Annotated in this window: 113 protein-coding genes and 3 pseudogenes (1 of these 116 running past the window's edge); 65 read left to right on the top strand and 51 right to left on the bottom strand. The window is 74.7% G+C overall.

The window, feature by feature from the left end; translation table 11 throughout:
• The 4 genes in view from IEY96_RS20100 to IEY96_RS20085 are tightly spaced (at most 26 nt apart) and all read left to right on the top strand, a layout consistent with a single transcriptional unit that may run on beyond the window.
• A protein-coding gene (locus IEY96_RS20100; protein ID WP_189196350.1) for a pyridoxal phosphate-dependent decarboxylase family protein crosses the window boundary here: on the top strand, positions 1–1,186 show its 3' portion. The gene continues 350 nt to the left of window position 1, outside the view; 1,186 of the gene's 1,536 nt are visible here — the last part of the coding sequence; the start codon falls outside the window, past its left edge; the stop codon is at positions 1,184–1,186.
• Positions 1,187–1,212: 26 nt separating this feature from the next.
• Positions 1,213–2,505 carry a lysine N(6)-hydroxylase/L-ornithine N(5)-oxygenase family protein gene (locus IEY96_RS20095; protein WP_189196349.1) on the top strand — a complete coding sequence of 431 codons (1,293 nt, stop codon included), beginning with the start codon at positions 1,213–1,215 and terminating at the stop codon, positions 2,503–2,505.
• Positions 2,502–3,077 carry a GNAT family N-acetyltransferase gene (locus IEY96_RS20090; protein ID WP_189196348.1) on the top strand — a complete coding sequence of 192 codons (576 nt, stop codon included), beginning with the start codon at positions 2,502–2,504 and terminating at the stop codon, positions 3,075–3,077. The genes IEY96_RS20095 and IEY96_RS20090 overlap by 4 nt, the downstream gene beginning before the upstream one ends.
• Complete coding sequence (locus IEY96_RS20085) at positions 3,074–4,852, top strand: IucA/IucC family protein (protein ID WP_189196347.1); 1,779 nt, start codon at positions 3,074–3,076, stop codon at positions 4,850–4,852. Before IEY96_RS20090 ends, IEY96_RS20085 begins: the two co-directional genes overlap by 4 nt.
• Before the next feature lie 81 nt (positions 4,853–4,933).
• Here the strand turns inward: IEY96_RS20085 and IEY96_RS20080 are convergent, their stop codons facing one another.
• The gene (locus IEY96_RS20080) at positions 4,934–5,581 is read right to left on the bottom strand and encodes a hypothetical protein (RefSeq protein WP_189196346.1); all 648 of its coding nucleotides are present in this window, start codon (positions 5,579–5,581) and stop codon (positions 4,934–4,936) included.
• Between the two features lie 158 nt (positions 5,582–5,739).
• On the opposite strand from IEY96_RS20080, the gene IEY96_RS20075 reads away from it, so the two are divergent.
• Positions 5,740–7,380, top strand: a complete 1,641-nt coding sequence (locus IEY96_RS20075; RefSeq protein ID WP_189196345.1) for a COG1361 family protein — start codon at positions 5,740–5,742, stop codon at positions 7,378–7,380.
• Between the two features lie 58 nt (positions 7,381–7,438).
• Here IEY96_RS20075 and IEY96_RS20070 read toward each other — a convergent pair whose 3' ends face one another.
• Together IEY96_RS20070 and trmB are read right to left on the bottom strand one after the other, a co-directional pair.
• The gene (locus tag IEY96_RS20070) at positions 7,439–9,943 is read right to left on the bottom strand and encodes a DEAD/DEAH box helicase (protein ID WP_189196344.1); all 2,505 of its coding nucleotides are present in this window, start codon (positions 9,941–9,943) and stop codon (positions 7,439–7,441) included.
• A 47-nt stretch (positions 9,944–9,990) separates the two neighbouring features.
• A complete protein-coding gene (trmB, locus tag IEY96_RS20065) occupies positions 9,991–10,695 on the bottom strand; it encodes a tRNA (guanosine(46)-N7)-methyltransferase TrmB (protein ID WP_189196343.1) in 705 nt (234 codons plus the stop codon).
• A 133-nt stretch (positions 10,696–10,828) separates the two neighbouring features.
• Here trmB and IEY96_RS20060 point away from each other — a divergent pair, with 133 nt between their 5' ends.
• Together IEY96_RS20060 and IEY96_RS20055 are read left to right on the top strand one after the other, a co-directional pair.
• The gene (locus tag IEY96_RS20060) at positions 10,829–11,434 is read left to right on the top strand and encodes a hypothetical protein (protein WP_189196342.1); all 606 of its coding nucleotides are present in this window, start codon (positions 10,829–10,831) and stop codon (positions 11,432–11,434) included.
• An 8-nt stretch (positions 11,435–11,442) separates the two neighbouring features.
• The gene (locus IEY96_RS20055) at positions 11,443–12,117 is read left to right on the top strand and encodes a class F sortase (protein ID WP_189196341.1); all 675 of its coding nucleotides are present in this window, start codon (positions 11,443–11,445) and stop codon (positions 12,115–12,117) included.
• Positions 12,118–12,311: 194 nt separating this feature from the next.
• Here the strand turns inward: IEY96_RS20055 and IEY96_RS20050 are convergent, their stop codons facing one another.
• Positions 12,312–12,536 (bottom strand): GntR family transcriptional regulator, encoded by a 225-nt coding sequence (locus tag IEY96_RS20050; protein WP_091310330.1) that lies wholly within the window; start codon positions 12,534–12,536, stop codon positions 12,312–12,314.
• A gap of 249 nt (positions 12,537–12,785) precedes the next feature.
• Here IEY96_RS20050 and IEY96_RS20045 point away from each other — a divergent pair, with 249 nt between their 5' ends.
• Entirely contained in the window at positions 12,786–12,989 is a 204-nt protein-coding gene (locus IEY96_RS20045; RefSeq protein ID WP_189196340.1) for a hypothetical protein, read from the top strand.
• Between the two features lie 7 nt (positions 12,990–12,996).
• On the opposite strand, the gene IEY96_RS20040 is transcribed toward IEY96_RS20045, so the two are convergent.
• The 3 genes from IEY96_RS20040 to IEY96_RS20030 are packed head-to-tail and all read right to left on the bottom strand — an operon-like array spanning position 12,997 to position 15,101.
• Positions 12,997–13,317, bottom strand: a complete 321-nt coding sequence (locus IEY96_RS20040) for an antibiotic biosynthesis monooxygenase family protein (protein ID WP_107076513.1) — start codon at positions 13,315–13,317, stop codon at positions 12,997–12,999.
• Between the two features lie 22 nt (positions 13,318–13,339).
• A complete protein-coding gene (locus IEY96_RS20035; protein WP_189196339.1) occupies positions 13,340–14,137 on the bottom strand; it encodes an exodeoxyribonuclease III in 798 nt (265 codons plus the stop codon).
• A 37-nt stretch (positions 14,138–14,174) separates the two neighbouring features.
• A complete protein-coding gene (locus IEY96_RS20030; protein WP_189196338.1) occupies positions 14,175–15,101 on the bottom strand; it encodes a proteasome assembly chaperone family protein in 927 nt (308 codons plus the stop codon).
• 391 nt (positions 15,102–15,492) lie between these two features.
• Here IEY96_RS20030 and IEY96_RS20025 point away from each other — a divergent pair, with 391 nt between their 5' ends.
• The 3 genes from IEY96_RS20025 to IEY96_RS20015 all read left to right on the top strand — a co-directional run bounded on the left by IEY96_RS20025 (position 15,493) and on the right by IEY96_RS20015 (position 17,386).
• Entirely contained in the window at positions 15,493–16,368 is an 876-nt protein-coding gene (locus tag IEY96_RS20025; protein ID WP_189196337.1) for a peptidase M23, read from the top strand.
• 93 nt (positions 16,369–16,461) lie between these two features.
• Positions 16,462–16,608 carry a hypothetical protein gene (locus IEY96_RS20020; protein WP_189196336.1) on the top strand — a complete coding sequence of 49 codons (147 nt, stop codon included), beginning with the start codon at positions 16,462–16,464 and terminating at the stop codon, positions 16,606–16,608.
• Between the two features lie 40 nt (positions 16,609–16,648).
• Entirely contained in the window at positions 16,649–17,386 is a 738-nt protein-coding gene (locus IEY96_RS20015) for an EcsC family protein (protein ID WP_189196335.1), read from the top strand.
• A 33-nt stretch (positions 17,387–17,419) separates the two neighbouring features.
• Here IEY96_RS20015 and IEY96_RS20010 read toward each other — a convergent pair whose 3' ends face one another.
• Both IEY96_RS20010 and IEY96_RS20005 read right to left on the bottom strand, forming a co-directional pair.
• A complete protein-coding gene (locus IEY96_RS20010) occupies positions 17,420–18,262 on the bottom strand; it encodes a GDSL-type esterase/lipase family protein (RefSeq protein ID WP_189196334.1) in 843 nt (280 codons plus the stop codon).
• A 137-nt stretch (positions 18,263–18,399) separates the two neighbouring features.
• The gene (locus IEY96_RS20005) at positions 18,400–19,005 is read right to left on the bottom strand and encodes an antibiotic biosynthesis monooxygenase (RefSeq protein ID WP_189196333.1); all 606 of its coding nucleotides are present in this window, start codon (positions 19,003–19,005) and stop codon (positions 18,400–18,402) included.
• Between the two features lie 175 nt (positions 19,006–19,180).
• Between IEY96_RS20005 and IEY96_RS20000 the strand changes: the two genes are divergently transcribed.
• The 3 genes from IEY96_RS20000 to IEY96_RS19990 are packed head-to-tail and all read left to right on the top strand — an operon-like array spanning position 19,181 to position 21,879.
• Positions 19,181–19,444, top strand: a complete 264-nt coding sequence (locus IEY96_RS20000) for a DUF6343 family protein (protein ID WP_189196332.1) — start codon at positions 19,181–19,183, stop codon at positions 19,442–19,444.
• 12 nt (positions 19,445–19,456) lie between these two features.
• Entirely contained in the window at positions 19,457–20,869 is a 1,413-nt protein-coding gene (locus IEY96_RS19995; protein WP_189196331.1) for an NADP-dependent succinic semialdehyde dehydrogenase, read from the top strand.
• Between the two features lie 41 nt (positions 20,870–20,910).
• Positions 20,911–21,879, top strand: a complete 969-nt coding sequence (locus IEY96_RS19990; protein ID WP_189196330.1) for a TIGR03885 family FMN-dependent LLM class oxidoreductase — start codon at positions 20,911–20,913, stop codon at positions 21,877–21,879.
• Here the strand turns inward: IEY96_RS19990 and IEY96_RS19985 are convergent, their stop codons facing one another.
• Positions 21,880–22,326, bottom strand: a complete 447-nt coding sequence (locus IEY96_RS19985; RefSeq protein WP_189196329.1) for a VOC family protein — start codon at positions 22,324–22,326, stop codon at positions 21,880–21,882. It lies immediately after the preceding gene.
• Between the two features lie 61 nt (positions 22,327–22,387).
• Here IEY96_RS19985 and IEY96_RS19980 point away from each other — a divergent pair, with 61 nt between their 5' ends.
• Genes IEY96_RS19980 through IEY96_RS19970 form a run of 3 tightly spaced genes read left to right on the top strand, consistent with a single transcriptional unit; the run spans position 22,388 to position 25,211 of the window.
• A complete protein-coding gene (locus IEY96_RS19980; RefSeq protein WP_189196328.1) occupies positions 22,388–23,365 on the top strand; it encodes a helix-turn-helix transcriptional regulator in 978 nt (325 codons plus the stop codon).
• Between the two features lie 11 nt (positions 23,366–23,376).
• Entirely contained in the window at positions 23,377–24,957 is a 1,581-nt protein-coding gene (locus IEY96_RS19975; RefSeq protein WP_189196327.1) for a Na+/H+ antiporter, read from the top strand.
• Positions 24,954–25,211, top strand: a complete 258-nt coding sequence (locus IEY96_RS19970; RefSeq protein WP_091310274.1) for a UBP-type zinc finger domain-containing protein — start codon at positions 24,954–24,956, stop codon at positions 25,209–25,211. Before IEY96_RS19975 ends, IEY96_RS19970 begins: the two co-directional genes overlap by 4 nt.
• Positions 25,212–25,215: 4 nt before the next feature.
• On the opposite strand, the gene IEY96_RS19965 is transcribed toward IEY96_RS19970, so the two are convergent.
• Both IEY96_RS19965 and IEY96_RS19960 read right to left on the bottom strand, forming a co-directional pair.
• On the bottom strand, positions 25,216–25,749 hold the full coding sequence (locus IEY96_RS19965; RefSeq protein WP_189196326.1) for a GNAT family N-acetyltransferase: 534 nt from the start codon (positions 25,747–25,749) through the stop codon (positions 25,216–25,218).
• Positions 25,750–25,761: 12 nt separating this feature from the next.
• Entirely contained in the window at positions 25,762–27,015 is a 1,254-nt protein-coding gene (locus IEY96_RS19960) for an MFS transporter (protein WP_189196325.1), read from the bottom strand.
• Between the two features lie 190 nt (positions 27,016–27,205).
• On the opposite strand from IEY96_RS19960, the gene IEY96_RS19955 reads away from it, so the two are divergent.
• Positions 27,206–27,718, top strand: coding sequence for a GNAT family N-acetyltransferase (locus IEY96_RS19955; protein WP_229791727.1), 513 nt, complete (start codon positions 27,206–27,208; stop codon positions 27,716–27,718).
• Between the two features lie 37 nt (positions 27,719–27,755).
• Here IEY96_RS19955 and IEY96_RS19950 read toward each other — a convergent pair whose 3' ends face one another.
• Together IEY96_RS19950 and IEY96_RS19945 are read right to left on the bottom strand one after the other, a co-directional pair.
• Complete coding sequence (locus IEY96_RS19950; protein ID WP_148426857.1) at positions 27,756–28,076, bottom strand: DMT family transporter; 321 nt, start codon at positions 28,074–28,076, stop codon at positions 27,756–27,758.
• 64 nt (positions 28,077–28,140) lie between these two features.
• Entirely contained in the window at positions 28,141–30,750 is a 2,610-nt protein-coding gene (locus tag IEY96_RS19945) for a glycoside hydrolase family 9 protein (protein WP_189196324.1), read from the bottom strand.
• Between the two features lie 206 nt (positions 30,751–30,956).
• On the opposite strand from IEY96_RS19945, the gene IEY96_RS19940 reads away from it, so the two are divergent.
• Positions 30,957–31,682 carry a PP2C family protein-serine/threonine phosphatase gene (locus IEY96_RS19940; RefSeq protein ID WP_189196323.1) on the top strand — a complete coding sequence of 242 codons (726 nt, stop codon included), beginning with the start codon at positions 30,957–30,959 and terminating at the stop codon, positions 31,680–31,682.
• A gap of 5 nt (positions 31,683–31,687) precedes the next feature.
• On the opposite strand, the gene hrpB is transcribed toward IEY96_RS19940, so the two are convergent.
• Positions 31,688–34,273, bottom strand: a complete 2,586-nt coding sequence (hrpB, locus tag IEY96_RS19935; protein ID WP_189196322.1) for an ATP-dependent helicase HrpB — start codon at positions 34,271–34,273, stop codon at positions 31,688–31,690.
• A gap of 96 nt (positions 34,274–34,369) precedes the next feature.
• Between hrpB and IEY96_RS19930 the strand changes: the two genes are divergently transcribed.
• Positions 34,370–35,101 carry a class I SAM-dependent methyltransferase gene (locus tag IEY96_RS19930; protein WP_189196321.1) on the top strand — a complete coding sequence of 244 codons (732 nt, stop codon included), beginning with the start codon at positions 34,370–34,372 and terminating at the stop codon, positions 35,099–35,101.
• A gap of 93 nt (positions 35,102–35,194) precedes the next feature.
• Here the strand turns inward: IEY96_RS19930 and IEY96_RS19925 are convergent, their stop codons facing one another.
• Positions 35,195–36,019: a SigB/SigF/SigG family RNA polymerase sigma factor gene (locus IEY96_RS19925; protein ID WP_189196320.1), complete on the bottom strand. Its 825-nt coding sequence runs from the start codon at positions 36,017–36,019 to the stop codon at positions 35,195–35,197.
• Positions 36,020–36,375: 356 nt separating this feature from the next.
• Between IEY96_RS19925 and IEY96_RS19920 the strand changes: the two genes are divergently transcribed.
• Positions 36,376–37,131 carry an acetoacetate decarboxylase family protein gene (locus IEY96_RS19920; protein WP_189196319.1) on the top strand — a complete coding sequence of 252 codons (756 nt, stop codon included), beginning with the start codon at positions 36,376–36,378 and terminating at the stop codon, positions 37,129–37,131.
• Here IEY96_RS19920 and IEY96_RS19915 read toward each other — a convergent pair.
• Complete coding sequence (locus tag IEY96_RS19915; RefSeq protein ID WP_189196539.1) at positions 37,080–38,669, bottom strand: phospholipase D family protein; 1,590 nt, start codon at positions 38,667–38,669, stop codon at positions 37,080–37,082. The genes IEY96_RS19920 and IEY96_RS19915 overlap by 52 nt on opposite strands.
• 138 nt (positions 38,670–38,807) lie before the next feature.
• On the opposite strand from IEY96_RS19915, the gene IEY96_RS33180 reads away from it, so the two are divergent.
• The gene (locus tag IEY96_RS33180; RefSeq protein WP_255509960.1) at positions 38,808–38,936 is read left to right on the top strand and encodes a hypothetical protein; all 129 of its coding nucleotides are present in this window, start codon (positions 38,808–38,810) and stop codon (positions 38,934–38,936) included.
• Between the two features lie 50 nt (positions 38,937–38,986).
• Here the strand turns inward: IEY96_RS33180 and IEY96_RS19910 are convergent.
• Together IEY96_RS19910 and IEY96_RS19905 are read right to left on the bottom strand one after the other, a co-directional pair.
• Positions 38,987–39,821, bottom strand: a pseudogene (locus tag IEY96_RS19910) (pirin family protein).
• Between the two features lie 11 nt (positions 39,822–39,832).
• On the bottom strand, positions 39,833–40,315 hold the full coding sequence (locus IEY96_RS19905; protein ID WP_189196318.1) for a MarR family winged helix-turn-helix transcriptional regulator: 483 nt from the start codon (positions 40,313–40,315) through the stop codon (positions 39,833–39,835).
• Positions 40,316–40,441: 126 nt separating this feature from the next.
• Between IEY96_RS19905 and IEY96_RS19900 the strand changes: the two genes are divergently transcribed.
• Positions 40,442–41,026: a DUF1684 domain-containing protein gene (locus IEY96_RS19900; protein WP_189196317.1), complete on the top strand. Its 585-nt coding sequence runs from the start codon at positions 40,442–40,444 to the stop codon at positions 41,024–41,026.
• Positions 41,027–41,078: 52 nt separating this feature from the next.
• Here IEY96_RS19900 and IEY96_RS19895 read toward each other — a convergent pair whose 3' ends face one another.
• Positions 41,079–41,666: a general stress protein gene (locus IEY96_RS19895; RefSeq protein WP_189196316.1), complete on the bottom strand. Its 588-nt coding sequence runs from the start codon at positions 41,664–41,666 to the stop codon at positions 41,079–41,081.
• A gap of 111 nt (positions 41,667–41,777) precedes the next feature.
• Here IEY96_RS19895 and IEY96_RS19890 point away from each other — a divergent pair, with 111 nt between their 5' ends.
• Both IEY96_RS19890 and IEY96_RS19885 read left to right on the top strand, forming a co-directional pair.
• A complete protein-coding gene (locus IEY96_RS19890; protein ID WP_189196315.1) occupies positions 41,778–43,616 on the top strand; it encodes a glycoside hydrolase family 15 protein in 1,839 nt (612 codons plus the stop codon).
• A 78-nt stretch (positions 43,617–43,694) separates the two neighbouring features.
• Entirely contained in the window at positions 43,695–44,195 is a 501-nt protein-coding gene (locus tag IEY96_RS19885) for a metallophosphoesterase family protein (protein WP_189196314.1), read from the top strand.
• Between the two features lies 1 nt (position 44,196).
• On the opposite strand, the gene IEY96_RS19880 is transcribed toward IEY96_RS19885, so the two are convergent.
• On the bottom strand, positions 44,197–44,421 hold the full coding sequence (locus IEY96_RS19880; RefSeq protein WP_189196313.1) for a DUF3072 domain-containing protein: 225 nt from the start codon (positions 44,419–44,421) through the stop codon (positions 44,197–44,199).
• A 102-nt stretch (positions 44,422–44,523) separates the two neighbouring features.
• Here IEY96_RS19880 and IEY96_RS19875 point away from each other — a divergent pair, with 102 nt between their 5' ends.
• Both IEY96_RS19875 and IEY96_RS19870 read left to right on the top strand, forming a co-directional pair.
• The gene (locus IEY96_RS19875; RefSeq protein WP_189196538.1) at positions 44,524–45,471 is read left to right on the top strand and encodes an NAD(P)/FAD-dependent oxidoreductase; all 948 of its coding nucleotides are present in this window, start codon (positions 44,524–44,526) and stop codon (positions 45,469–45,471) included.
• Between the two features lie 66 nt (positions 45,472–45,537).
• Positions 45,538–46,590 carry an anti-sigma factor RsbA family regulatory protein gene (locus tag IEY96_RS19870; RefSeq protein ID WP_189196312.1) on the top strand — a complete coding sequence of 351 codons (1,053 nt, stop codon included), beginning with the start codon at positions 45,538–45,540 and terminating at the stop codon, positions 46,588–46,590.
• On the opposite strand, the gene IEY96_RS19865 is transcribed toward IEY96_RS19870, so the two are convergent.
• From IEY96_RS19865 to IEY96_RS19855, 3 genes are all read right to left on the bottom strand, one after another.
• Complete coding sequence (locus tag IEY96_RS19865) at positions 46,540–47,835, bottom strand: cation:proton antiporter (RefSeq protein ID WP_189196311.1); 1,296 nt, start codon at positions 47,833–47,835, stop codon at positions 46,540–46,542. The two genes, IEY96_RS19870 and IEY96_RS19865, sit on opposite strands and share 51 nt — an antisense overlap.
• A 64-nt stretch (positions 47,836–47,899) precedes the next feature.
• Entirely contained in the window at positions 47,900–48,661 is a 762-nt protein-coding gene (locus tag IEY96_RS19860; RefSeq protein ID WP_189196310.1) for an HAD family hydrolase, read from the bottom strand.
• A gap of 41 nt (positions 48,662–48,702) precedes the next feature.
• Positions 48,703–50,841 (bottom strand): ATP-binding SpoIIE family protein phosphatase, encoded by a 2,139-nt coding sequence (locus tag IEY96_RS19855; RefSeq protein WP_189196309.1) that lies wholly within the window; start codon positions 50,839–50,841, stop codon positions 48,703–48,705.
• Positions 50,842–51,041: 200 nt separating this feature from the next.
• On the opposite strand from IEY96_RS19855, the gene IEY96_RS19850 reads away from it, so the two are divergent.
• Entirely contained in the window at positions 51,042–51,875 is an 834-nt protein-coding gene (locus tag IEY96_RS19850) for a mechanosensitive ion channel family protein (protein ID WP_189196308.1), read from the top strand.
• A 58-nt stretch (positions 51,876–51,933) separates the two neighbouring features.
• On the opposite strand, the gene IEY96_RS19845 is transcribed toward IEY96_RS19850, so the two are convergent.
• On the bottom strand, positions 51,934–52,296 hold the full coding sequence (locus IEY96_RS19845; protein ID WP_189196307.1) for a DUF6401 family natural product biosynthesis protein: 363 nt from the start codon (positions 52,294–52,296) through the stop codon (positions 51,934–51,936).
• A gap of 165 nt (positions 52,297–52,461) precedes the next feature.
• Between IEY96_RS19845 and IEY96_RS19840 the strand changes: the two genes are divergently transcribed.
• Positions 52,462–52,908 carry a hypothetical protein gene (locus IEY96_RS19840; RefSeq protein WP_189196306.1) on the top strand — a complete coding sequence of 149 codons (447 nt, stop codon included), beginning with the start codon at positions 52,462–52,464 and terminating at the stop codon, positions 52,906–52,908.
• Here the strand turns inward: IEY96_RS19840 and IEY96_RS19835 are convergent, their stop codons facing one another.
• Positions 52,909–53,121 (bottom strand): hypothetical protein, encoded by a 213-nt coding sequence (locus tag IEY96_RS19835; RefSeq protein ID WP_107077446.1) that lies wholly within the window; start codon positions 53,119–53,121, stop codon positions 52,909–52,911.
• Positions 53,122–53,299: 178 nt separating this feature from the next.
• On the opposite strand from IEY96_RS19835, the gene IEY96_RS19830 reads away from it, so the two are divergent.
• The gene (locus IEY96_RS19830) at positions 53,300–54,535 is read left to right on the top strand and encodes an MFS transporter (RefSeq protein ID WP_229791726.1); all 1,236 of its coding nucleotides are present in this window, start codon (positions 53,300–53,302) and stop codon (positions 54,533–54,535) included.
• A 50-nt stretch (positions 54,536–54,585) separates the two neighbouring features.
• Here the strand turns inward: IEY96_RS19830 and IEY96_RS19825 are convergent, their stop codons facing one another.
• From IEY96_RS19825 to IEY96_RS19810, 4 genes are all read right to left on the bottom strand, one after another.
• Positions 54,586–54,846 carry a hypothetical protein gene (locus tag IEY96_RS19825; RefSeq protein ID WP_189196305.1) on the bottom strand — a complete coding sequence of 87 codons (261 nt, stop codon included), beginning with the start codon at positions 54,844–54,846 and terminating at the stop codon, positions 54,586–54,588.
• A 99-nt stretch (positions 54,847–54,945) separates the two neighbouring features.
• On the bottom strand, positions 54,946–55,407 hold the full coding sequence (locus tag IEY96_RS19820; protein WP_189196304.1) for an SRPBCC family protein: 462 nt from the start codon (positions 55,405–55,407) through the stop codon (positions 54,946–54,948).
• A 54-nt stretch (positions 55,408–55,461) separates the two neighbouring features.
• Positions 55,462–55,878, bottom strand: a complete 417-nt coding sequence (locus IEY96_RS19815; RefSeq protein WP_189196536.1) for a DUF2795 domain-containing protein — start codon at positions 55,876–55,878, stop codon at positions 55,462–55,464.
• Between the two features lie 86 nt (positions 55,879–55,964).
• Complete coding sequence (locus IEY96_RS19810; protein ID WP_189196303.1) at positions 55,965–56,942, bottom strand: YihY/virulence factor BrkB family protein; 978 nt, start codon at positions 56,940–56,942, stop codon at positions 55,965–55,967.
• 143 nt (positions 56,943–57,085) lie between these two features.
• Here IEY96_RS19810 and IEY96_RS19805 point away from each other — a divergent pair, with 143 nt between their 5' ends.
• Positions 57,086–57,490: a ChaB family protein gene (locus IEY96_RS19805; RefSeq protein WP_189196302.1), complete on the top strand. Its 405-nt coding sequence runs from the start codon at positions 57,086–57,088 to the stop codon at positions 57,488–57,490.
• Between the two features lie 60 nt (positions 57,491–57,550).
• Here IEY96_RS19805 and IEY96_RS19800 read toward each other — a convergent pair whose 3' ends face one another.
• The gene (locus tag IEY96_RS19800; RefSeq protein WP_189196301.1) at positions 57,551–58,984 is read right to left on the bottom strand and encodes an aldehyde dehydrogenase family protein; all 1,434 of its coding nucleotides are present in this window, start codon (positions 58,982–58,984) and stop codon (positions 57,551–57,553) included.
• A gap of 72 nt (positions 58,985–59,056) precedes the next feature.
• On the opposite strand from IEY96_RS19800, the gene IEY96_RS19795 reads away from it, so the two are divergent.
• A complete protein-coding gene (locus IEY96_RS19795; protein WP_189196300.1) occupies positions 59,057–60,649 on the top strand; it encodes a phytoene desaturase family protein in 1,593 nt (530 codons plus the stop codon).
• Positions 60,650–61,033: 384 nt separating this feature from the next.
• Here IEY96_RS19795 and IEY96_RS19790 read toward each other — a convergent pair whose 3' ends face one another.
• The 3 genes and pseudogenes from IEY96_RS19790 to IEY96_RS19780 all read right to left on the bottom strand — a co-directional run bounded on the left by IEY96_RS19790 (position 61,034) and on the right by IEY96_RS19780 (position 63,153).
• Complete coding sequence (locus tag IEY96_RS19790; protein ID WP_189196299.1) at positions 61,034–61,801, bottom strand: polyprenol monophosphomannose synthase; 768 nt, start codon at positions 61,799–61,801, stop codon at positions 61,034–61,036.
• Between the two features lie 113 nt (positions 61,802–61,914).
• Positions 61,915–62,719 (bottom strand): annotated as a pseudogene (locus tag IEY96_RS19785) (SDR family oxidoreductase).
• Complete coding sequence (locus tag IEY96_RS19780) at positions 62,716–63,153, bottom strand: SRPBCC family protein (RefSeq protein WP_308429936.1); 438 nt, start codon at positions 63,151–63,153, stop codon at positions 62,716–62,718. The pseudogene IEY96_RS19785 and the gene IEY96_RS19780 overlap by 4 nt, the downstream one beginning before the upstream one ends.
• A 154-nt stretch (positions 63,154–63,307) precedes the next feature.
• Here IEY96_RS19780 and IEY96_RS19775 point away from each other — a divergent pair, with 154 nt between their 5' ends.
• Genes IEY96_RS19775 through IEY96_RS19740 form a run of 8 tightly spaced genes read left to right on the top strand, consistent with a single transcriptional unit; the run spans position 63,308 to position 72,044 of the window.
• Positions 63,308–65,023 (top strand): HAD-IIIA family hydrolase, encoded by a 1,716-nt coding sequence (locus IEY96_RS19775; RefSeq protein ID WP_189196297.1) that lies wholly within the window; start codon positions 63,308–63,310, stop codon positions 65,021–65,023.
• The gene (locus IEY96_RS19770) at positions 65,020–65,994 is read left to right on the top strand and encodes a glycosyltransferase (protein WP_189196296.1); all 975 of its coding nucleotides are present in this window, start codon (positions 65,020–65,022) and stop codon (positions 65,992–65,994) included. Before IEY96_RS19775 ends, IEY96_RS19770 begins: the two co-directional genes overlap by 4 nt.
• Entirely contained in the window at positions 65,979–67,196 is a 1,218-nt protein-coding gene (locus IEY96_RS19765) for a glycosyltransferase (RefSeq protein ID WP_189196295.1), read from the top strand. The genes IEY96_RS19770 and IEY96_RS19765 overlap by 16 nt, the downstream gene beginning before the upstream one ends.
• Complete coding sequence (locus tag IEY96_RS19760) at positions 67,196–67,888, top strand: D-sedoheptulose-7-phosphate isomerase (RefSeq protein WP_189196294.1); 693 nt, start codon at positions 67,196–67,198, stop codon at positions 67,886–67,888. The genes IEY96_RS19765 and IEY96_RS19760 overlap by 1 nt, the downstream gene beginning before the upstream one ends.
• 11 nt (positions 67,889–67,899) lie before the next feature.
• The gene (locus IEY96_RS19755) at positions 67,900–69,396 is read left to right on the top strand and encodes a PfkB family carbohydrate kinase (RefSeq protein ID WP_189196293.1); all 1,497 of its coding nucleotides are present in this window, start codon (positions 67,900–67,902) and stop codon (positions 69,394–69,396) included.
• Entirely contained in the window at positions 69,393–70,100 is a 708-nt protein-coding gene (locus tag IEY96_RS19750; RefSeq protein WP_189196292.1) for an SDR family oxidoreductase, read from the top strand. Before IEY96_RS19755 ends, IEY96_RS19750 begins: the two co-directional genes overlap by 4 nt.
• Positions 70,097–71,068, top strand: a complete 972-nt coding sequence (locus tag IEY96_RS19745) for a glycosyltransferase family 9 protein (protein WP_189196291.1) — start codon at positions 70,097–70,099, stop codon at positions 71,066–71,068. The genes IEY96_RS19750 and IEY96_RS19745 overlap by 4 nt, the downstream gene beginning before the upstream one ends.
• A complete protein-coding gene (locus IEY96_RS19740) occupies positions 71,052–72,044 on the top strand; it encodes a DNA topoisomerase IB (RefSeq protein WP_189196290.1) in 993 nt (330 codons plus the stop codon). The genes IEY96_RS19745 and IEY96_RS19740 overlap by 17 nt, the downstream gene beginning before the upstream one ends.
• A gap of 177 nt (positions 72,045–72,221) precedes the next feature.
• On the opposite strand, the gene IEY96_RS19735 is transcribed toward IEY96_RS19740, so the two are convergent.
• From IEY96_RS19735 to IEY96_RS19725, 3 genes are all read right to left on the bottom strand, one after another.
• Entirely contained in the window at positions 72,222–73,262 is a 1,041-nt protein-coding gene (locus tag IEY96_RS19735) for a helix-turn-helix domain-containing protein (RefSeq protein ID WP_189196289.1), read from the bottom strand.
• Positions 73,263–73,383: 121 nt separating this feature from the next.
• Positions 73,384–73,887: a hypothetical protein gene (locus IEY96_RS19730; RefSeq protein ID WP_189196288.1), complete on the bottom strand. Its 504-nt coding sequence runs from the start codon at positions 73,885–73,887 to the stop codon at positions 73,384–73,386.
• 66 nt (positions 73,888–73,953) lie between these two features.
• On the bottom strand, positions 73,954–75,585 hold the full coding sequence (locus IEY96_RS19725; RefSeq protein ID WP_189196287.1) for a RecQ family ATP-dependent DNA helicase: 1,632 nt from the start codon (positions 75,583–75,585) through the stop codon (positions 73,954–73,956).
• A 116-nt stretch (positions 75,586–75,701) separates the two neighbouring features.
• On the opposite strand from IEY96_RS19725, the gene IEY96_RS19720 reads away from it, so the two are divergent.
• Positions 75,702–76,541 (top strand): class I SAM-dependent methyltransferase, encoded by an 840-nt coding sequence (locus IEY96_RS19720; protein ID WP_229791724.1) that lies wholly within the window; start codon positions 75,702–75,704, stop codon positions 76,539–76,541.
• A gap of 79 nt (positions 76,542–76,620) precedes the next feature.
• Positions 76,621–77,292 (top strand): TetR/AcrR family transcriptional regulator, encoded by a 672-nt coding sequence (locus IEY96_RS19715; RefSeq protein ID WP_189196285.1) that lies wholly within the window; start codon positions 76,621–76,623, stop codon positions 77,290–77,292.
• On the opposite strand, the gene IEY96_RS19710 is transcribed toward IEY96_RS19715, so the two are convergent.
• Both IEY96_RS19710 and IEY96_RS33175 read right to left on the bottom strand, forming a co-directional pair.
• A complete protein-coding gene (locus IEY96_RS19710; RefSeq protein WP_189196284.1) occupies positions 77,259–78,209 on the bottom strand; it encodes a TIGR03557 family F420-dependent LLM class oxidoreductase in 951 nt (316 codons plus the stop codon). The two genes, IEY96_RS19715 and IEY96_RS19710, sit on opposite strands and share 34 nt — an antisense overlap.
• A gap of 88 nt (positions 78,210–78,297) precedes the next feature.
• Positions 78,298–78,420 (bottom strand): hypothetical protein, encoded by a 123-nt coding sequence (locus IEY96_RS33175; protein WP_256566104.1) that lies wholly within the window; start codon positions 78,418–78,420, stop codon positions 78,298–78,300.
• A gap of 136 nt (positions 78,421–78,556) precedes the next feature.
• On the opposite strand from IEY96_RS33175, the gene IEY96_RS19705 reads away from it, so the two are divergent.
• A complete protein-coding gene (locus IEY96_RS19705; RefSeq protein WP_189196283.1) occupies positions 78,557–80,059 on the top strand; it encodes a glycoside hydrolase family 3 protein in 1,503 nt (500 codons plus the stop codon).
• A gap of 35 nt (positions 80,060–80,094) precedes the next feature.
• Here the strand turns inward: IEY96_RS19705 and IEY96_RS19700 are convergent, their stop codons facing one another.
• The gene (locus IEY96_RS19700; RefSeq protein ID WP_189196282.1) at positions 80,095–80,382 is read right to left on the bottom strand and encodes a GNAT family N-acetyltransferase; all 288 of its coding nucleotides are present in this window, start codon (positions 80,380–80,382) and stop codon (positions 80,095–80,097) included.
• The gene (locus tag IEY96_RS19695) at positions 80,379–81,605 is read right to left on the bottom strand and encodes a cysteine desulfurase-like protein (RefSeq protein WP_189196281.1); all 1,227 of its coding nucleotides are present in this window, start codon (positions 81,603–81,605) and stop codon (positions 80,379–80,381) included. Before IEY96_RS19695 ends, IEY96_RS19700 begins: the two co-directional genes overlap by 4 nt.
• 74 nt (positions 81,606–81,679) lie before the next feature.
• Between IEY96_RS19695 and IEY96_RS19690 the strand changes: the two genes are divergently transcribed.
• The 7 genes from IEY96_RS19690 (at position 81,680) to IEY96_RS19660 (ending at position 86,035) form a co-directional block, all read left to right on the top strand.
• Positions 81,680–82,045, top strand: coding sequence for a hypothetical protein (locus tag IEY96_RS19690; RefSeq protein WP_189196280.1), 366 nt, complete (start codon positions 81,680–81,682; stop codon positions 82,043–82,045).
• Positions 82,046–82,108: 63 nt separating this feature from the next.
• On the top strand, positions 82,109–82,930 hold the full coding sequence (locus IEY96_RS19685) for a DUF1206 domain-containing protein (RefSeq protein ID WP_189196279.1): 822 nt from the start codon (positions 82,109–82,111) through the stop codon (positions 82,928–82,930).
• Positions 82,931–83,007: 77 nt separating this feature from the next.
• Positions 83,008–84,204 carry a mechanosensitive ion channel family protein gene (locus IEY96_RS19680; protein WP_189196278.1) on the top strand — a complete coding sequence of 399 codons (1,197 nt, stop codon included), beginning with the start codon at positions 83,008–83,010 and terminating at the stop codon, positions 84,202–84,204.
• Between the two features lie 297 nt (positions 84,205–84,501).
• The gene (locus IEY96_RS19675) at positions 84,502–84,936 is read left to right on the top strand and encodes a phage holin family protein (protein ID WP_189196277.1); all 435 of its coding nucleotides are present in this window, start codon (positions 84,502–84,504) and stop codon (positions 84,934–84,936) included.
• Positions 84,933–85,274, top strand: coding sequence for a DUF3618 domain-containing protein (locus tag IEY96_RS19670; RefSeq protein WP_189196276.1), 342 nt, complete (start codon positions 84,933–84,935; stop codon positions 85,272–85,274). The genes IEY96_RS19675 and IEY96_RS19670 overlap by 4 nt, the downstream gene beginning before the upstream one ends.
• Positions 85,271–85,543, top strand: a complete 273-nt coding sequence (locus IEY96_RS19665; protein ID WP_189196275.1) for a DUF4235 domain-containing protein — start codon at positions 85,271–85,273, stop codon at positions 85,541–85,543. Before IEY96_RS19670 ends, IEY96_RS19665 begins: the two co-directional genes overlap by 4 nt.
• 288 nt (positions 85,544–85,831) lie before the next feature.
• Positions 85,832–86,035: a cold-shock protein gene (locus IEY96_RS19660; protein WP_091424054.1), complete on the top strand. Its 204-nt coding sequence runs from the start codon at positions 85,832–85,834 to the stop codon at positions 86,033–86,035.
• 93 nt (positions 86,036–86,128) lie between these two features.
• On the opposite strand, the gene IEY96_RS19655 is transcribed toward IEY96_RS19660, so the two are convergent.
• Together IEY96_RS19655 and IEY96_RS19650 are read right to left on the bottom strand one after the other, a co-directional pair.
• Entirely contained in the window at positions 86,129–86,326 is a 198-nt protein-coding gene (locus IEY96_RS19655; protein WP_189196274.1) for a hypothetical protein, read from the bottom strand.
• A 91-nt stretch (positions 86,327–86,417) separates the two neighbouring features.
• Entirely contained in the window at positions 86,418–87,401 is a 984-nt protein-coding gene (locus IEY96_RS19650) for an aldo/keto reductase (protein ID WP_189196273.1), read from the bottom strand.
• Positions 87,402–87,485: 84 nt separating this feature from the next.
• Between IEY96_RS19650 and IEY96_RS19645 the strand changes: the two genes are divergently transcribed.
• A complete protein-coding gene (locus IEY96_RS19645) occupies positions 87,486–88,277 on the top strand; it encodes a trans-aconitate 2-methyltransferase (protein WP_189196272.1) in 792 nt (263 codons plus the stop codon).
• Positions 88,274–89,299 carry an adenosine deaminase gene (locus tag IEY96_RS19640; protein WP_189196271.1) on the top strand — a complete coding sequence of 342 codons (1,026 nt, stop codon included), beginning with the start codon at positions 88,274–88,276 and terminating at the stop codon, positions 89,297–89,299. The genes IEY96_RS19645 and IEY96_RS19640 overlap by 4 nt, the downstream gene beginning before the upstream one ends.
• Here IEY96_RS19640 and IEY96_RS19635 read toward each other — a convergent pair.
• The 3 genes from IEY96_RS19635 to IEY96_RS19625 form a co-directional block, all read right to left on the bottom strand.
• Complete coding sequence (locus IEY96_RS19635; protein WP_189196270.1) at positions 89,256–89,531, bottom strand: hypothetical protein; 276 nt, start codon at positions 89,529–89,531, stop codon at positions 89,256–89,258. The genes IEY96_RS19640 and IEY96_RS19635 overlap by 44 nt on opposite strands.
• Before the next feature lie 235 nt (positions 89,532–89,766).
• Entirely contained in the window at positions 89,767–91,155 is a 1,389-nt protein-coding gene (locus tag IEY96_RS19630) for a HAMP domain-containing sensor histidine kinase (protein ID WP_189196269.1), read from the bottom strand.
• Positions 91,156–91,184: 29 nt separating this feature from the next.
• Entirely contained in the window at positions 91,185–91,874 is a 690-nt protein-coding gene (locus tag IEY96_RS19625; protein ID WP_089155714.1) for a response regulator transcription factor, read from the bottom strand.
• A 73-nt stretch (positions 91,875–91,947) separates the two neighbouring features.
• On the opposite strand from IEY96_RS19625, the gene IEY96_RS19620 reads away from it, so the two are divergent.
• Positions 91,948–92,874, top strand: coding sequence for an ADP-ribosylglycohydrolase family protein (locus tag IEY96_RS19620; RefSeq protein ID WP_189196268.1), 927 nt, complete (start codon positions 91,948–91,950; stop codon positions 92,872–92,874).
• A 125-nt stretch (positions 92,875–92,999) separates the two neighbouring features.
• Here the strand turns inward: IEY96_RS19620 and IEY96_RS19615 are convergent, their stop codons facing one another.
• Positions 93,000–93,788, bottom strand: a complete 789-nt coding sequence (locus tag IEY96_RS19615; RefSeq protein ID WP_189196267.1) for a DUF1775 domain-containing protein — start codon at positions 93,786–93,788, stop codon at positions 93,000–93,002.
• Between the two features lie 202 nt (positions 93,789–93,990).
• Between IEY96_RS19615 and thrS the strand changes: the two genes are divergently transcribed.
• The 4 genes from thrS (at position 93,991) to IEY96_RS19595 (ending at position 98,397) form a co-directional block, all read left to right on the top strand.
• Positions 93,991–96,015: a threonine--tRNA ligase gene (thrS, locus tag IEY96_RS19610; RefSeq protein WP_189196266.1), complete on the top strand. Its 2,025-nt coding sequence runs from the start codon at positions 93,991–93,993 to the stop codon at positions 96,013–96,015.
• A 9-nt stretch (positions 96,016–96,024) separates the two neighbouring features.
• A complete protein-coding gene (locus IEY96_RS19605; RefSeq protein WP_373293609.1) occupies positions 96,025–96,582 on the top strand; it encodes an HIT family protein in 558 nt (185 codons plus the stop codon).
• A 72-nt stretch (positions 96,583–96,654) separates the two neighbouring features.
• On the top strand, positions 96,655–97,275 hold the full coding sequence (locus IEY96_RS19600) for a CG0192-related protein (RefSeq protein WP_189196265.1): 621 nt from the start codon (positions 96,655–96,657) through the stop codon (positions 97,273–97,275).
• A gap of 63 nt (positions 97,276–97,338) precedes the next feature.
• Positions 97,339–98,397 carry an aldo/keto reductase gene (locus IEY96_RS19595; protein ID WP_189196264.1) on the top strand — a complete coding sequence of 353 codons (1,059 nt, stop codon included), beginning with the start codon at positions 97,339–97,341 and terminating at the stop codon, positions 98,395–98,397.
• Between the two features lie 121 nt (positions 98,398–98,518).
• On the opposite strand, the gene IEY96_RS19590 is transcribed toward IEY96_RS19595, so the two are convergent.
• Positions 98,519–100,681, bottom strand: a complete 2,163-nt coding sequence (locus IEY96_RS19590; RefSeq protein ID WP_189196263.1) for an elongation factor G-like protein EF-G2 — start codon at positions 100,679–100,681, stop codon at positions 98,519–98,521.
• Positions 100,682–100,932: 251 nt separating this feature from the next.
• Between IEY96_RS19590 and pgsA the strand changes: the two genes are divergently transcribed.
• The 7 genes from pgsA to IEY96_RS19555 all read left to right on the top strand — a co-directional run bounded on the left by pgsA (position 100,933) and on the right by IEY96_RS19555 (position 106,972).
• Entirely contained in the window at positions 100,933–101,553 is a 621-nt protein-coding gene (gene pgsA, locus IEY96_RS19585) for a phosphatidylinositol phosphate synthase (protein ID WP_189196262.1), read from the top strand.
• Positions 101,550–102,488, top strand: coding sequence for a phosphatidylinositol mannoside acyltransferase (locus IEY96_RS19580; protein ID WP_189196261.1), 939 nt, complete (start codon positions 101,550–101,552; stop codon positions 102,486–102,488). The genes pgsA and IEY96_RS19580 overlap by 4 nt, the downstream gene beginning before the upstream one ends.
• A gap of 13 nt (positions 102,489–102,501) precedes the next feature.
• On the top strand, positions 102,502–103,662 hold the full coding sequence (locus tag IEY96_RS19575; RefSeq protein ID WP_189196260.1) for a glycosyltransferase family 4 protein: 1,161 nt from the start codon (positions 102,502–102,504) through the stop codon (positions 103,660–103,662).
• An 82-nt stretch (positions 103,663–103,744) separates the two neighbouring features.
• On the top strand, positions 103,745–104,248 hold the full coding sequence (locus IEY96_RS19570) for a hypothetical protein (protein ID WP_189196259.1): 504 nt from the start codon (positions 103,745–103,747) through the stop codon (positions 104,246–104,248).
• Positions 104,249–104,384: 136 nt separating this feature from the next.
• Complete coding sequence (pdxS, locus tag IEY96_RS19565) at positions 104,385–105,302, top strand: pyridoxal 5'-phosphate synthase lyase subunit PdxS (protein WP_189196258.1); 918 nt, start codon at positions 104,385–104,387, stop codon at positions 105,300–105,302.
• A gap of 56 nt (positions 105,303–105,358) precedes the next feature.
• Positions 105,359–105,964, top strand: coding sequence for a pyridoxal 5'-phosphate synthase glutaminase subunit PdxT (pdxT, locus tag IEY96_RS19560; RefSeq protein ID WP_189196257.1), 606 nt, complete (start codon positions 105,359–105,361; stop codon positions 105,962–105,964).
• Between the two features lie 258 nt (positions 105,965–106,222).
• A complete protein-coding gene (locus IEY96_RS19555) occupies positions 106,223–106,972 on the top strand; it encodes a YebC/PmpR family DNA-binding transcriptional regulator (protein WP_189196256.1) in 750 nt (249 codons plus the stop codon).
• An 88-nt stretch (positions 106,973–107,060) separates the two neighbouring features.
• Here the strand turns inward: IEY96_RS19555 and IEY96_RS19550 are convergent, their stop codons facing one another.
• Both IEY96_RS19550 and IEY96_RS19545 read right to left on the bottom strand, forming a co-directional pair.
• A complete protein-coding gene (locus IEY96_RS19550) occupies positions 107,061–107,459 on the bottom strand; it encodes a hypothetical protein (RefSeq protein ID WP_189196255.1) in 399 nt (132 codons plus the stop codon).
• An 88-nt stretch (positions 107,460–107,547) separates the two neighbouring features.
• Positions 107,548–108,168, bottom strand: coding sequence for a hypothetical protein (locus tag IEY96_RS19545; RefSeq protein WP_189196254.1), 621 nt, complete (start codon positions 108,166–108,168; stop codon positions 107,548–107,550).
• A gap of 181 nt (positions 108,169–108,349) precedes the next feature.
• On the opposite strand from IEY96_RS19545, the gene IEY96_RS19540 reads away from it, so the two are divergent.
• Entirely contained in the window at positions 108,350–109,771 is a 1,422-nt protein-coding gene (locus IEY96_RS19540) for a serine/threonine-protein kinase (protein WP_189196253.1), read from the top strand.
• A gap of 9 nt (positions 109,772–109,780) precedes the next feature.
• Here the strand turns inward: IEY96_RS19540 and IEY96_RS19535 are convergent.
• A pseudogene (locus IEY96_RS19535) lies at positions 109,781–110,166 on the bottom strand (hypothetical protein); the annotation flags it as partial.

The raw sequence follows: 110,166 nt of genomic DNA, 5'->3' as shown, positions 1-110,166 counted from the left end.
CGAGGCGGTGCTCAGCGCGGTCAACTCCTCGCTGGACACGTGGGACCAGAGCGCCGGCGGCACGCTCATCGAGCGCCGGCTCATCGACTGGACGGTCGCGCGGATCGGGCTCGGGCCCGCCGCCGACGGGGTGTTCACCAGCGGCGGGACCCACTCCAACCTCCAGGCGCTGCTGCTGGCCCGCGAGGAGACCCGGGCGCGGGCCGGACTGCGGCCCGGACCCGAGGCGCTGTCCCGGCTGCGGGTGCTCACCTCCGCCGCCGGCCACTTCAGCGTGCAGAAGGCGGCCCGGCTGCTCGGCCTCGGCCCGGACGCGGTGCGCACCGTCGACACCGACGCGCGGCGGCGGATGCGCCCCGACGCGCTGGCCCGGGAGATCGCCCGCTGCCGGGCCGACGGCCTGCTGGTGGCGGCCGTGGTCGCCACCGCGGGCACCACCGACTTCGGCAGCATCGACCCGCTGCCGCAGATCGCCGACATCTGCGCGGCGGCCGGCGTGTGGCTGCACGTCGACGCCGCGTACGGCTGCGGCCTGCTGGTCTCCCCGACCCGCCGGCACCTCCTCGACGGCATCGAGCGGGCCGACTCGGTCACCGTCGACTACCACAAGTCCTTCTTCCAGCCGGTCAGCTCCAGTGCGGTGCTGGTCCGCGACGGCCGGACGCTGCGCCACGCCACCTGGCACGCCGACTACCTCAACCCGGCGCACGCCGTCGAGCAACGCATCCCCAACCAGGTCGACAAGAGCCTCCAGACCACCCGCCGCTTCGACGCGCTCAAGCTCTGGCTCACCCTGCGGATCATGGGAGCGGACGCGGTCGGCGCGCTCTTCGACGAGGTGGTCGACCGGGCCGACGAGGCCTGGCACCTGCTCGCCGCCGACCCCCGCTTCGAAGTGGTGACCCGGCCGGCGCTGAGCACCCTGGTGTTCCGCTGGCGCCCCGCCGGCCTGGCCGCCGACCTCGTGGACGACGCCAACCTGTACGCCCGCGAGGCGCTCGCCGCCTCCGGCGCCGCGCTCGTCGCGGGCACCCGGGTCGACGGCGCCCACCACCTGAAGTTCACCCTGCTCAACCCGGAGACCACCGGGGACGACGTCGCCGCGGTCCTCGACCTGATCGCCGAACACGCCGGCCGGTACGCCCGCACCCGCGCCGCCGACGAGCTGTCCTGCCCGGTCGGCTGACCGGCCGCCCGCCCAGGAGAACACCCATGTCGACCCATGACTTCATCGCCGTCGGGCTGGGCCCGTACAACCTCGGCCTGGCCTGCCTGACCGCCCCGATCGACGACCTCGACGGCCTCTTCCTGGAGGCCCGCGGGGACGTCGACTGGCATCCCGGCATGCTGCTGGAGAGCGCGCACCTCCAGACCCCGTTCCTCGCCGACCTGGTCACGCTCGCCGACCCGACCTCGCCGTACTCCTTCCTCAGCTACCTCAAGGAGACCGGTCGGCTCTACCCGTTCTACATCCGCGAGAACTTCTTCCCGCTGCGCGGCGAGTTCGACGCGTACTGCCGGTGGGCGGCCGCCAAGCTGCCCGACGTCCGGTTCGGACACGAGGTCACCGCGATCGAGTACGACCCGACCGACGACCGGTACGTGGTGCATGCCCGGGTGGGCGGCCGGCAGGTCACCCACCGGGCGCGCCGGCTGGTGCTCGGCACCGGCACCCCGCCGCACGTGCCACCGGCCTGCGAAGGGCTGGCCGGCGACGTGATCCACAACTCGCGGTACCGGGAGCACCGGGCGGCGCTGCGGGGCAAGCGGAGCATCACCGTGATCGGCAGCGGCCAGAGCGCCGCCGAGATCTACCACGACCTGCTGGCCGACATCGACACCCACGGCTACCAACTGAACTGGGTCACCCGCTCGCCGCGCTTCTTCCCGCTCGAATACACGAAGCTCACCCTGGAGATGACCTCCCCGGACTACGTGGACTACTTCCACGCCCTGCCCGAGCCGACCCGCTACCGCCTGGAGGCGGAACAGAAGGGGCTGTTCAAGGGGATCGACGCCGAACTGATCAACGCGATCTACGACCTGCTCTACGTGAAGAGCGTCGGCGGCCCGCTGCCCACCCGGCTGCTCACCAACACCGAGCTGACCGACGCCGCGTACGACCCGGCGCGCGGGACGTACACGCTGGGGCTGCACCACGTCGAGCAGGGCCGCGACCTCACCCTGGAGACCGAGGGGCTGGTGCTGGCCACCGGCTACCGCTACCGGGTCCCCGCCTTCCTCGACCCGATCCGGGACCGGCTCCGCTTCGACGGGCACGGCCGCTTCGACGTGGCCCGCAACTACAGCATCGACCACACGGGACGGGGTGTCTTCCTCCAGAACGCCGGCACCCACACGCACAGCGTCACCTCGCCCGACCTGGGCATGGGCCCCTACCGCAACTCCTGGATCATCCGCGAGCTGACCGGCCGCGAGCACTACCCGATGGAGAAGAGCATCGCGTTCCAGGAGTTCGGCGCGCCCGCCGGGGTGGCCTCGTGACCACGGCCACCTACCACCGGCACGACCCGCGGCTCGGCGAGTTCGGCCTCCGCCCGCTCGACCCGGAGGCCGACGCCGCGCTGCTGCACGGCTGGGTCACCCACCCCAAGGCCGTGTTCTGGATGATGCAGGACGCCGACGTCGACCGGGTGGCCGAGGAGTACCGGCGGATCGCCGCTCACCCGCACCACGACGCCTACCTCGGGTGCTGGCGGGGCCGGCCGGCGTTCCTCGCCGAGCGCTACGACCCGGCCGAGGTCGAGCTGGTCGGGCTCTACGACCGGGCCGAGGGCGACGTCGGGATGCACTTCCTCTGCGCGCCCACCGACACCCCCGTGCGCGGCTTCACCCTCGCCGTCATCACCACGGTGCTGGACTGGCTCTTCGCCGACCCGGCCACCCGCCGCGTGGTGGTCGAGCCCGACGTGCGCAACACCGCCGTGCACGCGCTGAACGCGGCCGTCGGCTTCACCGTCGTCGGCCCGGTCGCCAAGCCCGAGAAGACCGCCCTGCTCAGCGTCTGCACCCGCGAGCGGTTCCTGGCCGCCACCCGCAGAGAGGTACCCGCGTGACCACCCCCGCCGCCGCCGTCGACCACCTCACCCCGGAACTCTGGGCCGCCGCCAACCGCCGGCTGGTCCGCAAGGCCCTGGCCGAGTTCGCCCACGAACGGCTCATCACCCCCGAACCGCAGGGCCCCGGCCACTACCGGGTACGCGGCGACGACGGCGCCGTCGAATACCGCTTCGCGGCCCGGCGGCTGAGCCTCGACCACTGGTGGATCGACCCCGCCGGACTGACCCGGCACGTCGACGGGCGGGAGGCCCCGCTGGACGCCGTCGACCTCTGCCTGGACCTGCGCGGCGCGCTCGGCCTCACCGACGCCGTCCTGCCGGTCTACCTGGAGGAGATCACCTCCACCCTGGCCGGGCTCGCGTACAAGCTGGCCCGACCCGAGCTGTCGGCGGCCGAGCTGGTCGAGGCGGACTTCCAGCGGATCGAGACGGCGATGACCGAGGGCCACCCCTGCTTCGTGGCCAACAGCGGCCGGATCGGCTTCGGCGTGCACGACCACCACCGGTACGCCCCGGAGGCCGGCCAGCCGGTCCGGCTGCTCTGGCTCGCCGCCCACCGCGACCACACCACCTTCACCTGCGCCGCCGACCTGGACTACGACACCCACGTCCGGGCCGAACTGGGCGAGGAGACCCTGGCCGGCTTCGCGCGTACCCTCACGGGGCTCGGCCTCGACCCGGCCGACTACCTGCTGCTGCCCGTGCACCCCTGGCAGTGGTGGAACAAGCTGGCCGTCACCTTCGCCGGCGAGGTGGCCCGGCGGCGCCTGGTGCCGCTCGGCGAGGGGCCCGACGAGCACCTCGCCCAGCAGTCGCTGCGCACCTTCTTCAACGTCACCGACCCGCACCGGCACTACGTGAAGACCGCGCTCTCGGTGCTCAACATGGGCTTCATGCGGGGGCTGTCCGCCGCGTACATGGAGCACACCCCGGCCATCAACGACTGGCTGGCCGGCCTGATCGCCGCCGACCCGGTGTTCCGGCGGACCGGGCTGACGATCATCCGGGAGCGGGCCGCGATCGGCTACCGGCACCGGCAGTTCGAGGCGGCGACCGACCGGTACTCGCCGTACCGGAAGATGCTCGCCGCGCTGTGGCGGGAGAGCCCGGTGCCGGGGCTGGAGCCCGGCCGGCGGCTGGCCACCATGGCGTCGCTGCTGCACGTCGACCGGGCCGGGCGCTCCTTCGCCGGGGCGCTGGTCGCCGCGTCCGGGCTGGCCCCGGCGGACTGGCTGCGCCGCTACCTGGACGCCTACCTCGTGCCGCTCCTGCACGCGCTGCACGCCTACGACCTCGCGTTCATGCCGCACGGCGAGAACGTCATCCTGGTGCTCCGCGACGGCGTGGTGGAGCGGGTCGTCTTCAAGGACATCGCCGAGGAGATCGTGGTGATGGACCCCGAGGCCGACCTGCCCGAGGCGGTGCGCCGGATCCGCGCCGCCGTCCCCGAGGACGAGAAGGTGCTCTGCGTCTTCACCGACGTCTTCGACTCGTTCCTGCGCCACCTCAACGCCATCCTGGCCACCGAGGGAGTCCTCGACGAGGAGACCTTCTGGCGGACCGTGGCCGAGTGCGTCCGGGCCTACACGGACTCGGTGCCGCACCTGGCCGACCGGCACGACCTGTTCGCCCCGGAGTTCGCGCTGTCCTGCCTGAACCGGCTGCAACTGCGCAACAACCAGCAGATGGTCGACCTCGCGGACCCGTCGGCGGCGCTCCAGTTCGTCGGGACGCTGGCCAATCCGCTCGCCCCGTACGCCCCGCGGCCCTGAGCGACCTGGCGGCGGCGGGACGGCGGGTGAGGAACGAGCGGCCGCCCGGGTAGGGGCGGCCGCTCGTCGGCGCGGATCGGGTCAGGCGGCGGTGGACCAGATGGCGCGGAACGCGGCGGCCTCGCCGGCCAGCCACTGCTCGACCTGTTCCGGCTTGACGTCGGCCGGCATCCGGTAGGACTCGCCGCGCCGGACGTCGACCAGCACCGGCTCGGCGTGCGGCAGGACCGCGTCCATGTGCCGGGCCATGAGGTGCAGCGTGGCCAGGGTGGTCTCCTCGCTCGGCGGTGCCTCGTCGAAGTGCAGCCGGATCGCCTCGGCGCGACCGTCGGCGTAGCGCACGCCGAACTGCGGGTTGATCTTCACGGGCAGGTCGCCCAGCATGGCGAGCGCGTCGCGGGTCTGGGCCAGGTCGACGCCGGCCGGCTCGCCGAGCGAGTGCAGCCAGGTGGTCGCGCCGGGCACCAGCGCCTCGTAGAGCGGGCGCCAGCGCGGCTTGACCAGGTCGGCGACCTGGGCCAGGTGCGTCCCGCCGGTGTGGAAGGCGACGTCGGCCTTGAGCGCCTTGACGAACTGGCCGTGCGGGTTGAAGCCGTGCCGGCTCGCCCGCTGCTTGCGCAGGCCGCCCACGAAGGTGGCCTTGGTGGGCCCGGTGCGGTCCACGTAGCGGGTGAACCCGAGGAGGGTGGCGTAGGGGGTGACAGGGGCGGCGGAGGTGGGCGCGGTCACGAGCATCCTCCCAGGTCAAAAGCTCGATTAGTACATACATTCTAATCGACGGGTCTGACATCGCCCAGGGTCTGGAGCGGCCTCTTCAGACGGGGCATCGCGGTTGCTGATCATCAATTAGAGTGCGGGCTTCCTTCGTTCTCTCCCGGAGCACACACATGACATCCCTCACGGCCCGTTGGCCCCGCCTCGCCGTCGGCGCGGCGGTGCTGGCGACGACCGCGCTGTTCGGTTTCTCCGCCCCGGCCCACGCGGCCGACCCGCTGCCCGATCTCTCCGTCTCGTTCGACCGCGACCCCGTCGCGGAGATCGACAACAGCGGCACCACCATCGGCATGTACGTCTACAACTACGGCGAGGCCGACGCGACCGCGGTGACCGTCACCCTCGACCTGAGCAAGCTCTCCGACGCGGTCACCGCCTCCGTGTCGGACTGGGACGACACCTGCAAGCTGGCCGACGCCAAGGTCACCTGCACGGTCGGCAGTCTCGCGGCCGGGCAGGTCACCAACGTCTACCCGGTGTCGCTGGCCAGCCGCACGGGCGCCACGCCCGGCGACGCGGGCTCGGTGACCGTGACCATCGCCGGCGCGGAGGACGACGCCAACCCCGGCGACAACACCACCTCGTTCCCGGTCACCGTGGTCGCGTCGGGCCCCGACCTGGTCGCCGCCGCCGACAACCTGAACGACAAGGCGCACCCGGTCGGCGCGGGCGACCGCGTCCCGCTCTACAGCGGTGTGCTCAACGAGGGCGACAGCCCGGCGACGGACTTCACGGTCCGGGTCGACCTGCCCACCGGCGCCACCTTCGTCGAGCGGTACAGCGACTGCACCTACGTCGACTACTACCCGAAGGACACCGGCGCGCCCTACGTGTACGGGCCGAGCCAGGTCACCTGCACGGTGCCGCTGACCCTCAAGCCCGGCGAGGGGCTGCTGCTGTTCGACGACGAGACCGGCGCGTCGCTGTTCAACATCACGTTCGGCCGCAACCTGCCCGGTCCGGACGAGAACTACGCCGCCTTCAGCACGGCCCTGGCGGGCGAGGCGGAGGCGGCGAAGAAGGTCGCGGCCACCAAGGGCAACGGCCCGTCGTTCGCCTCCGCCGCCGAGAAGCTGCACGCCAAGGCCGTGGAGGCGGGCCTCGCCAAGCGGTCCGTCGTGGAGCGTGAGCTCGACGAGTCGGACAACTACGCCGACATCCAGTTCTGGACCAAGAAGAACACGCTCGACGTCGCCGTCACCGTCCCGCCGGTGAAGGGCACGGTCGGCCAGACGGTCGACCTCGCGTACGAGGTCGTGAACAACGGCCCGTCCGACGGCGGCGGCCCCGGCGTCGTCATCACCGCGCCGAGCGGCACCGTGCTGCTGCCCGCCGAGTGGTGCTACACCGACGGCACGCCGGGCAAGCAGCTGCCGGAGTCGGCGAAGCTGCGCTGCAACTTCGAGAGCGAGTTCCCCAGCGTCGCCTCCGGCTACGGCCGGATCAAGGCCACCGTCAAGCTGAAGATCAAATCAGCTCCGGGCACCGACGGCACGATCGTGGTCGACGGTGCGACCTCCTCCACCGAGTCGAACCCGGCGAACAACACCGCCCGCATCGTCATCACCGGCGGCTCCGGTGGCGGCAACGGTGGTTCCGGTGACGGCAACGGCGGCTCCGGCGGCGGCCTGCCGGTCACCGGTGCCCCGGCCGTCGCGCTCGCCGGCGTCGGCGCCGCCGTGCTCGCGCTCGGCGCCGTGCTGTTCGTGATGTTCCGTCGTCGCCGCGTGGCCTTCCAGACCCCGCGCGACTGATCCGCCGACGCCGCGGGGGTGGGCCGGTCTCCGGTCCACCCCCGCGGCGTGAGCGAGGTCAGAGCTGTCCGACGTCGGTGATCCGGACCACCGCGGCGCCCGCCTCGTCGGAGGCGGCGAGGTCGATCTCGGCGCTGATTCCCCAGTCGTGGTCGCCCTCCGGGTCGTCCAGGATCTGGCGTACGGTCCACTTCTCCCGGCCCTGCTCGATCATCAGCAGCGCCGGGCCGCGCGCGTCCGGCCCCACCCCGATCGAGTCGTACGCCTCGAAGTACGGCTCCAGCGCGTCCGCCCACGCGTCCGCGTGCCAGCCCTGCTCGGCGTCCAGCTCCCCGAGCAGGTCCCAGCGGCGCAGGGCGGCCAGCTCGACCCGGCGGAACAGCGCGTTGCGCACCAGCACCCGGAACGCCCGGGCGTTGCGGGTGACCGCCGGCGGCCGGTCGTCCAGCGAGGCGGCCACCTCCGCGACGTCGGACGGGTTGCGCAGCCGCTCCCACTCGTCGATCAGGCTGGAGTCGACCTGGCGGACCAGCTCGCCCAGCCACTCGATGAGGTCGACCAGCTCCTCGGTCTTCGCGTCCTCGGGGACGGTCTGCCGCAGCGTCTTGTACGCGTCCGCGAGGTAGCGCAGCACCAGGCCCTCGGAGCGGGACAGCCCGTAGAACTGGACGTACTCGGGGAACGTCATGGCCCGCTCGTACATGTCCCGGACCACCGACTTGGGGGAGAGCTGGTGGTCGGCGACCCAGGGGTGGCCCTGCCGGTACATCTCGTACGCCGAGTCCAGCAGTTCGGCGAGGGGCTTCGGCCAGGTCACCTCGTCGAGGAGCTCCAGGCGGGCCTCGTACTCGATGCCCTCGGCCTTCATGGCGGCGACCGCCTCGCCGCGGGCCTTGAACTGCTGCGCGGAGAGCACCTGGCGCGGGTCGTCCAGGATCGACTCGATGACGCTGAGCACGTCCAGCGCGTACGACGGGGACTCCCGGTCGAGCAGCTCGATGGTGGCCAGGGCGAGCGGGGAGAGCGGCTGGTTGAGCGCGAAGTCGAGCTGGAGGTCCACGGTGAGCCGCACCCGGCGGCCCTGCTCGTCCGGCTCGGGCAGCTCCTCGACCACGCCGCCGGCGCGCAGCGCCCGGTAGATGGCGATGGCCCGGCGGATGTGCCGGCGCTGGGCGGCCCGGTCCTCGTGGTTGTCGGTGAGCAGGTGCCGCATCGAGGCGAACGCGTCGCCGGGGCGGCCGATGACGTTGAGCAGCATCGAGTGGCTGACCTGGAAGCTGGAGGTCAGCGGCTCCGGCTCGGCCTCGACGAGGCGCTGGAAGGTCGGCTCGCCCCAGCCGATCGCACCCTCCGGCGGCTTCTTCTTCACCACCTTGCGGCGCTTCTTCGGGTCGTCGCCCGCCTTGGCCAGGGCCTTCTCGTTCTCGATGACGTGCTCGGGGGCCTGCACCACGACCCGGCCGAGGGTGTCGAAGCCGGCCCGCCCGGCCCGGCCGGCGATCTGGTGGAACTCGCGGGCCTTGAGCAGCCGGGTGCGGGTGCCGTCGTACTTCGACAGGCCGGTGAAGAGCACGGTGCGGATCGGCACGTTGATGCCGACGCCGAGGGTGTCGGTGCCGCAGATGACCTTGAGCAGCCCGGCCTGGGCCAGGGTCTCCACGAGGCGGCGGTACTTGGGCAGCATGCCGGCGTGGTGCACGCCGATGCCGTGCCGGACCAGCCGGGACAGCGTCTTGCCGAAGCCCGAGGTGAACCGGAAGTTCCCGATCGCCTGGGCGATCATGTCCTTCTCGGCGCGGGTGCAGACGTTCACGCTCATGAGCGCCTGGGCGCGCTCCAGCGCGGCGGCCTGGGTGAAGTGCACGACGTAGACCGGGGCCTGCTTGGTCGCCAGCAGCTCCTCCAGGGTCTCGTGCAGCGGCGTCATCGCGTACGAGAAGAGGAGCGGGACCGGCCGCTCGGCCGAGCGGACGACGGCGGTCGGCCGCCCGGTGCGCCGGGTCAGGTCGTCGACGAAGCGGGTGGTGTCACCGAGCGTGGCGGACATCAGGACGAACTGCGCCTGCGGCAGCTCGATGATCGGCACCTGCCAGGCCCAGCCCCGGTCCGGCTCGGCGTAGAAGTGGAACTCATCCATGATCACCTGGCCGACGTCGGCCCGGGCGCCCTCACGCAGCGCCAGGTTGGCCAGGATCTCCGCCGTGCAGCAGATGATCGGGGCGTCGGCGTTGACGCTGGCGTCGCCGGTGAGCATGCCGACGTTCTCCGCGCCGAAGACCTCGCAGAGGGCGAAGAACTTCTCCGAGACCAGCGCCTTGATCGGCGCGGTGTAGAAGGTGGTCCGGTCGTCGGCCAGCGCCGCGAAGTGCGCGGCGATCGCCACCAGGCTCTTGCCCGAGCCGGTCGGCGTATTCATGATCACGTTCGCGCCGGAGACGATCTCGATGACCGCCTCCTCCTGGTGGGGGTAGAGGTCGAGGCCGCGCTCGGACGCCCAGCCGGCGAACGCGTCGTAGAGGGTGTCGGGGTCGGCGCTCTTCGGCAGCGCGGCGGTGAGAGTCATGGCGGCTCCCATCGTGCCTGGATCATGGGTCGCCGCGCCAACCGGGTTCAGGCCCGCCGGTGGATCAGGTCGAAGATCTCCCGCCCGGCGGTCAGCGCCCGGCGCTCGAACTTGGTCACCGGCCGGTGCGCCGGGCGGGGTGCGTAACCGCCGTGCACGTCGACCAGCCCCGGGTCGGCGGCCAGCGTCTCCCGCATGGCCTCGGCGTACTCGGCCCAGTCGGTGGCGCAGTGCAGCGTCCCGCCGGGGGCCAGCCGGGAACGCAGCAGCGCCACGTGCGCCGGCTGGATGATCCGCCGCTTGTGGTGGCGGGCCTTCGGCCACGGGTCCGGGAAGAAGACGTGCACCGCGTCCAGGCACCCCTCGGGCATGGCCCGGACCAGGTCCAGCGCGTCGCCCTTGGCCACCCGTACGTTGCCCAGACCGTGCCGTTCGACCAGTTCGAGCAGGTTGGCAATTCCGGGCGTGTGCACCTCAACCGCCAGATAGTGTCGGTCCGGGTCGGCGGCCGCCATCGCCGCGGTGGCGTCGCCCATGCCGGAGCCGATCTCCAGCACCAGCGGCGCCCGCCGTCCGAACAGCGCCGCCGGATCGCACGGCCCGTCCAGGTCGTCGATCTCCAGGCCGTACGCGGGCCAGAGCCGGACCAGCGCGTCGCGCTGCCGGTCGCTCATCCGCCCGCGACGCGGGTGGAAGGTGCGGATACGGGCGGCGTGGGCCGGCGGCGCGGCGCTGAAGTCGGTGGAGGTCACAGCGACCCGAGCGTACGCGACCGCTGGAGCGGATCGGATGTGATGTGCGGCCCGGGGTGAGAGGATTCATCCCAGTACGGCAGGACGGGTGGCCCCGCCGCCCGTCACCGCCGACGCGGGGCCGGGAGGGGGCATGGTGTCAGTCACGGGACGTGCGGCGCTGCTGGTCGCGGCCGCCGCGTGCACCGCCCCGCTGGTCGGCGCGGTGCCCGCCCAGGCCGGCCCGCGTGCGGCGCTGGCACCCGGTGCCGCCTCGATGGTCGCCGCCGAGCCGGCGCCCGGGCAGCCCGGGACGCAGCCGTCGCCCGCCGACGTGATCTTCGTGGAGGTCACCCCGAGCACCGTCGAGCCCGGCTTCCTGGTCGGCATCCGGGCGAGCTGCCGGGACAACTCCGTGCCGGCGACCGTGGTCTCCGACGCGTTCGGCCGGATCCAGGTGCAGCCGCAGCGCGGTCTGCTCACCGCCTCACCGATGGTCCGCGAACGCACCCGCCCCGGCAACTACCGGGTCAAGCTGGAGTGCCCCGGCGGGCAGACCGCGTCCACCATGCTCCAGGTGGTCAAGCGGGTGCAGCCCAGTCGCGGGCCGGCGACCGGCTTCGGCGGCACCGCCGGCGGCAGTGGGCTCGGCGGCCTGCTGGTGCCGGTCGGGCTCGGCCTGACCGTGGTCGGCGCGGTGGTCGGCGTGGCCGCGTCGCGCCGGCAGCCCCGTACCCTCCGTGGCGCCGCCCGGCGCTGAGCCCCGCCATGGCCGCGAACCCCACCCCCCAGCCCACCGCCCGTGCGCCCCGGGCCCGCGCCCGCAGCCCGTGGTCGACCCCGCTCGCCGTGCTGCTGGTGCTGGTCGGGGTCTTCGCCACCGGTGCCGGCCTGGGCCGGACCGCCGGGCCCTTCGACTGGGCCGACGCGGCGACCGGGTCGAACCGGCACAGCGCCGAGCCGACCCGGGCGCGGGACCCGGCCAGCCTCCCGGTCCGCCTCGCCGTGCCGGCCATCAAGGTCACCGCCCCGGTCACCCCGGTCGGCCAGGCGCGGGACGGCTCGATCGACGTCCCGCCGCTGACCCAGCACCACCAGACCGGCTGGTACAACCGCGGGTCGGTGCCCGGCGAGCCGGGCCGGGCGGTCATCGTCGGGCACGTGGACACCAAGAGCGGGCCGGCGGTCTTCTACCGGCTGCACGACCTGAAGCCCGGGGACCGGATCGAGGTGACCCGGGAGGACCGCAGCGTGGTCACCTTCAAGGTCGACACCGTCGAGTACTTCGACAAGGCCAACCTCCCCGCCGACCGGGTCTACGGCGACTCCGGCCCGGCGGAGCTGCGGCTCATCACCTGCGGCGGTGAGTGGGTCGGCGGCCACACCGGCTACCAGGACAACGTGATCGCCTTCGCCTCACTCCTCGACACCCGCAACCCCTGACGCTGCGGTCCGCTCGGCGCTCGGTTCTCGGCGGGCCTGCGCCGCATCCTCGTGCTGCTCCGGATCTTGGACAGTTACCGTTCAGAGCTAACGGCAACTGTCCAAGATCCGGAGGGCGGTGCAGCCAGGGCGGTCCCTGCGACGACGGGATCAGTCCGCCGGCCCGGTCGCGGCGCGACTCTCGCGCCGGCGGGCTACTCCGATTCCGTGACGAAGACGCCCTGGCCCTGCTGTCCGTAGATGAGATTGCGCGCGTGCAGTTCCTTCACGGCGCGGTAGGCCGTCGACCTGGCGACGTTGTAGATCTCGCCGATCTCCGACACGGACGGCAGTTGTTGCCCGGGCGCGTATTCGCCAGCACGGATCTTGGCCTCGATGTCGTCGGCGACGCGTCGGTAGTGCGGTGGTCTGGTCGGCATGATCGGCTCTCCTGGACTTCAGCGGAGATCATGTTTCCAGCCCGCACCTGACCGGGACAAGGCGACAGCGCGGCGAAGTCGAGACAGTGAGAACTTGACTACAGTGAGACAGTAAATACAGTGAGACAGTGGGTCGGATGCTCCTGGACTTCAGCAATCCGGGGTTTCCGGTCCCCTCGCCCCGGGCGCACGGCCCAACGGACTCCGCCCGGGGCGGGGACCCTCGCTCACTCGCGGAAGGCGTCGACCATGCCGATGGATGACGGCGACATCACGCCCGCCGACGAGCTGTTCGCGATGATGCGGATCATCGACACGCACTGGACCCGGGCGCTCGACCAGCCCTGGCGGGCCGGCGGCTGCCTGGAGCGCCGCGACCGGGACACCTGCCCGCAGCTCGACTGGGCGCTCAAGCTCATGGCCGAGGTCGCCTCGACCATGTTCCAGAAGTAGGAGGCGGTCAGCCCTTGCCGGGGACGTGCTGGACGACCTCGAACTCCAGCAGCGTGGCGCCCGTGGCGACCGGCTTGCGCGGCTCGCCGCCCTCGCCGCCGGCGTGCGCGGCCCGGGACGGCCCCTGCGCCCATGCCTGGTACGCCTCTTCGGTCTCCCAGCGGGTGTAGACGAAGTAGCGGCTCTCCCCGGCGACCGGGCGGAGCAGCTCGAAGCCGAGGAAGCCGGGGGAGTTCTCCACCGCGCCGGCCCGAGCCGCGAACCGCTTCTCCAGCTCCTCGCCGGCGCCGGGCGGGACGTCGATCGCGTTGATCTTCACGACTGCCATGGCTCCACCCTAGCGAGCCGGGTCAGAACGTCTCGACGGTCGGCACCAGGTCGGCGTCGACCACGATCGGGGCGTGGTCGGAGGGGCCCTTGCCCTTGCGCGCCTCCCGGTCCACGTACGCCGAGGTGACCGCGCGGGCGAACGGCGCGGAGGCGTAGACCAGGTCGATCCGCATGCCCTTGTTCTGGTGGAACATGCCGGCCCGGTAGTCCCAGTAGGTGTAGGGGTGCGGGCCCTTCATGGGGGTGGGCACCACGTCGTCGAGCCCGAGGTCCCGCAGCGCGGCCAGGGCGGCGCGCTCGGCGGGGGTGACGTGGGTGGAGGTGACGAAGAGCGCCGGGTCCCAGACGTCGGCGTCGGTCGGGGCGACGTTGAAGTCCCCGCAGACCGCGAGCGGCAGCCCGCCCGCCAGCTCCGGCTCCAGGGCGTCGCGCAGCGCCGCGAACCAGGCCAGCTTGTACGCGTAGTGGGGGTCGTCGGGGGAGCGGCCGTTCGGCACGTACACCGACCAGACCCGCAGGCCGGCACAGGTGGCCGAGATGGCCCGCGCCTCCGGCTCGGGGAAGCCCGGTTCGCCGGGGAAGCCGACCGCCACGTCGGCCAGCCCCACCCGGGACAGGATGGCGACCCCGTTCCACCGGCCGTCGCTGTGGCTGGCCGCCTCGTAGCCCAGCTCGCCCACCTCGGCGACCGGGAACGCCCCGTCGGGGCACTTGGTCTCCTGCAGGCAGACGACGTCGGGCTTCGTGGTGGCCAGCCAGTCGAGCAGCCGGGGGAGGCGGGCCTTCACCGAGTTGACGTTCCAGGTCGCCAGGCGCATGTCTCCAGCCTGCCGCATCGGCGGCCAGCCCGCCGGGTCACCCCCGCGGGGTGTCGGTGTCTCCGGGTCGGGTCTGCTCGGCGAGGAACCGTTCCAGCTCGGCGCCGAGTTCGTCGGCGGTGGGCAGTGGACCGGTCTCCTGGGCGAGCAGGTTCTTCTCCCCGCGGCCCCGGGCGAACGCGTCGTACTGCTCCTCCAGGGCCTGGACCAGGGTGGCCGCCTCCTCGGTCTGCGCGACCTGGCGGTCGATCTCCACCCGCACCACCTCGGCGGCGGCGCCCAGGCCGTCGCGCGGCAGCAGCAGCCCGGTGCTGCGGGACACGGCGGAGAGCAGCGCGTCGGCGGCGGCCGGGTACTCGGTCTGGGCGACGTAGTGCGGCACGTGCGCGGCGAAGCCGAGGGCGTCGCGGCCCTGCTCGCCAAGGCGGTACTCCAGCAGGTGGCCGACGCTGGCCGGCACCTGGACCTTCTGGAGCCAGGGCTCGTATCCGGAGATCAGCTCGTGCCGGGTGGCGTGTGCGGTGACGCCGCTGGGCCGAGTGTGCGGGACGGCCATCGGGATCGAGTTGAGCCCGACGGTGAGCCGCACGTCGAGGCGCTCGGAGAGCGCGGCCACCGCGGCCACGAAGCGTTCCCACTGAAGGTCCGGCTCGGGGCCGGTGAGCAGCAGGAACGGGGTCTCGTCGTCGTCGTGGAGCAGGTGCAGTTCCAGCGCCGGGGCGTCGTAGTCGGCCCAGTGGTCCTCGACGAAGGTCATCACCGGCCGGCGGGAGCGGTAGTCGAAGAGCTGGTCGACGTCGAAGCGGGCGATCGGCCGCGCCTCCAGGGAGGTGAGCAGCTGCTCCCGGGCCAGCCGGGTGGCGTTGCCGGCGTCGACGAAGCCGGTGAGCGCCTGGATCAGCACCGGTTGGCCGAGGTCGGGCAGATCGTCGCTGAGTTCGTAGAGCTCGTGTGGGTCGAGCACCGGTTCGGACCTTCCTGTCGACGCGTACGGGCGGACCGTGCGCGCACGGCCTCCCGGTTCGGCCAACGTACCGGCCACCGTGGTCCATTCCGTTACGGGCCGAACGATGATCACAGTTCGGTGTCGGTGACGGGATCGTTCCCCCTGACGGGCCAGGTCCGGTTCGGCCGAAAGGACGAGTTAGCCGATCACTGGGTGCGGCCGGGAGGGCTGCGAGGTTCCTGCCCGGGGCGGCGCGACCCGGGGTGGACCGGAGGTTTTCCCGGGTCGCGAGGTCCGTCGCCCGCCGCCCCGGGGCGCCAGTGAATGTCCGGTTCGGGGAGCACGAAGTGTGGCGAGGGTCACCCTTTGGGCCTGGGTGATCCCGGTTTGCCCTGCCTAGCCTCGTCGAATGCGTGACGACGGCACCCTCGACGACCAGTACGGCCCCGGCGGTTCGGCTGACCGTTCGGACGATACCCCCTCGACCGTTCAGTCGACCGCTTCTCCCGAGGCTTCCACTCCCCGTGGTTCCCTGCGTACCCGCTTCAACGCCTTCCTGAACCCCCTGGCCGCCCGGCCCGGCCGCACGAAGATGGCCGTGGCCACCGGCGCGGTCTGCTGCCTCGGCCTGGTGGGTGGCTTCAGCCAGATCGGCGCCCGCGCGGCCGACGACACCCCGAGCCCCGCCGCGTCGGCCGAGGTCGCCCAGCGGGCCGAAGTCGACGCCGCCTCCCGCGGCCTGACCCGCGAGAGCACCGCCCCGGCGGCCACCCCGAGCGCCAGCCCGTCGGCCACCCCCTCGGCGACCGCGAAGCCCAAGCCGAAGGCGAAGCCGAAGCCGCGCCGGATCGTCCCGGTCGCCGGCCTGGACCAGACCCAGATGAACAACGCCAAGAAGATCGTGCAGGCCGGCCGGGAGATGGGCGTGCCCCGTCGCGGCCTGGTCATCGCGGTGGCCACCGCCATGCAGGAGAGCACCCTGCTGAACTACGCCAGCGGCGTGCTGCCCGAGTCGCAGAGCTACCCGCACCAGGCCATCGGCTGGGACCACGACTCGGTCGGCCTGTTCCAGCAGCGGCCGAGCAGCGGCTGGGGCACCGTCGAGGAGCTGATGGACCCGGAGTACGCCACCAAGGCGTTCCTCACCGCCCTTGAGGAGATCCCCGGCTGGCAGGACCTGCCCCTCACCGTCGCCGCCCAGGCCGTCCAGGTCTCCGCGTTCCCCGACGCGTACGCCCAGCACGAGTGGCGCGCCAACGCGGTGGTCAAGGAGATCCTGGGCTGATCCGGGCCGGGGGTTGCCGGAGGGCCGGCCCGGGTACCAGGGACTTGCCGGTCCCGGGTACACATGAGGGAGGACCGCGGACAGGAGGACGTCATGTCACTGGTGCAACGGCTCAGCGCCTTCCTGCGGTCGCCCCGCGGTCAGCAGCTGGTCGACCGCGGCCGGCGCGAGCTGGCCAAGCCGGAGAACCAGGCGAAGCTCAAGCAGCTCGCCAGCCGGCTGTCGTCCCGCCGCCGCTGACCGCTCCGCCCCCGCAGTACCGACCCCCGGGAGCCCCCTCGTGACCGACCCCGCCCCCGTCGACGGCGAGTCCACCGTTCCCCCGAAGCCGGCCGCGCCGGTCGATGCGCCCGAGGCGCCACCGGCGAAGCTCTGGGACCGGATGCGGGACGACCCGCAGTACGCCCCGGAGCACCTGGCCCTGGAGGCGGTGCGCCGGCTCGGGCCGGAGGCGGCGCAGTGGGCCGACCGGGAGCGGGCGCAGCGACCCGACGTCCCCGCCGAGGAGCTGGCCGAGCAGGCGGTGCGCAAGTTCGTCAACCACGCCCGGCTCTCCGGCGCGGTCTCCGGGGCGGCCGGGCTGCCCGGCGCGGTCATCGACGTGGGCGTGCTGGCCTGGACCCAGGCCCGGCTGGTGCTGCACGTGGCGGCCGCGTACGGCGTCGACCCGGTCCACCCGGACCGGGCCACCGACCTGCTGGTGCTCCAGCGGGTGCACAAGGTTGCCGAGAGCGCCCGGCTCGCCCTCGGGGTGGCCGCCGGCCGGGAGCGGGCCGGCGCGCTGTTCGGCATGGGCGGCGAGCGCCCGCTGGGCCGGGTGATGCTCCAGCTCGGCGTCCGGCTGGCCCGGATGGCCGGGGTACGCGCGGCCAAGCGGATGTTCGCCAAGGTGATCCCCGGCGCCGCGATCATCCTCGGCACCTGGGCCAACTCGTCGGCCACCAAGGACCTCGCCGACCGGGCCCGCGCCCTCTACCGGGGCGGCCCCCGGCAGTTGCCCGGCCCGCGCCGGCCCTGACGGCCGACCCGGCCCACCCGGGCGGCGTGCGGGTCAGTCGGCCCAGCCGGCCGCGTCCCAGGTGACGTCGGCGAGCCGGTCCTGGCCGGCGGCGTTCGGGTGGAACCAGTCCAGCGCGTTCACCTCGTCCAGGCTGAACCGGGTCCGGTGCACCGCACCGCCGTCCCACCGGCAGCGGGACCCGTACGCCCGGCAGGCGGCCCGCAGTTGCCCGTCGTAGGCGTCGATCCGCTCGCGGAACCGGGCCCGCCGGGCCACCGCGGCCGGCGCGGTCGACGTGGCGTCGGCCAGCAGCGCCGGGCAGATGCCGTGCGACCAGGCCCGCACCGCGCGGGACTCGGTGTGGCCGATCTCCCAGAGCCGGTACAGGTCGGGCAGGCTGACCATCAGCACCCGCGCCTTCGGCCGGCCCTTGCGCAGCACCGCCAGGGCCGCGTCGACCTGCTTGCGGAAGGTGGCCACCGGGGTCATGTCGGCGATGTCGTTCCGGCAGGCGTCGTTCGCCCCGATCAGCATGGTGACCAGGTCGGCCTTGTCGCGTACGGCAGCCCGGGCCTGGTCGGTGAGGCCGGCCGCGCGGGCGCCCGGGGCGGCCCGGTTGTAGGCCCGGAGCGTCGGGTTGTCCTCGCGCAGCCGCCGGTAGAGGCTGTGCACCCGGATGCCGTCGCCGCTGGACCAGGAGTTGCGTTCACAGCTCACCAGCACCAGGCAGGAGCCGAAGCCGGTGGTGACCGAGTCGCCCAGCGCGGTGAGCACCTTCGGCGCGCCGGCCGGCGCGGAGCCCGACGGGCGGGGCGACGCCGAGCCCTCGCCGTCGCAGGCGAGCGCGACCAGCGCCGCGAGGCAGGCCAGCGCGGCGATCCAACGTCGAGGCATACCGTCCCCCGTCCGGCGGCATGAAGCGGCGCGTCGACCCTATGCGCCTCGGCCGTCCGGACGGGGACTCTGTCGCCTTTCCGGCATCGACAACCGTCGTTCACATGAGCGTGTTACGACCGGTTCGTGAACCGGTGTCAGCGCCGCCAGGGCGCGGGCTGGCCGTGCAGCCACCAGTGCAGCGCCCGGGTGATCCGGGGCAGCACCAGATAGGTCATCAGCGGGGTCAGGCAGAGCGTCATGAGCAGCGTCCGCGCCGCCAGCGGCACGTCGGCGATGAACCGGGCGGTGAGCAGGGTGGCGGTGAGGCTGAGCGGGAAGAACGCCAGCCAGATGGTGACCGCCTGCTTCCAGCGCGGCGGGGCGGCCGGCACGGCCGGCTCGGCGTCGCCGCCCGGGAACGTCTCGACCACGTGGTCCACCGGGGCGTCGAACCAGCCCTCGATGCCGGTGCGGCGCTCGGTCCGGGTGTGCTCGACGATGCCCTGCGCCGAGGTCAGCCACCAGTGCCGCTGCGGGGAGTCCTCCCAGTCGCGCAGCGTGTCCTGGTTCGCGAAGCGGTACATCACGTGCCACTCGGGGGAGCCGGGCGCGCTGCGGACGAACCCGGCGCCCAGGAAGCCGGGAAAGCTCTCGGCCAGCGCCGTACCGGCCCGGATCCACGCCACCATCTCGTCGGTGCGCGCCGGGTCGGCGCGCCGCGAGACGGCGACCGTCACCGGCACCGCGTGCGTCGTGGTCATGCCCGTCCTCTCCGCCGCCGCCGGGATCTCCACCGGTCCCGGCAGACCGGTGTAACGCACCCCGCGGTCGGGCGCATCCGGGGAGTACCCGCTTGGTGTCCGGGATCACCGGCCGTGCCGCCGGGCGCCCGGGGGGAACCGGTTAGCCCCGGCCGTGCCGGGGTAGCCCGGAGGAATGACGCGATCACAGCCCCGCCGTGCCCGCGGCACGGTCGGCCACGCGTACAGCGCGCTGAACCTGCGGCTCGCCCTCGCCCTCTTCGGCCTGGTCGTCATGACCGTCCTCGCGGTGTTCGCGTTCGCCGCCGACGTGACCTGGCTGGGTGTCGTCTGTGCGATCCTCGCCGTGGTGGCCGTGGTCGACCTGGTCGTGATCCAGCGCCGCCGCGCCGCGCGCCACCGCGAGGAGCCGGGCGTGCGGCACTCGCTGTTCGAGTGACAGGAGTACGACATGCCCATCGCCACCACCAATCCCGTCACCGGACAGGTGCTCAAGACGTACGACCCGATGTCGGACGAGCAGGTCGACGCGGCCATCGAGCGGGCCGACCTGGCCTTCCGGCAGCTGCACGGGACCACGATCGCCGAGCGGGGCCGGTGGATGATCGCCGCGGCCGACCTGCTGGAGGCCGAGCGGGACGAGACCGCCCGGCTGATGACCACCGAGATGGGCAAGACGTACGCGGCCGCGAAGGCCGAGGTCACCAAGTGCGCCACGGCCTGCCGCTTCTACGCCGCCAACGCCGCGAAGATGCTGGCCGACGAGCCCGCCGACGCCGCCGCGGTCAAGGCGAAGCGGGCGTACGTGCGGCACCAGCCGATCGGCCCGGTGCTCGCCGTGATGCCGTGGAACTTCCCGCTCTGGCAGGTGATGCGGTTCGCCGCGCCGGCCCTGATGGCCGGCAACACCGGGCTGCTCAAGCACGCCTCCAACGTCCCGCAGACCGCCCTCTACATGGAGGAGCTGTTCCGCCGGGCCGGCTTCCCGGAGGGCGCGTTCACCACCCTGCTGGTCGGCTCCGACAAGGTGGACCGGATCCTGAGCGACCCCCGGGTCCGGGCGGCCACGCTGACCGGCAGCGAGGGCGCGGGCCGCTCGATTGCCCAGATCGCAGGCCGGGAACTCAAGAAGACCGTGCTGGAGCTGGGCGGCAGCGACCCGTTCGTGGTGATGCCCTCGGCCGACCTGGACAAGGCGGCCGAGGTGGCCACCACGGCCCGGTGCCAGAACAACGGCCAGTCCTGCATCGCCGCCAAGCGGTTCATCGTGCACACCGACGTCTTCGACGCCTTCGCCGAGAAGTTCGCGGCCCGGATGTCGGCACTGCGGGTCGGCGACCCGATGGACGAGAACACCGACGTCGGCCCGCTGGCCAGCGAGGGCGGGCGCGACGAGATCCACGCCCAGGTGCGGGACGCCGTCGACAACGGCGCCACCGTGCTGTGCGGCGGCGAGAAGCCGTCCGGCGACGGCTGGTACTACCCGCCGACCGTGGTCACCGACCTGCGGCCGGGGATGCGGATGTGGTCCGAGGAGGTGTTCGGGCCGGTCGCCGGGCTCTACCGGGTCGGCTCCTACGAGGAGGCGATCGAGGTGGCCAACGGCACCAACTTCGGCCTCGGCTCCAACGCCTGGACCACCGACCCCGCCGAGCAGGAGCGCTTCGCCGTCGACCTGGACGCCGGCAACGTCTTCATCAACGGCATGACCACGTCCTATCCGGAGCTGCCCTTCGGCGGGGTGAAGAACTCCGGGTACGGGCGCGAGCTGTCCGCCGTGGGCATGCGGGAGTTCTGCAACACCAAGACCGTCTGGGTCGGCGAGGGGGAGGCCGGCGCCGGCGCCGGCGCGCACTCGGAGTAGTCGCGATTGGCCGGACGCCGTCATGGGTAGGAGGTGCGCCCATGACGGTGTTCGGCTTCCACGCGTCCCACGAGCAGATCCACCCGGCCCGGCTGCTGGCGGCGGTGACCCACGCCGAACGCGCCGGCTTCGACGCCGCCATGTCGTCGGACCACTTCTCGCCGTGGAGCGCCCGGCAGGGCCACTCCGGCTTCGCCTGGTCCTGGCTCGGCGCCGCGCTCCAGGCCACCAACCTGCCGTTCGGCGTGGTCAACGCGCCCGGCCAGCGCTACCACCCGGCCATCATCGCGCAGGCCATCGGCACCCTGGCCGCCATGTACCCGGGCCGGTTCTGGGCCGCGCTCGGCACCGGCGAGGCGAGCAACGAGCACATCACCGGCACCGGGTGGCCCCGCAAGGACGTCCGCGCCGCCCGCCTGCGCGAGTGCGTCGACGTGATCCGGGCGCTCCTCGCCGGCGAGGAGGTCACCCACGACGGGCTGGTCACCGTGGACCGGGCGAAGCTGTGGACCCGGCCCGAGCAGCCGCCCGCGCTGATCGGCGCGGCGGTCAGCGTGGAGACCGCCCGCTGGTGCGCCGAGTGGGCCGACGGCCTCATCACCGTCAACGCCCCGGTCGAGCACCTGCGGCGGATGATCGACGCCTACCGGGACGCCGGCGGGCGCGGACCGCTGCACCTCCAGGTGCACGTGAGCTGGGCCCCCGAGCAGGCCGAGGCCGAGGCCATCGCGTACGACCAGTGGCGCAGCAACGTCTTCGCCCCGCCGGTCTGCTGGGACCTGGAGCTGACCGACCACTTCGACGTGGTCAGCGAGGACGTGCCCATGGAGCGGGTCACCTCGGTGGTCAACGTCTCCGCCGACCTGGGCCGGCACGTCGGCTGGCTGGAGGAGTACGTCGCGCTGGGCTTCGACCAGATCGCCCTGCACCACGTCGGGCAGGAGCAGCGCGCCTTCATCGACACGTTCGGGGCCGAGGTGCTGCCGAAACTCCGTACCACCCGGGGCTGATCAGTCGAGGCAGAACTCGTTGCCCTCCGGGTCGGCCATGATGAGGTGACCGGCGCCGAGCGGGGGAGTCGGCTCGTGGCGCTGCAGCCGGGTGGCGCCGTGCGAGACGAGCCGCTCGGCCTCCGCCTCCAGGGCCGCCATCCGCGCGTCGCCGGAGAGCCCCGGGGCGGCCCGCACGTCGAGGTGCACGCGGTTCTTGGCCTGCTTGCCCTCCGGTACCCGCTGGAAGAACAGCCGCGGCCCGGTGCCGGCGGGGTCGACCACCGCGGAGGCGTCGTTGCGCCGCTCGGGCGGCACGCCCATCGCGTCCAGGGCCTGCTCCCACGACTCGAAGCCCCCGGGCGGGTCCTGGAGCCGGTAGCCGAGGGTGGTGGCCCAGAAGGCCGCCAGGGCGGCCGGGTCGGCGCAGTCGAAGGTGATCTGTACGGTCCGCGTCTGTTCGGTCATGGCCACAGTCTGCCCGGGATCGCGGACAGGATCGTTCCGCGATCTGTGGAAGCATGTGGGCGTGACCGTCGAGGCGACGACCGAGCGGGTGCTGCGGTTGCTGGCGCTGCTGCAGCGGCGGCCGTCCTGGACCGCCGCCGAACTCGCCGCCGAGCTGGGCGTCACCGACCGTTCGGTGCGCCGCGACGTGGAGCGGTTGCGCGCGGTCGGCTACCCCGTGCACGCGACGTCCGGCGTCGGCGGCGGCTACCAGCTCGGCGCGGGCACCCGGCTGCCGCCGCTGCTCCTCGACGACGAGGAGGCGATCGCCACGGCGGTCTCCCTGCGGCTGGCCTCGGGGGGCACGGTCGCCGGTGCCGGCGAGGCGGCGCTGCGGGCGCTCGCGAAGCTCGACCAGGTGATGCCGGCCCGGCTGCGCGCCGAGGTGCGCGCGGTACACGGCGCCACCGAGACACTCGTCGGCCCCGGGGTCGAAATCGACGCGGAGCTGCTGGTGACGCTCGCCCGGGCCTGTCGCGACCTCGTGCGGGTGCGGTTCCGATACCCCGGCCGCGACGGCGGGGAGCGCGAGCGGACGGTCGAGCCGGTGCGGATGGTCACCACCGGCCGCCGCTGGTACCTGATGGCCCGGGACGTCGACCGCGACGACTGGCGCACCTTCCGGCTGGACCGGATGCGTGAGGTGGTGGCGACGACCTGGCGCTTCCGGGCGCGGGAGCATCCGGACCCGGTCGCCTACGTGCAGCGGTCCGTCACCGGGTCGCCGTACCGGTATCTCGCCCGGGTGCGGGTGCACGCGCCGGCCGAACGGGTCCGGGAGCTGGTGCCGCCCCAGGTGGGGCGCGTCGAGGACGACGGCGACGGGTGGTGCGTGCTCGCCGTCGGCGGGGACGGCCTGGACTGGCTCGCCGTGCAGGTGGCCCGGCTGGGCTTCGAGGCGCAGGTGCTGGAGCCTCCGGAGCTGCGGGAGGCCGTCGCCCTGCTCGCCCGCCGGCTCGCCACGATGGCCGGCACCGGCGCGACGCCCGGCAACACCTAGGCTCGTACCCCATGGAAGCTCTGATCGAGGTCGTGGTCTTTCTCGCGATCGCGACGTTCGGCGCGGCGCTGGCCCGGCGGCTCGGCCTGCTGGCGCCGATCCTGCTCGTCGTGCTCGGCCTCGGCCTGTCCTTCCTGCCCGGTCTCCCGCAGGTGCGCCTCGACCCGGAACTGGTGCTGGTGGGCATCCTGCCGCCGCTGCTCTACGTGGCGGCGCTGAAGACCTCCGTGCCCGCCTTCCGGCTCAACCTCCCGCCCATCCTGCTGCTCGCCGTCGGGCTGGTGATCTTCACCGCGTTCGTGGTGGGCACCGTCGTCCACCTGATCCTGCCCGACGTGCCGTACGCGATCTGCCTGGCCCTCGGCGCGGTGGTGGCGCCGCCGGACGCCGTCGCCGCCACGGCGGTGGCCCGCCGGGTGGGCCTGCCCCGGCGGATCGTGACCATCCTGGAGGGCGAGAGCCTGGTCAACGACGCCACCGCGCTGGTGCTGCTGCGGGTGGCGGTCGCCGCGGCCACCGCGGCCGGTGGGCACGTCGGGGCCGTCGAGGTGGCGCGCGAGGTGCTCGTCTCGGCCGGCGGCGGCGTCCTCGTGGGGCTGCTCGGCGTGGTGGTCTTCGGCCACCTGCACAAGCGCATCACCGACCCGGTGCTGGACAACGCGCTGTCGCTCATCGTGCCGTTCGCGGTGGTCTTCGCCGCCGAGGAGATCCACGCCTCCGGGGTGGTCGCCGTGGTGGTGACCGGGCTGGGCATCGGGCACAAGCAGCCGCTGCTGATGTCGGCCGCCTCCCGGCTCCAGGTGGGCGCGTTCTGGCGGCTCATCCAGTTCCTGCTGGAAGGGCTGGTCTTCCTGCTGGTCGGCCTGCAACTACGCGAGGTGCTGCGCGACCTGGACGAGCCGGCGGGCCGGCTGGTCGGGATCACCGTCGCGGTGCTGGCCGCCGTCGTGCTGACCCGGTTCGTCTGGCTCATCCCGGCCACCTACCTGGCCCGGCTGGTGCCGCGGGTCCGCCGCCGGGACGCGCCGCCCCCGGTGCAGGTCCCCCTCGTCATCGGCTGGGCCGGGATGCGCGGGGTGGTCACCCTCGCCGCCGCGCTCGCGCTGCCGCTCACCCTGGCCGACGGCCGGGAGTACCCGCGGCAGCTGTTCATCTGGCTGGCGTTCGCGGTGATCGTGGTGACGCTCGTGGCGCAGGGCGCCACCCTGCCGGCCGTGGCGCGGGCGGCGAAACTGCCGCCGGACGACCCGGTGCAGGACGCGCTCTCCGCCGCCGCCGTGCAGCAGCAGGCCAGCCGCGCCGCCCGGGACCGGCTGGAGGAACTCGCCGACGGGGCGCCCGAGGCGGTCGTGGAACGGCTGCGCGGGCTGGTGCAGAACCGCACCAACCTGGCCTGGGAACGGCTCGGGGGCACCGCGCGGGAGACCCCCTCGCAGGCGTACGGTCGGCTGCGCAAGGAGATGATCGACGCCGAGCGGGAGGTGTTCCGGGCCGCCCGCGACTCCGGGCGGATCCCGGAAGAGGTCCTGGTCAACGCCTACCGTGACCTGGACCTGGAAGAGTCGTTGCTGCGACAGGAGGCCGACGAGTGAGCTGCGCACACCTGACCGACGCGGGTGACGCCGACCCGAAGACCACGACCGAGTGCCCGGACTGCGTGGCCATCGGCAACGACTACTGGGTGCACCTGCGCGCCTGCCTGACCTGCGGGCACGTGGGCTGCTGCGACTCCTCGCCCTACCAGCACGCCACGAAGCACTTCGAGTCGACCGGGCACCCCGTGATGCGCTCGATCGAGCCCGGCGAGTCGTGGCGCTGGTGCTTCGTCGACGAGGAGATCGGCTGACCGGTCAGCCGAGGCGGCGCTCCAGCACCTGCCCCGGCCACGGCTCCCGGCCCTCCCGTTCCACCGTGAACGGGTCGGTGGCCGTGAAGCCGCAGCCCTCGTAGAACCGGACCAGCGCCCGGTCGTCCCCGCCGTAGCAGTCCACCCGGAGCAGCCCCAGGCCACGGTCGCGGGCCAGTTCCGCCGCGTACGCCAGCAGCCGCGCCCCGATCCCGTGACCCGCCCACGCCCGGTCGGTGACCAGCAGGTTGACGTACAGCTCCGGCTCGGTGGCCGGCGGCACGTACGCGGTGGCCGACCCCACCACGAGTGCGCCCACCGCGTCGTCGCCGGCCATCGCGAGGTACAGCCCGCCGCCGGTGGCCCACGCGTCGGCCTGGGCGATCCGGCGCGGGTCGGTCGACGCCGGCTCGGTTCCCCACTGGCCGGTCCGGCCGCGTGCCACGAGCCAGGCGGTGGCGCTGTCGAGCAGCCGCAGCACGGTGGCGGCGTCCGCCGGGCCGCCGGGGCGGATCGCGATGGTCTGCTGGTCCGTCATGCCGCCATGCTGCTACACCGGCGCGGCCGGACGATCGCCGGCCACCGGCCGGGCCGGCTCCCGGTTCGCGAGCGCCCACCGGGTCAGCGCCGGGGCGGCCAGGCCGACGCCGGCGAAGAGCGCGCCGAGCGCCAGCCAGCCCGGCACCCCGCCGTCGAGCACCAGCAGGGTGAGCAGGGCCGGACCGACCGCCCGGGCCAGTCCGGCGAGCAGGCCGTCGGCGCCCTGGTAGGCGCCGAGGGCGTCCGGCGGGGCCAGGTCGTAGGCGAGCCCCGCCCCGGCGGCGCCGTGCCACAGGTCGCCGAACGTCCAGACCGCCGTGGCGGCCAGCAGCAGCGCGACCGCCGGGACGGTGGGCAGGCCCGCGGTGGCCGCGTAGAGCGGCGTCGCCGCCGCCAGCACCAGGCCGGCCCGGCGCAGCTTCCGGGCGGCGGGAGCGGCGGTGTCCGCGCCCCGGCTCAGCCGGACCGCCAGCAGCACGGTGAGCACCGTGTTGGTCAGCAGCACCGCGGACACCACCGGCGGCGGCGCGCCGGCCCGGGTGACCGTCCACAGCGGCACCACGAGCGTGAGCACCGTCAGGTGCAGGGCCAGCACCGCCGACGCGCCACTCACGGCGAGGAACCGCCCGTCCCGCAGCGCCCGCGCCCGTCGCGGTCGGCCGGACGCGGGAGCGCGCGGCGCCGGCGGGTGGGCCGGCAGCCGCATGAGCAGCACCGCCGACAGCAGGTAGGTGGCCGCGTTCCCGACCACCAGCACCTGGTACGCCCGGTGGGTGTCCACGGCCAGCGCGAACCCGGCCAGCGCCGCGCCGGCCGCGATGCCCAGGTTCGCCACGGCGCGCAGGGTGGCGAAGGCGTGCACCCGGCCCCGGGGGCCGGCGACCGCGGCGACGAGCGCGGCGCGGACCGCCAGGTTGCCGGAGGCCAGCAGCGCTTCGAGGATCGCCACCGCGAGGAACACCGGCATCGAGCCGACCAGCAGGTACGCCGCCGCCGCGACCGCCTGGCCCAGCTGGATGGCGGCCCGGAGGGTACGCGGGTCGCGTCGGTCGGCCAGCGCGCCGAGGGGAACGCTGGCGGTCAGCCCGACCAGCCAGGCGACGGTGAGGCCGGCGCCGACCGCGGCGGGGGAGAGCCCGACGTCCCGGGTCAGGTAGAGGGCGCCGCAGGCGAGCCAGAGCCCGGAGCCCACCGTGTTGGCCAGGGTGGCCAGGGCGAGGGTGCGCAACGCGCCCGGCGGCGGGATCGGCGAGACCCGGCCCATCAGCGCCCGCTCACCCGCTCGACCCGCTGGCGCGTGGCGTCCGGCGGGGACGCCCCGGTGATGGTCATGTCCTCGACCCTAGGCACCGTCCCGCCGGCCGGGTGGGCCCGAACCGGGCGACCCCCGTCACACCGGCGCCTGCCGGGGAAATCCTCTCGCGGGCCCGGCGTCGCTCTGCCAGGGTCGGGCCGTGGAGCGCAGCAGGACCGCCCGGGTGGACGAGTTGACCGAGGTGCAGCGGATCGAGGTGGCCTCCGGCGCGCCGTTCCGGGAGATCGGCATGACCGACGTCGCCGACATGCCGCCACTGCCGCTGGACGCGCTGGCCGGCGCCCAGCGGGACGGCCGGCTCCGGGTCGCGGTCGACGCCGCGGACCGGCCCGTGGCCTTCGCCGTGGTCGACCTGGTCGACGGCTGCGCGCACGTGCAGCAGCTCAGCGTCGATCCCGGGTACGCCCGGCGGGGGATCGGCCGGAGCCTGCTCGACGACGTGGCCGGGTGGGCCGCCGGGGCGGGACTGCCCGCATTGACCCTGACCACGTTCCGCAGCGTGCCGTGGAACGGGCCGTACTACGCGCGTTGCGGGTTCCGGGAGCTGACCGGGGGTGAGGTGACCCCGGGGCTGGCCGGGCTGCTGGCCGCCGAGGCCGCGCTCGGGCTGGACCCGACCGACCGGATCGCCATGCGACGGCCGGTGGCCTGACGCCGGTTCGGCGGCGGGCGTCCACCGGGTTTCGGCGTCAGTGCGCGCCGCCGAGGTTGAGCACCACCACCCCGGCGATCACCAGGCCCGCGCCGGCCACCTTGGCGAGGCTCAGCGGTTCGCCGAGGAAGGCCGCCCCGATGGCCATGATGGCGGCGGTCCCGAGCCCGGACCAGACCGCGTACGCGACGCCGACCGGGATGTCCCTGACCGTCAGGGAGAGCAGCCCGAACGACGACAGGTACGCGACCGCGACGCCGAGCGTGGGCCAGAGCCGGGTGAAGCCGTCGGTCGCCTTGAGCAGGCTGGTGCCGATCACCTCGGCGGTGATCGCGCCGAGCAGGAAGAGGTAGGCCATGCCTCCATGATCGCCTGTCCGGCGGTGGTGGCCTCCCCGTCGAACCGGGAGGCCACCACGCCGGTCAGGAGATGGTGCAGGCGGCGCCGTTCAGGGTGATCAGGTTCGGCTCGGGGTTGGGGCCGCCGGACGTGGAGCCGTTCAGGCCGAACGTGACCGTGCCGCCGGGGGCGATCTTCGCGTTCCACGACTCGTTCCTCGCGGTGACCGTGGCACCCGACTGGGTCACCCGTGCCGACCAGTAGCCGCTCACCTTCTGGTCACCGACGAACGCCCACCGGAGGCTCCACCCGTTCACCGCCGAGCTGCCGGTGTTCTTCACGGTGACCTGGGTGGTGAAGCCGTCCGGCCAGCTGCCGTGGGTGGTGTACGCGACCGCGCAGGTGGGCGCCGGCACGGCGGCCGCGTCGCCCTGGTCGGCGAGGAACGACGCCAGCCAGGCCAGCGCGGAGTTCCAGTTGATCGCCACCTCGTTGGTCGCGTACGAGTTTATGTCGTCCACGTAGCAGAACATCGGCGCGCAGCCGGCGAGCAGGTTGGCCGCGTACGGGTCCTGGAGTGCGGCGTTCGGGCCACCGGCCAGCGAACCGGCCGGCGGGTTCGGCAGGTCCGGGTTCAGCTGGTGGGCGAAGATCCGGCTGTGCTGGTTGCGCGCGTGCTGCTCGCCCCAGCCGGTCACGTACGACATGTTCAGCGCGTTGCGGCCGAGCAGGTAGTCGGTGCCCTGCACGGCCCCGTCCCGGTACTTCGCGTCCCGGCTCAGGTCGAACGCGGTGGCCAGCACGATCGCGTTGTTGACGAGGTTGCTGTTGCTGCCCCAGACGTACGCGTCGGCCGTGCCGGGCAGCGGCAGCCCGTACGCCTGGTCCCGCAGGGTGGCCAGGTAGCGGTCGGCCGCGGCGGTGACCGAGGCGCGGATCCGGGTCCGTTCGGCGGCCGGCAGGTTGTTGGGCACGGTGGCCAGGTCGAGCCGGCCCAGCGCGGCCACGCTCTGCCAGCCGAACGCCCCGCCGGGGGCGAAGACGTCGGCGGTGTGCAGCGGCGAGGCGGTGAGGTCGGCCAGGTACGCCGACCCGCCGGTGGTCAGCCACAGCTCGACGGCCGCCCAGTAGAACTCGTCGCTCACGTTCGTGTCGTCGTACGCGCCGCCACCGGTGCCGTCGGCCGCCGACGCGTACACCGCCGGGTGGGCCTTGGCCGCCGCGTACGCGGTCCTCGCGGCGGCGCCGCAGCGGGCCGCGAACGCGGCGTCGTACGGGGCGAAGAGGCGGGCGCACTGGGCGGCCACGGCGGCCAGGTTGAGCGTGGCGGCGGTGGACGGCGGGTGCAGCTCGCGGGCCTGCGGGTCGTCCTGCGGGGCGAGCGGCAGCCCGGTCCAGTTCCGGTCGTGGATCTTGTGGTGGACCATCCCGGCGAGCGGCTCGCCGGCCGGCACCTGCATGCGCAGCAGGAACTCCAGCTCCCAGCGGGCCTCGTCGAGGATGTCCGGGACGGTGTTGCCGCGCTCCGGCACCCGCAGGGTGGCGTCGCCCAGCGCCGCACCGCCGCCGGCGCTCTCGGCGGTCCTGGTGCGCTCGAAGGCGTTGAGCAGCTGGTAGGTGGCGATGCCGCCGTTCACCACGTACTTGCCGTGGTCGCCGGCGTCGTACCAGCCGCCGCGCACGTCGAGGGAGTAGTCGCAGACGCCAGGCTGGCAGGGCACGTCGGTGTCGCCCTGGTTCGGCGCCACGCCGAGGTGGCCGGCCGGGCGGGCGTAGCCGGCGCCGATCAGGTCGCCGTCGATCGGGGTGCCGCTGCGCTGGGCGTAGAAGAACTGGAGCGAGTCGGCGCGCAGCCGGTCGTAGAGGGTGCCGGAGATGTCGAACGGGTGGCTGGTCTCCCCGTCGACGACCAGGGTGTAGCCGGTGCCCGGGGTGCGGTACGCGGAGAAGTCGACGGTCTGCACCCGCTGCCCCGAGGCGGGGTCGACGCCGCGCGGGGTGGTGGTCCCGCCGGCCACCACGGTCCCGGCGGCGGACCTCAGCTGCCACGGCAGCGCCTCGGCGGCGTCGGTGACCACCGTGGCGTTCTTCGGCCCGCCGGGCAGGTAGCCGACCTGGTTGACCCGCACCCGCGGCCCGGTGTCGGGCTCGTACGGCGGGGCCGCCTCGCCGCCGCGCAGCGAGACGTTGTCCAGGCAGAACGTCTGCGCCTCGGTGCTGCCGCCGACCTGGAAGATCAGCTGGGCGCCGGCGTTGTCGGCCGGGGCGGTGAACGTCCTGGCGACGTGCTGGGCGGTGCCGGTCGCGGTCGCGTCGACGCTGGCGTACGTCGTGTAGGGGGCGCTGCCGAGCTGGAGCACGGCCTTGACGGCCGCCCCGGGGGTGGCGGAGACGTCGAAGGAGAGTTCGTACTCCGCGCCGGCGATCAGCGGGACGGCGTCCTGGCCGATGCCGGCGTCCCAGGGGTTGGCCAGGCCACCGGCGACGGTGGTGCAGAGCCGGCCGTCGGTGACCCCGAGGTCGGCGGTGCCGTAGGAGAACCAGGGGGACGTGCCGGCGCTGAAGTCGCCGTTGCGCAGCTGTTCGGGGGCGTCCGGCGGCACCTCGGCGCGGGCCGGGGCGGCGGTGCCGCCGGCGAGCGCCAGGGTGGCGGCCGCGGCGAGGGCGGTGAGCCGACGTCGGGATGGGGTCACGGAGGTTCCTTCCGTGCTCAGAAGGCGGGCCGGGAGCTGGGAGCGCTCCCAATACCGGACCGATGTTTCCAGCAGGTTCCCGCGCTGTCAATCGATCCGGCCCGATGGCCCGCGCGCCTCCGCCGACAGTGAGATTCGCCGCGCCACGTAGCATGGTCCTGATCTCCTAGAGACAACCGAGCCCTTCAACTGGCAGGCTGCCTCCCATGACCCTGAAGCTTCGTTCCGTCGGGGCGAGCGACCGTGGGCTGATCCGCAGTGGCAACCAGGACGCCCAGCACGCCGGTAACTGGCTGGTCGCCGTCGCCGACGGCATGGGCGGCATGGCCGCCGGTGACCTGGCCAGCCGCATCGCGATGGACGCATTCGCGCCGCTGGACGTGGAGACCCCCGAGGACGCGTTGGTGGCCGCTCTCCAGGGCGGCATCGAGCTGGCCACCGCGGGGATCCGGCGGGCGGTCGAGGAGGACCCGGAACGACAGGGCATGGGCACGACCCTGACCGCGCTGCTCTTCGCCCGCACCGGCAGCTGCCTGGCCCTCGCGCACGTCGGCGACTCCCGGGCCTACCTGTTCCGGGAGGGCGTGCTGAAGCAGGTCACCCGGGACGACACCTTCGTGCAGATGCTGGTCGACCAGGGCGTGATCACCGCCGAGCAGGCGAGCAGCCATCCCCGCCGGGCCGTGGTGACGCAGGCGTTGCAGGGCGACGAGGTCTCCCCGACCTACGCCACGATGGTGCCCTGGGCCGGCGACCGCTGGCTGCTGTGCAGCGACGGCCTCTCCAACGTGGTACGCCCCGACACCCTCGCCGAGGTGCTCGGCGGCTACCCGGACCGGGAGGCGTGCGCGGCCAAGCTCATCGACCTGGCGCTGCGGGCCGGCGGCCCGGACAACGTCACCGTCGTCATCGCCGACGTGATCGAGGAGTAGCCCGGTCAGCGCCGGCGCGGGCTGGCGCGCCGGGTCGGCTCGGCGCTGGTCGGGTCCTCCGGCCACGGGTGGCGGGGGTAGCGGCCGCGCAGCTCCGCCCGTACCTGCGGGTAGCCGGTCCGCCAGAAGGAGGCCAGGTCGGCGGTGACCGCCACCGGCCGGCCGGCGGGGGAGAGCAGGTGCAGCAGCACCGGCACCCGGCCGTCGGCGATCCGCGGCGCGTCCTGCCAGCCGAACGTCTCCTGGAGCTTCACGGCCAGCACCGGGGCGGCCGGGTCGGCGTAGTCCAGCCGGATCCGCGAGCCGCTGGGCACCGGGAGCCGCTCCGGCGCCAGCTCGTCCAGCCGGGCCGCCTGCCGCCAGTCCAGCAGCCGTCGCAGCGCCGCCGCCACCTCGACCCGGGCCAGGTCGGCCCGGCGGCGGGCGCGGGCCAGCTCCGGGCCCAGCCAGGTGGGTGCGGCGGCGACCAGCGCGGCGTCGGAGACGTCCGGCCACCCGTCGCCGAGCGCCTGCCGGCAGCACGCCAGCCGCCGGCGCAGCGCGGTGGCCTCGGGCGTCCAGGTGAGCAGCGCCAGGCCGTCCCGGCGCAACCCGGTGAGCACCGCCTCGGTCAGCTGCGCCGGGTCGGGCGCGGCGAGGGGCCGGTCGACCAGCTCGATCGCGCCGAGCCGTATCACCTCCCGGGCCACGACGTCCCCGCCGGACCAGCCGACCTCCCGCGCGGCGCGCAGCAGCGGCCCGCCGGCCTCCCGGGCGGTCGCCTCGTCCACGGGGGTGGCCAGCCGGACCCGGGCGGTCGGCGCGCCGGGCGCACGGTCGGCCACCGCGATGGCCAGCCATTCGGACCCCACCAGCCCCGACCCGCCCGCCAGCTCCGCCGCGGTCCCGCCGACCATGAGGTACGCCGACCCCCCGGCCCGCCGCGCCCGCGCCAACCGCTCCGGATACGCCAACCCGACGAGAAGTCCGGCGGCGAGGTCGTCGGTCAGCCGCTCCCGCCCGCGATCGTGCACTTCGTGCCCGCGCTCGGAGGCTTTCGTCCCTTCTGCCCGGGCGCCAACCGCACGATCGCGCGGAGGGGGTGGGGTGGGCAGGGTGGCGCGGAGGCGGCGTACCTCGGCGCGCCAGCGGGCGGTGGCCGGTGGGTCGGTGGCGGTGCGTAGGCGGCGCCAGAGCGCGGTCAGGTCGTCGCCGGCGCCGGTGAGGGTCTCCTCGGCGAGCAGCGCCACCACCTCGGCGGCCCGGTCGGCGCCGACCCGTTCCGCGCCGTCGAGCAGTGCCCGGGCCAGCCGGGGGTGCGCCCCGGCGGCCGCGATGGCCCGCCCCCGGGCGGTGATCCGGCCGTCCGCGTCGACCGCGCCGAGCGTCACCAGCGTGTCCCGGGCGACGGTCAGCGCGGCCGGCGGCGGGGGATCGGGCAGCGCCAGCCCGGCGCCGTCCGGGGTGCCCCAGGCGGCCAGCTCCAGGGCGAACCCGGTCAGGTCGGCCGTGGCGATCTCGGGCTCGGGCTGCGGGGCGAGCCGGGCGTGGGTCGCCTCCGACCAGCACCGGTAGACCGCCCCCGGTGCCTCCCGGCCGGCCCGGCCGGCGCGCTGGGTGGCCGCCGCCCGGGACACCGGCACGGTGACCAGCGCGCCCAGCCCGCGGGCCAGGTCGGTGCGGGGCACCCGGCTCAGCCCGGCGTCCACCACGACGCGTACCCCGGGCACGGTGAGGCTGCTCTCCGCCACGGCGGTGGCCAGCACGACGCGGCGCCGTCCCGGCAACGGCGCCAGCGCCGCGTCCTGCGCGGAACCGGGGAGCCGGCCGTGCAGGGGCAGCACGGCGACCGCGTCGCGCAGGTCGGCCAGGCGGCCCGCGACGGCGGCGATCTCGCCGGCGCCGGGCAGGAAGACCAGCACGTCCCCGTCCCGCTCGCGCAGCGCCCGGCGCACCGTGGCCGCCACGTGGTCCAGCAGCGCTCGGTCCACCCGGCCCCCACCCGGCGCGGCGACCGGGCGGGGCGGCGGCGCCCAGATCCGGTCCACCGGGTGCAGGGCGGCCTCGGCGCGGACCACCGGCGCGGGAGACGCTCCGCCGAGCAGCGCGGCGAACCGGTCCGCCCGGGGGGTGGCCGACATGGCCAGCAGCCACAGGTCCGGCCGGAGCGTGCCGCGGGCCTCCACGGTGAACGCGAGCGCCAGGTCGGCGTCGAGCTGCCGCTCGTGGCACTCGTCGAGCAGCACCGCGCCGACGCCGGGCAGTTCCGGGTCGTGGTGCAGCCGGCGTACCAGCAGGCCGGTGGTGACCACCTCGATCCGGGTCCGCGGACCGACCCGGCGCTCGCCGCGTACGGCGTACCCGATCCGTTCGCCGACCCGCTCGCCGAGCAGGGCGGCCATGCGGTGCGCGGCGGCCCGGGCGGCCACCCGGCGGGGCTGGGCGATCACCACCCGGCCGGGGACCTCGGCGGCCACCGCGAGCGGCGCCAGGGTGGTCTTGCCGGTGCCCGGGGGCGCCACCAGGACCGCCGCGCCGGCCGCGCCCAGCGCCTCGACCAGCGCGGGCAGCACGGGCCGGACCGGCAGGTCCAGGGAGACGTCGGAGAGCACGGACCCACTCTCGCACCCCCGGCCGGGCGGGCGGCGCAGGGTCCTGTTCGACTTCTCACATTGACCGTGACCGCTTCATCGCGTGGAGTGACGGTCATGGCGATGATGGCGTACGACGAACCCTCGGCCGCCGCCTTCGCGGCGACGCGGCACCTGCCGGTCGAGGGCCTGGCGAGCTGGCGCGCCGCGGTGTCCCGGCACCTGCCCGTGGGGCCCGGCGACCGGGTGCTCGACCTGGGCGCCGGTACCGGCGTCTGGGCGGCCGCCTTCCGGGACTGGTACGGCGTGGACGTGGTGGCGGTCGAGCCGGCGGCGGCGATGCGGGCCCACTCGGCGTGCCCGGGAATGGTGGCCGGCCGGGCGGAGGCGCTGCCGCTCGCGGCGGCCGGCCTGGACGGCGCGTGGCTCTCCACGGTGGTGCACCACCTGCCCGACCTGCCGGCGGTCGCCGCCGAGCTGCGCCGGGTGCTGCGCCCCGGCGCGCCGGTGCTGATCCGGTCGGTCTTCGCGGGCCGGGGCGACGGGGTCACCCTGTTCCGCTGGTTCCCGGAGGCGCTGCGGGTCCTGGACGGTTATCCCTCGGTCGCCGAGGTCTGCGCGGCGTTCGAGCCGGCCGGGTTTGCCCCGGTGGCGCTGGAGCCGGTACCGCAGGTCAGCGCCCGGTCGCTGCGAGCGGCCGCCGACGGGCTGCGGCGCGCCGCGCACACCCCGCTGGTGCTGCTCGACGACGCCGACTACGACCGGGGGCTGCGGCGGCTGCGCGCGGCGGCGCGGCGGACCCCGGACGCCCCCGTGGTGGACGCGCTGGACCTGCTGGTCCTGGCCTGAGCGCGGAACGGCCCGGCCGGCGCACCGCCGACCGGGCCGGAGTGGACGTCAACGGTGGCCGGGCCCGCCGACCCGGCCACCGCCGCCACCCCCTTAGTACGTTCCGTCGAGCTGCCCGCGCAGCTTCGTCAGTGCCCGGGCCAGCAGCCGGGACACGTGCATCTGCGAGACGCCGATCTGCTCGGCGATCTGCGACTGGGTGAGGTTGCCGTAGAAGCGCAGCGTGAGGATCTTCTGCTCGCGCTCGTCGAGCGTCGCCAGCGCCGGCCCGAGGGCCACCCGCAGCTCGGCCAGCTCGAACTCGCCGTCCTCGCCGCCGAGCATGTCGCCGAGCTCGGTGGCCCGGTCGCCGTCGCCGGTCGGGGTGGACAGCGAGACCGCGTTGTAGGCGCGGGCGCCCTCCAGCCCTTCCAGGACCTCCTCCTCGGTGAGGTTGAGGTGGCCGGCGATGTCGGCGACCGTCGGCGAGCGGCCGAGGGTCTGCAGCAGCGTGCTGTTGGCGTCGGAGATGGCCAGCCGAAGCTCCTGGAGGCGGCGCGGCACCCGGATGTCCCAGGTGCGGTCGCGGAAGTGGCGCTTCAGCTCGCCGATGATGGTCGGGATGGCGTAGCCGGCGAAGTCGACGCCGCGGGACGGGTCGAACTTGTCGATCGCCTTGATGAGGCCGACGGCGGCGGTCTGCGCCAGGTCGTCGGTGGGCTCGCCCCGGCCGCTGTAGCGGTGGGCGAGGTGGTTGGCGAGCGGCAGCCAGGCCTCGATCGCCCGGTCGCGGAGCGCGGCGCGCGACGGGTGGTGGGCGGGCAGCGCGGCCATCGCGTTGAGCAGGTCGGCGGCGCTGTCGGTGAGGGCCCGCGGGTCGAGCTTCTCGGTGGTGGACTGCGGTTTCGTCGCCGGTTCGCTGATCGTGTGCGCGGTCATGGGTGGTCCTCCCTGCACCTCGTCCGCGAAACAAAAAAGACGTGACGCTTCGGTTTAGCTTCAGTTAGGCCGTTCGGAAGCCACCTTAACCTGATCGGGCCGAGGAAATCTAGCCGAAAGTGCGATGTACTTAAGCCGTGTCATGGCATGAAGGGCTTGAATCGGGGCAGAAACCCTCGGATGGCCGACCGGCGCCGTGGGGCGAGGCGGTCCGGCCGGGCTGACCGGACGGACGAACCGCCGGGCCGACCGGTCAACATGAAACCCGACACTCGGCGCACACTGTCGCCTTTCCGTCGTTGTCCCGCCGATGGGACCGCCCGTAGCGTCCAGGTGTACACGTCTACGGAGGCACCGTGCTGGATCCCGCCGCTCCGCAACTCGTCGTCAACGCCCGGACCCTGCTGTTCAGCTGGCTCCCGGCGGACCCCGACGCGGTCGCGGCGCTCGTCCCGGCCGGCCTCCGGCCGCACCCCGACCACCAGGTCTTCCTGTGCCAGTACGTGGTCGACGACGAGACCCAGACCTCCGGGTTCGGCGCGTACTCGCTCACCTTCCTCGGTGTCTCACTCGCGGACATGCAGCCGCCGGACGGGGACACCCCGGGCGGCTGGTGGACCCACTACCTCGCCTCCAGCCCGCGGGTCCGGCAGTACGCCTCCGCCCGCGGCGCCCCCGCCGAGGCGGGGGAGACCCTGGTCGACGTCCGGGGTGGGCGACTCACGGCCGAGACGTGGGCCGACGGGCGACCGCTCATCCAGGTCACCGCCCGGGTCGGGCACACCGGCACCGAGGCGCACAACGGCCACCACCGCTACCTCACCGCCCGCGACGGCGAGCTGATCGTCGCGGACTACCCGTACGTGGCCGAGCCGGTGTCGCCGTTCGAGGTCGAGTCGGTGGAGTTCCTGGCCCCGGAGCACCCGGTGTACGCGCTCCGGCCGGCCAACCCGCTACAGGTCTGCTGGGGCTTCTACTCGCCCCGGGTGTCGTTCGCGTACCCGGCCCGGCCGAACGCCCTGGACGAGCCGCTGCCCACGGGCGACCCGGTCACGGCGGCTCACCAGGTGCCGGCGCGCCGGGCCCGCAGCGGCCTGCCGTCCGGGTCGTAGACCAGCCGGTACGCCGGCAGCGCCCAGAGCCGGGTGCGCCAGGGCAGCCGCTCCGGCCGGTGCGGCCGCAACCGCCCCGGCGGGCGGGGCCCGGTGCGCCCGGACTCGTGCCACCGCTCCAGCTCCGCCGCCGCGGAGGTGATCGCCGCGATCGCGTCGGCCGGCTCGAGCAGGTCGTGGTCGTCCCCGCCGTCCGGGTACCGGTCCAGGTGCTCGCGCCACAGCCGCAGGCGCAGCTCCCGGGCGAACACCCGGGCCCCGTCGCCCAGCCCCGCCGGGTCGGTCGGGGCCCGCTCGTCCCGGGTGTCGTCCAGCACCGCGCAGGACAGCTCGCTGTCGTGGGTCCACGAGCGGCGGTTGAAGTTGTCGCTGCCCACGCTGGCCCAGACGTCGTCCACCACGCAGACCTTCGCGTGCACGTAGACCGGGGTGCCCTCGTGGTTCTCCACGTCGAAGACGTGCACCCGCTCCGGGGCGGCCCGGTGGCACAGTTCGAGGGCCTGCGCGCGGCCGACCATGTTCGGCGGCAGCGCCAACCGGCCGTCCACGTCCGGGTGCCGGGGCACCACGGCCACCAGGTGCAGCTCCGGCTGCTCGCGCAGCGCCCGGGCGAAGAGGTCGGCCACCTCGGTCGACCAGAGGTACTGGTCCTCCAGGTAGATCAGCCGGCGGGCCCGGCGGACCGCCTTGGTGTAACCCCGGGCCACCGTCCGCTCGCCGTCCGGGGCGAACGAGTAGCGCGGGCGCACCGCCGGGTAGGTGCGCAGCACCTGGACGTGGTGCGGCCCGCAGGGCGGCGGGTAGGCGGGCTGGTCCGGCAACGGGTCCGGGCTCAGGTCCGAGCCGCGCAGCCGGTCCCGCAGGTAGGCCATCGGGTTCTCCGAGTCCAGCGGCATCGGGTCGGTCCACCGCTCCCGGAAGGTGGTGTCCAGCGCGCCGACCACCGGGCCACGGAGCGCGAGCTGCACGTCGTGCCAGGGCGGGTTCGGGCCGTACCGCGCGGACATGGCGACCGCCTGCGGGTCGCCGCCGTGCGCCGCGTCGTCCCGCCGGCTGTGGCAGAGGTCGATCCCGCCGGCGAAGGCGATGTCCCGTTCCGGGTCGCCGGGGCGGCGCAGCACCACCAGCTTCTGGTGGTGCGAGCCGCCGCGCCGGACCCGCTGGTCGAGCAGCACCTCTCCACCGGCGGCGCAGATCGCCTCGCTGAGGTCGCGGTTCTCCTCCTCGCTGTAGGAGAGCGCGTCGAGGTGGGAGCGCCAGATCAGGCCCTTGACGACCACGCCGCGCTGGGCGGCCTGGGCGAACAGCTGCACCACGGTCGGCCCGTCCGGGCGCATCCGCTGGTCGGGGTCGCCGCGCCAGTCGGTGAAGAAGAGGTGGTCGCCGGCCCGGAGCTGCTCGACCTCGCTGACCAGCCGGTCGAAGTACGCGCCGCCGTGAATTAACGGCTCGGCGAGGTTACCGCTCGTCCAGATGGGTAACTCAGACACTGGGTTGGCGCGTTCCTGTGCGGAGAGGAACCAGTCCCGCATAGCCACGTTCCAGCCTCCCGAGGTCGACATCGTCCTCACGGTAGGACCCCCGGCACGGCCCCGCACGCCGACCGCCCCAGGTCGGCACGGTGCTCGCGTGGGGGTGCACCGACCCCTGGATCGCGAAACCGAGGAGGCCACAGCATGCCCGCCGAGACGACGAACACCGTGACCGAATACCGCGAGCAGGCGGTGGAGGGGGAACGGGGTGCGCTTGTGGCGGTCCTGTTGATGGTGATCCTCGGGGTGGCCGGCATCTTCGCCGTCTCCTGAGACCGGCGACGGGCGCCCCGGGGAACCGGGACGCCCGTCGGATCGAGCGGTCAGGGGCGGTCGCCCTCGCCGCCGCTGTGCGGCAGCCGCTCGGCCGGGATCACCCCGAGCCGGCCGGCCTGGTAGTCCTCGACCGCCTGGATCAGCTCGGCCCGGGTGTTCATCACGAACGGGCCGTAGTGCGCCACCGGCTCGCGGATCGGCTGGCCGCCCATGATGTAGAGCTCCAGCGCCGGGGTGTTGGCGTCCTGCCGCGCGTCCGCGGTGACCCGCAGCGCGTCGCCCGCGCCGTGCACGGCGAGCTGGCCGAGGTGGATCGGCCGCCGGTCGGTGCCGACGGTGCCCCGGCCGGCCAGCACGTAGACCAGCGCGTTGAAGTCCGGCCGCCAGGGCAGGCTCAGCTCGGCCCCGGGCTGCAGCGTCACGTGCGCGATGGTGATCGGCGTGTGGGTCGAGCCCGGGCCCTGGTGCCCGGCGATCTCGCCGGCGATCACCCGGATCAGCGCGCCGCCGTCGGGCGTGGTCAGCAGCGCCGACTCCCGGCCGCGGATGTCCTGGTAACGCGGCGGGTTCATCTTCGCCACCCGGGGCAGGTTGACCCAGAGCTGGAGGCCGTGGAAGAGGCCGCCGCTCATCACGAGGTGCTCCGGCGGCGCCTCGATGTGCAGCAGGCCGCGGCCTGCGGTCATCCACTGGGTGTCGCCGTCGGTGATGGTGCCGCCGCCGCCCTGCGAGTCCTGGTGGTCCATGATCCCGTCGATCGAGGTGGATGAACGGGTCCAGCTCGGTCATCGGGACCCGGCGGACCGGGCGGTAGGTGGTGGACTCGGCGAGCTCCGGCAGGCGGGGCAGGACGAGGACGTCGTCGACGGTGATCGCGGGCATCTCAGGGCTCCTTACTTGTCGGCCGGGGTGGACGACGCGTCGCGGTCGGAGCCCAGGCGCCGGCCGAGCCGTTCGAAGACCCGGGTGAGGCAGGCGACCTCGGCGTCGTCGAGGTCGTCCATCAGGTGGGTACGCGCGGAGCGCAGGTGGTGCGGCGCCGCCTCGCGCAGCGTCAGCAGGCCGGCGGCGGTGAGCACCGCCTCGCTGCCGCGCCGGTCGTCCGGGCAGGACTCCCGGGCGACCAGGCCGCGCTTCTGCATCGAGGAGATCTGGTACGTCAGCCGGCTCGGCGAGAACACCAGCCGGCCGGCCAGCTCTCCCATCCGCAGCCGCTGCCCCGGCGCCTCGGAGAGCAGCACCAGCACGTGGTAGTCGGCGAAGCTCAGCTCGCTGTCGGCGCGCAGGTCGTCCTCGATCTGGGTGAACAGCCGCTGGCTCGCCTCGATGTACGCCCGCCAGCAGGCCATCCGCTCGGGATCCAGGCTCTCCGTCATGGCCATGACAGTAGCACTATTTAAAATTTAAACAAGCTCTCTGGCGCGGGGGTGAGCCGCGCAACAGCGGTGCTTGACGGCGGTGACATTGAAATCTGAACCGAGCGTCCGGGCTAGGGTCGGGGGGTGGACGATCTCGACGTGCAGGACTGGCGGGAGCGGGTGGCCCGGCTCTACCTCTCCGACCTCGACCTGGCCGGCTTCCGGGCCGCCCGGGACGAGCTGTTCCGCAGCCATCCCAGCAGCCCGCTGCCGGCCGCCGACCGGCCCGGCTTCACCGGGCTGAACTGGTTCCCGCCCGACCCGGCCGCCGTGGTCGAGGCGCCGCTGCGCCCGGCGTCGGGCACCGAGACCATCGACACCGGCGGCCCCGACGGGGTGGTGCGGTACCGGCGGGTCGCGGTCGCCGAGACGCCCTGGGGTCCGCTCACCCTGTGGTGGATCGAGGCGTACGGGGGCGGGCTGTTCCTCCCGCTGCGCGACGCCACCTGCGGCGCCGAGGCGTACGGCGGCGGGCGCTACCTGACCGACACGGTGAAGGGCACCTTCGGGCGCGGCCTGACCGTGCTGCCCGGCAACCGCGTCCGGCTCGACGCCAACTACCTCTACAACCCGAGCTGCGCCTACGACGACCGGTGGGCCTGCCCGCTGGCCCCGCCGGAGAACCGGGTCGACGTCCCGATCCGCGCCGGCGAGCGGTCCTACCACTGACGCGGTGACGCCCCGGCGCGACGGGGCGCGCCGGGGCGTCGGGATCGACCGGTCAGCGGGCGGTGGCGCCGGTCGGCGTCAGGTGCATCCGACCGAGCAGCTGCCGGGCCTGGTCCGCCAGTTCCGCGTCCACGGTGACCGCGTACTGGCTGGCCCGCAGCGAACTGGCCGAGGTGAAGTCCCGTTGGCCCCCGGTCATGGCGTGGGCGACCGCGCCGAACACGGCGCCCCAGATCGCGCCGATCACCAGGCCCACCAGGATCACCGCGAGCCAGTTCCCCGCGGTGAAGATGCCGAAGAGCAACCCGATGAACAGGCCGAACCAGGCGCCGGTGCCCGCGCCCACGAGCGCCGCCCGGCCGGTGGTCAGCCGGCCCATCACGGTCTCGACCAGGGTGAGGTTCGTCCCCACGATCGCGGTCCGTTCCACCGGGAACCGGTTGTCGGCCAGATAGTCCACGACCCGCTGGGCGGACGGATAGTCCGGGTACGACCCGATCGTGACGGTCGGTGGCCCGGCCTGCGGCCCGTGCCCGTCCCCGCTCGGCGGCAACGGACGACCGCTCGGACCGGACGGGAGGTTGTCGCTGCCCGGCATGCCGGGCCGCCAGGCCGCGGTCGGACTCGAGGGTCTGGTCATGAGCATCCTCCTTCGTCAACCCGCCGCGTTCCCGCCGCCGCCGGCCGGTAACGCGCCGGCCCGGACGGATGGCGGCGCGCATGCCGGCCGCCGGGCCGGGTAGCCCTCCCTGTGCGGACCGGACGGATCAGCGAGCACGGCTTCCTCGCCGACGGGCACAGCGCGGCGCTGGTGGACCGGGCCGGCTCGGTCAACTGGTGGTGTCCGCCCCGCTTCGACGCGCCGTCGGTCTTCGGGCGGCTGCTCGACGACGGGGCGGGGCACTGGAGCATCCGGCCCGTGGGCGGTTTCACCAGCACCCGCTCCTACCTGGAGGACGCGCTCGTGCTGCGTACCGTCTTCCGCACCGCGACCGGGACGGCGGCCGTCACCGACGCCCTGGCGCTGGAGCCCGGCGCGCGCGGGCACGACATCGGGCGGCGGTCGCCGCGGGTGCTCGTCCGCGTGGTCGAGGGGCTCGCCGGCGAGGTGCCGATGCGGGTCGACTACGCACCCCGCTTCGAGTACGGCCGGGTCCGCGCCTACCTGAGCGACGCCGACGGGGTGATCGGGGCGACGGCCGGCTCGTGCCGGCTGGAGCTGCGCGCCAACGTGCCGCTGACCTGCGGCGAGGGCGGCGCGTCCGGGCGGTTCACCGCCCGCGCCGGCAGTACCCACCACTTCACCCTCGGGTACGCCCCGGCCTACCGGGGCGGGATGCCGGCGCTGCCCGACGCCGATGAGGTGCTGGCCGACACCGTCGCCGCCTGGCGGTCCTGGGCCGGGCTGCACGAATACGACGGCGAATACCGCGACCTGGTCCGCCGCAGCGCGATGGTGGTGCAGGGCATGACCTACGGGCCCAGCGGGGCGGTGGTCGCGGCGGCCACCACCTCGATACCGGAGAAGCTGGGCGGGGACCGCAACTACGACTACCGCTTCGTCTGGCTGCGCGACTTCAGCCTCACCCTCCAGGCGCTCTGGCTGGCCGCCTGCCCCGACGAGGCGGACCGGCAGTTCACCTGGGTGTCCCGGGCGATGGGCCGGATCGACGACGGGCCGGTGCCGATCATGTACGGCGTCGAGGGCGAGCGGGACCTCACCGAGCACGACCTCGACCACCTCGCCGGGTACGCCGGCAGCCGGCCGGTCTTGATCGGCAACGACGCCTGGCGGCAGCGGCAGACCGACGTGCTGGGCGAGGTCCTCGACGCGGCGTGGCTCATGCGCCACTACCTCGACCCGATGTCGGCCGAGGTGCGGCACCTGCTGCGCGCCCTCGCCGACCAGGCGGCGGGGGAGTGGCGCCGGCCCGACGCCGGGATGTGGGAGGCGCGCGGCCCCGAGCGGCACTACCTCTCGTCCAAGGTGCAGTGCTGGACCGCGCTGGACCGGGCCGTCCGGTTCGGCGACCGGATCGGCGAACCCGCCGACCTGGCGCGCTGGACGGCCGCCCGCGACGAGGTGCGCGCCGTGGTGCTCAGCCGGGGCTGGAACGACCGGGTCGGGGCGTACACCGGGGCCTTCGACTCCGGCGAGCTGGACGCCTCGGTGCTGATCATGCCGCTGGTCGGCTTCCTGCCCGCCACGGACCCGCGGATGCGCGCGACGATCGACGTGGTCGAGCGCCGGCTGTCCCGCAACGGCCTGCTGCGCCGCTGGGACGACGACCCGGCGGGCTTCCTGATCTGCTCCTTCTGGTTGGCCGCCGGCCTGGCCGAGGCCGGCGAGCTGGACCGGGCCCGGCACCTGTTCGCCCAGCTCGCCACGCGGGTCAACGACCTGGGCCTCTATGCCGAGCAGGTCGACGAGACCACCGGTGAGCAGCTGGGCAACTTCCCGCAGGCGTACTCGCACATCGGTCTGATCAACGCCGCGGGCCGGATCACCGCCGCCGCCGAGCGGCTCGGCCGCCGGACCGACCGGCCGGCGGCCGTGCCGATCGGCCTCCTGGAGGGCCGCGGCGACTGAGCCCCCACCCGACCACCGCGTCCGTCCGCCCGTGCCGCGTCGCGCGACAGCGGGCCCGGCGGCGGGCACGATCGGGGGATGGAGCTGGTCATCATGGCCGACACGCACGTGCCCAAGAGGGCGCGGGACCTGCCCGCGCCGCTCTGGGCGGCGGTCGAGGCCGCCGACGTGGTGCTGCACGCCGGCGACTGGGTGGACGTGTCCCTGCTGGACGACCTGACGGCCCGGTCCCGCCGACTGGTCGGGGTGTACGGCAACAACGACGGACCGCCGCTGCGCGCCCGGCTGCCGGAGGTGGCCCGGGTCGAGCTGGCCGGGCTGCGGGTGGCCGTGGTGCACGAGACCGGGCCGAAGACCCGCCGGGAGGAGCGCTGCGCCGCCGCCTTCGGGGACTGCGACGTGCTGGTCTTCGGGCACTCCCACATCCCCTGGGACAGCGTGGCCCCGGGCGGCCTGCGGCTGCTCAACCCCGGCTCACCCACCGACCGGCGGGCCCAGCCGCACGCGACCTACCTGACCGCGCGGGTGGCGGCGGGGCGGCTCGACCGGGTCGAGCTGCACCGCCTGCCCCCGCGCTGACTCACCGGCCGCGACCGGTCTCCGCCTGGAGCTCGTCGATCCGGCGGGACGCCTCGGCCTTGGTCAGCCCCTCCGGCACCTCCTCGCCCGCCTCGCGGGCCAGGGTGTGCAGGTACGACTCCTGCGCGGCGGTCGGCGGCTCGTCGCCGGTGACCCAGTCCTCCGGGTCCTTGACAGCGGCGTCCGGGTTGACGGGGTCCTTGCTGCCGTTGCTGCGGTCGGCCATGGTGATCACCTCTCCTCGAACAGGTGTACCACTACCCCCGTCCCAGGGTCTTCATGCCGGCCGCCGCCTACGATCATCCGCGTGACTGCGGACCGGGCGGGTGTGGTGGTGGTCGGCGCGGGTATCGCCGGAGTGGCATGCGCCGCCGAGCTGGCGCGGGCCGGCATCCCCGTGGAGGTCCGGGAGCGGGCCCGGGTGACCGGCGGGCGGATGGCCAGCAGGCGCTTCGAGGGCCGCCCCGCCGACCTGGGCGCCGCCTACTTCACCGTCGACGACCCCGACTTCGCCGCCGTGGTCGACCGGTGGCGCGCCGCCGGCCTGGCCCGGGAGTGGACCGACACGCTGGTCTCCTACGGGCCGCGGGGGCGCGAGGAGGTGGCCGGGCCGATGCGCTGGGCCGCCCCGCACGGGCTCCGCTCGCTGGTGGAGCACCTGGCCGGGGACCTGCCGGTGGCGCACAACCGGCTGGTCATGATGGTCGAGCCGGGGCCGCGGGTGGACGGGCGGACCGCCGAGGCGGTGGTGCTGGCCATGCCGGGCCCGCAGGCCGCCCTCCTGCTCGACCCCGCGCTGGCGGCGGCCACCCGCGCCGTGGCGGCCCAGCGCTGGTCCTCGGCGCTGGCCGCGGTGCTGCGCTTCCCGGCCCGCCGCTGGCCGGACTTCCGCGGCGCGTTCGTCAACGGGCACCCGGTGCTGAGCCTGGTCTGCGACGACGGCGACCGGCGCGGCGACGGCGCCCCGGTGCTGGTCGCGCACACCACCCCCGAGTTCGCCGCCGGGCACCTGCTCCAGCCCACCGCCGCCGGCCCGGCCATCGAGCAGGCCGTCCGTGACCTGTTCGCCCTGCCCGAGCCCGCGGAGCTGACCCACGTGCACCGCTGGACGTACGCCAAGCCCGCCGCCGGTGGCGAGGGCGCCTACCACCTCGACGACGACGGGATCGGCCTGGCCGGCGACGCGTTCGGGCGGCCCCGGGTGCAGGGCGCCTGGCGCTCCGGGCGGGACCTGGGGCGGGCCCTGGCCGCCCGGCTGCTCGCGCACCGTGGCTGACCGGTGCCACTGCGCGCAGGCGGCTCGTCACCCACGGGTATCCTTCGTCGCGGAGGTGTACGCGCAGTGAACGGCGCCGGCGGTCGGCCGGGAGACGGCGCGACCGGGCTCGACCGGTCACCGTTCCCGGACGATGGGCTGCGCCACGACGCCCTGCTCTACGCCCACGACCGCGACTACCTCGCCGCCGTCGGCGACTTCGTGGAGGCCGGGCGGGCCGCCGGCGAGCCGGTGCTGGTAGCCGTGCCCACCCACCGGCTGCCCCTGGTGCGGCCGCTGCTCGACCCGCTCGACGGGGTCGAGCTGACCGACATGGCGGTGATCGGGCGCAACCCGGCCGCCATCGTCGCCACCACGCTGCGTAGCTTCGTCCACCGGTTCCCCGGCCGCCGCGTCCGCGTCGTCGGGGAGTCGCTCTGGCCCGGGCGGCCGCCGGCCGCGTACCGGCACTGTGTCGAGCACGAAGCGATCATCAACCTCGGCCTCGCCGACCAGCCGCTCACCGCGCGCTGCCTGTTCGACCGGTCCCGGCTGCCGGCCGAGGCGCTGGCCGACGTCGCCCGAACCCACCCCTTCCTGGTCAGCGGGGGAGTGGCCCGGCCCAGCGTCGGCTACCGGCCGCCCCGGACGGTGCTGCGCCGGCTGGCCCGCCCGCTGCCCCCGCCGCCCGGCGGCGCGCTCACCGAGCCGGTGCGGCCGGACGGCCTCGGGGCGCTGCGCGCGGCGGTCGCCGCCGTCGCCGAGGCCGCCGGACTCGCCGCGGAGCGCGTCGACGACCTGCGGATCGCCGTCACGGAGCTGGCCTCCAACGCCCTCAGCCACGGCACCGGACCGGCCGTCGCGCGGTGCTGGGCCGCCGCCGGCGAACTGGTCTGCGAGGTCAGCGGCCCGGGCGAGCTGGCCGACCCGCTGGCCGGCCGGATCCCGCTGCCGGTGGGCAGCGTGCGCGGCCGAGGGCTGCTGCTGGTGCACCGGCTCTGCGACCTGGTGGACGTGCACGTCGCCGCCGGGATGACCACCGTGCGGCTGCGCCTGGAGCTGCCGGCCGCCCGGGTGCCCGCGCCGCGGTCAGCCCCGGACGCCGCCCAGGGCGGGTTCGTCCGCCCGGCCCCGCTCTGAGGCGTCCCGGGTCCGCTCGCCCGCCCGGTCCAGCAACTGCATGACCGGGGTGGCGGCGATCCCGTGCACCACCACCGAGACCATCACCACCAGGCCGACCGTGGCCCAGAGCAGCTCGGCCTGCGGGAAGTCCGTCTTGCTGGTGGCGTACGCCAGGTAGTAGAACGAGCCGACGCCGCGGATGCCGAACAGCGAGATCACCCAGTGCTCGGCCGGGCGGCCCGGCGCGCCGCGCAGCGACAGCCAGCCGGCCAGCGGCCGGACCACGAAGACCAGGGCCAGCCCGACCAGGGCCGCCGGCCAGGTCAGCGGGGCCAGCATGCCGCCGATCACCGCACCGCCGAGGAGCAGCAGCAACAACACGGTGAGCAGCCGCTCGACCTGCTCGGCGAAGTCGTGCAGCACGGAGTGGAACTCGTGGGTGCGCTCCGCGGCCCGGATCGCCCGGGCGGCCACGAACACGGCCAGGAAGCCGTACCCGCCGACCACCTCGACCAGCCCGTACGCCAGGAAGGTCGCGGCGAGGGCCAGGAAGCCCTCGGCGTGCCGGGCCAGCCGCAGCTCGCTCGGCGCCCGGAAGAAGAGCTTGCCGAGCAGCCAGCCGACCAGCAGCCCGCCGCCCACCCCGACGGCCAGCTTGTAGAGCACGTCGACGGCGAGCCAGTGGGCCAGCCAGTCCGCCGGGGCGAGGCTGGTGGTGGCGATCGCGATGGCCGCGTACACGAAGGGGAAGGCCAGGCCGTCGTTCAGCCCGGCCTCCGAGGTGAGCGCGAAGCGCACCTCGTCCTCCGAGTCCTCCACGTCGGTCGGCTCGCCCACCTGCACGTCGGCGGCGAGCACCGGGTCGGTCGGGGCGAGCGCGGCGCCCAGCAGCAGCGCCGCGGCCGGCACCAGGCCGGCCCACCACCAGCCGAGCAGCGCCACCGCGGCGATGCACAGCGGCATGGCGACGGCCAGCAACCGCCAGGTCGACGACCAGCGGGCCCAGCTCAACGGCCGGTCGATCTTGAGGCCGGCGCCCATCAGCGCGACGATCACGCCGACCTCGGTGAGATGGGTGGTCAGCTCCGGCCAGCGCAGCGGGTCCGGGGTCGGCAGCCCGGTGGGCAGCAGAAAGACCAGCATGCCGAGGCCGAGGAACGCGATCGGCATCGACAGCGGCCGGCGTTCCAGCACCCGGGGCAGGATCCCCGCCAGCAGGGCACCGACGCCCAGCAGGGCGAACGCGACATCGACCGGTTCCACGGCACCACCCTTCCGCCGCCCGCGGCGCGGGCAGGTGGTCACCTGTGCCCCGTGGAGGAGCCGGCTATGCCTCGGTGTCCGTCTTCTCCCCCGTGGGACCGGTCACCGTGTCGCCGGCCCGGCGCGGTGCGCGAACCGACCTCGTCGGATCGGTGAGCGCGGCGATCGCGCTGTCGGCGAGGCCGTCCAGCAGCGCGGCCGGGTCGTCGTAGACCGCCACCGCGCCCGAGCCCGCCAGCTCGCCCCGGCTGGTGCCGCCGCAGGTGAGGCCGATGCAGGGAACGTCCAGCTTGCCGGCGGCCGCCACGTCCCAGACCGAGTCGCCGACGAACACCACCCGCTCGGCGGCCAGCCCCGACTGGGCCAGCGCCGCCTCCAGGATGTCCGGCGCCGGCTTGCTCTCCGCCGCGTCCGCCGACGAGGTCACCGTGTCGATCACGTCGTCCGCGTCGAGGGCGGCCCGCAGGGCGGCCACCTCGTGCTCGGCCGCCGAGGTCGCCAGCACCACCCGCAGCCCCCGGGCGGCGCAGGCGCGCAGCAGGTCCACGGCCCGGGGCAGCGGCGCCAGCCGCTCCCAGTACTCGGCGTACAGCGCGTCGTGCGTGTCGCGCAGCTTGCCGTCCGCGTCCCGGTCCCGCTCCGCGCCGAGGAGGTGGTCGAGGAGCTTGTCCGAACCCATCCCGATGGCCCGGTGGATCCGCGCCATGGGCACCCGGTGGTCACCCTGGCGGAGCGCCTCCCACCAGCTCACCGTGTGCAGGTAGGTCGTGTCGACCAGGGTGCCGTCCACGTCGAAGAGGACGCCGCAGCGGTTGTCGTCAGGCATGGCTCCCCTTCTACCCGCCCGGGTCCGCGCCGACGCGCGACTCACCCGGCGGGGATGAGGATTTCGAACCAGACCGTCGAGCCGCGCACCGTGGGGTCGGTGCCCCAGGCGTCGCTCAGCTCCTCGATCAGCCCCAGCCCGCGCCCGCGGCTGCTCAGCGTGTCGGTCTGCGCCCGGGTGACCTGCCCCCGGGTGCCGGAGTCGGCGACCGAGACCAGCAGCCGCTCCGCGCTCAGGTCGATCTCCACCCGGGCGGCGGTGCCGGCGTGCAGCAGGGCGTTGGTGGTCAGCTCGCTGGTGCAGAGCACCGCCGCGCCGACCACCGCCTCGGGCACCTGCCAGTCGGTGAGCTGGGCGGTCAGCCAGTGCCGGACCCGGCTCGGCGCGGTCGGCTCGGCCGGCACCTCCATGCTGGCCGACCGGCTCGGCTTGACCGCGTGCTCGACGGCCAGCACGGCCACGTCGTCCTCGGTGGCGCCCGGCACGGCGGCGCTCGCCACCGCGCAGAGCGCCCGCGGGTCGCCGCTGCTCGCGGCGGTCACCGCCGCGCCCAGGCCCGCCAGCCCGGCGCCCAGGTCCTGCCAGCGCCGCTCCACCACCCCGTCGCTGAACAGCAGCAGGGTGTCGCCGGGGCGGAACGGCACGGTGACCGTCCGCGGGCGGCAGCCCAGGCCCAGCGGCGGCGCGGGCGGCACCTCGACGTACTCGGCGACCGGCTCGCCCTCGGCCGGGCAGCGCCGGATCAGCGGCGCGGGATGGCCGGCGCTGGCCAGGGTGATCCGCTCCCGGTCGGCCTCGATCACCCCGAACACCACGGTCACGAAGAGCTCGTGGGTGCCGCCCTCGGTGCCCAGGCTGCCCACCAGCCGGTCCAGGCCGCCGAGCACCGCGTCCGGCCGGGGGTCGGAGAGGGCCAGCGCGCGCAGCGCGGCGCGTACCTGGCCCATCCGGGCGGCGGCCTGCACGTCGTGCCCGGCCACGTCGCCGAGCACCACGCCGAGCGCGCCGGTGGGCAGCACGAACGCGTCGTAGAAGTCGCCGCCGGCGGCGTTGCCGTCGACGCCGGGGTCGTAGCGGGCGGCGATCCGCAGCCGGGGCAGGTCGGGCAGCCGCTCCGGGAGCATGCTGCGTTGCAGCAGCTGGGCGGTGCCGTGCTGGGTCTCGAAGCGGCGTGCCCGCTCGGCGGCCTGGCCGACCAGCTCCGCCGAGGCGGCGAGCAGCGCGCGTTCCGCGGGCGACCAGGGGTGCGCGGCCTGGTAGCCGACGGTCAGCGCGCCCCGGATCACCGACGAGCGCAGCGGGAGCGAGGCGAGCGCCCGGATCTTCTGGTCGTGCCGGTCCGCCGCGGTGTCCCGCAGCGGCTGGCCGTCGGCGACGAAGGACGGCACGCCGCTGCGCGCGGTCACCACGATCGGGATCGCCGAGTCGGCGGGCATCCGCCGCCACAGCGGGGGCAGTCGCTCGTCGGCCTCGTCCAGCAGTTCGCCCCGGACCCGGCGGACCATCCGCCAGGCGGAGCCCTCGTCGACCACGAACGAGACCCGGTCGGCGTCGAAGGAGTGCAGGCAGTACCGCAGCGTGACCCGGGCGACGTCGTCCAGGGTGAGGGTGCCGGAGAGCGCGGCCGCGAAGTCGCTGAGGCTCTGCAACTGCTGGGTGACCTGGGTGGTCTGGGCGGCCACGGAGAGCACACCGATGATCTCGCCGGTGGAGTCGCGGACGGGGGAGTAGCCGCGGGTGAACACCGCCGGCTCGGTGGGACCGGCCCCGTGCCGGTCGACCGGCAGCACCGCCTCCCGCTCCAGGTAGGGCTCGCCCCGCCGGTAGACCCGGGTGACCACCTCGCCGGCCGTGGGGTCGTGCCAGAGGTCGGCGAACACCTCGGCCGCCGGCCGGCCGAGCGCGGCCGGGTGCCGTTCGCCGATCAGCTCCGCGTACCCGTCGTTGTAGAGCAGGACCAGGTCCTCGCCGTAGAGCAGGGCCATCGGCACCGGCGAGGCCAGCACCAGGTCGACCACGGCGCGGACCGCAGGGTCCCAGTTGTCGGGCGCGCCGAGCGCCGTGTCCGCCCACGGGTGGGCCAGGACGGCGGCGGCCGCGGACCCGGTGGCGTCCGGTCCGGCGGGCGCCCCCGGGGTGGGGGCTGATGGCGAGGGGACCCGCCCGACGGTGCCTGGCATGACCGCAGCCTAACCGGAGCCTGGCGGTCAGGTTTCGATCACGCGCGCGCGTCGGCCGGCGGGCGGGTTGGAAGCGGGTGTTAGGGCAGGTCAGGGTCGGTTCCGCCGGGCATGTCGGGAAATTGCCCCGGGTCGGCTCGGCGTGCTGCCGAAACCACCGGGTATGCGGGCGACGCAGTTCACGCGACAGGAGGGACAACATGCCGAAAACCCTCGCGGTCGGGCAGGCCGACATCGGTGACGCCCTGACCGATTTCTGGAGGTCGGTGCTGCTCTTCATCCCGAGGGCCATCGCGTTCATCGCGATCCTCGTGGTGGGTTGGCTCATCGCCCGAGCCGTCCTCAAAATCGTGGACGCGGCACTGGAACGGGTGGGGTTCGACCGCGCCGTCGAACGTGGCGGCGTCAAACGCGCGCTCGAACGCACGAGGTACGACGCCAGCGACATCCTGGCCAAGTTGGCCTACTACGCGGTCCTGCTGTTCACCCTGCAGTTCGCCTTCGGGGTGTGGGGACCCAACGCGATCAGTGACCTGATCCGGGGGGTCGTCTCCTGGCTGCCGCGGGCCTTCGTGGCGATCGTCATCGTGGTCATCGCCGCGGCCATCGCCAACGCGGTGAAGGACCTGGTCTCGGGCGCGCTCGGCGGGCTCTCGTACGGACGCGTGCTGGCCGACCTGACGGCGGTCTTCATCCTGGCGCTCGGCGTGATCGCCGCGCTGAACCAGGTGGGCATCGCCACCACGGTCACCACGCCGGTGCTCATCGCGTTCCTCGGCACGATCGCCGGCATCCTGGTGGTCGGCGTCGGCGGTGGTCTCATCAAGCCGATGCAGAACCGCTGGGAGGGGTGGCTCAACCGGGCCGCCGAGGAGTCCCGGGCGTTCAAGGAGCAGCGCCAGGCGCAGGGCGCCGGTCGCAGCGACTACGAGCGGCAGATGGCCGACCGGGGCGGCCAGCCCAGCCCAGCCATGCCGCAGTCGTCGATGTCCGGCGCGCAGGAGACCCAGCAGTTCCGCCGGCCGAACGGCTGAGGAGGAACGGGGCGACGAGGGTGTCCGCGGGGCGATCGCGGGCACCCTCCGCCGTGTGTCAGGCCAGGTCGCGCGGGTCCAGCGCGCGGGTCAGCAGGCAGACCGCGAGCAGGCGGGTGAGCAGCCAGTCCGGCTCCGACCAGTCGATCGGCTCGACCGGCGGCTGCCAGCCGTGCTCCCGCGCCGCGTCGCGCACCCCCTCGGCGTACCCGGCGAGCGCCGCCACGGTCAGCGGGCGGCGGTCGCCGTGCAGGCTGTCGCGGATGGCGGCGGCGTGCTGGTCGACCGCGGCGAGCAGGCCGGGGTTGGCGGCGGCCGCGGCGAGACCGGCGGTGCCCACGACGGCGGTGAGCGTGGTGAGGCTGGACCTCGCGGCCACCGCCGCGGAACGGGTCGCCACCCGGTTGTTCGGCACGCGCATGGTGACCGAGGCTAGCCGCGCCGGGACCGGGGCGACCTCGGCCGACCGGCCGATGCCCGGGTCGTCCGGCCGATGCCGGGCCCCCGCCCACGGGGATTGAGCCGCGCGTCCGGGGGCAGAAGGGAAACCGCGCAGACCACGCAGCCGACCCCGCGGAGGAACGGAATGGGACAGCATGCGGACGGACCGGACCGGGCACACCGCCGGCCGGCCGGCGTGAGTGACGCCACGGTCGAGGCCCTGGGCAAGCTCAGCGAGGCGCTGGAGTGCGTCGAGCGGGCACGCGGGCACCTCTACTCGCTGCACCAGCTGATCGGCCACGCCGACCTGATGCTCGACGACGCCGTGGCGCTGTTCCGCTCCGCCGGGCACCCGCAGCTCGCCGACCGGATCGAGGCGGACCTGCTCGGCCGCAACGTCATCGCGGGCCGCTGGACCTTCCAGATCGTCGAGGACTTCGACGACGGCTACTACGCGCTCTTCCGGGAGCTGGACCGGCGGGCCCGCGACGAGCTGGTGGACGGCCGGCGGCACCTCTACGAGGCGGAGATGAAGGAACGCCGCCGCAGCCCGGGTCGGCCGGGGCACGAGGCGCGCCCGGCCGAGGGCTGATCAGTCCGAGGAGCGGGCCTGGGCCGGCTGGCGGCGTACGCCGTCGTCGGCGATGATCACGGTCGCCACCATGAGCGCCACCACGAGGCTGAACAGCCAGGAGCTGTCGTCGACAAGCTTGGCGGCGACGGGCGCCTGGATCGCGGCGAGCAGGAAGCCGAGCCACGCCAGGCGACGCTGACGCTGGGAGAGGAAACCGGAGCCCTGTTGCATCCCGAAAGTCTTGCGCGGGACAGGGGCATCGCCGTCAGCCGTTCGGCCGATTCTGGATGGGCTGTCCGTTTTCCCGGCCGTCCGTATCGCACTTTTTGTCGTTTCGGCTGAGCGCCCCCTCCGCCGGCGGGCCGCCCGCCCGGCCGGCCCCGGCGCGGGCTGGGCAAGATGGGTCCTCGTGTCCCGCGCCCCCGCTCCGCCCCGCCCCGCCCTGCTGCTCCTGGCCTACCTCGCCTTCGTCAGCCTCGGCCTGCCCGACGGCCTCATCGGGGTCGGCTGGCCCTCCATCCGGCGGGACCTGGACGTGCCGACCGAGGCGGTCGGGGTGGTGCTCACCGCGGGCACGGTGGCCTACCTGACCTCCAGCGTGCTCGCCGGGTTCACCCTGGCCCGGCTCGGCGTCGGCTGGCTGCTCGCCGGCAGCACCCTGCTGGCCGGCGTCGCCCTGACCGGCTACGCGTCCACCCCCGCGCTCGCCGTCATGGTGGGCTTCGCGCTGGTGCTCGGTCTCGGCTCCGGGGCGATCGACGCGGGGCTCAACGCGTACGCGGCCGGCGCCTTCGGCCCCCGGCACATGAACTGGATGCACGCGTTCTTCGGGCTCGGCGTGGCGATCGGCCCGCTCATCATGACCGCGGTGCTCGGCGCGGGCCTGAGCTGGCGCTGGGGGTACGCCGTGGTGGCCGCCGCCCAGCTCGCCCTGGCCACCGCGTTCGCGCTCACGGTGCGGCTCTGGCACGGCGGCGCGCCGGCCGCGACCCGGCCGCCGGACCCGATCGCCCCGCAGGTGGTGCCCGGCGAGCCCGCCGAGGCCGCGCCGGCCGCGCGCCGCAGCTCCATCGGCGCGACGCTGCGGCTGCCGGCCGTCTGGCTCGGCGGGGCCGCGTTCGCCGTCTACGTGGCCATCGAGGTGTCCACCGGGCTGTGGGCGTTCCTGCTGCTCACCGAGGGGCGAGGGCTCGCCGCCGCGGTCGCCGGGCTCTGCGTCTCCGGCTACTGGGGCAGCCTGTTCGTGGGGCGGGTGGTGCAGGGGGTCGTGGCGGAGCGGCTGGGCACGGCCCGGGTGCTGCGCGGCAGCCTGCTCGGCATGGCGGGGGGAGCGGTGCTGATCGCGCTGCCCGCGCCGGGCTGGGTGACCGTCGCCGGCCTGCTGGTGGTGGGCTTCGCAGCGGCGCCGGTCTTCCCGCTGCTCACCCTGACCACCGCCGAACGGGTGGGCCGCGACCACGCGGACCGGACCATCGGCCTCCAGATCGGCGCGGCCGGCCTGGGCGCCGCCCTGGTGCCGGCGGCGGTCGGGGTGCTGCTGGCCCGGGTCTCGGTGGCCGCGCTCGGCCCGACGCTGGTCGTGCTCGCCGTCTCGCTCATCGCCCTGCACGCCGTCGGCGCCCGCCGCGCCCGCCCGGCGTCCTGACCGACGTCCGTACCCAGGGCCGCCTCCCCAAGGGCCCGGGGGAGGGCTCACTAGTTGTCCGGGCCGGTCCGGCCGGTGGTCGACGGCCGGTACGCCCGGTCCGCGTCGGTCATCTCCCGCCGCTCGGCCTCCGGGCCGGCGCCCCGGTCCACCGCCTCCGGCCCGTGGCCGAACGCGGCCTCCTCGCCGGCGTCGTTGCCGGTGACGTCGTCGGCCTGCCCGTCGAGGGTCGACCGGGCGATCGCCCGGTCCAGCTCGTGCAGGGGAGTGCGTTCCTCGTCGCGCCACACGTGGCTGTCGTTGTCGGTCATTCCCCTGCGGTACCCGGCCCGCATGATCGCAAACGGCCCCGGACGCGGCGATGGCCGCCGGAGCACCGGCGGCCATCGGGGTTCGCGTACCGGGGGACGTCAGGGGGTCGGCCGGTCGACCTTGCCGCGCCAGGCGCCGGTCTCCTGACCGCGCCGCTCGATGAACTGCTTGAACCGCGCCAGGTCGCCCTTGGCCCGGCGGTCCACCACGCCCAGCTTGTCGCCGGCCTGCTCGACCACGCCGTGCGGCTCGAACTCCATCTGCAGGGTGACCCGGGTGTTCCCCTCGTCCAGGCGGTGGAAGGTCACCACACCGGCCTGCTGGGTGCCCCCGGTGGAGCGCCAGGCAACCCGCTCGTCCGGCAACTGTTCGGTGATCTCGGCGTCGAACTCGCGCTTCACGCCGGCGATCTCCACCGTCCAGTGGGTCATCGTGTCGGAGAGCTGCCGGACCTCCTGGACACCCTCCATGAAGTGCGGAAACTCCTCGAACTGCGTCCACTGGTCGTATGCCGTGCGGATCGGGACGGACACGTCCACGTGTTCCATAACGCCGCTCATGTCAGTCTTCCTCCTGTCCCGCCGGTGCTGTGCACGGACCGTGGGCCGGTCCGCTCACCAGCGCGTCGTCTCGTTCTTGTGCCCGAGCGCGGCCCACACCTCGGAAACCGTCTGGTAGCGAGTGCCCTCAGGCAGTCCTTCCAGGGCGGCGATGATGTCGGCGGGCGCCTGGTTCTCCCGGGCGTTGGCCACCAGCGTGTCGCGGTCGCCGGGCAGGGCGGTCATGGTGATGAACCGGCCGAGCCGACTGCGCGCCTCGACGTCGTCCATGCTCATTCCCTGCGGGTTGCCGCCGCGGCTCGCGCCGGCCGTCATGGTCTTCGGCTCCGGCTGGTCCTCGCCCGCCGGCTCCGGCTGGCGGGACTCGTCGACGCGCGAGCCACCGGCTCCCGGCCCCTGGACCAGGCCGCTGACATCCTGGGCCATGTTGTCGTCAACCCTGGGCGAGTGCTTGCTGCTGACTCGTTCCATGCCGACAGACATGCCCGAGGGGGCCGCCGGTAAACCGACGCCGGCCGGCCGATCCGGTCATCCACCCCCGAACCCGGCGAAGCCGGTCAGGAATCCGGGGTCGCGCGCGGCGCCAGCACCGGCTCGTCCGGGTGCTCGACGCCGGCCTGCATCATCCGGCCCCGCTGAAGTTCCGCGTTGACCTGCACGCCCAGCATGAGGGCGCAGTTCGACAGGTACAGCCACACCAGGAAGGCGATGACCGCACCCAGGCTGCCGTAGGTGACGTCGTACGAGCCGAAGTTGGCCACGTAGAGGCCGAAGCCGAAGGAGGCGACCACCCAGGCCAGCAGGGCCAGCGCCCCGCCCGGCGTCAGCCAGCGGAACCGGGGCTGCCGGACGTTCGGGGCGATCCAGAACAGCAGCGACAGCAGGGTCATGGCCACCAGCGCGAGCAGCGGCCACTTCGCCACCGTCCACACCTGGCGGGTCAGGCCGCCGGCGTGCAGGCGGTCGCCCACGAAGTCGGTGACCGGGCCGCTGACGATCAGCCCCACGGCCACCACGGCGAGCAGCACCAGCGACACCCCGGCGAGCCCGATCTGCACCGGCCGCAGCCGGTAGAACGGCCGTCCCTCCTCGACGCCGTAGATCGCGTTGGAGGCCCGGGTGAACGCGCCGATGAACCCGGACGCCGACCAGAGCGCGCCGAGCAGGCCGAAGCTCAGCAGCACCTTCGCCGGGCCCTGCTGCTCCACCACGTTGCGTACCACGGTGACGAACGCGTCGTTGCCGACCACCGAGCCGGCGCCGATCTCCCGGGCCAGGTCGATCACGGTGTCCACCGTGCGCGGCCCGTCGGAGACCAGCCCGACCAGGGCGACCACCACGATCGTCGAGGGGAAGAGCGCCAGCACCCCGTAGTAGGTGAGCGCGGCGGCCCAGTCGGCGCAGTTGTCCTTGACGAAGTTGCGCCCGCTGCGGACCAGCACCCCGCGCCAGGTGGCCCAGCTCAACTGGCGTACCCGGCGGGGGATCCGGGCCCGCTGCCGGCCGCCGGCCGCCGCATCCGTCGTCGCCGCCATGACCGCCTCCTCCACGCACCGGGCGCACCTCCGGCACGTGGCCCCGCCGGTACCCGGTGGGGGAAATCGACAAACCGGGTGCCGGTTTGCGATCCGGGCCGGCGGGAACGGATACAGGATCCACGCAGACGGAGGAGGACGAGATGCCCGGGCGCGAGGTACTGCCCAGCACGCTGCGGCGCTCCCCGGCGAAGGCGCAGCGGACCTGGGAGAAGACGCACGACTCGGCGGTCGAGACGTACGGCGAGGGGGAGCGGGCACACCGTACCGCCTTCGCCGCGGTGAAGCACGAGTTCGAGAAGGTCGGCGACCACTGGGAGCCGAAGGGACGCAAGGGCCCGAGCGACCGGCAGGCGGCCGGCGGCGGCCCGGCCCGGCGGGCCCCCACGGCGGGCGGGGTGGACGCCAACGCCAAGAAGGAGCACCTCATGGAGGTGGCCAAGAAGCTCGACGTGCCCGGCCGGTCCCGGATGACCAAGCCGGAGCTGGTCAAGGCGATCGAGAAGGCGAACAACAACGCCACCCGCCAGGCACGCGGCGGCCGCTGACCGGCCCGCGACGACACGGGAGCCCGGGACCGCGCAGGTCCCGGGCTCCCGTCGTGCCGCTCACCAGTGGCCGCCGCCCGGGGCCTCGATGTGCACCGCCTTCACCGCGCTGAACTCGTCGAGCAGCTCCGGGCCGTACCCGAAGCCCTGGCCGCTGCCGCGGCGCGGCTGCGCGGCGCCGCCCGGCGCGCCCCCGAACACCGCGTTGACCTTGACGGTGCCCACCGGCAGTTCCCGCCAGGCCCGGTGGGCGTGGCTCATCGAGCCGGTCAGCACCGTGGCGGCCAGCCCGTACGGGGAGTCAGCCGCGCAACGCAGGCCCTCGCTGAACGAGTCGACCACGACCACCGGGGCGACCGGGCCGAAGGTCTCCTCGCGGACCAGCACCATCTCGTGCCGGCAGTCGCTGACCACCGTCGCCGGGTAGAACGCGCCCGGCCCGTCCGGCACGGCGCCGCCGGTGCGCACCCGCGCTCCCTCGGCCACCGCCGCGGTGACCTGCCCGTGCACGTGGTCCCGGTGCCGCCGGTCGACCAGCGGCCCGAGCTGGGTCCCCGGGTTCCGGCCGGGGCCCACGGTGAGCGCCTCGGCCCGCTCCACCAGCGCGTCGACGAAGTCCTCGGCCACGTCCCGGTGCACGTAGATCCGCTCCACCGCGACGCAGATCTGCCCGGCGTTGGCGAAGCAGCCCAGCGCTGCCTGTTCGGCCGCCCAGACCGGATCGACGTCCGCGTCCACCACGAGGGGGTCGCTGCCGCCGTTCTCCAGCAGCACCTTCGCGCCGGTGCGGGCGCCGGCGGCGGCGATGGCCCGGCCCGTGGCGGTGGAGCCGACGTGCGCCACCACGTCCACGTCCTGGCCGGCCAGCGCCGCGCCCACCTCGGCGCCACCGGTGAGCAGCGACAGCACGCCGGCCGGCAGCGCCTGGTCCAGGGCCCGGGCCAGCAGCCAGCCGGTCGCCGGGGTGCGCTCGCTCGGCTTGTACAGCACCACGTTGCCGGTGACCAGGGCCGCGCCGAGCAGGCCGCAGGAGACCGCCACCGGGTCGTTCCAAGGGGTGATCGCGGCGACCACGCCGCGCGGTTCGGGGGCCATGAAGTCCAGGGCGGACGGGGCGCCATGCAGGGTCCGCCCGCCCCGCACCGGGCCGAGTTCGGCGTACTGTCGCAGCGTGCCGATGCCCGCCGCCACGCCACCGCGCGCGTCGTCCAGCGGCTTGCCCATCTCCGCCGTGGTGGTGTGCGCCAACTCGTCGGCGGCGGCCTCGATCGCGTCCGCCGCGCGGTGCAGCGCCGCCGCCCGTTCCGCCGGGGCCGTCGCCGCCCACTCCGCCGCCGCGCCCCGGGCGGCCTCGACCGCCTTGGCCACCTCGTCCGCCGTCGCCACCGGCACGGTGGTCACCGGGGAGCCGTCGGCCGGATCGTGTACGACCAGCTCGCCCCCCGTGCCACCGGCACCCCAGACTCCACCTATGAGCTGCGCAACCGTGTACATGCGGCAGTGGATGCCCCGACCCCGGCGAGGCAAACGCGTTTCGCCCGGTAACCGGCCGGGTAGGCGGATCGGATGATTTCGACCGCGGACGCCGTCGTCATCGGCGCCGGGCACAACGGGCTGGTGGCCGCGAACCTGCTGGCCGACGCGGGCTGGGACGTGCTGGTGCTGGAGGCCACGCAGGTCCCCGGCGGGGCGGTGCGCTCCGCCGAGGTGACCGTCCCCGGCTACCTCAGCGACCTCTACAGCTCCTTCTACCCGCTCGGGTACGCCTCGCCGGTGCTGCGCGGCCTGCGCCTGGAGCGGTACGGGCTGTCCTGGACCAACGCCCCGGACGTGCTGGCCCACCTGCTTCCGGACGGCCGCGCGGCCGTGGTGAACCGGGACCTCGACGTCACCGCGGCCTCGCTGGAGGCGTTCGCCCCCGGCGACGGCGACCGCTGGCGGCACGCGTACGCGGACTGGTGCCAGGTGGCCGAGCCGATGCTCGACGTGATCACCCGCCCGTTCCCGCCGGTGCGCGGCGGGCTGACCCTGCTGCGCCGGCTGAAGGTCTCCGGCGCGCTGCGGCTGGCCCGCCGGCTCGTGGTGCCGGTACGCAAGCTCGGCGACGAACTCTTCGCCGGCGAGGGCGGTCCGGCGCTGCTGGCCGGCTGCGCCCTGCACACCGACCTGTCGCCTGAGGAGGCCGGCTCCGGGGTGTACGGCTGGCTGCTCGCCATGCTCGGCCAGCAGGTCGGCTGGCCGGTGCCGGTCGGCGGCGCACAGCGGATCACCGACGCGCTGGTGGCGCGGCTGGTCGAGCGGGGCGGCCGCATCGAGTACGGCGCCCGGGTCGAGCGGGTGCTCACCGCCCGGGGCCGGGCCATGGGCGTGCGCACCGCCGGCGGCGCCGACTGGCGGGCCCGTCGGGCGGTGCTCGCCGACGTCCCCGCGCCGGCGCTCTACCTGGACCTGGTCGGTGCGGCGGCGCTACCGCCCCGGCTGGTCGAGGACCTCGCGCACTTCAAGTGGGACGGCTCCACGCTCAAGGTGGACTGGGCGCTGTCGGCGCCGGTGCCGTGGAAGAACCGGGCGGTGGCCGGCGCCGGCACCGTGCACCTCGGCGCCGACCTGGACGGGCTCACCGCGTACGCGGGGGCGCTGGCCCGCAACGAACTGCCCCGGGACCCTTTCCTGCTGGTGGGGCAGATGTCGGTGGCCGACCCGAGCCACTCCCCGCCGGGCACCGAGTCGCTCTGGTCGTACACCCACCTGCCGTTCCGCCGGCACTGGCGGGCCGAGGAGGTCGCCGGTCACGTGGAGCGGATGGAGGAGGTGCTGGAGGAGGCCGCACCGGGCTTCCGCTCGCTGATCCTCGGGCGGCACGTGGCCGGCCCGGCCGACCTGGAGGCCGCCGAGCCGAGCCTGGTCGGTGGCGCGCTGGGCGGGGGCACCGCGGCCGCGTACCAGCAGCTCTTCCTGCGGCCGATCCCCGGCCTGGGCCGCGCGGACACCCCGGTGGACCGGCTCTTCCTGGCCAGCGCCTCGGCGCACCCCGGCGGCGGGGTGCACGGCGCGCCCGGCGCGAACGCGGCCCGCGCCGCCCTGGCCCGCGACCGCCTGCTCACCGGCGACCTCTACGCGGGCGTGATCGGCGCCGCGCACCGCACCGTCTACCGCTGACCCGACGGTTCGGGCGGCGCGCGGCGTTCGCGTCCGGCCGCCGGCCGCCGGCCGCCGGCCGCTGGCCCGAGGGTCCGATGGTCCGGTCCGACCCGACGATCCCGCCGCTCCCGGTCACTGCCGGTGACCGACAACGGCCCAGCCGGCACCTCCGCCCACTGCCTTTGCTCTGCAGCCGCATACGCAGCGTTCACGCACGGTGGGCGGCTGACGCCGGCGCGGCGGCCGGGCCGCTTCGTGCCGCGCAGGTGAGGACGGTGCTGCGGTGATGGCTGCAGAGCAAAGCGGGTGCGGGGTGGTGGTGGCCGGACGACAAAGCCTCACGCTGCGTCGTCATGACGCAGCGTGAGGCCAGTGTCGGTGCGGAAGGTGCCCGGTGGCGGGTCAGGTGTCCAGATTGCGGTGCCGGGTGCGCAGCTTGAACGGCATGAGCGCGCTCTCGATCTTGGTGGCGGTGGTCATCTTCGAGGCGCCCTCGCGGCGCTCCTCGAAGCGGATCGGCACCTCGAGGATCGTGTGCCCCAGCTTGGTGGCCAGGTAGTGCATCTCCACCTGGAAGCTGTAGCCGTTGGACTGCACCCGCTGGAGGCCGATGTCACGCAGCGCGTCGGCCCGCCAGATCTTGAACCCGGCGGTCAGGTCGCGGATCCGCACCCGCAGCAGGGTGTGCACGTAGAGGTTGGCCCAGCCGCTGAGCGCGCGACGGTAGAGCGGCCAGTTCTCGTCCAGCTCGCCGCCCGGCACGTAGCGCGAGCCGATGACCACGCCGGCCTGGGTGGAGAGCAGCGCGCCGAGCATGCCGGGCAGCGCCTCCGGCGGGTGCGACAGGTCGGCGTCCATCTGCGCGACGTACTCGGCGCCGTCGTCCAGCGCCCGCCCGATGCCGTCCACGTACGCCCGGCCGAGGCCCTCCTTGCCCGGGCGGTGCACCACCATCACCCGGTCCGGGTGCTCGATGGCCAGCTTGTCGGCGACCTCGCCGGTGCCGTCCGGGGAGTTGTCGTCCGCGACGAGCACCTTCAACCCCGGCAGCGGCAGCGCCAGGAGGCGCTCGACCAGCGTCGGGAGGTTGCCCGCCTCGTTGTAGGTCGGAACGACGACGGTCAGGCGTGCGTCGCGCCACGGGGAGGGCAACTGCACGGGTTCGATCATCACGGACATCCTCGGTCGGCCGACAGGTTCACCTGAGAGGGTAGCCAGTCCTCTCCGCGTGGTCCGCACAGACGCCCGCCCGAAGATTCCGGGCCGTCCGCCGGGGCGGGCGGTCAGCGTAGCCGGCGGGCCAGCCCGCCGGCCGCCAGCAGCAGCCCACCGAGCGTCAGCGCGGACACGGGGGGCTTGTGCGCGCTCACCCAGAGTGCCGCCGAGTGCCGGCGGGCCCGGTCGGTGAACACCCCCTCGGCGCCCCGGTCCTGCTCGTCGTCGCCCGGCCGGTCCAGGTTGTCCCGCCAGGTCGCCGGGTCGATCGGCGCGTCGGTCTGCTGGCTGTCGTAGCCGTCGCGGGCCAGCTTCCGCCGGGAGCTGCACCATCGACAGCCTCACCCCGGGGCAGTCGTGCAGCAGTTCGGCCCGGAGCGAGTCGTTGAAGCCCTGCACCGCGTGCTTGCTCGCGCAGTACGCCGACTGCAACGGGATGCCCTGGTAGGCCAGCGCCGAACCGACCTGCACGATCGCCCCGCGGCTGTGGGCGCGCATGTGGCGCAGCGCGGCCAGTGTGCCGTGCACGGTGCCCAGGTAGTTGACCTCGGTGACCCGGCGGAACTCGGCCGCGGTGATCTCCCAGGCCGGCGCGAAGACCGAGACCATGGCGTCGTTGACCCAGACGTCCAGCCCGCCGTAGTGGTGCGCCACGTCGTCGGCGGCGCGCTGCACCGCGCCGGCGTCGGCCACGTCCACCTGGTAGGTGCGCACCTCGGCGGCGCCGAGCCGGCGGCAGTCCCGCTCGGCGGCGGCCAGCCCGGCCGCGCCCCGGGCCAGCAGGGCCAGCCGTGCGCCGCGCGCCCCGTACGGCTGGGCCACCGCTCGCCCGACGCCCGCGCTCGCCCCGGTGATCACCACCCGCTGCGTCACCGGTCCGCCTTCTGCCGGGTGGCGATGTCCGAGAGCCGGCGCAACGTCTCCTTGTTCCGCTGGTGCAGCACCAGGTCGTTGAGCTTGTTCCGCACCCAGCGCAGCGGGCCGGCGGCGAAGTCCTCGCCGATGGTGACCCGGGTCCGGCCGCCGTCCAGCGGCTCCAGCCGGAACACCACGATCGCCTCGCCGGCCGGCCACAGCCCGGCCCGTACCACGAACTTGTGCGGGGCGTCGCACTCCAGCACCGTCGAGGTGTCCTGGAGCGATAACGGCCACGGGCCGGCCTTGTGGTGCAGCCGGCTGCCCACCCGGGGCCAGGTGTCGTCCACGTCGCGGACGTGCACCGTGCCCACCACCCAGTCGCTGTACGTCCACCCGTCGGCGAGCACGTCGAAGATCTGCTGCGGGGGCGCGTCGATCACTTTCTCCACAATCGCCACCCGAACCTCATACCCCCGCCCCGATCGCCGCTAACGGCGGCCGGGTTAGCTTGTCTCCGGCGGCGGGTAACGCCGGACCGGGTCGGCGGGAGCGGGGTTGCGGACCGGCCGTGCGGCACCGGCGGAGGCGGCTCCGCCGAAGTTGATGTTTACTCCTCGGGGGGTCGGGAACCCGCCGCCCGTGCGACGGGACCACGAGCGGGATCAGTGCAGGTCAGCCCGGGTTGACCCGGGTGCTGGCCGGTTCCCGTCCGGCCTGTACGACGCGGTGCTGCTGGACCGGGACGGCACGCTCGTCGAGGACGTGCCCTACAACGGCGACCCGGAGAAGGTCCGTCCGCTGCCCGGCGCCCGGGAGGCGCTGGACCGGCTGCGCGCGGCCGGGCTGCGCCTGGCCGTCGTGAGCAACCAGTCCGGCCTGGCCCGGGGCTGCTTCACGGCCGACGACCTGCGGCGGGTCAACGCGCGGGTGGAGGAGCTGCTCGGGCCCTTCGACAGCTGGCAGATCTGCCCGCACGGCGAGCCGGACCGCTGCGCCTGCCGCAAGCCGGCCCCCGGGCTGGTGCACGCCGCGGCCCGGGCGCTCGGGACCACGCCGACCCGCTGCGTGCTGGTCGGCGACATCGGCGCCGACATGGCCGCCGCCGCGGCGGCCGGCGCCGCCGGGATCCTGGTGCCCACCCCGGCCACCCGGGCGGCCGAGGTGGCCGCCGCGCCCACCGTCGCCGCCGACCTGCCGGACGCGGTCGGCACCATCCTCGGCCGGATGCGGCTCGTGGCCCCGCCCGGGCCCGCGCCCCGGCGGGGCACGGTGCTGGTGGCGCGCAGCGACGCGGCCGGCGACGTGCTGGTCACCGGCCCCGGCATCCGCGCGGTGGCGGCCGGGGCGGAACGGGTGGTGCTGCTCTGCGGGCCACGCGGCCGGGCGGCCGCGGAGCTGCTGCCCGGCGTCGACGAGATCATCGAGTGGCCGCTGCCCTGGATCGACGCCCCCGCCCCGCCGGTCGACCCGGCCGGGATGCGCACCCTGGTGGACCGGCTCGCCGCCGTCCGCGCGGACGAGGCGGTCCTCTTCACCTCCTTCCACCAGTCGGCGCTGCCGCTCGCCCTGCTGCTCCGGATGGCCGGGGTGCCGCGGATCAGCGCGATCAGCGACGACTACCCCGGCGCCCTGCTCGACGTGCGGCACCGGGTCCCCGTCGGGGTGCCCGAGCCGGAGCGGGCACTGTCGCTGGCCGCGGCAGCCGGCTTCGCCCTGCCCGCCGGGGACGAGCCGGGGCTGCGGTTGCGCGCCGACCGGCTGCCGCCCGCCCCGGCCGCCGCCGGCGAGCCGGGCTACGTGGTGCTGCACCCGGGTTCCTCGGTGGAGACCCGGGCCTGCCCGTTCGAGCTGGCCACCCGGATCGTCCGGGTGCTCAGCGCGGCCGGCTACCGGGTGGTGGTCACCGGCGGGCCTGACGAACGGGAGCTGACCGCGCAGGTGGCCGCCGCGGGCGGCCTCGACCTGGGCGGACGTACCGGCCTCGACGAGCTGGCGGCGGTGGTCGCCCGGGCCGGCGCGCTCGTGGTCGGCAACACCGGGCCGGCGCACCTGGCCGCGGCGCTCGGCGTGCCGGTGGTCAGCCTCTTCGCCCCGACCGTCCCGTTCGGGCAGTGGGGGCCCTACCGGGTGCCCACCGTGCGGCTCGGCGACGCCGGGGCGGCCTGCCGGGACAGCCGGGCCGTGCGCTGCCCGGTCCCCGGCCATCCCTGCCTGTCCGCCGTCGAGCCGGGCCGGGTGCTGGAGGCGCTGCGGCTGCTCGGGGTGCCCGCCGACGCGCCGGAGCCGCTGGTCACCGTCCCCGGCGGGGTGGTCGGATGAACGTCCTGGTGTGGCACGTGCACGGGTCGTGGACCACGTCGTTCGTGCACGGCAAGCACCGCTACCTGGTGCCCGTCACCCCGGACCGGGGCGCGTACGGGCTGGGCCGGGCGCGGACCTACCCGTGGCCGGACGGCGCCGTCGAGGTGACCCCGCCGGAGCTGCGCCGGGCCGACGTGGACGTGGTTCTGCTCCAGCGGCCCGAGGAGTTCGACCTGGCATGCGAGTGGCTCGGCCGGCGGGTCGGCCGGGACGTGCCGGCGATCTACGTCGAGCACAACACCCCGAAGGGCGACGTGCCGAACAACCGGCACCCGATGGCCGACCGGGACGACCTGCTGCTCACCCACGTCACCCACTTCAACGAGCTGTTCTGGGACAACGGCGGCACCCGCACCGCGGTGGTCGAGCACGGGGTGGTCGCTCCGGCCGTCGAGTGGACCGGCGAGCTGGACCGCCTCGCCGTCGTCATCAACGAGCCGGTCCGCCGCTGGCGGGTCACCGGCACCGACCTGCTGGCCCGCTTCGCCGACCTCGTCCCGCTGGACGTCTACGGCATGAAGGTGGCCGGGCTCGCCGAGCACCTGGGCCTGCCCCCGGACCGGCTCACCAGCCACGACGACGTGCCGCAGCACGCCATGCACGCCGAGCTGGCGAAGCGGCGGGCGTACCTGCACCTGTGCCGGTGGACCTCGCTCGGGCTGAGCCTCGTCGAGGCCATGACCATGGGCATGCCGGTGGTGGCGCTGGCCACCACCGAGGCCGTGGAGGCCGTGCCGCCGTCCGCCGGGGCCCTCTCCACCCGGGTCGACGTGCTCGTCGAGGCGGCCCGGGGCCTGCTGGACGACCCGGCGGCGGCCCGCCGGGCGGGCGCCGCGGCCCGGACCGCCGCCCGGAACCGCTACGGCCTGGAGCGTTTCCTCGCCGACTGGGACCGGCTGCTGGAGGAGGAAGTATGCGCATCGCGATGATCTCGGAGCACGCCAGCCCGCTCGCCGTCCTCGGCGGGGAGGACGCCGGCGGCCAGAACACGCATGTCGCGGAGCTCTCCGCCGCGCTCGCCGCCGCCGGTCACGACGTCCGCGTGTACACCCGGCTCGACGCCGTGGACCTGCCCGTGACGGTCCGCGCCCCGGACGGGTACGACGTGGTGCACGTGCCCGCCGGGCCGGCCGAGCCGGTGGCCAAGGACGACCTGCTGCCGTACATGCCGGCGTTCGGGGAGTGGCTGGCCGAGCGGTGGCGCACCGGCGACTGGCAGCCCGAGGTGGTGCACGCGCACTTCTGGATGAGCGGCCTGGCCGGGCTGGCCGCCGCGCGGCGCACCGGGGTGCCGGTGGTGCAGACGTACCACGCGCTCGGCACCGTCAAGCGGCGGCACCAGGGCGCGCAGGACACCAGCCCGCCGGGCCGGGTCGGGCACGAGCGCCGGCTGGGCCGCTCGGTCGACCGGGTGGTCGCCCAGTGCCAGGACGAGGTGGCCGAGCTGGTCCGGATGGGGGTGCCCCGATCCCGGATGACCGTCGTGCCGTCCGGGGTGAACCTGTCCACCTTCGCGCCGCTGGGCCCGGTCGCCGAACGGGACGGCGCCCGGCCCCGGATCCTCACCGTCGGGCGGCTGGTCGAGCGCAAGGGCTTCCAGGACGTCATCCGGGCCACCGCGCTGGTGCCCGACGCCGAGTGCGTGGTGGTCGGCGGCCCGCCCGCCGGGTTGCTGGAGACCGACCCGTACGCGCTGCGGCTGCGGGCGCTCGCCGAGTCCCGCGGGATCGCCGACCGGGTGAAGCTCATCGGGGCGGTCCCCCGGGAGGAGATGGGGCGCTGGTACCGGTCGGCGGACGTGCTGGTCGCCGCCCCCTGGTACGAGCCGTTCGGGCTGACCCCGCTGGAGGCGATGGCGTGCGGCGTACCGGTGATCGGCACCGCCGTGGGCGGGCTCAGGGACACGGTGGTGCCCGGCCGGACCGGCGACCTGGTGCCGGCCCGCGACCCGGCGGCCCTCGGCGCGGCGATCCGCGGGCTGCTCGGCGACCGGATCCGCCGGTTCGCCTACGCCACCGCGGCCCTGGAGCGCGCCCGCACCCGCTACTCCTGGTCCACCACCGCCGACCGGCTCGCGGAGCTGTACGCCGAGGTGGCCACCGTGCGCCGGCCCACCCGGGTGGTCGCCTGATGGCGGCGCCCACGCCGGCCGTCGGAGGCACGGTGCTGGAGGACCACCTGACCCGACTGGCCGCCGCGCTGCTGCCGCTGCGCGACGCGGAGCAGCTGCTGGCCCGCTGGGGCGGGGAGCTGGCGCACCGGCTGGCCACCGGCGGGCGGCTGCTGGTCGCCGGCAACGGCGGCAGCGCCGCCGAGGCCCAGCACCTCACCGCCGAACTCGTCGGCAAGCTCCGCGACGACCGCGAACCACTGTCCGCCATCGCCCTGCACGCCGAGACCTCCGCCCTCACCGCCATCGGCAACGACTACGGCTACGACGAGGTCTTCGCCCGCCAGGTCCGCGCCCACGGCCGACCCGACGACATCCTCCTGCTCATGTCCACCAGCGGCACCAGCACCAACCTCCTCACCGCCGCCCGCGCCGGACACGACACCGGCCTGCGCTGCTGGGCCTTCACCGGCCCCGCCCCCAACCCGCTCGCCGGGTCCTGCCAGGAGACCCTCGCCATCGACTCGCCGGACAGCCAGGTCGTGCAGGAGCTGCACCTGGTCGCCACGCACGTGCTCTGCGAGTACGTCGACCGGGCGCTGCCCGCGGCGCTCGCCGCGCGGGAGGCGGGCCGGACGCCGGCCGACACGGTGCGGACCGGTGTCGAGGTGGTGCTCGGCGACGGCCCGGACGGGAAGGTGCAGGCCCGATGAGGAGGTCGAGCATGACGGGACCCGTGGTGGTGCTCGGTGACACGCTGCTGGACCGGGACGTCGAGGGGGTGGTGAACCGGCTCTGCCCGGACTCCCCGGTGCCGGTGCTCGAGGAGACCACGCACGTCGACCGCCCCGGCGGCGCCGGTCTCGCCGCCGTCTTCGCCGCGGCCGAGGGCGCCGAGGTCGCGTTGGTCACCGCGGTCGCCGACGACGCCGGCGGGGCCCGGCTCGGCACCCTGCTCGCCGCCGCCGGCGTGCAGCTGTACGCGCTGCCGCTGGCCGGGGCCACTCCGGAGAAGATCCGGCTGCGGGCCCGCGGCCGGGTGCTGCTGCGTCACGACCGGGGCGGGCCGGCCGGCGATCCGGGCGAGCCGAGCGAGGCGGTGCTGCGCCTGATCGCCACCGCCTCCGCCGTGCTGGTCAGCGACTACGGCCGGGGCGTCGCTCGGCATCCGGCGCTGCGCGCCGCGCTCGCCGCGACCCGGGCGCCGGTGGTCTGGGACCCGCATCCGCGCGGCCCGGCCGCCGTGCCCGGGGTGAGCCTGGCCACCCCGAACGAGTCCGAGGCGCGCGAGCTGGCCAAGGCGCCGCCGGGCGCGTCCCGGCTGGTCACCGCGTCCCGGGGCGCCCAGGCGCTGCGCCGGCGCTGGCAGGCCGGCGCGGTGGCGGTGACCCTGGGCGGCGACGGCGCACTGCTCTGCCACGCCGGCTCCACCCCGCTGGTGGTGCCCGCCCCGGCCGCCGAGGGGGACACCTGCGGTGCCGGGGACCGGTTCGCCGCAGCGGCCACCCTGGCCCTGGCCCGGGGCGCCCTGGTCTCCGAGGCGGTGCAGGAGGCGGTCGCCGAGGCGTCCGAGTACGTCGCCGTCGGGGGAGTGGCCACGGCGCTGCCCGCCCCGGTGCGGACCGCCGCCCCGGCGGTGGTCGTCGGCGGCGGGGACCGGATCGGCGCCGCCGCTGCCGGCGAGGTGGTTTCCCGGGTACGCGCGGCCGGCGGCACGGTCGTGGCCACCGGCGGCTGTTTCGACCTGCTGCACGCCGGGCACGTGGCGACCCTCCAGGCGGCCCGGCAGCTCGGCGACTGCCTGGTGGTCTGCCTGAACTCCGACGCCAGCGTGGCCGGGCTGAAGGGCCCGGAGCGGCCGGTCGTGCCGCAGGGCGACCGGGGGCGGCTGCTCGCCGCGCTGGGCTGCGTCGACGCGGTGCTGATCTTCGACGAGCCCACCCCGCACGCGGCGTTGTCCTGGCTGCGCCCCGACATCTGGGTGAAGGGCGGCGACTACGCCAGCGGCGGCGGCGCGGAGACCCTGCCCGAGGCGGCGGTCCTGGCCCGCTGGGGCGGGCACACGGTGGTGGTGCCCTACCTGGACGGCCGGTCCACCACCGACATGATCGCGGCGGCCCGGGCCGGGCGGGGCACGGTGGGCTGGCCCGGCACGGCGGTGCCGGCGGCGGAGCCGGCCGGGGAGACGGTCGTCCGGTCGACGGCGAAGGGAGCACGATGAGCGAGCGCAGCGGTCCGCCCGGGACCGGCTCCACCGTCCTGGTCACCGGCGGGTCGAGCGGGCTCGGCGCGGCGGTGGTCGCCGCGGTGGCCCGGGCGGGCGGCCGTCCCCTGGTGTTGGACCGGCAGCGCCCCGCCGACGGGGTGCCCTGGGTGGAGTGCGACCTGGCCGACACCCGGGCCGCCGAGGCGGCCACCCGCGACCTCGCGGAACGCTCCGGCGGCCTCGACGGCGTGGTCACCGCGGCCGGGATGGACGTCCCGGGGAAGCTGATCGACGTGCCGGCGGAGACGTGGGAACGGATCGTCACGGTCGACCTGCTCGCCACCGCCGCGGTGATCCGGGCGGCGCTGCCCTTCCTGGAGGCGTCCCGGGGCAGCATCGTCACCGTCGCCTCCACGCTCGGGGTGAAGGCGGTCAGCGACGCGACGGCGTACTGCGCGGCGAAGTTCGGGGTGGTCGGCTTCACCCGGGCGCTCGCCGCCGAACTGGCCGGCGCGGTCGGGGTCACCCTGCTCATCCCCGGCGGCATGCGCACTGCCTTCTTCGACGAGCGGGACGCCCAGTACCGCCCCGGGCCCGACGCCGTGCTCAACGAGCCCGCGGACACCGCCGCCGCGGTCATGTTCGCCCTCTCCCAGCCGGCCGGCTGCGCCGTACGCGAGATGGTGGTCTGCGCCGAGCAGGAGTCCTCGTACCCGTGATCCTGGTGCTGCGGGCGCTCGGGGTCGGCGACCTGGCCACCGCGGTCCCGGCGCTGCGGGGCCTGCGCGCCGGCCTCCCGGGCCGGGAGCTGGTGCTCGCCGCGCCGGCCTGGCTGTCGCCGCTGGCCGCGCTGACCGGGGTGGTCGACCGGGTGCTGCCCACCCCCGGGCTGGCCGACCGGCCGGCGTGGCCCGGCCCGCCGCCGGAGGTGGCGGTCAACCTGCACGGGCGGGGCCCGCGGTCGCACCGGATGCTCGCGGCCGCCCGGCCCGGCCGGCTGCTCGCCCACTGCAACGCCGAGGCCGGGCACCTCGCCGGCCCGGCCTGGGACGACGACGAGCACGAGGTGCGCCGCTGGTGCCGGCTGCTGCACTGGTACGGCCTCCCGGCCGACCCCGGCGACCTGGCGCTGCGCCGCCCGCCCGTGGCGGCCGTGCCGGCCGGCGTCACGGTGCTGCACCCCGGCAGCAAGATTCCCGCGAAGCGCTGGCCGGCCGACCGCTTCGCCGCGCTGGCCCGGGCCCTCACGGCCCGGGGGCACCGGGTGGTGCTCACCGGCTCGACCGATGAGCGGGACCTGGCCGCCCGGGTGGCCCGGGACGCCGGGCTGCCCCCGGCCGCGGTGCTCGCCGGCCGCACCGGCCTGGCCGAGCTGGCCGCGCTGGTGGCCGACGCCCGGCTGGTGGTCAGCGGGGACACCGGGGTGGCCCACCTGGCCACCGGCTACGGCACCGCCTCGGTGGTGCTCTTCGGGCCGGTGCCGGCGGCGCACTGGGGCCCGCCGACCGACCGCCCCCGGCACCGGGTGCTCGGGGCCACCGATCGTGCCGGGACCGACGCGGATTGGTCCGCTTCCGCCGGGGTAGGAACGCACCCATCGTTGGCGGCCATCGAGGTCGACGAGGTGGTGGCCGCCGTGGACGAGGCGGAACGGGCGGTGCGGGTGTCCGGTGCGATTGCGGCGTAGTGATCCGGGCAGGCCGGGGTACGGACGCCGGCGGCGCGGCAAGGGCTGGCTCTTCGTCGACGCGAAGGGCGATCCGGTGCGCGACCCCGACGAGCTGGCCCGGCTGCGGGAGCTGGTCGTCCCGCCGGCCTGGCGGGACGTGTGGATCTCGCCGTACCCGAACGGGCACATCCAGGCCACCGGGATCGACGCGGCCGGGCGCAAGCAGTACCTCTACCACCCGAAGTGGCGGGAGAAGCGGGACGAGGCCAAGTTCGACCACGTGCTGGAGGTGGCCCACCGGCTGCCCGTGCTGCGCGACCGGGTAGCCCACGACCTGGCGTTGCGCGGCCTGCGGCGGGAGCGGATCCTGGCCACCGTCGCCCGGCTGCTCGACATGGGCACGTTCCGGGTCGGCAGCGACCAGTACGCCACCGGCGAGGACGCCACCTTCGGCGTCTCCACCCTGCGCCCCGAGCACGCCCGCTCGCGGGGCGGCTGCGTGGTCTTCGAGTTCCCGGCCAAGGGCGGCATCGAGCAGGTCCGCCGGATCGAGGACCCGGAGCTGTGCCGGGTGCTGACCAACCTGCGCCGCCGGCGGCGGTCCGAGGAGCGCCTGTTCGGCTACTGGGACGGCCGGTCCTGGCGGGACGTGCGCAGCGACGAGGTCAACGACTACCTGCGCGACGCCAGCGGCGGGGAGATGACCGCCAAGGACTTCCGCACCTGGCACGCCACCGTGCTGGCCGCCACCGAACTGGCCACCCTCGGCGAGCAGCGCTCCACGACGGCCCGGAAGCGGGCGGTGGCGGCGGTGATGCGCTCGGTGGCCGAGCTGCTCGGCAACACCCCCACGGTGGCCCGGACGTCCTACGTGGACCCGCGGGTGGTCGACCTCTATCACGACGGGGTGCTGGTCCCGGTGGAGCCGGACATGCCGCGCGAGGCCGTGGAGAAGGCCGTCCTGGTGCTGCTGGAGGAGGAGGCGGCGGCATGACCGGCCCCGCCGTCAGTCCTGGGGGGAAGCACGACGGGGCCGGAGACCGGTGCGGGCCGTCGAGGGTGGGTGGCTGGCGTTACCGGGCGGTCGCCCGCGGCTGGGTCGCCGCGGGCGCCACGCCACGGCCCCCCGATACCAGTGGGCCGCGCCGGTCACCCGGCCGCCGGCCCGCACTCAGTATGTCCGCTCCGAGTTGATTGCGGATGCCGTGGTGTTGACGATGCGTGCCGGTTGCAGGTGGCGCGCCCGGTACGCCTGGGGGGTCTCCGCGTACGCGGCCCGGAACGCCCGGCTGAAGTGGGCCTTGTCGCGGAAGCCCCACCGGGCGGCGACGAGCTGGATCGGCCGGTCGCCCAGCGCCGGGTCGGCGAGGTCCCGGCGGCACCGCTCCAGCCGCTCGTCCCGGATGTACGCCGCGACCGTGGTCTCTTCGGCCTCGAAGAGCCGGTGCAGCGACCGGACCGAGACGTGGTGCGCGTCGGCGATCGACTGCGGGCTCAGCGCGGCGTCGCCCAGGTGCTGGCGGACGTGCGAGCGCACCTGGGCCAGCAGGGCCTGCCGCCGTACCTCGGTGGGCACCGCGTCCTCGGAGACCAGGTGCCGGCCCAGCATGGTGGAGACCAGGTCGAGCCCGACACCGGCCAGCCGCTCCGCGTCCGCCGCGTGGTACTGCTCGGGATGGCTGGTGAGCTGGATGAGGTAGTTGGACAGCAACGCCCCGATCCCCTCGGTGCCGGACATCCGGCCGGCGAACAGTGGGGTGAGCCGGCGATGGGCCAGGGGCAGCGCCTCGTACGGGATGAAGGCCACGATCGAGCTGACGGACGGGTCCCCGTCGTCGCCGTGGTGGCTGAGCTCCTGGGGGCGGGCGCAGTCGTAGAAGGTGAAGTCGCCGGGGCGGCAGACGCCGCGCTGCCCGTCCTGGTCCGCGATGCCGGTGCCGGCGAGGGTCAGCGCGAGCACGTAGTAGTCGGCGTCGGAGCGCTGGATCAGCTTCCGGCTCCGGACCCCGTCCAGCGAGGGGTACCGGTGGCGGACGAGCTGCATCGGGCCCAGGTCGAGGAACTCCGACCGCGCCACGAAGTTGTCGGCGTGCTCGGTGCGTACCCGCATGAGCCCGGGCGTGTCGGCGAGCATGTCCAGCCACAGCCCGAAGCGGTCGGCGGCGGGCACCTGCTCCGTGTCGAAGACCTGCCGCTGCAATTCCGTGTCCATCCACGACCCCCGTGGTTCGTCACCGTCATGAAGCAGGACGCCCCACGAGGCCGGGAGTTGCACTCGCGGGGCGTGACATTCCTGTCATTGACGGACGTGAGAACTTCTGTTAGGAGTCCGGTCAGTCGTTGAGCACGTGCGAGAGCCGGTCGCGGAAGCGCCGCTCCGAGTCGCTCACCACGTCGCCGCCGAGGCCCAGGATGCCGCCGGTGGCGGCGGCGCCCACCACCTGCTCGGCGATCTCCACCAGCCAGTGCCGGTACGCGCCGGCCTGCCCCTCGTCGACCTTGGCGGACAGCAGCGCCGATGCCTGCCCGGCCCGGCCGAGCACGTCCTCGATCATCGCCTGCGGGTCGTCCGGGTTGATGACCGGCAGTTCGGCGCCGGTCTCGGGGTCGCCCACCCGGGAGACGACCTCGCCGGCGACGGCGGCCACCAGCGGGCTGGCCGACTCGCGGCCCGCGGCGATGGTCTCCAGCCCGGCGGCGTTCTCGGCCATGGTGCGCCTGGTGCCGTCGGACTCGGCCGCGGCCGCCGCGGTGAGGACCGCCTGCGGCAGCCCGACCAGCAGCCCCCACTCGTCGTCGGAGAAACCGAACCCGGTGTACGCCGGCTGCTCGATCACGATCAAGCCCCTTTCGCAGTGGTCGTCGTTGTCGACGGGCGCCGCCCCCGCGGTGCCCGGGTCAGGCTAGTCCAGCTCCAGCAGGCCCTGTTCGGACACCACGCGGACGGACAGCGTCTTGTACCCCACCTCGTCGAAGAGCACCGTCATCCGGTCCTCCTCGTAGCTGAGCACGAGGCCGGCGCCCCACTCCGGGTGCCGTACCTGGCTGTGCACCGGGAACGGGCCGACGGCGCCGTCGTCGGCGACGCTGGTGCCGGCGTGGCAGTTGTCGCAGTGCCCGCAGACCGCGCTCATCTGCTCGCCGAAGTAGGCCAGCAGCGCCTGTCCCCGGCAACCGGTGGTCTCCGCGAAGGCGCGCATCATGTCGGTGCGCGACCGCGTCACGGTCTGCTGCCGCTCCGCCTCGGCGAGCGCGGCCCGGCCGGACTCGGCGGCCGGCGGGGCGTACCGGGGGGCGGCGATCCGCTGCCGGGCGCGGGGCTCCGCGGCGCCCACCTGCTCCAGCAGCGAGACGTACTGGCCGAGCTTGCGCGGCCCGAGCCCGGTCAGCTCGCGCAGCTCCTTCTTGGTCCGGGCCTGCTTGCGCAGCAGCGCGGCGAGTTCGGCCAGTTCCTTCTCGTCGGGCAGGCCGCCGCTGAAGTAGCGCTGGAGGCCGACGTCCTCGGCGCGCCAGAGCAGCAGCACCCGGGCGGGCGCGCCGTCCCGGCCGGCCCGGCCGATCTCCTGGAAGTAGCTGTCCGGCGAGTCGGGCAGCGCCATGTGCACCACCCAGGCGATGTTCGGCTTGTCGATGCCCATGCCGAACGCCGAGGTGGCCACCATGATCGGCACCTGGTCGGCGAGGAACGCCTCGTGCAGGTCGTTGCGGGCGTTGGTCGGCATCCCGCCGTGGTAGTACTGCGCCGGGAAGCCCGCGTCGGTGAGCCGCTGGGCCAGTTCCTCGGCCGCCCGCCGGGTCGGCACGTAGATGATGCCGGGCCGCTCGTCGTCGCGGAGCAGCGCGACCAGCCGCCGCCACCGGTAGTCGTCGGTGGGGCAGTACGCCACCTCGAGGAAGAGGTTGGGGCGGTCCAGCCCGGACACCACCACCTCTGGGTCGCGCAGCCGCAGCCGGGCGACGATGTCGTCGCGGACCGGCGGGGAGGCGGTGGCGGTCAGCGCCACCACGGGCGGCCGGCCGATGCCGTCGATGAGGTGGCCGAGCGCCAGGTAGTCCGGGCGGAAGTCGTGCCCCCAGGCGGAGATGCAGTGCGCCTCGTCGATCGCGACCAGCGCCGGCTTGAGCGCGCGGACCTCGGCGAGCCGGTCCGGGTTGCTCAGCGCCTCCGGGGTGATGAACAGGAACTCGGCCCGCCCCGCCCGGATCTCCTCGATCGCCTCGGCCTGCTGGGCCGCGGTCTCGTCGGAGCTGATCCGGACCGCCCGCAGCTCGGGGCGTTGCCGCTCGTTGAGCGCGGCGATCTGGTCCTGCTGGAGGGCGAGCAGCGGGGAGATGACCACCGTGGGGCCGGGGATCAGGCTGGCCGGGATCTGGTAGATCGCCGACTTGCCGGCGCCGGTGGGCAGCACCACCAGGGCGTCGCGGCGCTTCATGACCGCGCGCATGGCGGCCAGCTGGTTGGGCCGGAGGGCGGTCCAGCCGAAGAGGCTCTTGGCCGCGCGGCGCAGGGTCGTGGAGTGCGTGGTCAGTCTCATCAGTGGCCGCAGGTACCCCTGGCGATCACCCCCGAAACCGGGCGGGGTTGACGGTCACGGGCGCGCCCACCCATTATGAATGAACGTTCATGAACAACCGTTCATCAGGAGGCGACGTGCGGACCATCCCGAACGAGCAGCAGGAGCGGGCCTGGAACGGCTACGAGGGCCGGCACTGGGCCGACCACCAGTCGCGGTACGACGCGATCAACAGCGGCTTCAACGAGGCGCTGCTCGGCGCGGTCCGGCCCGGTGACCGGGTGCTCGACATCGGCTGCGGCAGTGGCCAGCTCACCCGGCTGGCCGCCCGGCGCTGCGGTGCCGGCGCGGCGCTCGGGGTGGACCTCTCCGCGCCGATGCTGGAGCGGGCCCGGGCCTCGGCCGCCGCCGAGGCGGTGGGCAACGTGGACTTCGTCCGGGCCGACGCCCAGGTCCACCCCCTCCCGCCGGCGGCCTTCGACGTCGCGCTGAGCCGGTTCGGGGTGATGTTCTTCGCCGACCCGGTCGCCGCGTTCGCCAACCTCGGCCGGGCGCTGCGCCCCGGCGGGCGGCTCGCGTTCGTCTGCCTCGACGACATCCGCCGGGGAGACCTCGGCGCGGCGCTCGCCCCGCTCGCCGCGCACCTGCCACCCGCCGGCGGCGACGGCACCGCCGTCGGCGAGCCGCTCTCCCTCGCCGACCCCACCGTGGTGCGGGCCGTGCTCACCGACGCCGGTTTCGTCGACGTGGAGTGCGCGCCCCGGCAGGAGCCGGGCACCTGGGGGCGGGACGCCGCCGACGCCGCAGCGTTCCTGGCCGGGTGGGGGCCGGTGCGGCACCGGCTCGCACCGCTCGACCCGGCGGCCGTCGACCGGGTGCGCGCCGCCCTGGCCGAGGCCATGCGGTCGTACGAGGGGCCGGACGGGGTCCGGCTGCGCACCGCGGCCTGGCTGGTCACCGCGCGTCGGCCCGGGTGAGCCCGGAGGTCGCCGCCGGCCTCCGCCGGGCCCGGCTCGCTCGGGGGAGCCGGGCCGGGCGGAGCCTAGGATCCTGGTGATGGCACCCAGAAGAGCGGCCGCGCTGCGGGGCGGCGAGCAGAGCCTGCGGGAGCACCTGATCGCCGCGGCCGGGCGGCTGGTGGCGCGGCGCGGCGTGGCCGGGCTGACCGTCCGCGACATCGCCCGCGAGGCCGGCGTGGCCGACGGGGTGCTCTACAACCACTTCGCCGACAAGGAGGAGCTGCTCGCGGCCGCGTTGCACGCGCACGTGCGGTCGGTCGAGGAGGCGCACGAGGGGGCGGCCCCGCGCCCGGGCGAGGCGACCGTCGAGGCGAACCTGCGGGCGTACCTGGATCGGGCGCTGGCGCTGCACGCCGCGATCCTGCCGGCGTTCGCCGGGCTGACCACCCAGCCGAAACTGCTGGCCCGTCTCGGCGAGCTGCCCGCCCCGCTGGGCGCCGGCCAGGGGCTGCGCGGGGAGCTGGCCGGCTACGTGCGCGCGGAGCAGCGGCTCGGCCGGGTCGCCCCGGCGGTCCGCCCGGAGGCGGTGGCCACGCTGGTCGTCGGGGTCTGCCACGACCTGGTCCTCGGCCGGCTGCTCGACCCGGCCGGCCCGCCACCGGAGCCCGCCCCGGACCTGGTGGACGCCCTGGTCGCCACCCTGCTGCACGGTGTCCTGCCAGGGCGGGGCGCGGGTCAGCGCAGCCGGGGCAGCACCTCGCGCTCGTAGAGGTCGAACAGACCCTGCCAGTGCGGGCCGGTGTTGGCCACGTAGATCTCGTCGAAGCCGGCCTTGGCGTACTTGTCGATCATCTCCAGGTGGGCGTCGGCGTCCCGGCCGCAGACGAACGACTCCTTCATCTTCTCCGGCTCGACCAGCTGCGCGGCCTGCTCGAAGTGGCGCGGCGACGGGAGCACCTGGGACAGCTCGCCCGGCACGCCGGCGTTGGGCCACCGCTCGTACGCGATCCGCACGCCCTCGTCCTCGCTGTCGGCGTACGCGGCCTTGAAACCGGCCTGGCAGGGCTTGTCGCCGCCACCGGAGTCGCGGAACCGGCGGACCATGTCGGCGTCGGGCATGGTGCTGACGTAGCCGTCACTGATCCGGGCGGCCAGCTCGATCGACTTCGGACCGAAACCGGAGACGTAGATCGGCGGGGGAGTGTCGGGGCGGGTGTAGATCCGGGCGTGCTCCACCGTGTAGTGCCTGCCGTGGTGGTTCACGAACTCACCGGTCCACAGCTCGCGGATCACCTCGATGGCTTCCTCCAGCATCTCCAGCCGGACGTCGGCCTGCGGCCACGGGTCGCCGAAGATGTGCTCGTTCAGCGCCTCGCCGCTGCCCACCCCGAGCACGAAGCGCCCCTCGTGGAGCACCGCGCTGGTGGCCGCGGCCTGGGCGATCACCGCGGGGTGGATGCGGACGGTCGGGCAGGTGACGGCCGTGGTCACCGGCAGGCGGCAGACCTGGCTGAGGGCCCCGATGGTCGACCAGACGAAGGGGCTCTGGCCCTGCGCGTCGACCCAGGGGTGGTAGTGGTCGGAGATCCACAGTGCCTCGAAGCCGGCCCGCTCGGCGCCGCGTGCCTGCTCGAGCAGCTCCGCCGGGGTGTACTCCTCGCTGGACAGGAAGTAGCCGATCCTCATCGTTCCCCCTCGCCGCGCCCGGGTGCCGGGCGCACCCGGGGACAACGACAGCCCTACCCCGGGGAGACGGGGTCCGAACGCGGCGGGCCTAGCGGCGGAACATCGCCCGGATGGCGATCAGCAGGAACAGGCCGCCGACCACCAGGCCGAGCAGGCGTACGCCGGGGATGTCCGCGGCGCTGGTGGCGTCGGCGAGCAGCGCGGGATGCATGGTCGCACTCTCCCACGGGCCGGCCGGCGGGGCCAGCGGCTAACAGTAAGGATTGTTGACTATTTCCGGACGCGGTGTGACCATGTCAGCACCGCCGGGGCGGCGGGCCGTGGGGAAGACGGGGGTACGACAGCGCATGAGCGAGCGGATCGTGGGAGCGACCGGAGACCTGGCGGCCCTGGCCGCCGCCGTCCTGCAACCCGGGTTCGTCGGCACCACACCGCCGCCGTGGGTCTGCCGCTGGCTCGGCGAGGGTCTCGGCTCGGTGGTCCTCTTCGCCCGCAACGTCGTCGACCACGAGCAGGTCGCCGAGCTGACCGCCAACCTGCGCGCCGAGCGGCCCGACGTGATCGTGGCCATCGACGAGGAGGCCGGCGACGTCACCCGGATCGAGTCGGCCCGGGGCAGCTCCCGGCCCGGCAACTTCGCCCTGGGCGCGGTCGACGATCCGGCGCTGACCGAGGAGGTGGCCCGGGACCTGGGCGCCGAGCTGGCCGCCGTGGGCGTGACCCTGAACTACGCCCCGGACGCCGACGTCAACTCGAACCCCGCGAACCCGGTGATCGGGGTCCGCTCGTTCGGCGCCGACCCCGCCCTGGTCGCCCGACACACCGCCGCCTGGGTCCGCGGCCTGCAGGCCGGCGGCGTCGCCGCCTGCGCCAAGCACTTCCCCGGGCACGGCGACACCCGGGTCGACTCCCACCACGACCTGCCCCGCATCGGCGGCGACCGGGCCCGGCTGGACACCGTCGAGCTGGCCCCGTTCCGGGCCGCCGTGACGGCCGGGGCGCAGGCGATCATGACCGGGCACCTGCTGGTGCCGGCGCTGGACCCGGAGCTGCCCGCCACGCTCAGCCCGCGCATCCTGGGCCGCCTGCTCCGCGAGGAGCTGGGGTTCGGCGGCGTGGTGGTGACCGACGCGGTGGAGATGGGGGCGGTCGCCGACCGGTACGGCTTCGCCGGCGCGGCGGTCCGCGCGCTCGCCGCCGGGGCGGATGCGATCTGCGTGGGCGGGGAGCGGGCCACCGAGGCCGACGCCCGCGAGCTGCGGGACGCCATCGTGGCCGCGGTGGTCGCCGGGGACCTGCCGGAGGAGCGGCTGGCCGAGGCGGCGAAGCGGGTCGGACAGCTGGCCGCCTGGACGGTCGCCGCCCGGGCCGGCCGGTCGGGCGCCCGGCCCGGCGACGCCGGCTCGGCCATCGGGCTGGCCGCCGCCCGCCGGGCGCTGCGGGTGGTCGCCACCACGGGCGGGCTGCTGCCGCTGGCCGGCCCGGCGCACGTGGTGGAGTTCGCCCCGCCGCACAACATGGCCATCGGCGACGAGACCCCGTGGGGCATCGCCGCGCCGCTGACCGACCTGGCGCCCGGCACCACCACCGCCCGGTACGCCCGGGAGGAGGTCCCCGCCGACCCGTCCGCCGGCACCGCCGGCCGCCCGCTCGTGCTGGTGGTCCGGGACCTGCATCGGCACGACTGGATGCGGGACGCGGTCACCCGCGCCCTGACCTCCCGTCCCGACGCCGTGGTGGTCGAGCTGGGCGTGCCCGAACTGGTCACCGGCGCGGTGCACGTGGCCACCCACGGCGCGACCCGGGCCGCCGCCGTCGCCGCCGCCGAACTCCTCGCCGGCGCCCGCTGACCCGACCCGGACCGGGCCGGCGTCGGCCGGCCCGGTCAGGGTTCGGGGATCACCAGGTCGGCGTAGTCGGGGTGGCGCTGGATGAACGCGCCCATGAACGGGCACTTCACCACGATGCGGTCGCCGCGCTCGCGGATCTGGTCCAGGGTGCCCCGGATCAGCGCCGAGCCCACCCCCATGTTCTGGAAGCGGTCGTCCACCTCGGTGTGCGTGAAGACCAGCACCTCCCCGCGCGGCAGGTACGCGGTGAACCCGGCCAGCGCGTCGTCGACCAGGATCTCGAAGCGGTGCTTCGCGGGGTTCTCCTCGACCAGGAAGCTCACCGGGCCATTCTCTCCCCGGTGGCCGCCAGCCGGTCCAGTTCGGCCAGCAAGCGGTCCACCTCCTCGACGGTGTTGTAGTGGTAGACGCTGGCCCGGACCGCGCCGCCGCTGTCCCGCAGGCCCATCGTGTGGAAGTACTCGTAGGCGTAGTAGTCGCCGGAGGAGAGGCAGACACCGGCCGCGCCCAGCGCCGCGGCGGTCTCCGCCGGGGTCGACCCCGCCACCCGGAACGACACCGTGGGGCAGCGCCGGGCCGGCGAGCCGTACACGGTGACGAAGGGGCGGGCGGTCAGCCCGGCGAGCAGCCGCTCGAAGACGGCCTCCTCGTGCGCCTGGGCGGCGGCCAGTCCGGCCCGGACCCGGTCCCGGCGGCTGCCGGTCGCGGTCGGGTCGAGGGTGGCCAGGTGGTCCACCGCCGCGGCCACCCCGGCCAGCAGCGGGAAGCTCGGGGTGCCGTACTCGAACCGGTCCGGGACCGCGTCGGAGGAGGGGATCAGCTTGGCCGGGCGCAGCGACGCCCACCGGGCCGGGTCGGCGGCCATCGCCGCGAGGTGCGGCCCGGACCACTTGTACGCGCTGGTCACCAGGAAGTCCGCGCCGAGCGAGGCCAGGTCGGTGGGGCCGTGCGGTACCGCGTGGACCCCGTCCACGCAGACCAGCGCCCCGGCCGCGTGCGCGGTCTTGGCGATCGCCGCCACGTCCGGCGCGGTACCGATGGCGTTGCTGCCGGCGGTCACCGCGACCAGCCGCGTGCGCTCGGTGACCAGGTCGGCGTACTGGCCGGCGGGCAGCTCGCCGGTCGCCGGGTCGAACTCGGCCCACCGCACCGTCGCCCCGGCGGCCTCGGCCGCCTGCACCCACGGCCGGACGTTGGCGTCGTGGTCCAGCCGGGAGACCACCACCTCGTCGCCCCGCCCCCAGCCCGCGCCGAGCGTCCGGGCCAGGGTGTACGTCAGCGCCGTGGCGCTCGGCCCGAGCACCACCCCGCCGGGCTCCGCACCGAGCAGGTCGGCCACCGCGGCGCGGGCCGCCGCGACCAGGTCCAGCGACCGCCGCCCCGGCACGAACGCGGTGCTCCGGTTCCCGGTGGCGGCGGTCATCGCGGCGCTGACCGCCTCGATCACCGGCCGTGCGGTCTGGGTGCCGCCGGCGCCGTCGAAGTGGGCGAAGCCCTCGGTCAGGGCGGGGTAGGCGGCCCGGGTGCGGGCGATGTCAAAGGCCATGCCGGGACCCTAACCCGCCCCGGGGCGATCACCGGTGGGTGGCGGTGTGGCCGTCGTCTCGTACCCTTGGCCGGGTGACGAACCGACGCGTTTCCCCCTTGTCGACCCCCATCCGCCGGACCGCCGGCCTGCTCGCCGGCCTCGCCCTCGGCGTCGCGCTGCTGGCCGGGTGCAGCTCGGAGAACGCCTCCACCGACTGCGGCCTGGACGCCTGCACGGTCACCTTCGACCGTGGGGTCGAGGCCAGCGCCACCATCCTCGGCGTCGAGGCGAAACTGGTCGGGGCCGAGGGCGACCAGGTCACCGTGGAGGTGGCCGGTGAGCAGCTCTCGCTCACCGTCGGCCAGCAGGCGGCCCAGGCCGGCGGCTTCTCGGTGACCCTGGACAGCGTCACCGACCAGCAGGTGGTCATCCGGGTGGCACGCGACCCGAACAGCTGATCGGCCGGGCCGGGCGGCGGCGGCCGACGTTTGGAAATCTTCGCACCGGGAGATTGAGGCGCCATGTCTCTCACCCGGAACGCCGGAGCCACCGCCGCCCAGGCCGCGAACAGCAGGTGGCTCGAACTGTTGACCCGGGCCGGTTTCATCGGCTACGGGATCGTCCACCTCCTCTTCGCCTGGCTGGCCCTGCAGATCGCCTTCGGCAAGTCGGGGGAGGAGGGCAACCAGAACGGTGCCCTGCGCACCCTCGGCGCCCAGCCGATGGGCAAGTTCCTGCTGGTCGCCATCGCCGTGGGGCTCTTCGCCATGGCCATCTGGCAGGCGTTCGAGGCGGTCATCGGCCACCGCTTCCTGCGCGGCAAGGAGAAGCTCTTCGAGCGGATCGCCTCCGTCGTCCGCGTGATCGTCTTCGTCTGGCTGGGCTGGACCGCCATCAAGGTCGTCCAGGACGCCAGCGCCAACGCCTCGGACCGGCAGCAGCAGTTCACCGAGAAGCTGATGGCTTCCGACGGCGGCCGGTGGCTGGTCGGGCTGGCCGGACTGGTGCTCGCCGCGGTCGGCATCGGCATGGTGATCTACGGGCTCAAGAAGAAGTTCGAGCGCAATCTCAAGACCGGCGAGATGAGCCCGAAGACGCACACCCTGACCCGCCGCCTCGGCATGGCCGGGTACGCCGCCCGGGGCGCGGTCTTCGCCCTCGCGGGTCTGCTGATCGTGGTGGCCGCCGTGAAGTACGACCCGGAGAAGGCGCGCGGCCTGGACGCCGCGCTGCGCACCCTCCGCGACCAGTCGTACGGGCCGGTGCTGCTGGCGCTGATGGCGCTCGGCATCGCCGCCTTCGGCGTCTACTGCTTCCTCCAGTCGCGCTACCGCCGGGTGTGATCCTGGTCGATACGCGATAGTCCGGGCACCATTGGGCCTTTGCCCGATTCCGCCGGCCCGGAGGGAGAAGGAAAGACGTGCAGACCTACCTCGTGACCGCCGTCGCCGCGCTCGCCGCGGCGGCGGTCGCGCTGTTGCTGGTCGAGGTGGTGCACCGGGCCACCCGCCGGCTCGGCCGGCGCTCGCTGCTGATGACCGAGCTGACCGAGCACTCGCACCGTTCGTTCCAGGTGGCCGCGACCGTGCTCGCCGTGCAGCTCGCGGTCCGGTTCACCACCCTGTACGCGGTGGGCAGGCCCTGGCGGCAGGTGCTCCTGCACGCCCTGGTGCTCGCCCTGATCGCCGCCGCCGCCTGGCTGGTGGCCTCGCTGCTGGTGGTGGCGGAGGACACCGCGCTGGCCCGGTTCCGGGTGGACGTGCCGAACAACCGGCACGCCCGGCGGGTGCGTACCCAGGTGGTGCTGCTGCGCCGGCTGACCATCGCGGTGATCGTGGTGCTCGCCCTGGGCGTGATGCTGATGACCTTCCCCGCCGTCCGCGGCATCGGCGCCGGCGTGCTGACCAGCGCCGGTGTGGTCGGTGTGGTCGCCGCGCTGGCCGCGCAGAGCCTGCTGGGCAACGTCTTCGCCGGGCTCCAGCTCGCCTTCAGCGACGCCGTACGCCTCGACGACGTGGTGGTGGTCGAGGGGGAGTGGGGCCGGATCGAGGAGCTGACCCTCAGCTACGTGGTCGTGCAGATCTGGGACGACCGCCGGTTGATCCTGCCCACCTCCTACTTCACGAGCACCCCGTTCCAGAACTGGACCCGGACCGAGGCGGCCGTGCTCGGCACCGCCGAGTTCGACCTGGACTGGGCCATCCCGGTGCAGGCCATGCGGGAGGAGCTGCGCCGGCTCTGCGAGGGCACCGAGCTCTGGGACGGCCGGGTCTGTGTGCTCCAGGTGACCGACGCCACCGGCGGCCTGGTCAAGGTCCGGGCCCTGGTCAGCGCCGCCGACGCCGGCAGCCTGTGGGACCTGCGCTGCCTGGTCCGCGAGCACCTGGTCGCCTGGGTCCGCGACCAGCGCCCGACCGCCCTGCCCCGGCTGCGCGCCGAGGTGGGCGACACCGCCGGCTCGCCGCCCTGGCAGGCGGTGCAGCCCCGCCGGCCGGTCCGCCGGCTGCCCGACACGGAGGTCCCCGACGACGCGCGGGTCTTCGGCGGCAGCGACGACGGCGAGGCGCGCAGCGAGGCGTTCGTCGGGCGCGAGGAGCACGCCGACACCCGCCGCTGACCCGTACCCCGTTCCGGAGCCCCCGGCAGCCCGCGCGGCGCCGGGGCTCCGCGCGTCGTGACCTCGGCCCCGGCCGGCCCGTTGCACCTGCCGGATGCCGGTTGATTCGCGGCTTGTCGGGCCGGCTGCGTTTGATCGGCCCGTTCCGGGGGACCTGCTGCGCACGCCCCGGTTCCGGCCGCCGTCCGGCGGTCGGGCGAGAAGGTGGTGCGCGGCCGGGTCGACCGGCCGCTCCGCGCAGGATTGACGGGCGGCGACTCCGGGCATACAGCGCGGTGATGATGAAAGGAGGACAGCATGGCTGACGTCGCGAGTCGCAGCACGTCCCGGACCGGGAACGAGCCGTCCACCGCGGAACTGGTGCAGCGGGCCACCGAACAGGTCACCCGCCTGGTGCGGGACGAACTGGCGCTGGCCCGGGCGGAACTGACCCAGAAGGGCAAGCACGCCGGGATCGGGATCGGTCTGTTCGGCGGCGGCGGGGTGATGGCCCTCTACGGCGCCGGTGCGCTGGTCGCCACGGTGATCCTGCTGCTGGACCTGGTCATGCCGGCCTGGCTGGCCGCGCTGATCGTGGCCGTGGGGCTGTTCCTGCTCGCCGGGATCCTGGCGCTCGTCGGCAAGAAGCAGGTCAGCCGTGCCGTCCCGCCGGTGCCGGAGGCGACGGTCCGCAGCGTCCGGGCGGACGTCGACACCGTCACCGCCGCGGTGAAGGACGGGAGGCGGGGATGACCGGCAACGGGACCGGGGACGTGGCGGCGCTCCGGGAGGAGATCCGCCGGACCCGGGTGGAGCTGGGTGAGACGATGGAGCTGCTCGCCGCCCGGGCCGACGTCAAGACCCTGGTCCGGCATTCCGCCGACCAGGCGAAGGCGCGGTTGCGGCAGCAGGCGGCGCTGACCGTGGCCCGGGTGCGCGGGCAGGCGGCGGAGAAGGCCCGGCTGGTCCGGGCGCAGGCGTACGAGAAGGGTGGGGCGGTCGGGCGCAACCCGGTGCCGTGGGCGGCCGTGGCCGCCGGTGCCGTGGCCACCGCGGTGGCGCTGCTGATCGTCCGAGGGAGGCGCAGGTGAGCAAGGGCATCGGCAGGGCGGCCTACAAGCCGGTCGGAGTGCTGATGGGGCTGGCGGCCGGCACCGTCGCCGGGGTCATCTTCCGGCAGGTCTGGAAGCTCACGGCCGGCGACGGCGAGGCGCCCAGCGCCACCGACGAGGACCGCCGCTGGGGTGAGGTCCTGGCCGCCGCGGCGTTGCAGGGCGCCATCTTCGCGGTCGTCCGGGCCGCCGTGGACCGCGGCGGGGCGGTCGGCGTACGCCGGCTCACCGGCCACTGGCCCGACTGATTCCATACGCACGAAAGGCCCCTTTCCACCTCGGTGGACAGGGGCCTTTCGCCTGGCCCGGGCGGCCCGGCCAGAGGATCTGCCGCAACCGTCAGGTCACATGTCGGAGAATTTCGTCCGGTAGGCTGTGCAGAGTTTTTGCGTACGTGGTTTGCTGTCTCACGCTGTTGAGAGACGCGTGGGTTGAGAGAAGTCTCCTTCACCGGGGGCCGCCTCAGGCGCCGCTGCTCGAAAACGGCCAATCGGCCGCACGGCGTGCTCGGCCGCCAGTTTTAGAAGGAGATACACATGGCGCAGGGAACCGTGAAGTGGTTCAACGCTGACAAGGGCTTCGGCTTCATCACCGTCGACGGCGGGGGTGCTGACGTGTTCGTCCACTTCTCGGCCATCCAGTCCAGCGGCTACCGCACGCTGGAGGAGAACCAGCGGGTGGAGTTCGAGATCGCCCAGGGTCAGAAGGGTCCGCAGGCCGAGCAGGTCCGCCCCATCTGAGCTGACGGAGCACCGACCGCGCCGGCCGGTGCGTGAGCCCCGCGTCCCTTCCCGGGAGGCGGGGCTTTCCGCATTGTGGACGCTTTCCACGCCTCAGCCGCGCCGGCGCCGGGCCCGCATGCCGAACCAGAGCGCGACGAGTCCGATGAGGACGAGCACCGGGCCGACGACCGCCCAGGCCCGCTGGTCGGTCAGCACGCTGCCCTCGACGTAGCCCAGCCCCGACACGGTCCACAGGGCACCGAGCACGACGGCGAGCAGTCCCACGGTGAGCCGGAACCAGCCCCTCATCGTTCTCCCTCCGACGGCGCGCGTCCGGCTCCAGCATGCCCGCGGGCGCCGGCCCGCGGCGACGGCGCGCCGACGGGCCGCCGCTCCGGGGTCACCACCGGTCGTGCACCTGCGGCCGGATCAGCTCGTCGTAGGTGGCGCGGACGGCGGCCAGCTCCACCTCGGTCAGCGGCGGCAGGCCGGCCGCGGCGGCGTTGCGCCGGGCCTGCTCGGCGGTGCGGGCGCCCGGGATGACCACGGTGACGCCGGGCTGGTCGAGGATCCAGCGGAGCGCGAACTGGGCCATCGTCCGGCCCTCGCCGACCAGCGGCGCGAGCCGGCGCACGGCGGACAGGCCGAGGTCGTAGTCGACGCCGGAGAAGGTCTCGCCGACGTCGAAGGACTCGCCGTGCCGGTTGAAGTTCCGGTGGTCGTCCGGCGGGAAGGTGGTGTGCTCGTCGTACCGGCCGGAGAGCAGGCCGCTGGCGAGGGGCACCCGGGCGATGATGCCCACCCCGGCCTTCGCGGCCTCGGGCAGCACCCGCTCCAGCGGCTTGTGCCGCACCGCGTTGAGGATGATCTGCACGCTGGCCACACCGGGGCGGGCGATCGCGGTGAGCGCCTGGTCGCAGGTCTCGACGCTCACCCCGTACCCGGCGATGCGCTCCTCGGCGACCAGGGTGTCCAGGGCGTCGAAGACCCGGTCGTCGGCGAAGACCGCGCTGGGCGGGCAGTGCAGCTGCACCAGGTCGAGGGTGTCCACGCCGAGGTTGGCCCGGGACCGGTCGGTCCAGGCCCGGAAGTTCTCCAGGGTGTACGCCTCCGGCGTCTGCGGCACCCGCCGGCCCATCTTGGTGGCCACGGTCAGCCCGTGCCCGGGGTGCTCGTGCAGGAACCGGCCGATCAGCTGCTCGCTGCGGCCGTCGCCGTACACGTCGGCGGTGTCCAGGAAGGTGACCCCGGAGTCGACCGCGGCGCCCAGCACGTCGAGGGCGGCGCTCTCGCTGACCTCGCCCCAGTCCGCGCCGAGCTGCCAGGCGCCGAGTCCGATGATGCCGACGTGCCGGCCGAGCCGGTCGAAGCTGCGCTGTTCCACCCGGTCGAGCCTAGTGAGCCGCTTGCCGGGGCGCCCGTCGGGCCGTACCGTCTAGCAAGACGTACGTACGGTTTGGAGGCTGTCATGTGGGACCCGAGCACCTACCTGCGCTACGGCGACGAGCGCTCCCGCCCCTTCCACGACCTGGTGGCCCGGGTCCCGGCGGAGCGGCCCCGCGCGGTCGTCGACCTGGGCTGCGGCCCGGGCACCCTGACCGCGACCCTCGCCGAGCGCTGGCCGGCGAGCCGGATCGCCGGCCTGGACTCCTCCGCCGAGATGATCGACCGGGCTGGCGCCCTGGCCGCGCCGGTCTCCTTCTCGGTCGGGGACGTGCGGGACTGGCGGCCGGAGCCCGACGTCGACGTGGTCGTCTGCAACGCGGTGCTCCAGTGGGTGCCCGGCCATCAGGAGCTGCTCACCCGCTGGGCGGGCGCGCTGCCGGCCGGCGCCTGGCTGGCGTTCCAGGTGCCGGGCAACTTCGCCGCCCCGTCGCACCGGGCGCTGCGCGAGGTCGCCGGGCGGGACCGGTGGCGGGACACCCTAGCCCCGCTGCTGCGCGAGGCGCCCGTCGACGAACCGGTCGACTACGCCGCCCTGCTGGTCGGTGCCGGCTGCGCCGTCGACGCCTGGGAGACTACCTACGTGCACCTGCTCCCGGCCGCCGGCGCCGACCATCCGGTGCTGGCCTGGATGGAGGGGACGGCGCTGCGCCCGGTCCGCGCCGCGCTCGACGCCGCCGGCTGGGCCGACTTCCGCGCCGAGCTGGGGGTACGCCTCGCCGAGGCGTACCCGGTGCGGCAGGGTCAGGTGTACTTCCCGTTCCGCCGGATCTTCGTGGTGGCCCGCACCGGCGCCCGCGCAGAGGAGAACCTGTGACCGACCTGCCCACCTTCATCGCCGGACTGCCCAAGGTGGAGCTGCACGTGCACCACGTCGGCTCCGCCTCGCCCCGGATCGTGGCCGAGCTGGCCGCCCGGCACGAGGGGCGCAGCCCCGTCCCGGCCGACCCGGAGGCGCTCGCCGACTACTTCGCGTTCCGCGACTTCGCCCACTTCATCGAGGTCTACCTCAGCGTCGTGGACCTGATCCGCGACGCCGACGACGTCTGGCTGCTCACCCACGAGGTGGCTCGGGAACTGGCCCGCCAGCAGGTCCGCTACGCCGAGCTGACCGTCACGCCGTACTCGCACGTGCACCGCGGGATCCCGGCGCCGGCGTTCTGCGAGGCGATCGAGGACGCCCGCAAGCGGGCCGAGGCCGACTTCGGCATCGCGCTGCGCTGGTGCTTCGACATCCCCGGCGAGGCCGGCCTGCCGGCCGCCGAGCAGACCCTGCGGATCGCCCTCGACGAGCGGCCGGACGGGCTGATCAGCTTCGGCCTGGGCGGCCCGGAGATCGGGGTGCCGCGGCCGCAGTTCAAGCCGTACTTCGACCAGGCCCGCGCGGCCGGGCTGCGCTCGGTGCCGCACGCCGGCGAGACCACCGGCCCGGAGACCGTCTGGGACGCGCTGCGCGAACTGGGCGCCGAGCGGATCGGCCACGGCATCTCCGCCGCGCTCGACCCGGCGCTGCTGGCCCACCTGGCCGAGCGGCGGATCCCGTTGGAGGTCTGCCCCACCTCCAACGTGCGGACGCGGGCGGTGGCGAGCATCGAGGAGCACCCGCTGCGCCAGCTCGTCGAGGCCGGCGTGCTGGTCAGCATCAACTCCGACGACCCGCCGATGTTCGGCACCACGCTCAACGACGAGTACGCCGTGGCGGCCCGGCTGCTGAACCTCGACGCGGCCGGGGTGGCCGCGCTGGCCCGGGACGCGGTGACCGCCGCGTTCCTGGAGCCGGGGGAGCGGGCCCGGATCAGCGGCGAGATCGACGCGTACGCGGCGGCCGCGACGCGCTGACCGGACGGGACGGCTCCGGCCGCCGGGACACCCGCAGCGGCCGGCGCCTCCCGGCCAGGGCCAGCCCGAACCCGACCACCGCCGCCACCACCACGGCGACGGCGGGCAGGCCGCCGGCGGAGCGGCCCGGGCCGTCCGCGTGCACGGGGTCCTGCCAGGCGGCGAGCGTGAGGGCGACACCCAGACCGATGACGGTGGCCCAGCGGAGCAGGCGGCTGACGGTCGGCGTCATCACGGTCACCTCACGCCCGGGGTGCGGTTCGACGGGGAAGTGGCGCGCGGCGGGAGCGAGGTGTGGGGGGACCGAACTCCCGCCGCGCGCACGGCTCCGCCGACCGGAGTTCTTACGGGGCGTCCCGGCCGACGGAACTGATGGGTTCGGTCCTGATCCTGACAGTCCGGACCGCTGTTCCGGCCGTCGTTAACCCACTCCTAAGGAGAACTTGCGGCGGCCCACAGCCACCGGCTCAGCGCTGGCGCGGCCAGCGGCGGCCGGCCCGCGGCTCCCGGGCGTCCCGCGCCATCCGGCCCACCAGACCGAACCGGTTGACCTGCCGGGGTGTCGCCTCCGGGTCGGCCAGCAGCATCACCACGCTGGCCCCGCCGAGCCGTGCCCGGTCGATGCTCACCGACCCGTTGGCCTGCAACGCGACCCGCTTGGCGATGTCCAGCCCCAGCCCGGTGGAGCCCTGGTCGCTGGCGCCCCGGCGCAGCGCCCGGTCCGGGTCGGGGATGCCCGGCCCGGCGTCGTCGATCCGGATCGCCACCCAGCCGTCCCGCCGGCTCACCGCCACCTCGAACGCGGTGCCCTGCGGCGTGTAGCGGAAGACGTTGCCGATCACCGCGTCCAGCGCGGCGGCCAGCTCGGCCCGGGGCACCGGCGCCGGGATCCGCAGCTGCGCCCCGACCACCCGGTGCGGCCGGTTCTGGTCACCGGCGAGGGCCGACCAGAAGACCATCCGGTCCCGGACCACCTCGCTCACGTCGCAGGTCGCCGGGCCGGTCTCCTGCCCGACCGCCTTGCGGGTGGTCTTGATCAGCTGGTCGACCTCGCCCTCCAGCGTGACGATGGCCTGCCGGATCCGCCGGATGCCGCGGCGGCGGTCCAGCTCCGCCTCGCTGAACGTGCCGATGCTGGTGTCGTCGGACTCCAGCGCCTCCGCGTCCAGCCGCAGTGCGGTCAGCGGCGTCCGCAGCCGGTGCGACAGGTCGGCGACGAGTTCCCGCTCGTCGGCGCGGAGCGCGACCAGCCGCTCGGCCATCCGGTTGAACGCGTGCCCGGCCTCGGTCAGCTCCCGCGGCCCGGTCGGCTCGACCCGGACGCCCAGCTCGCCGTCGCCGACCGCGAGGGCCGCCTTCACCAGCTCGCCGGTGGCGTCGACGGCCCGGGCGGCCACCCGGTCGACCACGACCACCGCGGCCCCGACCAGCGCCACCGCCACCGCGAGCAGCAGCAGCCACCGCCCGCCGGCGCCCTCGTCGAGCACCTCGTCGGGGACGAAGACCTCCACCACGGCCACCCGGTCGCCGAGCACCACCGGGTCCAGCCGGAGCACGCCGCCGGACACGTCGGTGACCACCGACTGCCGCTCGGCGGCCGCCCGGTCCAGCGCCGCCGCGTCGGCGCGGCCCGCGCGCTCGTCGGCGCCGATCCCGTGGACGACGGGCCGCAGCGCCGGGTCGTCGCCGCTGGCCGCCACGGCCCGCCGGACGATCTCCGGGTCGGTGCTGACCGCGAGCGCCCCGGTGACCAGCGCGCTGCGCCGGGCCGCGTCGGCCAGCTTCTCCTCCCGCGCCTGGTCGGACAGGGTGATCCCGAGCGGGACGAGGAAGGCGAGCGCGACGAGGCTGCACATGCCGGCCGTGAGCCAGGCCAGCGCCTGCCTCAGTCCGGCGCCACCAGCCGGAAGCCGACCCCCCGCACGGTGCGCAGGTAGCGCGGCTTCGCCGCGGACTCGCCCATTTTGCGGCGCAGCCAGTACAGGTGAACGTCGATGGTCTGGTCCTCGCCGACCGAGGGCTGCCGCCATACCTCCTCCAAGAGTTCCCGCCGGGACACTACCCGGCCGGGACGTGCGGCGAGATACGCCAGCAGGTCGAATTCCTTGCGGGTGAGGGCCAGGGGCTCGCCGTCCAGCACCGCGCTGCGCTCGCCCACGTCCACCCGCAGGCCGCCGACCGTGTGCACGGCCGGCTGCACGGTACGGCTGGCCCGGCCCGCCCGGCGCAGCACGGTGGTGATCCGGGCGTCCAGGTGGGCGCCGGTGAACGGCTTCACCATGTAGTCGTCGGCGCCCGCGCGCAGCAGCCGCACCACCGACTGCTCGTCGTCCCGGGCGGTGGCGATGATGATCGGCACGTCCGTGATCCCGCGCAGCATCCGCAGCGCGTCGGAACCGTCCAGGTCGGGCAGGCCGAGGTCGAGCACCACCAGGTCGGGGGTCTCGGCGGCCACCCGGCGCAGCGCGTCCAGCGCCGTGCCGACGGCGTGCACCGCGTGTCCCCGGTCGGTGAGGGAGCGCAGCATCGCGCCGCGTACGACGTGATCGTCTTCGACCAGGAGGACGGTTGCCACGTCAGCACCGTACTCGGCGTGGCAAGTTGATCGCGTTGCGGCACTCCCCGGAACCGGGCAAGCTGGGACGGCGATGACGTTCACTCTCTTCCCCGACACCCGCCTCACGCTCGCCCGCGACGCGCTGGCCGGCCTGTCGGTCGGTGACGCCCTCGGCGCGCGGTTCTTCGTCCCGGGCCAGGCCGTCGCCGCCTGGGCGGACGCGCTCCCGCCCGGCCCCTGGCCGTGGAGCGACGACACCGAGATGGCCTGCTCGGTGCTCACCGTGCTGGCCGCGCACGGTCGGATCGACCGGGACGCCCTCGCGCTCGCCTTCGCGGCGCACTACGACCCGGCCCGCCGCTACGGCGCCGGCGCCGTGGAACTGCTCGAACTGATCCGCGCGGGCACACCGTGGCCGGTTGCCGCCGCGTCGGCGTTCGACGGGCAGGGCTCCTGCGGCAACGGCGCGGCCATGCGGGTGGCCCCGCTCGGCGCCTGGTACGCCGACTCCACGCGGCGGGCCGCCGACCAGGCCCGCGCCTCGGCCGAGGTGACCCACGCCCACCCGGAGGGCGTCGCCGGGGCCGTCGCCGTGGCGGTGGCCGCCTCGCTGGCCGCCCGGGCCCGGCTGGACGGGGACCGGCCCGAGCCGGCCCGGCTGCTCACCGTGGTGGCCGGCGCGCTGGACCCGGCCGGCGAGGTGCACCGGGGCGTACGCCGGGCCGCCGCCCTGCGCGGCCACCCGGCCGGGGAGGTGGCCGAGGCGCTCGGCAACGGCTCCCGCGTGACCGCCCAGGACACCGTGCCCTTCTGCCTCTGGGTCGCCGCCACCCACCTGCACGATTATCCGGCCGCGATCCGCGCCTGCGTCGAGGCGGGCGGCGACGTGGACACCACGGCGGCGATCGTCGGCGGCGTGGTGGCCGCCCACACCGGCGTCGGCACCCCGGGCGGCGTCCCGGACGGCTGGCTCGCGGCCCGCGAACCCCTCCCGGCCTGGCTCGCCGCCCCCGCCTGACCGCCTGCGCGATCCCGCACGTACGGCCCCTCCCACGTGCGACACCGCGCCGTCCGACTTCGGATCTTGGCGAGTTGTCGTTCGCCACGAACGGTGGGTCGCCAAGATCGCCGCGGGCGGACAGCTCAGCGGGAGGCCGAGGGGGTCAGGGGCGCGGTCTCCGTGGTGGCGGGGTCGGCGTCGGGTCGGAGGGTCAGGGTGTTGCGGCGGCGGCTGAGCAGCCAGCCGAGCGCCGCGCCGCCGCCCAGCCCGGCGAGGAGCCCGCCGCCCAGCAGCAGGTCGGCGCTCGGTCCGTCGTCGCCGGCTCGTGCCGGGGTGGCCGCCTCGGCCGGCTCCTCGGCGACCGGGCCGCCGTGGCCGGCGTGGACGGCGGCGCCCGGCAGCGGCGGCAGCAGGGTCACCGTGGGGGCGGGGTGCGCGCCGCCGGGCGGGTCGGTCCAGCGGACCACGGTGCCGTCGGCGTAGGTCTGGATCACCGAGAAGGTCAGCCGGTCGGTGGCCGGCATCGGGCCCATGCCGAGCGACAGGCGGGCAGGCCCGGTGGTGCCGGGCATCCGGATCCAGGTCACCGCGTCGGTCACCTGGTTCAGTTCCGAGGAGTGGATGCCGGCGACCGGCCGGTCGAGGGTGCGGGTGGTGATGGTCGGCGCCCAGTCCGGCACGGACAGCGGGTAGACCTCGCCGATCGGGGCGTCCACGGGCATCCGCAGCTCGATCCGGCTGGTCCGGCTGCCGGCCCGTTCCTCGGGCAGCACCACGGCCAGTTCGATGGCGTCGCCCTGGCGCACCTGGGCCGGTGAGGTCGTGAGGGTCACCTCGGCGGCGCTCGCGGCACCGGGCCAGCCCAGGGTGCCGCCGACCGTGGCGGCCAGCAACGCGATCGCCCACCACCGGCCCCGACGGGTCATCGTCATGGTCGTCCCCATCCGTGTCGACGCGGCCGGTCCGGCTCCGGCCCCACCCGGTAGTTCGGGCGGGAGGGCGGAAAGGTTCAACGCGGGACGGAACCGATCGCCGGGGGAGCGCGGCGTCGCCGACGGCGTCGGTCGGGGCGACCGATAGCATCGCAGGGGCCGGTACCCGGCGCATCCGAACCCGTCGACGACAGGAGTCACCGTGTCCGCACCCCGTACCCCGATCGTGGCCGACCCCGTCGTCGTCGCCGCCGGGACGACGGCGGCCGACGCGGTGGCCGCGGCCGGCCTGCCGATGAACGGCCCGAAGGCGATCGTGGTGGTCCGCGACCCGCAGGGCGAGCTGCGCGACCTGGACTGGAAGCCGGCCGAGGAGACCGCTGTCGAGCCGGTCGCCCTGGACAGCCCGGACGGGCTGAACGTGCTGCGCCACTCCACCGCGCACGTGCTGGCCCAGGCCGTGCAGGACGTCTTCCCGGAGGCCAAGCTCGGCATCGGCCCGCCGATCGAGAACGGCTTCTACTACGACTTCCAGGTGGGCAAGCCGTTCCAGCCGGACGACCTGGCGAAGCTCGAGAAGCGGATGCAGGAGATCGTCAAGTCCGGGCAGCGCTTCCGCCGGCGCCGCTTCACCAGCCTGGACGAGGCGCGCACCGAACTGGCCGCCGAGCCGTTCAAGCTGGAGCTGATCGAGGTCAAGGGGGAGGGGCTGGACTCCTCCGAGGTGATGGAGGTGGGCGGCGGCGAGCTGACCATCTACGACAACCTCGCCGCCAATGAGGACAAGGTCTGCTGGTCGGACCTGTGCCGCGGCCCGCACCTGCCGAACACCCGGCTCATCGGCGCGTTCAAGCTGATGCGCTCGGCCGCCGCCTACTGGCGGGGCTCGGAGAAGAACCCGCAGCTCCAGCGGGTCTACGGCACCGCGTGGCCGACCCGGGACGAGCTGAAGGCGTACCTGCGGTTGTTGGAGGAGGCCGCCCGGCGCGACCACCGCAAGCTCGGCGCGGACCTGGACCTGTTCAGCTTCCCCGACGAGATCGGCTCCGGCCTGGCGGTCTTCCACCCCAAGGGTGGCGTGCTCAAGCGGGTGATGGAGGACTACGTCCGCACCCGCCACATCGAGGAGGGCTTCCAGTACGTCGGGACCCCGCACATCTCGAAGGAAGGGCTGTTCCACACCTCGGGCCACCTGCCGTACTACGCCGACGGGATGTACCCGCCCATGGAACTGGAGGGCGCGGACTACTACCTCAAGGCGATGAACTGCCCGATGCACAACCTGATCTACCGGTCGCGCGGGCGGTCCTACCGCGAGCTGCCGATGCGGCTGTTCGAGTTCGGGTCGGTCTACCGCTACGAGAAGTCCGGCGTGGTGCACGGGCTGACCCGCGTGCGCGGCCTGACCCAGGACGACTCGCACTCGTACTGCACCCGGGAGCAGGCGCCCGCCGAGATCAAGCACCTGCTCAACTTCGTGCTCAGCCTGCTCAAGGACTTCGGCATCGACGACTTCTACCTGGAGCTGTCGACCCGCGACGAGGCCAAGCTCGACAAGTTCGTCGGGTTGGACGAGGACTGGGCGACCGCGACCGCGGTGCTGGAGCAGTGCGCCCGGGAGACCGGGCTGGACCTGGTGCCGGATCCGGGCGGCGCGGCCTTCTACGGCCCGAAGATCTCCGTGCAGGCCAAGGACGCCATCGGCCGTACCTGGCAGCTGTCGACCATCCAGTACGACTTCAACCAGCCGAAGGGCTTCGGGCTGGAGTACCAGGCGGCCGACGGCACGCGGCAGCAGCCGGTCATGATCCACTGCGCCAAGTTCGGGTCGATCGAGCGGTTCATCGGCGTGCTCACCGAGCACTACGCGGGCGCGTTCCCGGCCTGGCTCGCCCCGGTGCAGGTGGTCGGCATCCCGATCCGCGAGGACCACACCGACTACCTCCAGGACTTCGTCACCACCCTGCGCAAGCAGGGCATCCGGGCCGAGGTCGACGCCGGTGACGACCGGATGCAGAAGAAGATCCGCAACGCCCAGCAGCAGAAGATCCCGTTCATGGTGATCGCCGGTGACGACGACGTGGCCGCCGGCACGGTCTCCTTCCGCTACCGGGACGGGTCGCAGCGCAACGGCGTGCCGGTCGAGGAGGCGGTGGCCCACGTGCGGGAGGTCGTCGAGTCCCGGACCAACTCCGGCCCGTCGGCGGAGGGCACCCCCAACACCTAGGATCGGCGTGTGACTGGGGCGGAACGGCACTTCGACGGCGGCGGCGACGACGGTCTGGCGGACGGGCTGGAGCGGCTCTGGACGCCGCACCGGATGACCTACATCTCCGGCGAGGACCGGCCCGCGGGCGGCTACGAGAAGCCGACCGGGTGCCCGTTCTGCCTCGCCCCCGGCCTGCCGCCGGACGAGAGCCTGGTGGTGGCCCGGGGCGAGCACGTCTTCGCGGTGCTCAACCTCTACCCCTACAACCCGGGCCACCTGCTGGTCTGCCCGTACCGGCACGTGGCGGACTACACCGAGCTGGACGTGCCGGAGACCGCCGAGCTGGCCGCGTTCACGAAGGACGCCATGCGGGTGGTGCGGCACGTCTCCAACGCGCACGGCTTCAACCTGGGCATGAACCAGGGCGGCGTGGCGGGCGCGGGCATCGCGGCGCACCTGCACCAGCACGTGGTGCCACGGTGGGGCGGCGACGCCAACTTCATGCCGGTGATCGGCCGCACCAAGGTCCTGCCGCAACTGCTCGCCGACACCCGGGACCTGTTCGCGAAGGCCTGGCCGGCCTGACGCCGCGGGCGTGCCGCGTCGCCGGGAGGTCGGCCGCCCCGGCGGCCCGAGCCCGGCAGTACGATCTTGGGCATGGCTCTGCTGCACCGCGCGGAACTGCGCCCCTCGAAGCTCGACCTGCTCGCCGCCTGGCTGCCCGGCCGGCCCTGGTTCGCCGGTGAGGCGGGCGCGGAGGTCACCCGGGTGGCCGCCTACCGGTTCGACGACCCGGCCGGCGAGGTCGGCATCGAGACCATCCTGGTCCGGGCCGGCAACGGGCCGGTCCTCCAGGTGCCGCTGACCTACCGGGCCGCGCCGCTGGCCGGCGCCGACCGCTGGCTGGTCGGCACCACCGAGCACTCCGTGCTGGGCCCGCGCTGGGTGTACGACGGCTGCGCCGACCCGGTCTACCCGCCGGCCCTGGCCGCCGCCGTCCTCGCCGACGCCGGGCAGGCCGAGGAGTACTTCGAGGTCGACGGCCGGCGCGAGGTGCGCGCCCCGAGCATGACCCTGGCCGGCGCCCGCACCGGCACGCCGCCCGCGCTCGACACCATCGACGAGGTGGTCGACGGCGACCCGACGCTGATCCGGGCCGGCGGGATCGAGCTGGCCGTGGTCCGCCGCCCCGCCCCGGCCGACGCCCCGACGGCGTCCCGGCTGACCGGCGCCTGGGTGGGCCAGGCCGACCCGGTGCTGCTCGCGTACGCCCGCTGACCCTCCCGGCACCCGGGGTGACGAAGCCGCCCGCGGGTCCCGGGAAGGTGGCAGGATGCGGCGATGGCAGTCAGCACGCGGCCGTTGGGTCGCAGTGGCATCGCGGTCGGCGCCCTCGGCATGGGCTGCTGGGCGATCGGCGGCCCGTGGGCCGAGGGTGCCCGCCCGCTGGGCTGGGGCGCGGTGGACGACGAGGAGTCGGTCCGGGCGGTCCGCCGCGCCCTCGACCTCGGGGTGACGCTCTTCGACACCGCCGACACGTACGGGGCCGGGCACGGCGAGCGGATCCTCGGGCGGGCGCTCGCCGGCCGCCGTGACGAGGCGGTGATCGCCACCAAGTGGGGCTACACCTTCGACGAGCGGACCCGGCAGGCCACCGGGGAGGACGCCTCGCCGGAGTACCTGCGGCGGGCCGTCGTCGACTCGCTGCGCCGGCTGGACACCGACCGGATCGACCTCTACCAACTGCACCTCGGCGACCTGCCGGTGCCCCGGGCCGAGGCGCTGATCGGCACCCTGGAGGACCTGGTCGCCGACGGCCTGGTCCGGGCGTACGGCTGGAGCACCGACCGGGTCGACCGCGCCGCGGCCTTCGCCCAGGTCGCCCGGGGCGCCGCCGCCGTGCAGCACGGCCTGTCGGTGCTCCGGGACGCCCCGGCCATGCTGGCCGTCTGCGAGAAGCACGACCTGGCCAGCCTGGCCCGGGGGCCGCTCGGGATGGGGCTGCTCACCGGCAAGTACACCCCGGCGTCCACGCTGCCCCGGGACGACGTGCGCGGCACCGCGCCGAACTGGCTGGAGTGGTTCCGCAGCGGCCGGCCGGCCCCGGAATGGCTGCGCCGGGTCGCCGCCGTCCGCGACGCGCTGACCGCCGACGGCCGGACCCTGGCGCAGGGCGCGCTCGGCTGGATCTGGGCGCGCAGCGGCCTTTCGGTGCCGATCCCCGGCGCCCGCACGGTCGCCCAGGTGGAGGAGAACGCCGCCGCGCTGGCCCGGGGCCCGCTCGCCGCCGACCAGTTCGCCGAGGTGGAACGCCGGCTCGCCGCCCTGCGCGCGGCCGCCCTGCGCGACGCCGACCGCCCGCACTGGCCGATGCCACCGGTCCCGGCCGCCCGCCCCTGACCCGCCCCCGCACTTCGGCCCGCCCCCGCTCCGGCGGTCATGGAGTTGTGGCACCGCCGGAAACGGGCTCCACTGGAGGAATCGGGAACCACAACTCCATGATCGGCGCCGGGTGAACGGGTTAGGACCGGGCGCCGGCCTCCTTGCGGACCTGTTCGGCGAGGTGGGCGGGCATCGGCTCGTAGCGGGCGAACTCGCGGCGGAAGGTGCCGGTGCCGGCGGTCATCGAGCGCAGCTCGACGGCGTAGCGCAGCAACTCGGTGGCGGGGACCTCGGCGCGGACCAGGGTGCGGCCCTCGGCGTCCGGGTCCGCCTCGGTGCCGAGCACCCGGCCGCGCCGGCCGGACAGGTCGCCCATCACGGCGCCCACCGACGTGTCGGGCACCCGGATGGTCACCTCGTCGACCGGCTCCAGCAGCGCCGGCTGCCCCTTCTCGGCGGCGTCCCGCAGGGCGAGGGCGCCCGCGGCCTGGAACGCCGCGTCGGAGGAGTCCACGCTGTGCGCCTTGCCGTCGAAGAGGGTCACCCGCAGGTCCACCATCGGGTAGCCGCCGACCAGGCCGCGCTCCATCTGGGCCCGGACGCCCTTCTCCACCGACGGGATGTAGTTGTGCGGCACGGCGCCGCCGACCACCTTGTCCACGAACTCGAAGCCGGCGCCCCGGGGCAGCGGCGTGACCTCGATGTCGCAGACGGCGTACTGGCCGTGGCCGCCGGACTGCTTGACGTGCCGGCCGTGCCCCTTGGCGCCGGCCGTGAACGTCTCGCGCAGCGCCACCCGGACCGGCTCGGTCTCCAGCTCCACCCCGCCGGCGCGCAGCCGGTCGAGCACCACGTCGGCGTGCGCCTCGCCCATGCACCACAGCACCAGCTGGTGGGTCTCGGCGTTGCGGTCCAGCCGCAGCGTCGGGTCGCCGGCGACCAGCCGGGCCAGGTTGCGGGCCAGGGCGTCCTCGTCGGCCCGGCTCTTCGCCACGATGGCCACCGGCAGCAGCGGCTCCGGCATCTCCCACGGGGCGATGAGCAGCGGCTCCTCCTTGGCGGAGATGGTGTCGCCGGTCTCCGCGCTGCCCGACTTGGTGATCGCGCAGATGTCACCGGCCACCGCGGTGGGCACCTCGCGCAGCGTCGCGCCGAGCGGGCTGTAGATGTGGCCGACCCGCTCGTCGGCGTCGTGGTCGGGGTGACCGCGCTCGGCCATGCCGTGCCCGGACACATGGATCACCTGGTCGGGGCGGAGCGTGCCGGAGAAGACCCGGACCAGGGAGACCCGGCCGACGTGCCGGTCCACGGTCGTCTTGACCACCTCGGCGACCAGCGGGCCGTCGGGGTCACAGGCCAGCGGCGGCCGGGGCGAGCCGTCCACCCCGGTGACCGCGGGCAGCTCGTGCTCCAGCGGCGACGGGAACGCCGCCACCAGGCCGTCCAGCAGCGCGTCGAGGCCGACGCCGGTCTCCGCGCAGACCGGCACCACCGGATAGAAGTGGCCGCGGGCGACCGCCGTCTCCAGGTCGGTGATGAGCACCTCGGTGTCGATCTCCTCGCCGCCGAGGTAGCGGTCCATGAGGGTCTCGTCCTCGCTCTCGGCGATGATCCCCTCGATCAGCTCGTCGCGGGACTCCAGGATGGCGGGCAGGTGCTCCGGGTCGGGCTCGCGCACCGCCGCCGGCAGGCCCTGCGAGTAGTCGAAGACCCGCCGGGTGATCAGCCCCATGAGGCCTGCGACCGACTCGCCGTCGTCGCCCAGCATCGGCAGGTAGAGCGGGAGCACGTTGTCGCCGAAGACCCGCTGGCAGAGCGCCACGGCCTCGTCGAAGTCGGCGCGCGGGTGGTCCAGCCGGGTCACCGCGACGGCGCGGGGCATGTCCACCGCGGCGCACTCCTCCCAGAGCGCGGCGGTGGCCGCGTCCATGCCGTCGACGGCGGAGACCACGAACAGCGCCGCGTCGGCGGCCCGCAGCCCGGCGCGCAGCTCGCCGACGAAGTCGCCGTACCCGGGGGTGTCCAGAAGGTTGACCTTGACGTCGCGGTGCAGCAGCGGGGCGCAGGCCAGGCTCACCGAGCGCTGCTGGCGGACGGCGGCGGGGTCGTGGTCGCAGACCGTGGTGCCGTCGGTGACGCTGCCAGCCCGGCCGATCGTGCCGCTGGTCGCGAGCAGCGCCTCGACCAGGGTCGTCTTGCCCGCCCCGGAGTGCCCGACGAGCACCACGTTGCGAACCCTGCCGGGCTCGGTCACCACCGGCGCGCCGCCGGTGACACCCTTCTCCTGATTCTTCTGCGCCATCGCGGCGCACCTCCCTCAACCGGTGGTGGTGGCGACCGCCGCGCGCGACGGGGAAGCGGCCCGGTCAGGCGCCGCGGCGATATCTTCCGGTGATCTCCTGGACGACGGGTACGCGGACCGGTGATCCGGTGAACTGGCTCACCTCCCACGCTCGATCTCACACCCGTAACCGGGCCGGCACAAGTGCGCCTGGCGGGTCGGGACGACCGGCTGTATCCCCGACCGCTGCCGGCCGTTATCGTGGGACCGCCATGGCGAAGATCTTCCAAGTGACGGCCCGCGCGGGGATGACCCGCGTCGTGGAGCCGGTCGCGCGCGGACTCCTCCGCGCCGGTGTGTCCCCCAACGCGGTCACCGTGACCGGCACGGTCGGCGTGCTCGTCGGCGCGCTCGGCTTCGGCGCCCGCGGTCATCTGGTCGCCGGTGCGCTGATCGTCACGGTCTTCGCGCTCACCGACCTGCTCGACGGCACGATGGCCCGGATGAGCGGCGGCTCCACCCGGTTCGGGGCCTTCCTCGACTCGAGCATGGACCGCATCGCCGACAGCGCGGTCTTCGGCGCGGTCGCGTACTGGCTGGCCACCGAGCAGGACCACTCCGGGGTGGCGGCGGCGCTGCTGTGCCTGGCCGCCGGTGGGCTGGTCTCCTACGTCAAGGCCCGCGCCGAGGGCCTCGGGATGACCTGCAACGTCGGCATCGCCGAGCGCACCGAGCGGCTGCTGATCGTCGGGGTGGGCGGCCTGCTCACCGGCCTCGGCGTCGACCCGGCCCTGGAGATCGCGCTCTGGCTGCTCGCCGCCGTCTCGATCTTCACGGTCGGCCAGCGGATGGCCCACGTGTACCGGCAGGCGCAGCTGGTCGGCCGGGAGTGAACCTCACCGAGGCGGCCTACGTCGCCGGCTGGCGCCTGGTCCGCGCGCTGCCCCAGCCCGTGGTCGCCGCCGCCTTCCGGGCGGGCGCCGACCGCGCCCACCGCGGGGGCGGAAAGGGTACGCAACGGCTGCGCGCCAACCTGCGCCGGGTGGTCGGCCCGGAGCTTCCCGAGGCGGAGCTGGACCGGCTGGTCCGCGCCGGCCTGCGGTCGTACGCCCGGTACTGGCTGGAGGCGTTCCGGCTGCCGAGCCTGAGCCGGCAGCAGATCCTCGCCGGGTTCCACCTCGACGGCCAGGAAAAGCTCGCCGCCGACGTGGCGGCCGGCCGGGGCGCGGTGGTCGCCCTGCCGCACGCCGGCAACTGGGACGCCGCGGGCGCCTGGGTGGCCGCCACCGGCTGGCCGATCACCACGGTCGCCGAGCGGCTCAAGCCCGAGGGCGTCTACGAGCGCTTCCTCGCCTTCCGGCAGGGCCTCGGCATGGAGATCCTGCCCACCTCCGGCGGCGACCGGCCGGCGTTCGACGTGCTGGTGGACCGCCTGCGAGCCGGCGCCGTGGTGCCGCTGCTCGCCGACCGGGACCTCTCCGCCCGGGGCGTAGAGGTCGAGTTCTTCGGCGGCAGGACCCGGATGCCGCCCGGCCCGGCCCTGCTGGCGCTGCGCACCGGCGCGCCGCTCTACGTGGCCTCGCTCTGGTTCGAGCCGGACCGCGCCCGCGCCGCCCTCGAGGGCCCGCTGGAGCTGCCCGACCCGGACAGCGCCCCGCTGGACGCCCGGGTACGCGCCGTGACCCAGCGGATTGCCGACGGTCTTGCGGCGGGCATCGCCCGGCATCCGGAAGACTGGCACATGTTGCAGCGGATGTGGCTGGACCAGCGCACGGACGGCTCCACCGCCTCGGCGGCGCCGCCGGCGGCCACCACCGGGACGAACTGAGGGAGCGGGCGCAATGCGGATCGGCATCGTGTGCCCGTACTCCTTCGACGTCCCCGGCGGGGTGCAGAACCACGTCATGGACCTGGCCGAGGCGCTGCTCGGGCTCGGCCACGAGGTGAGCGTGCTGGCCCCGGCCGACGAGGACTCGCCGTTGCCGCCGTACGTGGTGTCGGCCGGCCGGGCGGTGCCGCTGCCGTACAACGGCTCGGTGGCCCGGATCGCGTTCGGTCCGGTCTCCACGGCCCGGGTGCGGCGCTGGATCAACCGGGGCGACTTCGACGTGCTGCACGTGCACGAGCCGCTCACCCCGAGTCTGTCGATGCTCGCCGTGCTGTGCGCCCGGGGGCCGGTGGTGGCCACCTTCCACACCGCGATGACCCGGTCCCGGGTGCTCTCGGCCGCGCAGGGGGTGCTCCAGATCCTCCTCGAACGGATCACCGCCCGGATCGCGGTGAGCGCGCTGGCCCGCAAGGTGCAGGTCGAGCACATGGACGGCGGCGCCGTGGAGATCCCCAACGGGGTGGCGGTGGCGAAGTTCGCCGGCGTCGAGCCGCTGCCGGGCTGGCCGGGGGAGTGCGCGCCGGGCACTGGCGGGACGCTCGGCTTCCTCGGCCGATTCACCGAGCCGCGCAAGGGTTTCCCGATCCTGCGGGACGCCTTCGTGGCGCTCGCTCCGCACCGGCCCGGGCTGCGCCTGCTGGTGGCCGGCCCGGGCGACGCCGACGACCTCTACGGGCAGTTCCCGGCCGGCCTGCGGGACCGGGTCATCTTCCTGGGCCTGGTCTCCGAGCCGGACAAAGCGCGCATGCTGCGCAGCCTGCACCTGTACGTCGCGCCGAACACCGGCGGGGAGTCCTTCGGGATGATCCTCACCGAGGCGCTGGCCGCCGGCACCACCGTGGTGGCCAGCGACCTGGACGCGTTCCGCCGGGTGCTCGACGGCGGGCGGGCCGGCCGGCTCTTCCCGACCGGTGACGCGGCGGCGCTGCGTACCGCCCTGGCCGAACTGCTCGACGACGCCGGGCAGCGGGCCGCGCTGACCGCCTGCGGCGACCAGGTGGTGGCGAATTTCGACTGGCCCGTGGTTGCCCGCCGGGTTCTGGAGGTATACGCAGCGGCGATCGAGGCCACCGACGGCCGGGTCATGGACCAGGAATGGGCGGGGCTGGGCTGAACCCGGTGGCCGGTGGGGCCGCTGTGACGAGCGCGTCGACCGGTGCCCGCGCGGGCCGGGCGGGATGAGGAGCAGCACTACGATGCCGGGCATGTGGTGGGTGGTGGGCGCGGTCCTGGTGCTCGGGCTGGTCTCGGCGTACCTGATCTGGACCGCCGGCCGGGTCGAGCGGCTCCAGGCGCGCGCGGAGTCGGCGGCCCGGGCGCTCGACGCGCACCTGCTGCGCCGCGCGGCCGCCGCCGCGGTGCTGGCCGAGCAGCGCTACGGCGTGGAGCTGTACGCGGCCGCCCGGATCGCCCTGGACGCCGTCGGGGAGGAACGGGAGGCCGCGGAGAACGACCTCACCCGGCAGCTGCGCACGGTGGAACTGGACCCGGACGACCCGGCCTGCGAGGCGGTGATCGCGGCCAGCCGGCGGCTGGCCCTGGCCCGGCAGGTGCACACCGACCTGGTCCGGGACGCCCGGTCGGCCCGCAGCCGCCCGGTGGTACGCCTGTTCCGGATGGGACGCGGGCGGGAGTGGCCGCGCTACTTCGACGTCGACGACCCCACGCTCGCCCCGCGGGCGGACGTCACCACCGGCTGAGCGGGCGGTGGCCCGGACCCCGTGACGCCGACCACAGAGCAGGCCACCGGGGGTCTGATTGGCTGTCGGACCGGCGTTGACACCGTCGTAACCTTTTCGCAGCCACCCCCCGAGCACGTCCAAGGAGCGATGACCCGTGCCCGAATCCACCTCCCCGAACACCAACGCCAACCCCGTCGTCGGCACCGCCCGCGTCAAGCGGGGCATGGCCGAGATGCTCAAGGGCGGCGTGATCATGGACGTGGTCACCCCCGAGCAGGCCAAGATCGCCGAGGATGCCGGCGCCGTCGCCGTCATGGCGCTCGAGCGGGTGCCCGCCGACATCCGCGCCCAGGGCGGCGTCTCCCGGATGAGCGACCCGGACATGATCGACGGCATCATCAACGCCGTCTCCATCCCGGTCATGGCCAAGGCCCGGATCGGCCACTTCGTCGAGGCGCAGGTCCTCCAGTCCCTCGGCGTCGACTACGTCGACGAGTCCGAGGTGCTGACCCCGGCCGACTACGAGAACCACATCGACAAGTGGGCGTTCACCGTCCCCTTCGTCTGCGGCGCGACCAACCTGGGCGAGGCGCTGCGCCGGATCACCGAGGGCGCCGCCATGATCCGCTCGAAGGGCGAGGCCGGCACCGGTGACGTCTCCAACGCCACCACCCACATGCGGAAGATCCGCCGGGAGATCCGCCGGCTCCAGTCGCTGCCGGCCGACGAGCTGTTCGTCGCCGCCAAGGAGCTGCAGGCGCCGTACGAGCTGGTCAAGGAGGTCGCCGAGACCGGCAAGCTGCCGGTCGTGCTGTTCACCGCCGGCGGCATCGCCACCCCGGCGGACGCGGCCATGATGATGCAGCTCGGCGCCGAGGGCGTCTTCGTCGGCTCGGGCATCTTCAAGTCGGGCAACCCGGCCCAGCGCGCCGCCGCGATCGTGAAGGCCACCACCTTCCACGACGACCCGGACGTGCTGGCCAAGGTCTCCCGCGGCCTGGGCGAGGCGATGGTCGGCATCAACGTCGACGAGATCCCGCAGCCGCACCGGCTGGCCGAGCGCGGCTGGTGACGGTGACCGGACGGGGCCCGGACCGGGCCCCGTCCGACGAGCGAGAGGAGCGGGGAGTGACCGCACCCGTCATCGGTGTGCTCGCCCTCCAGGGCGACGTGCGCGAGCACGTCGCCGCCCTGGCCGGGGCCGGCGCCGACGCCCGTCCGGTGCGCCGCCCGGCCGAGCTGGACGTGGTCGACGGCCTGGTGATCCCGGGCGGCGAGTCGACCACCATCAGCAAGCTCGCCGACATCTTCGAGATGCGCGAGCCGATCGACAAGCGGATCGCCGGCGGCATGCCGGTCTACGGGTCCTGCGCCGGCATGATCATGCTGGCCGCCGAGGTGCTCGACGGCCGCCCCGACCAGCGCGGCTTCGCCGGCATCGACATGACCGTCCGGCGCAACGCCTTCGGCCGCCAGGTCGACTCCTTCGAGGCGCCGGTGGAGATCGCCGGTGTCGAGGGCGAACCGTTCCACGCGATCTTCATCCGGGCCCCGTGGGTCGAGCGGGTCGGCGCGGGCGTCGAGGTGCTCGGCCGGGTCACCGAGGGGCCGGCCGCCGGCCGGATCGTCGCGGTCCGGCAGGGCCACCTGGTGGCCACCTCGTTCCACCCGGAACTCACCGGCGACCTGCGGCTGCACCGCTACTTCGTGGACCTGGTCCGCGCCGCCGCCTGACCGTTTCTCCTGGTCGCGGCGCTGTTGAGGCACGTCCTCCGGGCCACCCTCGTGGCCTTCCGGCGACGGCTCCCTCCACCCCGCCGGGCCGGTCGCGGGTGCCGGGTGTGACATGCGGGGCCGCCACCTCGATAGGATTGCCGCGGTTCGGCAGGGCTCACCGCCCGCCGCCGCCCCCCAGCCGACCGCCCGGCGGTCCCGGTTCGGCGCGGGCGCGGACAGTCGACGCAGGCGTGAGTCAACAGACGGAGGTATGAGATGTCCGGCCACTCAAAGTGGGCGACCACCAAGCACAAGAAGGCCGTCATCGACGCCAAGCGCGGCAAGATGTTCGCCAAGCTGATCAAGAACGTCGAGGTGGCGGCCCGGACCGGCGGCGGGGACCCCGCCGGTAACCCGACCCTCTACGACGCCATCCAGAAGGCGAAGAAGAACTCCGTCCCGAACGACAACATCGACCGTGCGGTCAAGCGCGGCTCCGGGCTGGAGGCCGGCGGCGCCGATTACCAGACGATCATGTACGAGGGCTACGGCCCGAACGGCGTCGCGCTGCTGATCGAGTGCCTCACCGACAACCGCAACCGCGCCGCCACCGAGGTGCGCACCGCGCTCACCCGCAACGGCGGCTCGTTCGCCGACGCCGGCTCGGTGTCGTACATGTTCTCCCGCAAGGGCGTGGTGATCGTCCCCAAGGCCGGCACCACCGAGGACGACGTGATGATGGCCGTGCTCGACGCGGGCGCCGAGGAGGTCAACGACCTCGGCGAGGCGTTCGAGGTGGTCTCCGAGCCGACCGACCTGATCCCGGTCCGCACCGCCCTCCAGGACGCCGGCATCGAGTACGAGTCGGCCGAGTCCTCCCTCATCCCCAGCGTCAACGTGCCGCTGGACGAGGAGGGCGCACGCAAGATCTTCAAGCTGATCGACGTGCTCGAGGACTGCGACGACGTGCAGAACGTCTACGCCAACTTCGACGTCTCCGACGAGGTCATGGCCGCGGTCGGCTGAGGTTGCCGGACGTGCCGCCGGGCCGACCCTCGGGTCGGCCCGGCGGCGCTGTGCGTTCCGGCGCCTCGCGGGAACCGTCCGCCGGCGGTCAGTCGCTCGCCGCGCGCTCCGCGATGGCCGGCAGAGCGCCCACGAACGAGGCGAGGCTCTTGTACGGCTCACCGTCCAGGACCCGTGCGGCCAGCCCGAACGGGAACCCGGTCACGCCGAGCGCCGAGACCGCCGGGGCTCCGGGCGACGTCTCGTGCTCGACCCACTCGCCGGCGTAGGCGCGGATGACCACCTCGCCGGTGTAGGCGCCGACCAGCCGCCACCACAGGTCCAGGCGCTCCTCGGTGAGCGGCCCGTCGGCGAGCAGGTCGGCGCACACCTCGTCGAGCGTCGACAGGCTCTCGGGTGACCAGTCCAGCCGGCGGCCGAACTGCCGGGACACCAGGTCGACGCACTCGCCGGCGAGGGCGTGCAGGTAGGTCGGGTCCGCACTCATGGTTGGCGATCCTCGCACAGGTCATGCCGCCCCTTTTGTGCGCCGGGCGACCCGGTCGCCCGGCGCCTCGTCGTGTCCGGGCCCGCGTTCAGCAGGACGGGTGCCGGAATCCGCTCTCCACGTAGGACGCGATCCCGGCCTCGTAGTAGCCGACCCCGCTCCGGATCGGGTGGCTGGTGAACAGCTCCGCCCGGGACCCGAACCGGACCAGGTAGGCCTCGGCGTCCCCGGCGTCGTTGCGGATCAGCGCCCCGCGCCGCCCGTAGATGCGCTCCAGGTCGGCGAAGGACATGCCGACCGACGCGCCGGCGGGGGAGCGGGGCGGGACGGTCGCCGTGCCGACCGACACCAGCCGGCCGAACCGGAAGGCCAGCATGATCTTTCCGGCCCAGGCGCCCGTGGCGCCGGCGTGCACCACCCCGGCGCAGCCCGGCGCGGTCCAGTCGATCAGGCCGGCCGCGGCGAGCCGGTCGAGCCGCGCGCCGATCCGGTACGGGCCGGCGCCGCGGACGCTGAGCACCTCGACCTGCGTGACGGTCGCCGGGCCACCCAGCGGCGCGCGGCCGGCGACGGCCCCGCCCGCCGGCGCGCGGTCGGTGGTCGCCCGGGCCGCCGGGGCGCCGGCCGCGGGCGGGGCGGTGACGGTCGTCGGGACGGCGGCGGTGAGGGCCAGCAGCCCGGCGAGGATGGTGGACCAGAGGTGGTTCATTGCGGGTCTCCCTTCGGCGGTTCTCCTGCCCTGTTGGTCTCCGGCCCGGCGGATTCGGTTCGTCGGGTTCCCGACCGTCCGGGCGGGACGGCCGCGCCGCCGCCGGGAGTGTCGCCGCCCGGCTGCGACGTCTACCGTCGAGTCGACGGGTGGCCGGGGTGACGATCCCGGAGGTGATGCGATGACCGCGCCGACGCGGATCGGGGCCTACCGGGTGGAGCGGCTGCTCGGGGCGGGGTCGTTCGCCACCGTGTGGCTCGCGTACGACCCGGTGCTCGACGGCCGGGTGGCGATCAAGGTGCTGGCCGAGAACTGGAGCCACGACCTGCGGGTGCGGGAACGCTTCCTGGACGAGGCGCGTCTGCTGCGCCGGCTGGACCACGACCGCCTGGTCCGGGTGCACACCGTGGGCGAACTGCCCGACGGCCGCCCGTACGCCGTGCTGGCCTGGGCGGACGGCGGCAGCCTCCGGGACCGGCTGGCGCGGGGTACGCTGCCGGCGGTCGCGGCCGTGACGCTGCTCGACGAGATCGCGGCGGGGGTCGCGGTGCTGCACCGGCAGGGCGTGGTGCACCGCGACCTGACCCCCGGCAACATCCTCTTCCGATCCGGGCCGGGCGCCGAGCGGGTGCTCATCGCCGACCTGGGGCTGGCCAAGGCGCTCGCCGCCGCCTCCGGGCTGACCGCCCGGGCGGGCACGCCCGGCTACATGGCGCCGGAGCAGGACGACCCGCTCGCGGTCGTCGACACCCGCGCGGACGTGTTCGGCCTGGGCCGCCTCGGCCTCCGGCTGCTCGGCGACCCCCCGGTGCGGGCCGGTCCCCGGGAGGACCGGCGGCCCGGCCGCGAGCTGCCACGGCTGCGGGCCGGCGTGCCGCCGGGGGTGGCCGCGGTGCTCCGCAGGGCCACCGCCGCGCGGCCGGCCGACCGCTACCCGGACGCCGCGGCGTTCCGGGCGGCCCTGCGGCACGCCGCCACCGGGCACGCCGCGACCGCCGCCTCCGGGCACGCCGCGGCGGCCCTCGCCGGGCCTCCCGGTGGCGCTGCCCCGCGGCCGCCGCGCCGGCGGCGGCTCGCCACCTCGGGGGCGGTCGCGGTGGTGCTCGTCGCCCTGGGCGCCACGGCGGGCGACGCGGCCGGCCGCACCCCGACCGGTGCACTGGGACGCAGCGGGCCGCTCACCGTCGCCCTGCCGGCCGGCTGGCGGGCCGACGGCACCGGCTGGGCCGGGCAGTATGGCGACGACGGCGAGCTGGAACCGGCGCTGGTGGTGTCACCGGATCCGGGCCGCTGGGCGGCGGACCCGGGCGTGCCCGGCGCCTTCGTGGGTCTCTCCGCCGGCACGGCCCGCCGCACCACGCCCGAGGGCTTCCTCGCCGAACGCCCGCACGCGGATTGCGCCGCGGCGCCGGTGCGGCGCACCCGGCAGGGCGGCGTCGACTGGGTGGTCGCCGCGTTCGCCTGCCCCGGCGGGCGGCCGGTGATCGTCGAGGCCGCCGGGCGGGCCGCCCCGGCCGGTCTGCTCTACGTGCAGCTCACCCCGCCGCCGGGCAGCGGAGAGGACTTCGTCGACGCCCTGCTCGCCGGCGTGCGGGTCCGGTAGGCCGCCCGGTCAGACCACCACGACCGTGATCGGGTACGCCCGGCCGTCCTGCGGGATCGTCACCACGACGGTGCCGGTCCGCACGAACCGGATGTCCACCACGCCGGCCTCGTAGCTGCGGGAGACCAGGTCCTCCCGGTCCACGGTGACCTGACCCGGCCCGATGCCCCGGACGCGCAGCACCCCGCCGGTGGCGAAACACAGCGACTTCAGCAATGCCAGCTCGGTCTCGGCGAGGACCAGGTCGTAGCGCACCGCGCCGAGACAGGCGCTCGGCAGCGGGGTCGACGCCGACGCGCTCGGCCGGGCCGTCCGGCTCCGGGTCGACGCGGGCGGCACGGGGCTCCGGCTCGGCGGCGGCACCGTCGACGGCTCCGGGGCAGGGGCGGCGGAGC

This window comes from Micromonospora fulviviridis, from assembly GCF_014648395.1.
Classification (GTDB): Bacteria; Actinomycetota; Actinomycetes; order Mycobacteriales; family Micromonosporaceae; genus Micromonospora; species Micromonospora fulviviridis.
The sequence above is the reverse complement of the archived record's forward strand: the minus strand, read 5'-3'. Positions and strand labels throughout refer to the sequence as shown.

Coding starts and splice junctions, on each gene's coding strand:
- IEY96_RS20095 (WP_189196349.1), top strand. CDS start 1,213: ATGTCGACCCATGACTTCATCGCCGTCGGGCTGGGCCCGTACAACCTC.
- IEY96_RS20075 (WP_189196345.1), top strand. CDS start 5,740: ATGACATCCCTCACGGCCCGTTGGCCCCGCCTCGCCGTCGGCGCGGCG.
- IEY96_RS20070 (WP_189196344.1), bottom strand. CDS start 9,943: ATGACTCTCACCGCCGCGCTGCCGAAGAGCGCCGACCCCGACACCCTC.
- IEY96_RS20060 (WP_189196342.1), top strand. CDS start 10,829: ATGGTGTCAGTCACGGGACGTGCGGCGCTGCTGGTCGCGGCCGCCGCG.
- IEY96_RS20055 (WP_189196341.1), top strand. CDS start 11,443: ATGGCCGCGAACCCCACCCCCCAGCCCACCGCCCGTGCGCCCCGGGCC.
- IEY96_RS20050 (WP_091310330.1), bottom strand. CDS start 12,536: ATGCCGACCAGACCACCGCACTACCGACGCGTCGCCGACGACATCGAG.
- IEY96_RS20045 (WP_189196340.1), top strand. CDS start 12,786: ATGCCGATGGATGACGGCGACATCACGCCCGCCGACGAGCTGTTCGCG.
- IEY96_RS20040 (WP_107076513.1), bottom strand. CDS start 13,317: ATGGCAGTCGTGAAGATCAACGCGATCGACGTCCCGCCCGGCGCCGGC.
- IEY96_RS20035 (WP_189196339.1), bottom strand. CDS start 14,137: ATGCGCCTGGCGACCTGGAACGTCAACTCGGTGAAGGCCCGCCTCCCC.
- IEY96_RS20025 (WP_189196337.1), top strand. CDS start 15,493: ATGCGTGACGACGGCACCCTCGACGACCAGTACGGCCCCGGCGGTTCG.
- IEY96_RS20020 (WP_189196336.1), top strand. CDS start 16,462: ATGTCACTGGTGCAACGGCTCAGCGCCTTCCTGCGGTCGCCCCGCGGT.
- IEY96_RS20010 (WP_189196334.1), bottom strand. CDS start 18,262: ATGCCTCGACGTTGGATCGCCGCGCTGGCCTGCCTCGCGGCGCTGGTC.
- IEY96_RS20005 (WP_189196333.1), bottom strand. CDS start 19,005: ATGACCACGACGCACGCGGTGCCGGTGACGGTCGCCGTCTCGCGGCGC.
- IEY96_RS20000 (WP_189196332.1), top strand. CDS start 19,181: ATGACGCGATCACAGCCCCGCCGTGCCCGCGGCACGGTCGGCCACGCG.
- IEY96_RS19995 (WP_189196331.1), top strand. CDS start 19,457: ATGCCCATCGCCACCACCAATCCCGTCACCGGACAGGTGCTCAAGACG.
- IEY96_RS19990 (WP_189196330.1), top strand. CDS start 20,911: ATGACGGTGTTCGGCTTCCACGCGTCCCACGAGCAGATCCACCCGGCC.
- IEY96_RS19985 (WP_189196329.1), bottom strand. CDS start 22,326: ATGACCGAACAGACGCGGACCGTACAGATCACCTTCGACTGCGCCGAC.
- IEY96_RS19975 (WP_189196327.1), top strand. CDS start 23,377: ATGGAAGCTCTGATCGAGGTCGTGGTCTTTCTCGCGATCGCGACGTTC.
- IEY96_RS19965 (WP_189196326.1), bottom strand. CDS start 25,749: ATGACGGACCAGCAGACCATCGCGATCCGCCCCGGCGGCCCGGCGGAC.
- IEY96_RS19960 (WP_189196325.1), bottom strand. CDS start 27,015: ATGGGCCGGGTCTCGCCGATCCCGCCGCCGGGCGCGTTGCGCACCCTC.
- IEY96_RS19950 (WP_148426857.1), bottom strand. CDS start 28,076: ATGGCCTACCTCTTCCTGCTCGGCGCGATCACCGCCGAGGTGATCGGC.
- IEY96_RS19940 (WP_189196323.1), top strand. CDS start 30,957: ATGACCCTGAAGCTTCGTTCCGTCGGGGCGAGCGACCGTGGGCTGATC.
- IEY96_RS19930 (WP_189196321.1), top strand. CDS start 34,370: ATGGCGATGATGGCGTACGACGAACCCTCGGCCGCCGCCTTCGCGGCG.
- IEY96_RS19925 (WP_189196320.1), bottom strand. CDS start 36,019: ATGACCGCGCACACGATCAGCGAACCGGCGACGAAACCGCAGTCCACC.
- IEY96_RS33180 (WP_255509960.1), top strand. CDS start 38,808: ATGCCCGCCGAGACGACGAACACCGTGACCGAATACCGCGAGCAGGCG.
- IEY96_RS19905 (WP_189196318.1), bottom strand. CDS start 40,315: ATGACGGAGAGCCTGGATCCCGAGCGGATGGCCTGCTGGCGGGCGTAC.
- IEY96_RS19895 (WP_189196316.1), bottom strand. CDS start 41,666: ATGACCAGACCCTCGAGTCCGACCGCGGCCTGGCGGCCCGGCATGCCG.
- IEY96_RS19885 (WP_189196314.1), top strand. CDS start 43,695: ATGGAGCTGGTCATCATGGCCGACACGCACGTGCCCAAGAGGGCGCGG.
- IEY96_RS19880 (WP_189196313.1), bottom strand. CDS start 44,421: ATGGCCGACCGCAGCAACGGCAGCAAGGACCCCGTCAACCCGGACGCC.
- IEY96_RS19860 (WP_189196310.1), bottom strand. CDS start 48,661: ATGCCTGACGACAACCGCTGCGGCGTCCTCTTCGACGTGGACGGCACC.
- IEY96_RS19855 (WP_189196309.1), bottom strand. CDS start 50,841: ATGCCAGGCACCGTCGGGCGGGTCCCCTCGCCATCAGCCCCCACCCCG.
- IEY96_RS19850 (WP_189196308.1), top strand. CDS start 51,042: ATGCCGAAAACCCTCGCGGTCGGGCAGGCCGACATCGGTGACGCCCTG.
- IEY96_RS19845 (WP_189196307.1), bottom strand. CDS start 52,296: ATGCGCGTGCCGAACAACCGGGTGGCGACCCGTTCCGCGGCGGTGGCC.
- IEY96_RS19840 (WP_189196306.1), top strand. CDS start 52,462: ATGGGACAGCATGCGGACGGACCGGACCGGGCACACCGCCGGCCGGCC.
- IEY96_RS19835 (WP_107077446.1), bottom strand. CDS start 53,121: ATGCAACAGGGCTCCGGTTTCCTCTCCCAGCGTCAGCGTCGCCTGGCG.
- IEY96_RS19825 (WP_189196305.1), bottom strand. CDS start 54,846: ATGACCGACAACGACAGCCACGTGTGGCGCGACGAGGAACGCACTCCC.
- IEY96_RS19820 (WP_189196304.1), bottom strand. CDS start 55,407: ATGAGCGGCGTTATGGAACACGTGGACGTGTCCGTCCCGATCCGCACG.
- IEY96_RS19815 (WP_189196536.1), bottom strand. CDS start 55,878: ATGGAACGAGTCAGCAGCAAGCACTCGCCCAGGGTTGACGACAACATG.
- IEY96_RS19810 (WP_189196303.1), bottom strand. CDS start 56,942: ATGGCGGCGACGACGGATGCGGCGGCCGGCGGCCGGCAGCGGGCCCGG.
- IEY96_RS19805 (WP_189196302.1), top strand. CDS start 57,086: ATGCCCGGGCGCGAGGTACTGCCCAGCACGCTGCGGCGCTCCCCGGCG.
- IEY96_RS19800 (WP_189196301.1), bottom strand. CDS start 58,984: ATGTACACGGTTGCGCAGCTCATAGGTGGAGTCTGGGGTGCCGGTGGC.
- IEY96_RS19795 (WP_189196300.1), top strand. CDS start 59,057: ATGATTTCGACCGCGGACGCCGTCGTCATCGGCGCCGGGCACAACGGG.
- IEY96_RS19790 (WP_189196299.1), bottom strand. CDS start 61,801: ATGATCGAACCCGTGCAGTTGCCCTCCCCGTGGCGCGACGCACGCCTG.
- IEY96_RS19775 (WP_189196297.1), top strand. CDS start 63,308: ATGTTTACTCCTCGGGGGGTCGGGAACCCGCCGCCCGTGCGACGGGAC.
- IEY96_RS19770 (WP_189196296.1), top strand. CDS start 65,020: ATGAACGTCCTGGTGTGGCACGTGCACGGGTCGTGGACCACGTCGTTC.
- IEY96_RS19765 (WP_189196295.1), top strand. CDS start 65,979: ATGCGCATCGCGATGATCTCGGAGCACGCCAGCCCGCTCGCCGTCCTC.
- IEY96_RS19760 (WP_189196294.1), top strand. CDS start 67,196: ATGGCGGCGCCCACGCCGGCCGTCGGAGGCACGGTGCTGGAGGACCAC.
- IEY96_RS19755 (WP_189196293.1), top strand. CDS start 67,900: ATGACGGGACCCGTGGTGGTGCTCGGTGACACGCTGCTGGACCGGGAC.
- IEY96_RS19750 (WP_189196292.1), top strand. CDS start 69,393: ATGAGCGAGCGCAGCGGTCCGCCCGGGACCGGCTCCACCGTCCTGGTC.
- IEY96_RS19735 (WP_189196289.1), bottom strand. CDS start 73,262: ATGGACACGGAATTGCAGCGGCAGGTCTTCGACACGGAGCAGGTGCCC.
- IEY96_RS19725 (WP_189196287.1), bottom strand. CDS start 75,585: ATGAGACTGACCACGCACTCCACGACCCTGCGCCGCGCGGCCAAGAGC.
- IEY96_RS19715 (WP_189196285.1), top strand. CDS start 76,621: ATGGCACCCAGAAGAGCGGCCGCGCTGCGGGGCGGCGAGCAGAGCCTG.
- IEY96_RS19710 (WP_189196284.1), bottom strand. CDS start 78,209: ATGAGGATCGGCTACTTCCTGTCCAGCGAGGAGTACACCCCGGCGGAG.
- IEY96_RS33175 (WP_256566104.1), bottom strand. CDS start 78,420: ATGCATCCCGCGCTGCTCGCCGACGCCACCAGCGCCGCGGACATCCCC.
- IEY96_RS19705 (WP_189196283.1), top strand. CDS start 78,557: ATGAGCGAGCGGATCGTGGGAGCGACCGGAGACCTGGCGGCCCTGGCC.
- IEY96_RS19695 (WP_189196281.1), bottom strand. CDS start 81,605: ATGGCCTTTGACATCGCCCGCACCCGGGCCGCCTACCCCGCCCTGACC.
- IEY96_RS19685 (WP_189196279.1), top strand. CDS start 82,109: ATGTCTCTCACCCGGAACGCCGGAGCCACCGCCGCCCAGGCCGCGAAC.
- IEY96_RS19675 (WP_189196277.1), top strand. CDS start 84,502: ATGGCTGACGTCGCGAGTCGCAGCACGTCCCGGACCGGGAACGAGCCG.
- IEY96_RS19670 (WP_189196276.1), top strand. CDS start 84,933: ATGACCGGCAACGGGACCGGGGACGTGGCGGCGCTCCGGGAGGAGATC.
- IEY96_RS19660 (WP_091424054.1), top strand. CDS start 85,832: ATGGCGCAGGGAACCGTGAAGTGGTTCAACGCTGACAAGGGCTTCGGC.
- IEY96_RS19655 (WP_189196274.1), bottom strand. CDS start 86,326: ATGAGGGGCTGGTTCCGGCTCACCGTGGGACTGCTCGCCGTCGTGCTC.
- IEY96_RS19645 (WP_189196272.1), top strand. CDS start 87,486: ATGTGGGACCCGAGCACCTACCTGCGCTACGGCGACGAGCGCTCCCGC.
- IEY96_RS19635 (WP_189196270.1), bottom strand. CDS start 89,531: ATGACGCCGACCGTCAGCCGCCTGCTCCGCTGGGCCACCGTCATCGGT.
- IEY96_RS19630 (WP_189196269.1), bottom strand. CDS start 91,155: ATGTGCAGCCTCGTCGCGCTCGCCTTCCTCGTCCCGCTCGGGATCACC.
- IEY96_RS19620 (WP_189196268.1), top strand. CDS start 91,948: ATGACGTTCACTCTCTTCCCCGACACCCGCCTCACGCTCGCCCGCGAC.
- IEY96_RS19615 (WP_189196267.1), bottom strand. CDS start 93,788: ATGACGATGACCCGTCGGGGCCGGTGGTGGGCGATCGCGTTGCTGGCC.
- IEY96_RS19600 (WP_189196265.1), top strand. CDS start 96,655: ATGGCTCTGCTGCACCGCGCGGAACTGCGCCCCTCGAAGCTCGACCTG.
- IEY96_RS19595 (WP_189196264.1), top strand. CDS start 97,339: ATGGCAGTCAGCACGCGGCCGTTGGGTCGCAGTGGCATCGCGGTCGGC.
- IEY96_RS19590 (WP_189196263.1), bottom strand. CDS start 100,681: ATGGCGCAGAAGAATCAGGAGAAGGGTGTCACCGGCGGCGCGCCGGTG.
- pgsA (WP_189196262.1), top strand. CDS start 100,933: ATGGCGAAGATCTTCCAAGTGACGGCCCGCGCGGGGATGACCCGCGTC.
- IEY96_RS19575 (WP_189196260.1), top strand. CDS start 102,502: ATGCGGATCGGCATCGTGTGCCCGTACTCCTTCGACGTCCCCGGCGGG.
- IEY96_RS19570 (WP_189196259.1), top strand. CDS start 103,745: ATGCCGGGCATGTGGTGGGTGGTGGGCGCGGTCCTGGTGCTCGGGCTG.
- IEY96_RS19555 (WP_189196256.1), top strand. CDS start 106,223: ATGTCCGGCCACTCAAAGTGGGCGACCACCAAGCACAAGAAGGCCGTC.
- IEY96_RS19550 (WP_189196255.1), bottom strand. CDS start 107,459: ATGAGTGCGGACCCGACCTACCTGCACGCCCTCGCCGGCGAGTGCGTC.
- IEY96_RS19545 (WP_189196254.1), bottom strand. CDS start 108,168: ATGAACCACCTCTGGTCCACCATCCTCGCCGGGCTGCTGGCCCTCACC.
- IEY96_RS19540 (WP_189196253.1), top strand. CDS start 108,350: ATGACCGCGCCGACGCGGATCGGGGCCTACCGGGTGGAGCGGCTGCTC.